This is a genomic window from Streptomyces sp. NPDC059582 (genome assembly GCF_042735715.1).
GTDB lineage: Bacteria > Actinomycetota > Actinomycetes > Streptomycetales > Streptomycetaceae > Streptomyces.
Genome location: NZ_JBHWCC010000041.1, coordinates 1 through 94,425, shown reverse-complemented (window position 1 = coordinate 94,425; position 94,425 = coordinate 1). Strand labels below are relative to the sequence as shown.

The 94,425-nt window shown below is 68.8% G+C and carries 70 protein-coding genes and 2 pseudogenes; 28 read left to right on the top strand and 44 right to left on the bottom strand.

All coding sequences use genetic code 11. The annotated features are described in order from the left end of the window. Positions 1 to 558: 558 nt before the first annotated feature. The 3 genes from ACFV0T_RS29650 to phoU form a co-directional block, all read right to left on the bottom strand. Positions 559 to 1,482, bottom strand: coding sequence for a hypothetical protein (locus ACFV0T_RS29650; RefSeq protein ID WP_385785590.1), 924 nt, complete (start codon positions 1,480 to 1,482; stop codon positions 559 to 561). Between the two features lie 493 nt (positions 1,483 to 1,975). Beyond that, positions 1,976 to 3,010 carry a magnesium and cobalt transport protein CorA gene (locus ACFV0T_RS29645; protein WP_385785587.1) on the bottom strand — a complete coding sequence of 345 codons (1,035 nt, stop codon included), beginning with the start codon at positions 3,008 to 3,010 and terminating at the stop codon, positions 1,976 to 1,978. Between the two features lie 515 nt (positions 3,011 to 3,525). Continuing rightward, on the bottom strand, positions 3,526 to 4,200 hold the full coding sequence (gene phoU / locus ACFV0T_RS29640) for a phosphate signaling complex protein PhoU (RefSeq protein WP_385785584.1): 675 nt from the start codon (positions 4,198 to 4,200) through the stop codon (positions 3,526 to 3,528). Positions 4,201 to 6,056: 1,856 nt separating this feature from the next. On the opposite strand from phoU, the gene ACFV0T_RS29635 reads away from it, so the two are divergent. Then, positions 6,057 to 6,389, top strand: coding sequence for a hypothetical protein (locus ACFV0T_RS29635; RefSeq protein ID WP_385785581.1), 333 nt, complete (start codon positions 6,057 to 6,059; stop codon positions 6,387 to 6,389). Between the two features lie 1,736 nt (positions 6,390 to 8,125). Here the strand turns inward: ACFV0T_RS29635 and ACFV0T_RS29630 are convergent. From ACFV0T_RS29630 to ACFV0T_RS29615, 4 genes are all read right to left on the bottom strand, one after another. Then, a complete protein-coding gene (locus ACFV0T_RS29630; protein WP_385785578.1) occupies positions 8,126 to 9,262 on the bottom strand; it encodes a barstar family protein in 1,137 nt (378 codons plus the stop codon). 255 nt (positions 9,263 to 9,517) lie between these two features. Then, positions 9,518 to 10,366 (bottom strand): SDR family oxidoreductase, encoded by an 849-nt coding sequence (locus tag ACFV0T_RS29625; protein ID WP_385785575.1) that lies wholly within the window; start codon positions 10,364 to 10,366, stop codon positions 9,518 to 9,520. A 386-nt stretch (positions 10,367 to 10,752) separates the two neighbouring features. After that, on the bottom strand, positions 10,753 to 10,911 hold the full coding sequence (locus tag ACFV0T_RS29620; protein WP_385785572.1) for a hypothetical protein: 159 nt from the start codon (positions 10,909 to 10,911) through the stop codon (positions 10,753 to 10,755). A gap of 55 nt (positions 10,912 to 10,966) precedes the next feature. Further along, positions 10,967 to 13,432, bottom strand: coding sequence for a SpoIIE family protein phosphatase (locus ACFV0T_RS29615; protein ID WP_385785569.1), 2,466 nt, complete (start codon positions 13,430 to 13,432; stop codon positions 10,967 to 10,969). Between the two features lie 268 nt (positions 13,433 to 13,700). On the opposite strand from ACFV0T_RS29615, the gene ACFV0T_RS29610 reads away from it, so the two are divergent. Beyond that, positions 13,701 to 14,657: a 2-hydroxyacid dehydrogenase gene (locus ACFV0T_RS29610; protein WP_385785566.1), complete on the top strand. Its 957-nt coding sequence runs from the start codon at positions 13,701 to 13,703 to the stop codon at positions 14,655 to 14,657. Between the two features lie 184 nt (positions 14,658 to 14,841). Here ACFV0T_RS29610 and ACFV0T_RS29605 read toward each other — a convergent pair whose 3' ends face one another. The 4 genes from ACFV0T_RS29605 to ACFV0T_RS29590 form a co-directional block, all read right to left on the bottom strand. Continuing rightward, positions 14,842 to 15,870 (bottom strand): methyltransferase, encoded by a 1,029-nt coding sequence (locus tag ACFV0T_RS29605; RefSeq protein ID WP_385785564.1) that lies wholly within the window; start codon positions 15,868 to 15,870, stop codon positions 14,842 to 14,844. Positions 15,871 to 15,954: 84 nt separating this feature from the next. Then, positions 15,955 to 17,031: an alpha/beta fold hydrolase gene (locus ACFV0T_RS29600; RefSeq protein ID WP_385785562.1), complete on the bottom strand. Its 1,077-nt coding sequence runs from the start codon at positions 17,029 to 17,031 to the stop codon at positions 15,955 to 15,957. Positions 17,032 to 17,154: 123 nt separating this feature from the next. Continuing rightward, the gene (locus tag ACFV0T_RS29595; protein WP_385785559.1) at positions 17,155 to 17,907 is read right to left on the bottom strand and encodes a maleylpyruvate isomerase family mycothiol-dependent enzyme; all 753 of its coding nucleotides are present in this window, start codon (positions 17,905 to 17,907) and stop codon (positions 17,155 to 17,157) included. Positions 17,908 to 18,102: 195 nt separating this feature from the next. Next, entirely contained in the window at positions 18,103 to 19,785 is a 1,683-nt protein-coding gene (locus tag ACFV0T_RS29590; RefSeq protein ID WP_385785556.1) for an alpha-keto acid decarboxylase family protein, read from the bottom strand. A 116-nt stretch (positions 19,786 to 19,901) separates the two neighbouring features. On the opposite strand from ACFV0T_RS29590, the gene ACFV0T_RS29585 reads away from it, so the two are divergent. Further along, complete coding sequence (locus ACFV0T_RS29585; protein WP_385785553.1) at positions 19,902 to 21,098, top strand: PucR family transcriptional regulator; 1,197 nt, start codon at positions 19,902 to 19,904, stop codon at positions 21,096 to 21,098. 167 nt (positions 21,099 to 21,265) lie between these two features. Here the strand turns inward: ACFV0T_RS29585 and ACFV0T_RS29580 are convergent, their stop codons facing one another. After that, complete coding sequence (locus ACFV0T_RS29580) at positions 21,266 to 21,694, bottom strand: hypothetical protein (RefSeq protein ID WP_385785593.1); 429 nt, start codon at positions 21,692 to 21,694, stop codon at positions 21,266 to 21,268. Positions 21,695 to 21,968: 274 nt separating this feature from the next. Here ACFV0T_RS29580 and ACFV0T_RS29575 point away from each other — a divergent pair, with 274 nt between their 5' ends. The 3 genes from ACFV0T_RS29575 to ACFV0T_RS29565 all read left to right on the top strand — a co-directional run bounded on the left by ACFV0T_RS29575 (position 21,969) and on the right by ACFV0T_RS29565 (position 25,103). After that, the gene (locus tag ACFV0T_RS29575) at positions 21,969 to 22,664 is read left to right on the top strand and encodes a type 1 glutamine amidotransferase domain-containing protein (protein ID WP_385785551.1); all 696 of its coding nucleotides are present in this window, start codon (positions 21,969 to 21,971) and stop codon (positions 22,662 to 22,664) included. A 680-nt stretch (positions 22,665 to 23,344) separates the two neighbouring features. Continuing rightward, entirely contained in the window at positions 23,345 to 24,109 is a 765-nt protein-coding gene (locus tag ACFV0T_RS29570) for an SDR family NAD(P)-dependent oxidoreductase (protein ID WP_385785548.1), read from the top strand. Between the two features lie 337 nt (positions 24,110 to 24,446). Further along, positions 24,447 to 25,103, top strand: a complete 657-nt coding sequence (locus ACFV0T_RS29565) for an ABC transporter substrate-binding protein (protein WP_385785546.1) — start codon at positions 24,447 to 24,449, stop codon at positions 25,101 to 25,103. A 77-nt stretch (positions 25,104 to 25,180) separates the two neighbouring features. Here the strand turns inward: ACFV0T_RS29565 and ACFV0T_RS29560 are convergent, their stop codons facing one another. The 4 genes from ACFV0T_RS29560 to ACFV0T_RS29545 form a co-directional block, all read right to left on the bottom strand. Further along, positions 25,181 to 26,626, bottom strand: coding sequence for a DUF488 family protein (locus tag ACFV0T_RS29560; protein ID WP_385785543.1), 1,446 nt, complete (start codon positions 26,624 to 26,626; stop codon positions 25,181 to 25,183). A gap of 573 nt (positions 26,627 to 27,199) precedes the next feature. After that, positions 27,200 to 28,114 (bottom strand): hypothetical protein, encoded by a 915-nt coding sequence (locus ACFV0T_RS29555; protein ID WP_385785541.1) that lies wholly within the window; start codon positions 28,112 to 28,114, stop codon positions 27,200 to 27,202. Beyond that, positions 28,111 to 29,028, bottom strand: coding sequence for an ABC transporter ATP-binding protein (locus tag ACFV0T_RS29550; RefSeq protein WP_385785538.1), 918 nt, complete (start codon positions 29,026 to 29,028; stop codon positions 28,111 to 28,113). Before ACFV0T_RS29550 ends, ACFV0T_RS29555 begins: the two co-directional genes overlap by 4 nt. Beyond that, positions 29,003 to 29,416, bottom strand: a complete 414-nt coding sequence (locus tag ACFV0T_RS29545; protein WP_385785535.1) for a GntR family transcriptional regulator — start codon at positions 29,414 to 29,416, stop codon at positions 29,003 to 29,005. Before ACFV0T_RS29545 ends, ACFV0T_RS29550 begins: the two co-directional genes overlap by 26 nt. Before the next feature lie 842 nt (positions 29,417 to 30,258). Here ACFV0T_RS29545 and ACFV0T_RS29540 point away from each other — a divergent pair. Next, entirely contained in the window at positions 30,259 to 33,093 is a 2,835-nt protein-coding gene (locus ACFV0T_RS29540; RefSeq protein WP_385785532.1) for a tetratricopeptide repeat protein, read from the top strand. Positions 33,094 to 33,214: 121 nt separating this feature from the next. Here ACFV0T_RS29540 and ACFV0T_RS29535 read toward each other — a convergent pair whose 3' ends face one another. Together ACFV0T_RS29535 and ACFV0T_RS29530 are read right to left on the bottom strand one after the other, a co-directional pair. Continuing rightward, on the bottom strand, positions 33,215 to 33,550 hold the full coding sequence (locus ACFV0T_RS29535; protein ID WP_385785529.1) for a hypothetical protein: 336 nt from the start codon (positions 33,548 to 33,550) through the stop codon (positions 33,215 to 33,217). Between the two features lie 187 nt (positions 33,551 to 33,737). Continuing rightward, positions 33,738 to 34,100, bottom strand: coding sequence for an ArsR/SmtB family transcription factor (locus ACFV0T_RS29530; RefSeq protein WP_385785526.1), 363 nt, complete (start codon positions 34,098 to 34,100; stop codon positions 33,738 to 33,740). 176 nt (positions 34,101 to 34,276) lie between these two features. Between ACFV0T_RS29530 and ACFV0T_RS29525 the strand changes: the two genes are divergently transcribed. Beyond that, the gene (locus ACFV0T_RS29525) at positions 34,277 to 34,999 is read left to right on the top strand and encodes a hypothetical protein (RefSeq protein WP_385785523.1); all 723 of its coding nucleotides are present in this window, start codon (positions 34,277 to 34,279) and stop codon (positions 34,997 to 34,999) included. 211 nt (positions 35,000 to 35,210) lie between these two features. Here the strand turns inward: ACFV0T_RS29525 and ACFV0T_RS29520 are convergent, their stop codons facing one another. Then, positions 35,211 to 35,396, bottom strand: coding sequence for a hypothetical protein (locus ACFV0T_RS29520; protein WP_385785520.1), 186 nt, complete (start codon positions 35,394 to 35,396; stop codon positions 35,211 to 35,213). A 383-nt stretch (positions 35,397 to 35,779) separates the two neighbouring features. Here ACFV0T_RS29520 and ACFV0T_RS29515 point away from each other — a divergent pair, with 383 nt between their 5' ends. Beyond that, complete coding sequence (locus ACFV0T_RS29515) at positions 35,780 to 36,505, top strand: hypothetical protein (protein ID WP_385785517.1); 726 nt, start codon at positions 35,780 to 35,782, stop codon at positions 36,503 to 36,505. A gap of 303 nt (positions 36,506 to 36,808) precedes the next feature. Then, positions 36,809 to 37,003, top strand: coding sequence for a barstar family protein (locus ACFV0T_RS29510; RefSeq protein WP_385785514.1), 195 nt, complete (start codon positions 36,809 to 36,811; stop codon positions 37,001 to 37,003). A gap of 60 nt (positions 37,004 to 37,063) precedes the next feature. On the opposite strand, the gene ACFV0T_RS29505 is transcribed toward ACFV0T_RS29510, so the two are convergent. The 7 genes from ACFV0T_RS29505 to ACFV0T_RS29475 all read right to left on the bottom strand — a co-directional run bounded on the left by ACFV0T_RS29505 (position 37,064) and on the right by ACFV0T_RS29475 (position 45,362). Beyond that, the gene (locus ACFV0T_RS29505; RefSeq protein WP_385785511.1) at positions 37,064 to 37,435 is read right to left on the bottom strand and encodes a fic family toxin-antitoxin system, toxin component; all 372 of its coding nucleotides are present in this window, start codon (positions 37,433 to 37,435) and stop codon (positions 37,064 to 37,066) included. Further along, a complete protein-coding gene (locus tag ACFV0T_RS29500; RefSeq protein ID WP_385785509.1) occupies positions 37,432 to 37,689 on the bottom strand; it encodes a hypothetical protein in 258 nt (85 codons plus the stop codon). The genes ACFV0T_RS29505 and ACFV0T_RS29500 overlap by 4 nt, the downstream gene beginning before the upstream one ends. A 119-nt stretch (positions 37,690 to 37,808) precedes the next feature. Then, on the bottom strand, positions 37,809 to 38,255 hold the full coding sequence (locus ACFV0T_RS29495) for a cupin domain-containing protein (protein WP_385785506.1): 447 nt from the start codon (positions 38,253 to 38,255) through the stop codon (positions 37,809 to 37,811). A gap of 430 nt (positions 38,256 to 38,685) precedes the next feature. Then, positions 38,686 to 39,483 (bottom strand): DUF2218 domain-containing protein, encoded by a 798-nt coding sequence (locus ACFV0T_RS29490; protein ID WP_385785503.1) that lies wholly within the window; start codon positions 39,481 to 39,483, stop codon positions 38,686 to 38,688. Positions 39,484 to 39,858: 375 nt separating this feature from the next. Further along, entirely contained in the window at positions 39,859 to 40,134 is a 276-nt protein-coding gene (locus ACFV0T_RS29485) for a PhzF family phenazine biosynthesis protein (RefSeq protein ID WP_385785501.1), read from the bottom strand. A 423-nt stretch (positions 40,135 to 40,557) separates the two neighbouring features. Continuing rightward, complete coding sequence (locus ACFV0T_RS29480) at positions 40,558 to 43,488, bottom strand: ATP-binding protein (protein ID WP_385785498.1); 2,931 nt, start codon at positions 43,486 to 43,488, stop codon at positions 40,558 to 40,560. A gap of 395 nt (positions 43,489 to 43,883) precedes the next feature. Further along, on the bottom strand, positions 43,884 to 45,362 hold the full coding sequence (locus ACFV0T_RS29475) for an FGGY-family carbohydrate kinase (protein ID WP_385785496.1): 1,479 nt from the start codon (positions 45,360 to 45,362) through the stop codon (positions 43,884 to 43,886). Between the two features lie 252 nt (positions 45,363 to 45,614). On the opposite strand from ACFV0T_RS29475, the gene ACFV0T_RS29470 reads away from it, so the two are divergent. Further along, positions 45,615 to 45,749, top strand: coding sequence for a hypothetical protein (locus ACFV0T_RS29470; protein ID WP_385785493.1), 135 nt, complete (start codon positions 45,615 to 45,617; stop codon positions 45,747 to 45,749). A 198-nt stretch (positions 45,750 to 45,947) separates the two neighbouring features. On the opposite strand, the gene ACFV0T_RS29465 is transcribed toward ACFV0T_RS29470, so the two are convergent. Beyond that, on the bottom strand, positions 45,948 to 49,463 hold the full coding sequence (locus ACFV0T_RS29465; RefSeq protein ID WP_385785490.1) for a hypothetical protein: 3,516 nt from the start codon (positions 49,461 to 49,463) through the stop codon (positions 45,948 to 45,950). Positions 49,464 to 50,200: 737 nt separating this feature from the next. Here ACFV0T_RS29465 and ACFV0T_RS29460 point away from each other — a divergent pair. The 6 genes and pseudogenes from ACFV0T_RS29460 (at position 50,201) to ACFV0T_RS29435 (ending at position 56,959) form a co-directional block, all read left to right on the top strand. Then, a complete protein-coding gene (locus ACFV0T_RS29460) occupies positions 50,201 to 50,542 on the top strand; it encodes a CU044_2847 family protein (RefSeq protein ID WP_385785488.1) in 342 nt (113 codons plus the stop codon). After that, on the top strand, positions 50,521 to 53,823 hold the full coding sequence (locus tag ACFV0T_RS29455) for a trypsin-like peptidase domain-containing protein (protein ID WP_385785486.1): 3,303 nt from the start codon (positions 50,521 to 50,523) through the stop codon (positions 53,821 to 53,823). The genes ACFV0T_RS29460 and ACFV0T_RS29455 overlap by 22 nt, the downstream gene beginning before the upstream one ends. Positions 53,824 to 53,832: 9 nt before the next feature. After that, a pseudogene (locus ACFV0T_RS29450) lies at positions 53,833 to 54,806 on the top strand (IS5 family transposase). Between the two features lie 159 nt (positions 54,807 to 54,965). Then, positions 54,966 to 55,240: pseudogene (locus ACFV0T_RS29445) on the top strand (transposase); the annotation flags it as partial. A 161-nt stretch (positions 55,241 to 55,401) separates the two neighbouring features. Next, positions 55,402 to 55,653, top strand: a complete 252-nt coding sequence (locus ACFV0T_RS29440) for a hypothetical protein (protein WP_385785485.1) — start codon at positions 55,402 to 55,404, stop codon at positions 55,651 to 55,653. Positions 55,654 to 55,915: 262 nt separating this feature from the next. Beyond that, positions 55,916 to 56,959, top strand: coding sequence for a questin oxidase family protein (locus ACFV0T_RS29435; protein WP_385785483.1), 1,044 nt, complete (start codon positions 55,916 to 55,918; stop codon positions 56,957 to 56,959). Between the two features lie 300 nt (positions 56,960 to 57,259). Here ACFV0T_RS29435 and ACFV0T_RS29430 read toward each other — a convergent pair whose 3' ends face one another. From ACFV0T_RS29430 to ACFV0T_RS29405, 6 genes are all read right to left on the bottom strand, one after another. Next, complete coding sequence (locus ACFV0T_RS29430; protein WP_385785480.1) at positions 57,260 to 61,162, bottom strand: S8 family serine peptidase; 3,903 nt, start codon at positions 61,160 to 61,162, stop codon at positions 57,260 to 57,262. Between the two features lie 77 nt (positions 61,163 to 61,239). Continuing rightward, on the bottom strand, positions 61,240 to 63,498 hold the full coding sequence (locus tag ACFV0T_RS29425; protein ID WP_385785476.1) for a M4 family metallopeptidase: 2,259 nt from the start codon (positions 63,496 to 63,498) through the stop codon (positions 61,240 to 61,242). A gap of 628 nt (positions 63,499 to 64,126) precedes the next feature. Next, positions 64,127 to 64,351, bottom strand: a complete 225-nt coding sequence (locus ACFV0T_RS29420) for a hypothetical protein (RefSeq protein WP_385785473.1) — start codon at positions 64,349 to 64,351, stop codon at positions 64,127 to 64,129. A gap of 698 nt (positions 64,352 to 65,049) precedes the next feature. Next, positions 65,050 to 66,108 carry a hypothetical protein gene (locus ACFV0T_RS29415; protein ID WP_385785470.1) on the bottom strand — a complete coding sequence of 353 codons (1,059 nt, stop codon included), beginning with the start codon at positions 66,106 to 66,108 and terminating at the stop codon, positions 65,050 to 65,052. Between the two features lie 768 nt (positions 66,109 to 66,876). After that, complete coding sequence (locus ACFV0T_RS29410; protein ID WP_385785468.1) at positions 66,877 to 67,569, bottom strand: TetR/AcrR family transcriptional regulator; 693 nt, start codon at positions 67,567 to 67,569, stop codon at positions 66,877 to 66,879. Between the two features lie 133 nt (positions 67,570 to 67,702). Beyond that, positions 67,703 to 68,356 carry a TetR/AcrR family transcriptional regulator gene (locus tag ACFV0T_RS29405; RefSeq protein ID WP_385785466.1) on the bottom strand — a complete coding sequence of 218 codons (654 nt, stop codon included), beginning with the start codon at positions 68,354 to 68,356 and terminating at the stop codon, positions 67,703 to 67,705. A 107-nt stretch (positions 68,357 to 68,463) separates the two neighbouring features. Between ACFV0T_RS29405 and ACFV0T_RS29400 the strand changes: the two genes are divergently transcribed. Together ACFV0T_RS29400 and ACFV0T_RS29395 are read left to right on the top strand one after the other, a co-directional pair. Continuing rightward, the gene (locus tag ACFV0T_RS29400) at positions 68,464 to 68,796 is read left to right on the top strand and encodes an EthD domain-containing protein (protein WP_385785463.1); all 333 of its coding nucleotides are present in this window, start codon (positions 68,464 to 68,466) and stop codon (positions 68,794 to 68,796) included. A gap of 78 nt (positions 68,797 to 68,874) precedes the next feature. Further along, positions 68,875 to 70,284, top strand: coding sequence for a class I adenylate-forming enzyme family protein (locus ACFV0T_RS29395; protein WP_385785461.1), 1,410 nt, complete (start codon positions 68,875 to 68,877; stop codon positions 70,282 to 70,284). Positions 70,285 to 70,600: 316 nt separating this feature from the next. On the opposite strand, the gene ACFV0T_RS29390 is transcribed toward ACFV0T_RS29395, so the two are convergent. The 6 genes from ACFV0T_RS29390 to ACFV0T_RS29365 are packed head-to-tail and all read right to left on the bottom strand — an operon-like array spanning position 70,601 to position 76,225. Beyond that, on the bottom strand, positions 70,601 to 71,656 hold the full coding sequence (locus ACFV0T_RS29390) for a zinc-binding alcohol dehydrogenase family protein (RefSeq protein WP_385785459.1): 1,056 nt from the start codon (positions 71,654 to 71,656) through the stop codon (positions 70,601 to 70,603). Positions 71,657 to 71,705: 49 nt separating this feature from the next. Further along, the gene (locus ACFV0T_RS29385) at positions 71,706 to 72,455 is read right to left on the bottom strand and encodes an ABC transporter ATP-binding protein (RefSeq protein ID WP_385785457.1); all 750 of its coding nucleotides are present in this window, start codon (positions 72,453 to 72,455) and stop codon (positions 71,706 to 71,708) included. Further along, positions 72,439 to 73,155 carry an ABC transporter ATP-binding protein gene (locus ACFV0T_RS29380; RefSeq protein WP_385785454.1) on the bottom strand — a complete coding sequence of 239 codons (717 nt, stop codon included), beginning with the start codon at positions 73,153 to 73,155 and terminating at the stop codon, positions 72,439 to 72,441. The genes ACFV0T_RS29385 and ACFV0T_RS29380 overlap by 17 nt, the downstream gene beginning before the upstream one ends. Further along, positions 73,152 to 74,141, bottom strand: a complete 990-nt coding sequence (locus tag ACFV0T_RS29375; protein ID WP_385785451.1) for a branched-chain amino acid ABC transporter permease — start codon at positions 74,139 to 74,141, stop codon at positions 73,152 to 73,154. The genes ACFV0T_RS29380 and ACFV0T_RS29375 overlap by 4 nt, the downstream gene beginning before the upstream one ends. Next, complete coding sequence (locus tag ACFV0T_RS29370) at positions 74,138 to 75,013, bottom strand: branched-chain amino acid ABC transporter permease (protein ID WP_385785449.1); 876 nt, start codon at positions 75,011 to 75,013, stop codon at positions 74,138 to 74,140. Before ACFV0T_RS29370 ends, ACFV0T_RS29375 begins: the two co-directional genes overlap by 4 nt. Positions 75,014 to 75,031: 18 nt before the next feature. After that, positions 75,032 to 76,225: an ABC transporter substrate-binding protein gene (locus tag ACFV0T_RS29365; RefSeq protein ID WP_385785446.1), complete on the bottom strand. Its 1,194-nt coding sequence runs from the start codon at positions 76,223 to 76,225 to the stop codon at positions 75,032 to 75,034. Between the two features lie 521 nt (positions 76,226 to 76,746). Here ACFV0T_RS29365 and ACFV0T_RS29360 point away from each other — a divergent pair. Genes ACFV0T_RS29360 through ACFV0T_RS29345 form a run of 4 tightly spaced genes read left to right on the top strand, consistent with a single transcriptional unit; the run spans position 76,747 to position 80,697 of the window. Continuing rightward, complete coding sequence (locus ACFV0T_RS29360; protein ID WP_385785443.1) at positions 76,747 to 77,658, top strand: alpha/beta hydrolase; 912 nt, start codon at positions 76,747 to 76,749, stop codon at positions 77,656 to 77,658. A gap of 50 nt (positions 77,659 to 77,708) precedes the next feature. Further along, complete coding sequence (locus ACFV0T_RS29355) at positions 77,709 to 78,893, top strand: acyl-CoA dehydrogenase family protein (protein ID WP_385785440.1); 1,185 nt, start codon at positions 77,709 to 77,711, stop codon at positions 78,891 to 78,893. A 20-nt stretch (positions 78,894 to 78,913) separates the two neighbouring features. Next, entirely contained in the window at positions 78,914 to 79,966 is a 1,053-nt protein-coding gene (locus ACFV0T_RS29350; protein WP_385785437.1) for a phosphotransferase family protein, read from the top strand. Continuing rightward, complete coding sequence (locus ACFV0T_RS29345; protein WP_385785434.1) at positions 79,963 to 80,697, top strand: SDR family NAD(P)-dependent oxidoreductase; 735 nt, start codon at positions 79,963 to 79,965, stop codon at positions 80,695 to 80,697. Before ACFV0T_RS29350 ends, ACFV0T_RS29345 begins: the two co-directional genes overlap by 4 nt. A gap of 260 nt (positions 80,698 to 80,957) precedes the next feature. On the opposite strand, the gene ACFV0T_RS29340 is transcribed toward ACFV0T_RS29345, so the two are convergent. Both ACFV0T_RS29340 and ACFV0T_RS29335 read right to left on the bottom strand, forming a co-directional pair. Beyond that, positions 80,958 to 81,605, bottom strand: coding sequence for a response regulator (locus ACFV0T_RS29340; RefSeq protein WP_385785432.1), 648 nt, complete (start codon positions 81,603 to 81,605; stop codon positions 80,958 to 80,960). Continuing rightward, positions 81,596 to 83,593 (bottom strand): ATP-binding protein, encoded by a 1,998-nt coding sequence (locus ACFV0T_RS29335; RefSeq protein ID WP_385785429.1) that lies wholly within the window; start codon positions 83,591 to 83,593, stop codon positions 81,596 to 81,598. Before ACFV0T_RS29335 ends, ACFV0T_RS29340 begins: the two co-directional genes overlap by 10 nt. 136 nt (positions 83,594 to 83,729) lie before the next feature. On the opposite strand from ACFV0T_RS29335, the gene ACFV0T_RS29330 reads away from it, so the two are divergent. From ACFV0T_RS29330 to ACFV0T_RS29320, 3 genes are all read left to right on the top strand, one after another. Then, a complete protein-coding gene (locus tag ACFV0T_RS29330; RefSeq protein WP_385785426.1) occupies positions 83,730 to 84,440 on the top strand; it encodes a hypothetical protein in 711 nt (236 codons plus the stop codon). 241 nt (positions 84,441 to 84,681) lie between these two features. Next, a complete protein-coding gene (locus ACFV0T_RS29325; protein ID WP_385785424.1) occupies positions 84,682 to 86,019 on the top strand; it encodes a protein kinase in 1,338 nt (445 codons plus the stop codon). 1,089 nt (positions 86,020 to 87,108) lie between these two features. Further along, entirely contained in the window at positions 87,109 to 87,978 is an 870-nt protein-coding gene (locus tag ACFV0T_RS29320; RefSeq protein WP_385785422.1) for a hypothetical protein, read from the top strand. 201 nt (positions 87,979 to 88,179) lie between these two features. Here ACFV0T_RS29320 and ACFV0T_RS29315 read toward each other — a convergent pair whose 3' ends face one another. Further along, positions 88,180 to 88,593, bottom strand: a complete 414-nt coding sequence (locus tag ACFV0T_RS29315) for a DoxX family protein (protein WP_385785419.1) — start codon at positions 88,591 to 88,593, stop codon at positions 88,180 to 88,182. Positions 88,594 to 89,169: 576 nt separating this feature from the next. Between ACFV0T_RS29315 and ACFV0T_RS29310 the strand changes: the two genes are divergently transcribed. Beyond that, the gene (locus ACFV0T_RS29310; RefSeq protein WP_385785416.1) at positions 89,170 to 89,334 is read left to right on the top strand and encodes a hypothetical protein; all 165 of its coding nucleotides are present in this window, start codon (positions 89,170 to 89,172) and stop codon (positions 89,332 to 89,334) included. A gap of 70 nt (positions 89,335 to 89,404) precedes the next feature. Here ACFV0T_RS29310 and ACFV0T_RS29305 read toward each other — a convergent pair whose 3' ends face one another. Further along, positions 89,405 to 89,920, bottom strand: coding sequence for a hypothetical protein (locus ACFV0T_RS29305; protein ID WP_385785413.1), 516 nt, complete (start codon positions 89,918 to 89,920; stop codon positions 89,405 to 89,407). Positions 89,921 to 90,571: 651 nt separating this feature from the next. Next, positions 90,572 to 90,712 carry a hypothetical protein gene (locus ACFV0T_RS29300; RefSeq protein WP_385785596.1) on the bottom strand — a complete coding sequence of 47 codons (141 nt, stop codon included), beginning with the start codon at positions 90,710 to 90,712 and terminating at the stop codon, positions 90,572 to 90,574. A 286-nt stretch (positions 90,713 to 90,998) separates the two neighbouring features. Between ACFV0T_RS29300 and ACFV0T_RS29295 the strand changes: the two genes are divergently transcribed. Further along, positions 90,999 to 94,403 (top strand): S8 family serine peptidase, encoded by a 3,405-nt coding sequence (locus tag ACFV0T_RS29295; RefSeq protein ID WP_385785409.1) that lies wholly within the window; start codon positions 90,999 to 91,001, stop codon positions 94,401 to 94,403. Positions 94,404 to 94,425 lie beyond the last annotated feature (22 nt).

Genomic DNA, 94,425 nt, shown 5'->3' with positions numbered 1-94,425 from the left:
GCGCCATTGATGCTGATATCGAAATAAACGTTGCTCATAGCCCCCATCCTGCCACCCCCACACCACACCCCGACCACACGGGGTACCGGCACACCCCCACACCACCCGACAGCACCAACACTGGCGGCCACCGACACACACCACCCAGCCGACCACGCACCCGGCACACGACACGGACCGCGCCTGATCCGGCAAGCGGCGTCCATCCCGACCGTCAGCCGCGTAGGCGCGGGCCCGCTCAAGCAGGCATCCCTCGGCGCCGATGCGGGCGACGCCCATCCAAAGCCGTGCCCCGGGCTCCCCCGTTCTGAACGGGGGACGGTCCCACCAGGTGAGGGCCGCCATCGCCCGTACCACCAGCACGAGGCAGGTGAGCAGGCGGAGGACGACGGCTCCACTTTGAGTAGGCGACGCCGGCGTGATGATCGGTGTCGTAACCGGGTGCGGCCCTCGGGTCTGCTTGCACTGGTTGACGCAATGATTTGAGGACTCGGCGGTGACGGCGGCCGCCTCGGATCTCACGAGGAGACGGGCGGCCGCCGCTTTCCGGCGCCGGTGTTAGCGGACGTCGACGAAGTCACCCGCGGGCGCGGCCGGGGTGGCGACCGTGACGCCCTCGTACAGGTAGCGGAAGTCGCCGTCGACCGTGGCCTTGACCGTGGTCTTCAGGTTCCCCGCGGAATCCGACTTGATGGTCTTCAGCGTCGTGTAGACGGTGGAGCCCTTCTTGCGGAACTGGAGCTTGACCGGCTGGTTGGTGAAGCCGCGGTAGGTGTTGGTCTCCCAGTCCGCGCGGGTCAGCCTGCCCGTGACCGTGAGGGTCTTGCCCTTCTTCACCGGCTCCGGCGCGGCGTTCACCGACAGTCCGGTACCGCGCTGGACCAGCGTGGTGCCGAGGGTGCCGTTGTCCGCGAATCCGACCTTGGTGAAGTCGAAGTCCGTGGAGGTGGGGTCCTGGCCGTTGAAGGCGATGGCGTCGGCGCCGACGTGCCAGGTGCCCGCCTCGGGGTTCAGCAGGTCGCCCTCGTTCGGGTAGATGTCGATGGTGCCCTTGCAGGCGGCGGTGGTCGCCGAGGTGACCGTGCAGGTGGCGAAGTCGTAGCCGAACAGGAAGTTGTCGGGCAGGGTGTAGGAGCCCCGGTAGAGGAAAGGCTCCGTGAAGAAGTCGTACGCCGTGATGTCCACGTCGGTGCCGTGGGTCATCGTGTAGGTGACCGACGTGGCGACATGGGCGGTCGGGCCGACCTTGACCGACTTGACGATCTTGAGGTTGGAGAACTTCACGTCCATGGCGTACGGACCGTCGTCGTCCGGGGCGGGGGCCCGGAAGCCGGTCTTGCCCGACGCGGCGTGGGCGGCAGCGAAGATCTTCGCCACCTCCGCGCGCGAGGGCGCCGCGGCATCGGCGTGCGCGGCCGGCACGACGAAAGCGGAGAGAGCCAGGGCGCCGGTAGCGGCGGCCACAGTGGCACGAATGCGCATGCATTTCCCCAGTGAGGAGAAGGGGCCCACACGGCGGTCGTCACGCATCGCTCGTACCGCCGCTGCGGCCCTGATGATGAGGAGTCTGTTGACTCAACGGGTGAGACGATCACCCGGGGGGATGGTTGTACAACGTTTGAAGATTTTGTGAGTGCTTTCCGAAGGCCGCCTCGCCCGTTCGGCAACCCGGTGGCATCACCTGGATGATCCGCAGGTCCGGAGCCCGTGGCGGCCGGACGGTCGGACGGTCGGACGGTCGGACGGTCGGACGGTCGGACGGTCGGACGGTCGGATGTCACGTGCCGACCGATCCGACGGTTCAGGCATCCCGGGAGCAAGTCCAGGAGAGACGCTGCGGCAGACACCTGTCACGCCGGAAGGTCGATGTCGACGAAGGCGTGACATTTGACGACAACTCCTAGCGAGTGACATCTCTGGCCGAGCGTCGCCCGTGACGGTCCCTCCGCCTCCACACTCGTCCGGCACCCCGTCTTCAGAGCCATTTGTTGCGGCGGAAGGCACGGTAGATGACCGTGCACACGGTGATGATGAGTACCCAGACCGCTGGATAGCCGTAGGGCGACTTGAGTTCGGGCATGTACTCGAAGTTCATCCCGTACACTCCGACGATCATGGTGGGGACGGCGATGAGGGCAGCCCACGCGATGATCCGTCGCATGTCGAAATTCTGCTGGACTCCGAGCTGGGTGATGCTGGCTGCGAGCATGCCGCTGACGAGCTCGTCGAAGGACAGGATCTGCTCACTGACCCGCTGGTGGTGGTCGGCCACGTGCCTGAAGTAGGTAGCCACCCTGGTCGGGATACCCGGAACGGTCCCGTCACCGAGGCGCTGCAGGGCGCTGGTGAGCGGCATGACGGCTCGCTTGAACTCCAGGAGTTCCCGCTTCAGCTGGTAGATCCGCCCGGCGTCGACCGTGAGGTCGGGGGAGAAGACCTCGGCTTCCAGAGTGTCGATGTCACCGGCGAAGGAGTCGGCGACGTCCATGTAGCGGTCGACGACCATGTCCGCGACCGCATGCAGGACGACCGCCGGGCCGCCGCCCAGCTGCTGCGGATCTTCCTGGAGCTGCCGGCGCAGACCGTCAAGCGGCGGGGCGCTGCCGTGGCGGACGGTGATCGCGTAGCCGGGGCCGGCAAAGACCATGATCTCACCGGTGTCGACGATGTCGCTGGTCTCGGTGACCTTCTCGTGGTCGACGTACACGATCGTCTTCAGCACCAGGAACAGCATGTCGCCGTAGCGTTCCAGCTTGGGCCGCTGGTGTGCGTTGACGGCGTCCTCGACGGCGAGCGGGTGCAGGACGAAGGCTTCCGCAACCTCGCGCAGCTGTTCCGCGGTGGGCTCGTACAGGCCGATCCACGCGAAGCGACCGGCCTGCGGATCTATCCGCTCCATGATCTTGGCCAGGCTCACCTGCCCTGCGACGCGGTGGCCGTCCTCGTACAGAGCGCAGTCCACCACCGCCGACGGCAGATCCTCCGCCTTCCGACCGCCCAGCTGTGCCATGGTCCCTCATTCGGTTCGTGCACGTATCGGGGTGCAACCTGCCCGGCCACTTGGCGTCTCTCCTTGATCAGCAGATCCGCCGTTGAATGGACACTCCCTCGGGGTGCGGCCCCGCGCCGGGTCCCGCCCGTGAACTCTGCGAGCGGATGCCCCCGGCGCTCAGTGGACGGCGGTCATGCAGCCTCGCGGGTGCACCGCCTGGTCCCCGATGACTGAGTCGAGCTGCTCGGCTGCCGTACGGCCGCTGTGCATCTGCCGCCGGCGACTGCCTGCGATGAGGGGCGAGGCCGGTGCCCAGCCAGGCAACGGCGTGTGGGGTGCATCGGGCGACTCCGGCGGGCACGATCTCCGAGAACAGCGAGGAGTACCCGGGCCCAGCCGGCCTCACGCTTCCACGGACCGCTGATTCCGTCGCCTTCGCTCGATCCAGTGCAGGAGAAATGGCGGCGCCCTGTCAGCTCTGTATCCGGCTGCCGTTGGACGGCGTCAGACTCACCCGGACCGGAATTCGCAGGTCACGCGGTCACACGCTCGTCCGTGACCGTTTGCTTCATCCGCTGCCCCGTCACGAGATAGACCACGCGCCGGGCCACCGACACGGCATGATCGGCGAACCGCTCGTAATAGCGGCCGACCAGCGCGACGTCCACGGCCGCCTCAACACCGTGCTGCCACTGGTCGTCCAACAGATGGTGGAAGACCATGCGGTGCAACTCGTCCATACGGTCGTCGTCCTGCTCCAGCCGGAGCGCCGCATCGACATCCTGCGTAAGGATCACTTCGCAGGCCTGCGCCATCAGACGCTGCGCGAGCTGGCCCATCTCCAAAATCGTGCCATGCAGTTCCCGCGGCACCGCCGGCTCGGGAAAACGCATACGGGCCAGCTTGGCCACATGCTGGGCCAGGTCACCACAGCGCTCCAAGTCTGCGCTCATACGCAGCGACGTGACCACGACCCGCAGATCCGTGGCGACCGGCTGCTGCCGTGCCAGCACCGCGATCGCCCGGTTCTCCAGGTCACGGTGCAGCACATCGACCGAGTCATCACCGGAAATGACGCCCTCGGCAAGCGTGAGATCGGCATCCAGAAGGGCGGTGGTAGCCCGGCCGATGGCAGAACCGACCTGGTTCGCCATCTCCACCAGGCCCTCACTGATCGAGCTCAGTTCCTCGTGATAGGCCTCGCGCATCGCGTTGCCACCGTCCAGTCATGTATGTGCCAGTCTCTGTCGTCCGTCAGGCTCGCACACAGATCCCCTCGTATTCCGTCCGTAGGACCGGGGAGAGCGACTTCTTAACGAATCTCATTGCATGGCAGGGACAGCTCACCAAACGCCCAGATACAGATACAGATCCCCATCCGCGAGGTCCGGGTCGTCAACTGACCGGCACGGCCCGCGCGACCGCCGGACGGCACCCCGGCCACAGGCCCGACCCGACCTGACCCGACCCGACCCGACCCGCCAGCTCCCCCCGGCACGGGGCCGTCGGACCGCAGCAGGTCGCAGCCCGGCGCGGTGGCTGCGCAATTCGGTGTGCGGCCCCGCGCCGCTCACGCCCGTCAGCTCTGCGATCCGGCGCTTCCGGTGCCCAAAGGGCGACGATCAGTAGGCGGCGCAGGCACCGCCGGGACCTCGACGGCCGGGGCGGTCTGTTCAGCGGCGGCCCGCTCCGCGGCCGTACGGGCGCGTGCGTCGCCCGTCGGCGAAGGCTGTTCCGGAGTGGGGCGGGGGCCGGTGCCGAGCGAGCGGCGTGTGGTGTACATCCGGCGAGTCTGCCAGGCACTGATCCACTCGGAGAACAGACAGGCGCAGACAGTTCGGGCCGGCTGACCTTAGGCCCGTGACCAGGGCCGTCTGCGATGAAGTCCTGTGACTGCTCCTACGAGCAAGAGTGATGTCGCAGCCCGCGTCCAGCTCCTTCTGAAACGGTCAGTCATGCCGGAATGCGCTGTTGTTGTGTCGGCTGCGGGAGAATCCCGCAGCGGGGAGCCTGAGAGGTCGCTGGGGCTGTTCCTGGCGACCTGCTGATCTTCTCCTGGTGCGCCGGTCCCGTCCGGCGCCAAGCGCGGAAGCTCCGCCGACGCGCAAAGCAGATACGGCGCCCCGATCCCCGGCGGCGTGCCCACCCCACCCCGACCGTCCCCTTCACCTTCTCTATGTCCTGGTCATGGGGCGCGGGGGGGGCAGAGGGGGACGTCGGGCTCCCGACCACGGCCCGACAGTCGTGGTGACCTGCGGATACGTGGCACGCTGTGCGGAAGGGTGCGAGCAGTTGCGGGAGGGGTTGTCGGCGGGGACGCCGGCCGGGTTGTCGGCCCGGTCGGCAGAAACGTGGTCGCACCCTGGCCGCGGCCGGCTGCTGCTCGGCTGCTGCTCGGCTGCTGCTCCAGTCGTACGCCAGCGCGACAGGAGGACTGCCGGGCCGTACGTGCTGTGGCCGCGGGCCGGGGTAATGCGGCGCGTGGCGGCGTGAACTTCGCGCAGTGATGGGACGGGGGTGGCTGTGCGCCGGTACGGTCGAAATGCCGCGACCGGGGGCTGTGCGGCGCGTAGGCACAGGGGGGATACGACGGGTGAGTGACGGGGAAAGCCGGGGCGCGGCCGGGAACGAAGGCGGAGATCACAGGGATCACGTCGATTTCAGTGACGGTCGCTTTGCCGGTCAGGTCGTGGCTGTCCAGCACAACTACTCGACGGCCCCGCCCTCCGGCCATGGCATCAAGCGGCGGGGACTCGTCGCTGCCCGGATCGCAGCCGGTGTCCTGGTCCTCTCCCTCGCTGTCTATGGCGGCACCCAGCTGCCCAGCGATCAGAACGACCCCAAGGGCACCGCCGGCAGCCGACCGAACCCCTCTTCCACCCCCACGCCTCCAACGGACGGCTCTGCCTCGCCGAGCCGTTCCTCCAGCGCTACCCCTTCAGCCAGCACCTCCGCCACAACAACACCCCCGACGGATCAACTCACACCCCCGCCCACGCTCCCCACTGATCCGCCCCAGCCCAGGCCCGCCGCACCCACCGTGACAGTGCACTGGCAGGGTGGATTGACCCTCTACAGCAACGGAGCGCCGACCGGGTGGCGGTTGGACGAGCGGCCGCCGACCCAGGTTTTGCTCGGTGACCTCAGCCTGGAGTGCGACTGCCACCCCGGCGAAGTCGTCGGCAACGCTATTGCGGCATGGAATGGCTCGGCACTTCCGACGTACCAGCAATGCTCCGCGATGAGCGACCAGTTGGCGCGGCGGGCGCTGGCCGTTCAGGAGGGGACCATGGTCTGTCTCAGAACCCAGGAGGGCCGTCTGGGCTACTTCACGGTGACGAACGTATTGGGCCCTTCCGAATTCAACATGGAAGCGACCATCTGGGATCGTCAATGACCCTGCCCCGGCTGCCGACGGAGCGGGCAGGGCGTGCGACACGACCGGACGGGGATCGATACCGCGGGCACGGTCAACGGCCATGCGCCCGGCCTTCCCGCTCAGCAGACACTGCACCGTCATGGCCGGCACGGCAGCGAGCAGGCCCACACCGTGAATGCCGTACTCCCGCAGGATCATGGCGTGGCGGGAACCGAGATCCTCACAAGCCCCTTCTCTCATGGCCATGGCGCAGCCTGGAGAAGGACGGCTACCGAGTTCTGCTCCGCGTCGACGCCGGGCGGGTGATGCTGCGATCCTGGCGCGGCGTCGAGATGACGCCCGCGTTCCCGGAGACGTGGCTGGCGCCGCGCAACTGCCTGACAAGAGCGCGCCGGACGGTGAACCGGTCGTCTGGGAACACGGCAGCCTCGCGTGCGAACGCCTCCAAGGGAGCCGAGCTCCTGTCTCAACAGTTGCCCTGGCAGGTACCTTTCCTGCTCCGATCGTGGTGGCGAGGGCGATGATGACCTGTCACACTGATCACGTGACTGCCAACCGAAAGGGCCATGCCGCGTAGGCGCCCATCGACGCTCCGCGCGAGGAGCTACGTCTCCACCGCATCGCGGAATCGCTATTCGATGATCGGCCGTATCTCTGGGTCGGCGCAGGCTCAGGTGATCGTCTTGGAGCGCACCCGCTTCGGTCCCGGCGCGGTGGCCGCGTCATTTGCACGGTGGGCAGCTGTCGCCAGAACACCTCGAGGTCAGCAACCCGCTCTGTACTCACCTGGGTGCGGTGAACCGTCGTGCTGTCCTTCCCCGGGAGAAGATCGCGATCTGCTCGAGCGTGTCGTCCGTGCCATGCCGCGCAAGTCGGCGAGGGAACTTCGGGCGATCCTCAGTGCCCTCGACGACGCAATCATCAGCCATCCAGACCTCGTCCACACCTACGTACTTCGTGGACGGTGGTGGGTCGGCGACGTCTGAACTCGCAGCTGGTGAGCCGGGCCCGCGAGCGCCGCACCCACCTTCCGCCGCGTGATCGCCGGCCACACCCGCGCCCTGACTCGTGCCCGCCGCGACCTCGTCGTCCCTGTACACCCCTGGGCCGCCAGTCGCCCTGGACGACGACTCGCACTGGGAGATCCGTCATCAGTGCCTGGCCGACGCCACGCTTCCGCTCGACGACCGCGCCGCCGGCGCCCTGCTCTACCTCTTTGGCCCAAAAGTCACCCGGACTGCCGCACTTGCGACCGACGCCCTGACTGTTCGAGACGACGAAGTCGTCCTCGCCCTCGACCGAGTCCCCATCCGGCGGCCCCAACCCCTGGCTCGGCTCCTGACCCGACTCGCCGAACAATCCCCGCCGCCGGGCTGGGCAGCGAACTACCCCAACCGTTGGCTCTTCCCCTCCGCCGATCCCGGGGGCACTTCACCGGCAGCCCACTGACCCGCCGCCTCGCCGCTCACGGCACCCCCAACCGACCCGCCAGAGCAGCCGCCCTCGTCCAACTCGCCCAGGACATGCCCCCAGCCGTCCTCGTCCCCATGCTCGGCCTCCACGTAGGCACCCTCGTCACATGGCGCCGACATGCCGCCACCGACTGGACCGCCTACCTCCAAGCCCGTACCTCCAGCCGCGTACCGGGAGACGAAAGGGCCAGAACCCCATGGCCGCCTGGCCGATGCCTCGGTCCTTTCCCGCTCCTGGCCAGATGCCGTTTCCAAGCGCTCCGGGACCGGCCGTCGTCTGCTTCACTCGAGTACGACCGTGACGCCGTACTCGCGCAGGAGGTTCACGGTCTCGTCGAAGTAGGACAGGCCGCCGCGGTGGTCCAGGATGTGTTCGGCGAGGGCGCGGCGGGCGGCGTCGGCGTGGTGCCAGACGAGGGTGAACGGGGGGACAACGGAGGGCCCGCCGCCGAGATAGTCCTGGACCGAGTCCAGGCTTCTCCCATAGTTGGCGCCGGGGCCGAGCAGGGCTTCGCCGAGTGCCAGGAGCAGGCTGGTCCGGTCCGTGACGTGCTGTCCGTCGAGGTGGTACGTCCCGCCTGAGAGGCCGTCCGGCCCGTACGGGCCGACGCGGGTGAGGTCCAGCCACTCGGATCTGCCCCTGGCGTCGAACTCTGCCCACTTGTTGGGCAAGGTGGGAACGCCGTCGAACCATATCTCCCGAACTGGGCGGGCGGCCAGGGCGGGACGGTCGTCGCCAGGGTCGGTGAGGGTGACGTCGATCAAGGTTCCGCCGAGGACGGACGGGCGTGCCTCGACGCTACGCAGCTCCAGGCGGTGCGTGACCATCGTCCTGCCATGGCGGTCGAGGCACCACAGCGCGATCGGATCGCCGTCCTGCGGATGGGGACGGCACAGCAGGTCCAGCAGAGGTTCGGCAGGTTCGCATCCGACCAGGTGCACGGGCGGGCTCGGTCGCCGCGGGCGCGGGGTGAACAGGCCGTCGACGGACCGGCAGCTGCCCGACGGTCCGCTCTCCAGGAGAGACGGGAGCCACAGGTCGAACCGCGGTCTCAAGGGCACTTGTCTACTGCCCCAGCAGTCGTCTTCCCTGACGCCGGCGCCCAAGACGACATCCACGCGCCCAGGATCCCCGGGTGTGGGCCAGTGCGCCAGGGCGGCCGCGTCCTCCAGGTCCCAGAACCGCAACGGCCCGTCGTTCGAGGGATCCGTGGACTCGATGGAGATCAACCCATCGCCCAGCAGCCGCACCGGCTCGGCGGTCCCGGCCACGGCTTGGGCCAGCAGGCTCTCGCGCAAGCAGCCGCGCAGTGTCAGGACCGCCCGTGGCAGCGGAGGAGGGTCCATGAACAGGCCCTCGACCTCCGCGCACCGCCCCCACGGCACGTCCGCCTCCTCGTCGTCGATGTCCTCCTTCACCAGGAGGTACCGGACTGGAAAGCCCCGCCCCCACGCCAAATGTTCCTCAGAGCGCACACTTCTCCCTGCTGCCGGGCCACCCTCACGCGCCAACCATATGGGTTCCCTACTGCCGCGAATATCGCGCTCCTGAAATGACGCTCCCCGCCGAACGGGACGCTCGGGCAGCGCCCCCTTGCCATCCGCGTGAGCTGCCCGCTCGTTGTCGGGATTGACGCTGACCTCGGCGGTGGGCGCGGCGGGAGGGACACACGGTCATCTGTCGGTGGATCGCAGACGCTCTGCCGGCCGCGACCTGCGAACCACTTTGATTCTCCGGTCGAACTCGCGATTGAGGAACGGCAAGAGAACACTGCCGAACCGCGCCAAGGCCCGGGTGCCCGCGTCCGGGCAGATGACGAAACGCCGCCGCTCGATGCCGTCCACGATGGCCGCCGCGACCTTCTCCGCTGTGAGCGGCTTGATCGTTCCGGCCACCACGCGGGTCTCCTCAGGCTTCCACTGGTTCTCCTCGGCGAGCTGCGGGGTGTCCACGTCCGGCGGGAAGACGACACCTACGTGCACTCCGTCGGGGGTGAGCTCCACCCGCACGGACTCCATCAGTCCGCGCACGGCGAACTTGGCCGGTCCGTACGCGCTGTAGCCGAATATCCCGATCAGCCCGGCGGCGGACGAGACCGCGACCACGCTGCCGTGCCCGCGCTCCACCATGCCGGGGGCCACGGCCCGGATCGCGTACAGCGTGCCGAAGTAGTCGACCTCCATCATCTGCCGGAAGACCTCTTCCGGCAGCTCCAGGAAGTGCCCGGGGCGAGCGAGCCCTGCCGAGGTGATCAGGACGTCGCAGGGCTGCCCCTGTTCTTCCTCCAGTTCGGCTATGGCGCGAGTGAGGGCTGCCTGGTCTGCCACGTCGGCCGCCCGCGCGGCGGCTGACAGCTCCTTCGCGGCCTCCACGAGACGCTCCCGTCCCCGCGCGATCAGCGACACCTTCGCCCCGCGCCCCGCGAACAGCCGGGCCGTGGCCAGGCCGATGCCGCTCGACCCGCCCGTCACGATCACATGTGCCGAACTGACGTCCACGGGGCGGGTGTTCCGCAGTCTCATGGCTGGGAGCGTATAGGGCCGGTTCATCGTTGGCAGGACGTCCGTCAGCGCGGTGCGTCGGAGAGGTGCGCGTGGCCCGGGCCCACTGAAGATCCACCACCTTGAAGTCGCTGGTGACAACCGCCCCGACCACCACGAGAACACAATCAGCGACCCACCCGCGGAGCTCAAGATCGTCCGCCGTTTCGACCGCACCCGCTGGTACGCCTCCTCGTTGAGGAAACCGCCGGCCCGGCCGCAGTTCACGAACACGGGATGCTCGGGGGTGGCCTTCGGCGGCGCCGGGTCCATCGGCTGCGTCCCGAGTCGGTCCGGCCGCTGCTGGACAAGAATCACGGCACGCGAGCTGGCCCTGGCCACCGAGAGCAAGCAGGTCCGCGTGCGGCTCACAGGGTGGCCAATGCGGAGTTGGCGATCAGCAGTGAACCGTCGGGCCGGCTGATCGCGGTGGGTACATGCGACCGGTCGGGCAGACGCGGGAACCGATCGCGCCACACCGCCATCTGCCGCCGCGGCGTGGCGCTTTCACGGGATGCGTTGATCACGCCGCCCTCGACGTCGAGTGACGGGACGAACTCGCGCCGTACGACGGCGCATGCATCACGGAAGGGGTGTCAGTCGCTGGTCGGCCCAGATGAGTTTGCCGTCGGGAGTGCAGCGGGTTCCCCATCGGTGGGACAACTGCGAGACGAGGAGCAGACCCCGACCGTTCTCCTCGGTGGTGCGGGGGCGACGCAGGCGCGGACGGGAGATGCCGGCGTCGGACACCTCGCAGGTCAGCGCACCGTGCCGGATGAGGCGCAGGCCGATCGTTCCGGTGCCGTGGCGGATGGCGTTGGTGACGAGTTCGCTGACGATCAGTTCCGTGGACTCGGCCAGGTGCCCCAGTCCCCACTGGTCCAGCAGGCTGGTGGCCAGGGCGCGGGCGTGGTTGACGACGGCGGGATCGGCAGGAAGACGCCATGAGGCGACCCGCTCCGGGCCCAGTGACCTGGTGCGTGCGAGGAGCAGGGTCACATCGTCACTCGGTGCCCTGGCCGGCAACGCGTCCACCGCGGCCGAGCACAGGTCCTCCAGCGGGCGGCCGGGGTGGGCCAGGGTGCTGCCCAAGCGGTCCATGCCCGCGTCGATGTCCTGATCGCGGGTCTCGATCAGGCCGTCGGTGTAGAGGGCGAGCACGGAGCCCTCGGGCAGCTCCATTTCCACCGATGTGAAGGGGACCAGTCCGAGGCCGAGCGGGGCTCCGGCGGGCAGGTCGGGGAAGGTGACGGTGCCGTGCGGGTCGATGATCGCGGGCGGCGGGTGGCCGGCGCGGGCCATCGTGCAGGACCGGGTGACCGGGTCGTAGACCGCGTACAGGCACGTGGCGGCCATGGTCGCGCCTGCTGGGTCCAGGGGGTCGGCGTCCCCTTCGGCGAGGTGACGGATGACCAGGTCGTCCAGGTGGGCCAGCAACTCGTCCGGGGACAGGTCCATGTCGGCCAGCGTGCGTACCGCGGTGCGGAGCCGGCCCATACTGGCGGCCGCGTTGATGCCGTGCCCGACCACGTCGCCGACCACCAGGGCGACCCTGGCGCCGGGCAGGGGGATCACGTCGAACCAGTCGCCCCCGACGCCGTGGTGGTCGTCGGCGGGCAGGTAGCGCCAGGCCACGTCGGTGGCGGAGCCGCCCGTGGCGTGGTGCGGCAGCAGGTGACGCTGCAGGGCCAGGGCTGCGGCCCGTTCGCGCGCGTACTGGCGGGCGTTGTCGAGGCACAGCGCGGCCCAGCTGACGATTTCCTCCGCCAGGAGCAGGTCGTCCTGCTCGAACGGCGGGGAATCCCCGGTGCGCACGAACTGCGCCACGCCCAGCACGGCTCCCCGCGCGTGGATCGGGACGACCAGCAGGGAGTGCATCCGGTGGTCGTGGATCTTCCGCATCCGGGCGGGGTGCTCCCGGCGCCCCTGGGTGCCCGGGGAGGTGCCCGGCATCGGCTCCCAGTGCGACTTCCCGGAACGCAGGACAAGGTCGACGGGCGAGTCCGGCGCGACGAGGACCGGCTCTCCCCGCGCGAACAGGGACTCCGGGACCTCGCGGTGCATCGAGGCCAGGCCCGCGCGGCGGAAGGCGGGGATGCCGCCGCCCTGCGAGCCGAGGCGGGCCAGGGGCTCCTCACCGAGCGGGACCGACTCCGCCAGGTCGACGGCGACGAAGTCCGCGAGGAGCGGTACCGCCAGATCGGCGAGTTCCTGCCCGGTCCGCATGACGTCCAAGGTGGTACCGATCCGCGTACTGGCCTGGCCCAGGATCGCCAGGCGCTCCTGCGCCCGCTGGCTGTCGGTGACGTCCACACTGACGACGCACACCCCCAGCGCATGGCCGTGCGCGTCGTCCAGGCGGAAGTAGGAGGCCACCAACGTGCGTTCCGCGGGTGACCGTGCCGGCACGAAGGGCCGGTATTCCACCCTGACCGCCGGGACCCCGCTCTCCAGGACCTCGCGCATCTGCCCCTCGAGCGTCTCGGCCTCCGCGCCGGGCGCCGCCTCACTCAGGGTGCGCCCGAGCCGGCGCTCGACCGGAATGCCGTCCTTGAACCCCTGGGTGTCGTTGACCCAGGTGCAGCGCAGGCGGGTGTCGCGGATGACGACACCGAGCGGCATGTTGTTCGGCAGGTGCAGGGGCACCGGGAGCGGGGCGGCCGAGGAACCGTCCGCCGCGCGGGAGGGATGCGTCGTGTGATCGGTGGCCGTCACGACCCACCTGGCCCGCTGGTCCGGTCCGACCAGCGACTGTACTCCCAGGCGTACGTCGATCTCGTGCCCGTCACGGTGCCGGACCTGCGTGACGCCGGCCCAGCGGCGGGGGGACGGCCCGGCTTCCGGCAATGCCGCGGCGTCGGCTCGGTCATCGGCAGCCGCCAGCAGGAGCGCGGCGGAGCGGCCCACCACTTCCGCGGCCGGGTAGCCGACCAGCTGCTGGGCGGACTGCGTCCACCCGATCACCGTCCCCTCCGCGTCGATCAGGGCTATCGCCTCGTCGATCGATCGAGAAGCCGGCCGGGGGGCGGTGCGTGTCGAACCTGTCATGGAAGATCCCTTCGGTGACGCCGCGCGGTGACGACCGTCCTCGGCTGCGGCGGGTGCGGCTGTCGACTCCGTTCGTCGACACTTCGAGCTTTTCACCACGAAACCGTCCTATCTACGGCGAAAAGTCGGAATTGGGCGGTTCCGGTTCGTGGGATCGACGAACGCAGCTCGTGTGGGGGCCGCTCTCGGACGTGGCCCGGACGGTCCGTCGCCCGGACGCGGGCCGCCGATGGAATCACCTGCCGGGTCTGGCATAGCCTCGTATTCCATGGTCGATACAGCGAACCCTGCCCCCGCAGCCGCGGGCGCCACCGTATGGCTGCCGATTCCACCCGCGGAGATTCCCGGTCTGCCCGCGGGCCCGACCTACGTCCACTGGGACGGCGAGGACGCGTTCCCCGCCGATCCCGCCGGGGTCGACTTCTACGTGCCGCCGTACTGGAAAGGCGCCGAGATCGCCACACGCCCGCTGCGGCACGGCGCACGACCGCGCGTCGTACAGACCCTGACCGCCGGCACCGACCACGTGCGCGGCCACGTGCCGTCCGGCACCGTGCTCTGCAACGCCCACGGGGTGCACAACGCCAGCGTGGCGGAGCTGGCGCTGACCCTCACCCTCGCCTCGCTGCGCGGCATTCCGCACTTCGTCCACGGCCAGGCCGCCGAGGAGTGGCGCGGCGGTATCCATTCGGCGCTCGCCGACCGCACCGCGCTGATCGTCGGCTACGGGGCGATCGGAAGCGCGATCGAGGACCGGCTCACACCGTTCGAGTGCGAGGTGCTGAGAGTCGCGCGTACCGCCCGCAGTACGCCCCGCGGCACCGTTCACGCCCTTGCGGACCTGCACGACCTGCTTCCACGCGCCGACGTGGTCATCCTGGCCACGCCGCTCACCGAGGCAACCGTCCACCTCGTCGACGCCGCGTTCCTGGCGCGTATGCACGACGGGGCCCTGCTGGTGAACATCGCCCGCGGCCGTGTCGTCGACACCAAAGCGCTGCTCGCGGAACTGGAGTCGGGACGGTTGAGCGCGGCGCTCGACGTCACCGACCCGGAGCCGCTGCCCGCGGGCCACCCCCTGTGGCACGCTCCGGGAGTGCTCATCAGCCCCCACGTGGGCAACGCGACCTCCGTCTTCCTGCCGCGGGTCAAGCGCCTGCTGCGCTCCCAGATCGGCCGCTTCCTCGCCGGAGAACCACTGGCGAACGTCGTCACGGACGCCTGAACCGCACCGGTCGCCGCCAGGGGGCCACGGCCGACGAGCCCGCCACCGTGGTGGCGGGCTCGTCGGTCGTGGGGGCCCGTTCAGTTCGTGTGCGGTGGAAGCCCGAGCGGTCGTCCGGGCCGGGCGGAAGTCGCGGACCTGCGCCCGGCCGGCGATGGCATCGCCATCCGCACTGTCCGGTGCGTCAGGCCGCCGGAACCGCCTCGATGACGGCGAAGGCGCCTGCGGTGCTCACCTTGACGCGACGCAGTCCGGCTGCCGTGAACAGCGCGTCGAACTCGCTCATTTCCCGCTCCCGGCCACCGGTCATGTCCAGCATGTTCATATCCATCAGGGGGGCGAGCCCGGGCTCCCCGATCCCGCCGACGAGGTGATCCACCACGACGACGCGGCCGCCGTCCACCAGCGAGGCCCGGCAGTTCTTCAGGATGCGCACACAACTGTCGTCGTCCCAGTCGTGGAGGATGTACTTCAGTACGTACAGGTCCGCCGCCGGAACCTCCTCGAAGAAGTCGCCGCCGATGACGGTGAAACGCTCCGCAAGTCCCTCGGCACGGGCGGCCTCCGCGGCCGCGGGGACCACGTGCGGCAGGTCGAAGACGCCCCCGTGGAGTTCCGGGTCGGCCCGCATCATCGCCCGGACGACGTGCCCGCTCGCGCCACCGAGGTCCAGGGCGAACCTGACACCCCTGGTGTCCAGAACGGCGGCGACATCGACGGCGGCGGCAACCGACAGGTTGGTCATCGACTCGGTGAAGAAGGACGCCTCCTCACGGTGGCCCGCGAAGTAGTCGAAGACGGTCGCCTCTCCGTGCGCGGCCCTCACCTGGTGATCACCGGTGCGGACGGCCTCGGGGAACCGGCCCCACGGCAGCCAGTGACCCGGCGCCGACTGCGAAACCGCGAAGTAGTGAAGCGAGTTCGGGGCATCCTTGTGCAGGGTGTTGAGCAACGACGTGCCGGCGTAGTGCACACCGTCATCCGAGGTCATGAGGCCGAGCGACGCGCAGGCGCGCAGGAGACGACGCGTGGCGTCAGGGTCGGTGGACTCCGCCTCGGCGATCTCCTCGGGGGTGTTCGTCCCCGCCTCCAAGTGACCCGCGAGGTTGTACATCGCCGCGGCGCGGACGATCTGGGTCACCCAGTACCCGGTGACCATGCCCATCATGCGCTCGTAGTCCCGCGCTTCGGCAGGAAGCTCAGGTCTTGTCATGGTGTTTCTCCTTCATGTGGGCTGCCGCCGGTTCGGTCGCCATCGGTGCGACGGGGACGACGCGGCGGCGTGGGTCCGCGTGCCTCACACTCGGTCGCGGTACGGCGCCAGGAATGCGGTCAGCGCCGCCAGCATGTCCTCGGGCGCCTCTTCGGCGACCCAGTGGCCGCAGTCGGGGATGACCAGGGTCTGCACGTCGTGGGCAGCGGCCTTCATGGTGATCCCGGCCCCGTCGGCGATGCTCAGCGCTCCGCCGACCGCCAGGACGGGCATGGTCAGCAGGCCGGCCTTCTGGCGTTCCACGTTCTGGGCGAGCGTCGTGTCGAACGCGCGGTAGAAGCCGAAGCTGCCGCGCAGTGCGTCGCGGCCGGAGGCGAGGGTGCGGACGTAGTGCTTGACGGCGTGATCGGGCAGCTTCTTCGCGGCGTTGATGTCGAACTCGAAGCGGAAGAAGATGTCTTCCCGTCCCCTGACGAGCAGTTCGTTCACCTCGGCGAGGCGGTTGAAGCCGATGTGCCACACCCTGTTGTTGAGCCACTCGGGGCCGAAGAGCGGCGGCGAGGTGCTGATGCCCGGGAGGGGGGCCTCGGCGACGACCAGGCGCTCGACGCGCTCCGGGTGATCCGCGGCCAGGGCGTAGGCGATCGGCATTCCGGTGTCGTGGCCGACCACGGCGAACCGCTGGTGGCCGAGCGCGTCCATCAGGGCGGCCAGGTCGCCCGCGATGGTGCCGGTGTCGTAGCCGTCCTGCGGCTTGTCGGTCAGGCCGATGCCGCGCTGGTCGACGGCGATGACCGTGAAGTTCTCGGCCAGCGCGGGCATCAGCAGGCGCCAGGCGTACCAGGTCTCGGGCCAGCCGTGGATCAGCAGCAGGGCCGGCCCGCTGCCTCCGATCACCACGTGCTGGCGCAGTCCGCCCGCGTGGACGAACCGGCTGCTGAAGGTCTTGGTGAACCCCGGCGGGAGGTGCGGCGCCTGCGAGACGCTGCCGGGACCGTTCGCGCTGCCATCTCCGGGCCGTCCGCCGTGGGGTCCCGTTTCGGCTGCTACGGCCGACTGAGTGGGCAGTAGACCGAGGGATCCGGCGGTCGCCGCGGCCATCGTGGCGGCAGAGGTGGAGAGGAAACTCCGCCGGGAGTGCGGCGGGAGTATTTCGGACACGGTAAAGCCTCCTGAAAAGTTCCTTGCTCGAATGGAGAGGCGGGACGCCTGCGATTCGCCGCGGATGACTCGCGTCCGGTGTGCGACGGACTCCGTCCGCGGCTTCGGTGGGGTGGCGAGCGGTCAGAGTGTCAGGGGGGACGTGAGCAGGGCGTTGGCCGCGGCGGGGTCGCCGCTGATCCACCGCGGGTGGGCGGGCTGCCGCTTCCACAGGGCGAGCAGCAGATCGGCGGCGCTCGCCTCCACCGTGGCCGTCGCGGGCCCGGAGTCCAGCGGCCGGGCCTGCGGGATGTCGCCCGGCTGGATCAGCCAGCCGTGCCCGGTGTCGGTGCTGCGCAGCGCCACGGGTGCGGGCAGCGGCTTGTGCTCGCTGCCGCTCCAGACCCTGGGGACCATCAGGGCGAACACCTCGTCCACGCCGTCAGCCGCGATCAGCGGATCGACGTGCACCTCGGCCCCCGTGGCCAGTTGGACATCGACCAGGTGAACCGCCGAGTCCAAGGCGGCACGACGGAACCACAGCGCCGCCGTGGCGTCCTGGATACCGAACGCCCACGTCGGCGCGGCAGGATCGGCCTCGCCCAGGACGGCCAGCAGCGAGGCGACCCCCTCGGCGTACCAGTCGGCGATCCGCTCCCCGGCCGCCGGCCCGAACTGCTCGCGGCACAGCTCCCCGGTCCGCACCACCGCAGCGGCGAAACGGGACGCCTGGGCCAGATGGACGCCCAGGTCGTGCAGGGTCCAGTCGCCGCAGGTGGGCACCGGCGTGCCCAGGTCGGAGGTGCGCAGCACGGATTCGAACACCGCCGCCTGCTCACGCAGCACGGCCTGATAGGCGCCGGGTGCGAGCGGCAGCGGTACGGGGGACACATTCACAGCGATCTCCAGTGCGACAAGTGACGGGTGGGAGCGCCTGCTTCGGCGCCCGGGCGAGGTGACACCAAATCAGGATGACGAAAAACATCCTGAAGTCGGGGACAGCATGCGGGGCTGACTTGGATTTTGCAAGTCAGGCATCAGGGACGCGACAAGGAGGCGCGAACCCGCCCTGCCGAGCGGGTGTTGTCGCAGTCAGCTCGCCGGGTCGGAATCGCCGGGGACGGCGCGCGACCGCGTCGCGGCCAGCAGCACGTCCGGGACGTCCGATGCGGGCAGCACGGCCTCCAGCAGCACCGGGCCGGCCGGATCGGCGAGGCTTCCCAGCGCGGCGTCCAGCTCGGCCGGTGTGCTCGCGCGCATCGTGGTTGCCGCGCCTCCCATGGCCGCCGGGAGCGACGACCAGTTCCACCGGGGAATGTCGTTGTAGGCCCGTTCCCCGCCGTGCAGCGCGTTCTCGATGGCGTAGCGGCCGTTGTTGACCAGGAGCACGATCGGCGTGCAGCCCTCTCGCAGCAGGGTGCCGAACTCCTGAGCGGTCACCAGCGCGGACCCGTCGCCGATGAGCAGGATCGCGCGCCGCCCTGGCGCCGCGAGCTGCGCGCCGAGGGTCGCTGGGAGGGTGTACCCGATGGAGGCCCACAGCGGCTGACCGACGAACGTCGTCCCATATGGCAGCCGCATGGCCTGCGCGCCGAAGAGCGCGGTGCCCAGCTCCGCGAGCACGATGTCGCCGGGCCGCAGGAACTCCTCGACCGCCGGCCACAGTTGGGCGTGGCGCAGGCCGTCCGCGGGGACGAAGGCCGCGTCGTCCGTCCGGTCACCGGCCGGGACCGGCGGAAGATCCGGGCGTGCCCAAGACCGCGCGGACCCGGCCACCAGCGCGGTCAGCGCGCGGACCGCGTCGCGCATCGGCAGGGGCGCGAACAGCCGGTCGCCGATGCGGGTGGCGAAGGGCTGCACGTCGATGGTCCGGTCCGGGTCGGTACCGTGGCCCGGCCCGATGGTGGAGTCGGCGAACCGCACGCCCACCGACAGCAGCAGATCGGCCTGTTCGACGGCGGCGAGTACCCGCTTCGTGCTGGCGGCGCCGCAGTAGGTGCCGGCGAAGTTCGGGTCGCTCTCGTCGAGGACGCCTTTGCCCATGGACAGCGTCGCGTTCGGGACCTGCCCCGCGGCGACCAGTTCGGCCACCTCGGCCCGGGCCCCGAAGCGGTCGACCAGGAAGTCGGCTAGCAACCCCAGCGTGCGGGCCCCGGACAGTTCGGCGCGCGCGGCGTCGGTGAACTGTGCCAGCACCCGGGCCGAGGCCTCCGGCTCCGGCACGACCAGCGGATGCTCCGGCGGCCCGGCCGGGGTCGCCGCCACATCGGCGGGCAGCAGCAGGTAGCCGGGACGACGTTCGCGCTGACTGGTGACCAGCACCCGGTCGATCTCGGCGAGCGCATTGCCCGCGGTCAGGTACGCCTGGGCCACGGTGACCTCGGCGTGCGCCCGGACGAAATGCCGGTAGTCGCCGTCACCGAGGGTGTGGTGGAGCAGGACGCCGGACTGTCGCGCCGCTGTGGACGGTCCGCCGACGATGTGGATCACCGGCACGTACTCGGCGTAGGCACCGGCGATGCCGTTGATCGCGCTGAGTTCGCCCACGCCGTAAGTGGTCACCAGGGCGCCCGCCCCGCGGACGCGGGCGTATCCGTCGGCGGCGTAGGCGGCGTTGAGCTCGTTGGCGTTGCCGACCCAGCGGATCCGGTCGTGGTGGACGACGTGATCCAGGAACGCCATGGTGTAGTCGCCCGGCACTCCGAACAGGTGCCGGATGCCGAGCTCGGCAAGCCTGGCGAGCAGGTAGTCGCCAACGGTGTAGTCGCCTGACACGTCCAACCTCGATTCCGGCAGGGGCCACTGCCTCCGCGTGCGTCCGATGTTTCGAGCTTTTCACTATGGAATTCACCGAGCTACGGCGAAAAGCCGAAAATGCTAGGCTCGGATTCGTGGAATCGACGAACCCTGATCTACCGGTGCCGCTCTCGGACGGGGCCCGGCAGGCCGTCGCCCGGATCTGCGCACGCATCGCCGGGGACCTGCCGGCGACCACTCAAGAGATCGTCCGGCGGATCCGGGCCGAGATCCCCGACTACGCCCTGGTGCCCGAGGAGGATCACCGCCAGTTCGTGCTGGACCAGGGCCGCATGCTGCTGACCGGCATCGCCGAGCAGAGCCCGCCGCGGGACGAGGACATCGCGCACGCCCGGGAACTCGGCCGGCGGCGCGCCCAGCAGGGCCTGTCCATCGAACTGCTGCTGGGGGCCTACCACATCAACTACCGCGAGGTCTGGAACATGATCCTGCGGCAGGCCACGGCCGACGAACCCGAGCACGTCGGCGAGTTGACCTATCTGGTCGCCCTCATCTGGTCATGGTTCCGGATCCTCATGGGCAACGCGTCCGACGCCTACGGCGAAGAACTCCGGCGCGCCCAGGTCACTCGGGCCACGCTGGCCCACCGGCTGTTCGCCGCGCTCACCGCCGATCCCGTCCAGGTGGACGCGGCGGCCCCGCTGGCCCAGGCCCTCGGCTACGAACCGGAGGGCGGATTCCAGGCGCTGTGCCTGCGGGCCGAGGACTGGCCGGAGGACCGCACGGAGCAACTGCGGCACCGGCTGGCCGCCCTGCCCGGCGAACTCCACTGCGCGACCGTCGGCACCCGGCTCCTGGTCCTGGGGCAGCGGCACGATCAGGACACGGTCACCGCGGCCGTCACGGCGGTCGCTCCGCCGGAGTCCGGCAGCGCGGTCGGTGTCGGACTTGCGCGGTCCGGCCTGGCAGGGGCGGTGGACAGTATCACCGATGCTGTCCAGGCGCTGTCCCAGGCGGGCGGGCAGTGTGAGGTCGTACGCTTCGCCGACACCTGGCTCGCCGCCAGCCTCGGCGAACAGGCCGCCCGCCTAGCCCCGTTGTTCACCCAGGCCATGGCCACCGCACGCACGGACTCGCACCTGGCCGAGGCGGTCGTCGCCTTCGCCGACCACGGTCTGTCGGTGGCCGCGGCGGCCCGCGCGCTGCATCTGCACCCCAACTCGCTGGCCTACCGGCTCAACCGGTGGCATGAACTCACCGAGTTCGATCCGCGCACCGGCGACGGGCTCATGGCCTCGCTGATCGTGCTCCGCCTCTATCGCCCTGCCTAAGGGCTGTCCCGTAATCCCCGGTGGATCAGCGCGCGGCGTCAGATGCGGTGCATCGCAAGGCGGAGGGTCGTCCGCATACTGGGCGTATGCGGGCGATCCGACAACGCGGCGAGGTGCCGTAGCTGTCGTCGTGCGCCCGCCGGGGCTTACGGGACAGCCCTTAGGAGTCATCCCGTAATGGGATGTCCTCCGTCCAGTTCCTGTTCGGGTGTGCCGCCCGTGGGCGGGGTGTTCCTTGCTGGGGTGGCTGTTCCGACGTGGGCCTTGTGCCGCATGCGTGCGGGTGGGGCCTCATTCGGGGTGGGCCGGTACCGGGTGGCGGTGCTTTGCCGAGCAGGGGCCCGCTGTGCGGGGGCTTTCGGGCGGTGGGCTGCCGCGGTACTGGGGTCCTCCAGGTCGGTGAGTCGGACGTGCGCAGCGAGGGTTGCGGAGACCATGTCCCGGTCGGCGACGAGACCGCACACGCCGCAGCGGTGAACTCGTTCGCCGAGTGTCTTCTTGACCGGCTCGCCGCACGGGCAGGTCGGCGACAGCTTCGTGACGAACGTCGACGCGCGCAGCAGACGTCCGCCGGCCTTCTCGCATGCGCGGCTGATCCCGGTGAGGAGGCGGCCGGGGGTGGTGGACCGGAGGGCTTTGCCCCACAGGGCGGTACCAGGTGCGGATGTCGCAGTCTTCGACGGTGAGGAGGGCGCCGTGAGCGCCTACGGGTCGCGGGCCTGCAAGCCTGTTCCGACCTGATCGATCCCCTCCCCCGGTTCTGCGCCGCGCATGGAAATCGGGCGGTGCTGACGGCATGCGCCGGGCCTGATTCACACCTACGCTGGAATGCGCTCAAAACCCACCATAGATGTGCGGAGGTGGATCACTGTGGCGAAAGTGCTTTTCATCGTCAGTGGTGCGACGTACTGGGTGCTGAAGGACGGTACGCGGCACGCGACCGGCTACTGGGCCGAGGAATTCGCGATGCCGTACAAAGCGATCACCGAAGCGGGTCACGAGGTCGTGATCGCCACGCCCGGAGGCGTGGTTCCGACGGTGGACATGATGAGCCTCCGCCCGTCCATGGCTGGAGGTGAGGATGGAGCCCTGGAGCTGGAGGAGATCATCCGCTCCGCCGAGGCGATGCGTCGGCCGCTCAAGCTTTCCGACATCCACCTGGAGGACTACGACGCGGTGTACCTGCCCGGCGGTCATGGTCCGATGGCGGATCTCGCGTACGACGCCGACGTCGGTCGGCTGCTGACGGCGCAGCTCGCCTCGGGCAGGCCCCTGGCCATCGTGTGTCACGCTCCCGCGTCGCTCTTGGCCACCAGGATCCACGGCGAGTCGCCGTTCAAGGGCTACCGGGTCACTGGCTTCACCAACGACGAGGAGGCGGGTGTCGGACTGGCCGCCAAGGCCACGTGGCTTCTGGAGGACGAGCTCAAGGACAAGGTGGGCGTCGACTTCAGCCGCGGCCCGATGTGGGAGCCGTACATGGTCGAGGACCGCAACCTCATCACCGGGCAGAACCCTCACTCCGCTGCCATCCTGGCCGACCGGCTGCTCGAGATCCTCAAGTGAGCACTATGCCCTCTGATGCACCGAGCGCCGGAGAGCTGGTCCTTGTCTGACCGGGCGATCCAAGGCAGAGCGCACAAGGCACGGCGCCCGGTGAGACGCGGAGCGTCGAGTCCTTGCGACGGCAGGAGCGCACGGTTCCGCGTCGAAGGACGCGGTGGCGACGAGCCTGTTCCTCACACCCTTGGAAGGCCGACAGCGCGGACAGCACTCAAAGTTCGCGCGACAGCAGCAGGCGCACACATGCGCCAGTCACCAGGGCCTGCACCGCGGGCAGCGGGGTGCGCCGCCGCACACCGCCCCCAACTGGTGCCGTTCGCGAGTGCCCTGACGCATAATCAGGGGACCTGCCCGGGGCGAAGCGAGACGGTGCAGCCGGTCCTCAAGGAAAGGCCACTGCCTCCGGACCTCCTGCACGACCTCCGCGCCCAGACACCCTGCGCTCGTCGTCGACGGCCAGGCGGCCGCGATGACCCGTGGCGCGGTGGAGTGGCCGCTCACCTCGCAGTCCGCACACGCACTCGGCTCCACCGCAGCCGATCCGCCGCGGGCGACCGGCGACCGGCGACCGGCGACCGGCGACCCCAGGATCCACGGGGCGATCCGCCCAGCACCCTCCGCATCGACGTGAACGACGACGGGCGGCCATTGCGACGGCCCCGCGAGGAAGAAGAGGAGCGACCGTGACTGGGGTGACCGGCAGGGTGGCACTGGTGACAGGCGCCGGCAGCGGAATCGGCGCGGCCACCGCGCGACTTCTTGCGGCACGAGGGATGCGGGTGGTGGTCAACTACCTCCGCAGCAGTACGGCCGCCCAGGACCTGGTGGCCGGCATCGAGGCCACCGGCGGCCGGGCCATGGCCGTGCAGGCCGACGTGCGCGAAGTGGCGGCGATCGAGGACATGGTCCGACAGGTCCAGGCGGCCTGGGGCGGCATCGACGTACTCGTGCACAACGCGCTCATCCCGTACGCGGTCAAGCCGTTCCAGGACATGACGTGGGAGGAACTGGGCGGCAAGCTCGATGCCGAGATGCACGCGGCGTTCGCGGTCACCAAAGCCGTCCTGCCGACCATGACCGGACAGGGCTGGGGACGCATCGTCTACATCAGTACGGGTCTCAGCCGCCAGCCGCGGGAGAACATGATCGCCCTGGGCACGGCCAAGGCCGCGCTGGAGCAGTTCGCCCGGTACCTCGCACAGGAACTGGGCCCGCAGAGCATCACGGTCAACATCGTCGCGCCCGGCCCCGTGGAGGACACACGCATGGCCCGCATGGCGGACGTGTTCGACGACGCGCACAAGCAGCGGCAGGTGGCGGCCACACCCCTGGGCCGCCTGGCACACCCCGGCGACGTCGCCCAAGCGGTCGCCTTCTACGCCGCCGAGGACAACGCCTTCATGACCGGCAGCACGGCCGTGGTCAACGGCGGGATGTCCATGTACTGACGCCCCACGCTCCCCGCAGACAAGCCATCCCGGTCTCGCACACCCCTCGGAACCGGGGACCGCCGCGCCTGCGACACGCACGGGCGCCTGACGCGACACGATCAAGGGAATCGATCATGCACGCCATCGATCTCGCCTACGTCGGGCGGGGCCTGCACGAGGACTGACCGCCTACATCGCCGACCAGGAGGGTTACTACGGCGACGAGGGCGTCCACGTCGCGCTGCACGACGGGTGCCTGTGGGACGAGGAGCGACTGCGCCGCAGCTAAACCATCGGGCTCGGCCGGGCCCTGCTGTCCCGGCTGACCGCCGGCACACCCTGGGTCGCACTCAGTGTGAACACCCACCGCCCGCTGTTCTGGTTCCTCTCCCACTCCGGCCTGAACTCGCCGGCCGACCTGGCCGGCCGACGGCTGGCGGTGCACGCCCCCCGCACCGCGCCAGGATGCTTCACCCGGATCGTGCTGCGCCAGGCCGGCCTGGACCCGGACCGCGACATCAACACCATCGTCCGCGCCCCTGGCGACTACGGCATGGACCTGCGCCGGCTGCGGGACGGCAGCATCGACGCCGCCCTGGTCGGCAGCACCATGGCACCGGAAGCGGTAGCCGCCGAACACGGCTGGAATGTGCTGGCCTGGGTCGGCGACCACTTCCGGATCCCCACCGTAGGCCTGGCCGTCGACCCTACCCACACCAACCCGGACGACCCCGCGGTCCAGGCCGTCCTGCGAGCCCACCGCCGCGCCCTACAGGTGATCCACAACGACCCCGCCACCACGGTGCGGCACATGCGGACATTCCTCGGCGGACAGACCGCGGACGAAGCCCGAGCCCACTACGAGAGGTTCATCGCACCGCATTTCACCACCGACGGCCAAGCCGACCTCACCGTCGGGGCCACCGCGATCGCCGAGGTCGCCGCCGAACTCGGCGTCCCCGCCGACGTCACAGCAGCGGAGTTCTACCGCACCGCAACTGCCGCACTCTGATAGGGCTTCGTCAACGTAAGACTCCTGAACACCCGGATCGTCAAGTGCGCGGTGTCCCCCGCGTCCAAGACCCGGGATTACAGCCGATGCGGTACGGCGGTCGGACCTGCCCCACTCCTTGTCGGGAGGTGAGGCCGGACAGCGGCAACCACCATGGCGGCGAACACCAGCACCCAGACCACGCCGGCGACCCAGATCTCCCAGCGGCCCAGCGTGACCAGCCACGAGGTCTTGGTGACGCGCCCCAGTTCATGCGTGGTGACCGCGTACATTCCGATCGGGAAGACGAGGTTCCACCAGCCGAGCTCGTAATGGAACGGGATCTTGCGCAGGACATGCCGCCATACCCCCAGAGCCAGCAGCAGCGGAATCAGCCAGCTGGAAAAGGACCACAGGACAACGGACACCCCGGCGATCGCCGAACGCGACAGCAGCATGTTTCCCGCCGGCAGTTCGAGCAGCCTCGTCCCCACGAGCACACCGATCGCCGCGGCCCCCATGAAGATCCAGGACGAGGTCATGAGGTTTCCCGGGTCGACGGGCCGGGCCAGCAGCCTGGCCAGGATGATCGCCGCGGTCAGCAGGTACTGCATCAGTCCGATACCCCAACACACCAGGGCCACTACCGGCAGGACGTCACCTGATACCGAGGGCACAAGACCGACTGCCGCGACCGCCACCGACTGGGATCCCACCGCCCAGAGGAACCAGGTGCCGTTCACCTGGTCGATCGATGGATCGCGTCTCGTGTTGGCAATGAGCCCGAGCGGAATCCCGTAGCCCAACAGCAGCCACCCGACCCCTCCGAACGCCAAGAACGCTTCGGCCGCTGTGGTGTAGCCATCCGACTCCAGGCGAGCGGCCAGCACATTGGCCGCGATGATGATGGTGAGGAAGGCGAATGAGCGCGGCCCGACGAGGTCCGCCATGAACCGCTGCCGCGAGCACAGAAACCGCCATCCGTAGGCGGGCAACAGCACCGCGAACCCGACCAGGCCCACCACGAGCAGTACCACGGAGGCGGTGTGTGCTTTGTTGATGTTCAGGGCGGTGGACACGATGCCTGTGCCCATGACGAACGCGAAAGCCCCCGCGTTGAGATCCGCGATCCTGGAGGAAACAGCCGCCCGGTATCCATGGGGGTTCAAAGCGGGCTCGGGGCGGTCCGCACCGGAAATCCATTCGGCGAGCACGGCGGCTTGGCTGTGGTCCACATCCTGGCCAGCGGTCAGCAGGGTGAGCTTGCCATGTCGGGCAAGGTCACGCAGTTGGCTCGCGGCCTGCTTGTGCTGCGCACTTCCGAGTTCGGCGAGATAGCGGCTGCGGAACTCCGCATAGGGAGGAGCTTCATGCTCGTACCAGCTCTGTAGCTCCGTGGATGGCGCCACCTCGGGCAGCAACTTGTCGATATGCGCTTCTTCTCTTTTGAGTCCCTGGGGCCAGACACGTTCGACGAGTACCCGTGTGCCGTCCTCGGAAGATGTCTGTTCATAGATTCCGTGACAGGTCACCTGCTCGCCCATGACGCACCTTCCCGGATTGGTGTCCCAGATCGTCGAGGCTATACCGGCTCCGTTCGGCCCGATGCCGTACGCGCTGACACTGACGGACTGCGGCGTCGCGTGCCCGACTGTGCGGCAGCCCCCTGCGTCTCTATTGCATTCGCTCGGCGGCTTCATTCCACGATGGATCGCTGTCCGGAGCGTCCGGCGTGCAGGGGTTAGTAGGTCGCCTACTGAGATTCACGTGGGACGCGTGGCGGCACGCCCTCCTCATTTCTGTCCCGTTCCAGGAACGGCTGACGGCAGTCGGAGCGCAGTTGAGGCTAATTCGCCGCCCTACGTCCAAAGCACGCGGCGGATTCGGCGATCGGCTCCTCCGGATACCCGTCACGAGTCTCAGCACCTGCTTTTTCGGGAGGGAAAACAGGGTGTCGGGCTCAACATTTCGAATTTCTTCTGCACCATTCCCGAGGCCTCGTCAAGAAATCGACGGAGTCTGAGATGGCCTGGTTACCACGCGGAGGGAGTGGCCGGTGGGGGGCCGGTGAGGGTGCGCTGTACGGGGCCCGGCGCCAGAGCGCTGTGCCGGGCTCGTCAGGGCCGCGCGATCCGGCGGTACAGGACGCGGAAGGCGGCCAGGAGCAGCAGCGCCGCCACCGCCAGCACCACCGCGCCGGAGGCGATCTGGTAGGGCCAGTAGTCGCCGCTGTGGAGAGAGTTCAGGAGATAGGAGTCCTGGGGCAGCAGGTCGTAGAACTGGAGACCGAGCACACCGCCCTGGTGGTAGCCGGAGACCTGCGACGAGAGCGGGAAGTCCACCAGCACCACCGCGCGGGAGCGGACCAGCAGGGCGGCGAGCAGCCAGGTGAGCGCGGGCGCAGCGATCAGTGTCGGCCAGGTGCGCCGCAGCACGGTCGCGGTGACCGCGCCGGCCGCGACGCCGAGCAGGACGTAGGCGACGGTGACCGGGCCGATGGTGAAGTAGGCGTTCTGGCGTTCGGCGCCGTAGGTGAGCAGGTCGAGGCGGTAGGCGTGGTCGGCACTGATCCGGTACAGGGCCACCAGTGCGACGACCGGCACCGAGACGAGCACGGCGAGCGTCGCCCAGCGGACCGTGAACCAGCGTCGGGGCGAAACCGACTGGGCCAGGGCGAGAGTGACGCGTCCGGTCTCCCACTCGCGTGCGGTGAGTACGCCTGTGATCAGCGCCGCGAACAGGGCGGGCTTGAAGGCGAGGAGGGTGCCGTCGGAGAGGAGCCTCGCGGTCATGTTGTGGGCGTCGTCGGCGTAGCGCGCGAAGTGGTAGTCCTGGCTGCCGACGTGGTCGCGCAGTGCGATGGCATCGGCCCAGCCGTCGTAGTGGTGGATGATCTGGGCGCCGGCGCCCAGCGCCAGCAACAGAAGCGTGAGGGCGACGAGGCGGTACTGCCGCAGGGCGAGCTTCAGCAACGGTCCTCGGGGGCCGGGCCGGGAGGTCTTCGGTGCGGATATGGCGGTGCTGGCGCTCATGCGGCGGATTCCTTGAGGTGCGACGGAGCGGAGAGGGTGAGGCCGGGGGACGCCGGCGCGGTGAGGTGGGCGAGGACCAGCTCCTCCAGCGCGGGGGGCCGTACCTCCCAGTCGGTGGGCAGCGGTCCGGCGGGGCGGATCAGGGCGCTGGTGCCCCGGCCCGCCGGGCGGGATTCGACGACGAGGTGGCCGTCGAGCCGGTCGGCGCCACCGGGCAGGGCGACCACGGCGTGGGACGCGGTGAGCTCCTCGATACCGCCGCACAGCCGGATGCCGCCCTCGTGGAGAAGCAGCAGGTGGTCGCAGACGTCGGTCAGCTCGGAGATGATGTGCGAGGACATGACAACCGTGGTGCCGGTGTCGGCGACATGGGCCATGAGCAGGCCCATCAGCTCCTGGCGGGCGAGGACGTCGAGGTCGGCCATCGGTTCGTCGAGCAGGAGCAGGTCGGCGCGTTTGCCGAGGGCGAGGGCCAGAGCGATCCTGGTGCGCTCGCCGCCGGAGAGGTCCCCGACGCGTTCGTCCTTGCGGAAGCGCGAGGGGTCGGCGATCTGCTCCGCCAGTGCCGCGTCCCAGTTGCCGTCGTTGAGACGGGCGCCGAGGCGCAGGGTCTCCGGCACGGTGAATCGGCTGAACAACGGCCGGCCCTGCGAAAGATAGGCGACCCGGGGATGCCCGGCGCGCGGCGGCCCGCCGAGGACCTCGACCGTCCCCGAGGTGGGACGTTGCAGGCCGGCCGCCAGTTGCAGCAGCGTGGACTTGCCCGCACCGTTGGGACCGACCAGGGCGCAGACGACCCCGGCGGGGACGGCGAAGGTGCAATCGTCGAGTACGTCCGGACCCCTTCGGCGGTGTCTCCTGCTCACGCCTTCGGCGACAAAAGCCGCGTCAGGACTGGTGATGGGGTACGGCATGGTCTTCCTTCGGGGAGTAGAGGTCTTCGAGTACGTCGGTGAAGAGCGCGGTGAGGTCGTCCCGCTCCAGGCCCGCCGCGCGGGCCCGTGCCACCACCTCCGCGAGTTCGGCCCGCCAGGGCGAGTCGGCGGACGACGCGCCGAGTGTGCCCGTCACGAACGTTCCGTGCCGTCGCCGGGTCTCGACGAGGCCCTGGGCTTCGAGCTCGCGGTACGCCTTGAGCACGGTGTTGGGGTTCAGCGCGGTCGCTTCCACGACAGCGCGGGCGGTGGGCAGCCGGTCGCCCGGCTCCAGCAGGCTGAGCCGCAGGGCCTGCTGCACCTGCTGGATGATCTGCACATAGGCGGGGACTCCGCTGTGTCGATCGATCCGGAAGACGAATGCCACGCCCGGACCCCCGTTCCATTAATCAACTAGCTGAATGATGCATTGCGTCACTGGGCAGGTCAACCCCCGTCGAGGACGCCCCCTTCACCTCCCCTCACCCCATCCCGCTGCGCATCGGTCACCGGGCGACGTCGAGGCCGCCCGGCCCGTGCCCAGCGCCCGCGAGAAGGTCCGCGTCCCGTGGTAGGCGCGAAAGGGGGAGCGACGACCGTGACAACCATCACGGTGATCCGGCACACGGACCTGACCGAGGGCGGAATCCCTCTGGCCCGCACCGCCCTGGACGACCCGCACAAGCAGTGCGCCGACGCTGTCGTCAGCGTCTCCTGTATCGCCAAGGGCGCCGACCCCACTTCGCAGCTGGACGCGGCCGTGCAGTGGCGCAACGGTCGCGGAGATGGTGGTCGGCTGTGCGCCGGGGCAGGAGCTGCCGAACTCGGTGGGGCGGGAGGCCGAGGTCGTTCCTGGGCGCCGGCGAGGCGCAGCCACACCTTCGCGTCGCTCGCTGCGCGATGGGCGCCAATAAGCCCGTCCAGCGTCTGCTGGAGATGACCGGCGTCGACACCGTCATCCCCTGCCATTCACCACCGAGCAAGCAACCTTCAACGGCCGCGCCGCGTTCGAGGCGGCGGCCTTCAAAGAATTCGCCCTGTTCGGGTCGGCGACCTTCACAGGCGACGCCGCGTTCGTGTCGGCAATCTGCGAAGGCAGCGCCAGGTTCAGGTCGGCAGCGCAGTCGATTGCGCAGATCTGTCAGGTCTGTCCTGAACAGTGGGTACAGGCTGTTGTGGGCCACTACGGTCGGACTCCTGAAGCCAGGGCAAAACGGCGAGGGGGACGGGGTGACGGGTAACAGACAGGGAACCCGGCAGGGTGCCGGCGGTTACGGCGGGAACCACATCGACTTCCACGGAGGTCTCTTCACCGGCCCCGTCATCGGAACAGGCGTCCAGAACAACCACTACGCGGCGCCTCGACCGCGGGCGAGTCTGCCGCATCAGGTCGGGGTGATCCCGCCTCGAGCTGACAGCTTCCAGTACCGAGCCGAAGCCGGCCGGCTGCGTGAGACGCTGACGGGCGGTGAGGCCGCGATCCTGGTCGGCCAGGACACGGTGCGCGGACAGGTCCTGGTCGGAATGGGTGGGGTCGGTAAATCCCAGCTCGCCGCCGACTACGCCCGCACCATCTGGCGGGCGGGCGAAGTGGATGTGCTGGTGTGGATCACCGCCGGCAATCCGGCCGCGGTGGCAGCTGGATACGCGCAGGCAGCCGTCGAACTCCTGGGCGCCGACCCGGCAGACTTCGAAACGGCAGCCCGCGCATTCCTGGCCTGGCTGGAACCCCGGGCCGGGCAGCATCCGGTGCGGTGGCTGGTGGTCCTGGACGACGTCACCCAGCCGGGCGACCTCAACGGACTGTGGCCCGCGCCCAGTCCGCACGGCAGGACCCTGGTCACCACCCGCCGCCGCGACGCCGCCCTGCGCGGGCACGGCCGCCACATGATCGAGATCGGCCTGTTCACCCCCCTCGAATCCGTCACCTACCTCACCACCGCACTCGCCGACCACGGTCGTACCGAGCCCGACAACGACCTCGCCGCACTCGCCGACGACGTCGGCCACCTGCCCCTGGCTCTGTCCCAGGCCGTCGCCTACCTCATCGACGCCGACATCACCTGCGCCGCGTACCGGAGCCTGCTGGCCGACCGCGCCACGAAACTCGCCGACGCCACACCCGAAGAGGACGCCCTCCCCGACGGGCAGACCCACCCCACCGCCGCGGCCTGGGCCATGTCCATCGACCGCGCCAACACCCTCCGCCCCGCAGGCCTCGCCCGACCGCTCCTCCAGCTCGCGGCTTTTCTCGACCCCAACGGCATTCCCGACACCGTGCTCACCAGTCCAGCCGCCCTCGCCTACCTCACCGACCACGCCACAGCCGCCGGCCACGACCAAGGCCCCGTGACACCCGAGCGGGCTCGCATGGCGTTCCGGGCGTTGCACCGGCTCAGCCTCGCCGACCACACCCCCGACGCTCCGCATCAGGCGGTCCGGGTCCACCAGCTCATCCAACGCGCCGTCCGCGACACTCTCACCCCAGACCTGCATCATCAGACCGCCCACACTGCCTCCGACGCCCTGATCGCGGCCTGGCCCGACATCGAAAACGACACCACCGTCGCCCAGGCCCTACGAGCCAACACCGAAGCCCTCACCGCCTGCGCCGAAACCGCACTGCACTCCCCCGACGCACACGCCGTGCTCTACCAGGCAGGCCTCAGTCTCGGAGAAGCCGGACAGGTCACCGCCGCCCGGGACCACTTCCACCACCTCACGCAGACCACCACCAGCCACCTCGGTTCCGACCATCCCGCCACCCTCACCGCCCGCCACAACCTCGCCCGGTGGCAGGGCGCGGCGGGCGACCCCGCCAAGGCCGCCACCGCATTCGCCGCCCTGCTGGACGACTTGCTGCGGGTCCTGGAACCCGACCACCCCGCCACCCTCACCACCCGCCACAACCTCGCTCACTGGCAAGGCGAAGCAGGCAGCCCCACCAGCGCCGCCGGCGCACTGGCCGAACTCCTGGACGACTTGCTGCGGGTGCTGGGACCTGACCATCCCGCCACCCTCACCACCCGCCATGACCTCGCCCACTGGCGGGGCTCAGCAGGCGACCCCACGGGAGCCGCCAGCGCGTTCGCCGACGTGCTGACGGACTTCCTGCGGGTCCTGGGGCCCGACCACCCCGACACCCTCAACACCCGCCACAACCTCGCCCGGTGGCAAGGCGCAGCAGGCGACCCCACGGGAGCCGCCAGCGCGTTCGCCGAACTGCTGGAGGACTTCCTGCGGGTCCTGGGACCCGACCACCCCGACACCCTCAACACCCGTGCAAACCTCGCCCGGTGGCAAGGCTCAGCGGGCGACCCCACGGGAGCCGCCACCGCGTACGCCGATCTGCTGACGGACCGGCTGCGGGTCCTGGGACCCGACCACCCCGACACCCTCACGACCCGAGGCAACCTCGCCCGGTGGCAGGGCGAAGCAGGCGACCCCGCCGGTGCTGCCGACGCGTACACCGAACTGCTGGAGGACTTCCTGCGGGTTCTGGGACCCGGCCACCCCGACACTCTCACCGCCCGAGGCAACCTCGCCCGGTGGCAGGGCGAAGCAGGCGACCCCACCGGTGCTGCCGACGCGTACACCGAACTGCTGGAGGACTTCCTGCGGGTCCTCGGACCCGAGCATCCCAACACCCTCACCGCCCGCCAGAACCTCGCCTACTGGCAAGGCCTGGCAGGCGAGGCCACCGGTGCTGTCACCGCGCACGCCGAACTGCTGGAGGACTTCCTGCGGGTTCTGGGACCCGACCACCCCGACACCCTCACCACCCGCGCAAACCTCGCCTACTGGCAGGGCGAAGCAGGCGACGCCACCAAAGCCGCCACCGCGTACGCCGACCTGCTGGCGGACTTCCTGCGGGTCCTGGGACCCGACCACCCCAGCACCCTCACCACCCGAAACAACCTCGCCTACTGGCAGGGCGCAGCAGGCGACCCCACCGGGGCTGCCAGTGCGTTCGCCGAGCTGCTGACGGACTGTCTGCGGGTCCTGGGGCCCGACCACCCCAACACCCTCACCACCCGAAACAACCTCGCCCGATGGCAGGGCTGAGCCGGCGACCCCACCAAAGCCGCCACCGCCTACGCCGACCTGCCTCAAACCCGACTACGCGGAAGCCCTGGGGGATTGCGTGACCACGGAACGGCAGCCCACCGAGACTCTGCCCACGGGCCTACTCGCCCGGCGGAACTCGAACGAAGCCCTCGGTCCAATCGTTCTCATACAGCTCGCAGACGTCGAAGTAGAAGCACTCTGGTTCATCACGGAACCCCGGTAGCAGTCGAGCCTGACGCACACGCTCTTCAACCCGCTCGAGGGCTGAGTAGATACCGAGCAGCTTCACGTCGTCGCCGTCCGACTCGTCGCGGAACACACCGCTCTCATCGACGTGCACTGTCGAGCCGTCGTCGCCAGCTTCGTTCCGGTGGCCGACATGCCACAGCGGATGCATGATCACGGGCGCGAAGCCATCGGCACTCGAATCGGTGGACGTTTCGGTGCCCCTCACCTCCTGGGACCCCACGATCACAAACCTCGCATCACACGACTTCGCCGAGGCCCTGCTGCCATCTCGATCTTTGCCCCGCCCTCACACTGGCCCGACCCACGAGAACCGTCGCGGATTTTCTCCGCGGCGACTGTCATGATCGGGAAACCCGGACAGTCCCGCTGCCCGGCCAACGATTCGAGAGCCACTAGCTCGTGCCGCCGCCTGGCCAACTGGCAGCGATCTCGCGTCCTTGCTGGACGGCCAGGTCCAGGAGGCCTGGAAAAAGGGTGTCGAGGTCTTCGCGGCGCAGTTGGTTGAGTCGTCGCGTTCCTTCGTCGCGCTGCCGGATGACCCCAGCTTGCCTCAGGACTTTGAAGTGGCCGCTCTGGGTGGACTTGCTGACCGGGAGAGCGAAGGTGGTACACGCCAGCTCACCGTGAGGTTCAACCTGGGCGAGGCGGGCGACGACGGCGAGGCGTATGGGGTCGCTCAGCGCCGCCATCACGGCGGTGAACTGCATGTGCCGTCGGTCCGGGTGCACGAGGTCGGTTGCAGAGCGGCTTGCCACACGAGCAGACTACCGTAGATGTTCGCCGTTTCCGAACATCTGCTATGTTCGGCAATGGCGAACATGATAGGTGTCTTCGCCCTCGAGTCCGTCGACCAACCGTCTGTCGACCGCATCAGTCCCTACAGCCTCGACCCCGCGGGTGTCCCGCGGTCGCCGCACCTCAGGAGACCTCCATGAACGCACTGCTTACCGAGGTAATCGAAGCCCACGGCGGGAACACGCGCTGGCGCGAGCTGACGCGGGCGCGAGCCACTCTGGTCAGCGGGGGACATCTGTTCGAGGCCAAGGGCCTGCCGCAGGATCCTGCGCCGCGCGAGATGACCGTTCTGCTCCACGAGGAGCACGCCTCGGTCACGCCCTTCGGAGCCCCTGACCAGAAGACCGACTTCACGCCCGGCCGGGTGAGCATCGACAAGCTCGACGGACGGACGGTGGCCGAGCGCGAGAACCCGCGAACGTCCTTCGCCGGACACACTCTGGAGAGCCCCTGGGACCCGCTGGACCGGGCCTACTTCAACGGCTATGCGCTGTGGACCTACCTCACCACGCCGTTCCTGCTGGCCATGCCCGGCTTCACGGTCACCGAGATCGAGCCGTGGCAGGAGGGAGACGAGCTCTGGCGGGGTCTGCGCGCCACATTCCCGGCCGAGATCGCCAGCCACAGCACCCACCAGGACTTCTACTTCGGCCCCGATCACCTCCTGCGCCGGCACGACTACCACGTCGACGTGGCGGGCGGATTCGCTGCCGCGCAGTACGTCTACGACTGCGTGGAAGCGGACGGCATCGTGCTGCCCACCAAGCGCCGGGCCTACCGTCGTGACGCCGACGGCTCCCCCATCCTCGAGGGTGAGGTCATGGTCTCGATCGACCTCAGCGACATCCACTTCAGCTGACACAAGGAGAACACCACCGGGCGCCAGGGGCGCAGGCCGCCCGGACCGCCTGGTGCGCCACATACCTGAACGTGCCCACACCCCAGCCGCTGCACGGCACCGCCGCACAGCGGCGACAGCGGCAGGAGATGTCCCGGCTCATCGCCGCACACGGGCGCCGCCGGTGTCCGCACTTCCGTGTGTTCAGACTGCCCATTCCGACGGGGCGGCCTCAAATGGGCAGTTCAGGAACCTCGCCGGGCCTGACCGCGACAATCTCCACACGGGTGCAGCCGGTCTCTTTCAGTGCCTTCCGTCGGCGCTTGGCCGCGGGCTTGTCGAAGCGGCCGGCAGAGACCTGCGATACGCCCTCACGGTCGGTCCACACCAGACCATAGCGCTGCGTCGCGGTCGTCATGGCGGCCATCCTCCCTGCATTCCTCGTCCGTGCGCACGTCGTGCGGGCAGTTCGTCATCCGTTCGATCCAGCAGCTTCACACCTGTCGGTGAAAGCGGCAATGGTGGGACCATGCGCTCACCTCAGTGGGCGCGGCGCGCAGCTGCGCGCCCACCGCGCATGGGTCGCCCCGTACGGGGAGGAACCCGCGGTACATCGACTCGCCGCACCCCTCGGGCTGCCCCCACCGACCGTCAGCGACCACTGACCCGCATGCGGGCCCAGGCACCGAGGTGACACCCCTCGGGGCGCGCAGCCGCCAATGTCCGCGCTGCGGCCGCTGACCGGCTCCACGGTTGACTGCAGACTCGCCCCGAGCCACCTCGCCGAGGTTCAATGCCGGAGTGGAGGACTGGGCACAGATGCGTGACTGCAGGTTCGAGATTGGTCGTGTTCCGGAGCTCTTGGAGCGAGTCGAGCGTGATGACGACGCAGACGCGTGGAAGGAACTGGGTTGGCGGCTTGTCCTTGAGCATGACCTGGTGTCCCCGGCGAGTTTCGCGGCGCTGCCACGCCTGGTGCGCCTCGCGCCACGCAGCGCGCAGGCGCGAGCCCTGGCGGGCGAGATCCTCGGGCGTGCGGCAGGGCGCCACGGCTGCGACGCTCTCCTGGCCGGCTGCGCCGGCGCCATCGCGCAGTTCCGCGAAGTGCTGGACCGGCACCTGCGGTCGCGGCCGGCTGACTACCTCATGTCTTTCCTCGCCCTGCTCTCGGCCGAGGAGGAATACCACTGGGCGGCGGTCCTGGGTGACTTCACAGACGACTTCTATCCGCTGGCCTGTCCCCACTGTGACGCAGAGGTCGTGATCGCCATCGGCGACTACGGACGGTACTCCGCGACTCGGGACTGGAACATGGGTGATGTGGAGCGACGGGACCTGCGCCCGGCGGCCGCCGAGGGACTGACCGGAACCGGCAGATGGATGCATGAAACAGTTGTCCGCGATGGGCAGAAGACACTCGCCGACGGAATTCGCCACCTGTTCGGAGATGCGGAATGCCCGGGCTGCGCCAGCGTCTTCAACGTCGCCGACGAATACACCTACGCCAACCGTCCGGTCATGCGGTAGGAAACCGTGTGAGCCCTGCACGACAATGAGACGGGGGACGAAACACCACGTGCAAGCCCGTCAGTTGCGGTCTACCCGTGGCTGCCTTCGACCCTGACGCCGACCTCTCCGCCGGCCTCTCCGCCGGCCTCTCCGCCGGCCTCTCCGCCGGCCTCTCCGTCGACCTCGCCGTGCGCCTGATGGCGGACTCCTTCGTCACCCTGTACTGGCGCCGGAGTCTGCTGGACCGACCCACCCTGGTTGCGCGACCACGACTGCCAAGTCGTCATCCTCAAAACGGGGCAGCGGACTGCGCAAGCGGACATGCACCGGGACGTCGCCACGGCGATCGACTTCCCGGACTACTACGGACACAACCTCGACGCACTCAACGACTGCCTCCGGGACGTCGAGTCCCTTCAAGTACGGACGCACAAGGGATGCGAATGGCCTGATCATTGTCGTCCCCGACTACGACCACCTCGCCCGCGCCGAACCGCGTGCGGCGCACCGTCCTGAACGTCTCGCCGACCGCGCTCGCAGTGCGGCACTGTTCGGACACCGCATCATGGGCTGCGGTCAGGGCTTCCAGGTGCGCAGGAGGGACGCGATCCGGCTGGCGGTGCAGCGCGGGTTGTTCAGCTCGTGGGCGAGCGCGGTGAGCTGTTCGCGGGTGGGGTTGACGGCGATGTTGCCGGCCTCGAGATACATGACCGCCACGGCACAGGCGACGGTGAGGTTGGAGCGCTCCAACCAGCGGCAGCGGCCCAGGTTGTGCACCAGGGCCGCGGCGCGGGCGTAGGGGCCGTCATAGACAGAGGTGTCGAGGAGTTCGCCGCGGTGGCGGGCGACGGCGGCGATAGGGACGCCGTAGTCGTCAGGGGTCGGATCGTGGCGCCCGGCCCGTTCCGCCACTTCGAGAATCCAGGATTCGTCGACGTGCAAGATCACGCGGCGACGCCCGCCTGGGGATCGGCGTACGGGGCGTCGAGCTGCTGCTCCAGATCGTCGAGGAACGTGCCGTGCTCATCGATGAGCCGCTGTGCAGCCGCCATGCCGGCGGCGCGGGCACCGGTGGTGTCCTCGATGATCAGCCGCTCCACGTACTTGTTGAAGTCCAGCCTGCGAGCGGCTGCGGCGGCCCTGCCGGCCGCGAGCACGTCCTCTTCCAGCCGGACCTGCGTCTGCTTCTTCGCGGAAGTCATACTCGTATGGTAGCAGGGTGGTAGCAGGCGGCCGGGCGGTACGTAGTCGATGGCGCATACACCTGCTGCAGACCACCTCTTCCAGGAGACATCCGCCACCACGACCGCGCGCACAGGCATCAGCCTGCGGAGGGACGCGGGGCGCGCAGGTGCGCTCGTTCCTTCAGCTCTTCCTCGTCGACCAACATGAGCATCGGCTGACCCGGTGCGCACACCATGGTCACGAGGAATTTGTTCGGCGCGTCCGACCGGGCGTTGCCGTCTTGGTAGTGGATCACGTCACCGCCCGGCTCCCAGAACGTCTCACCCGCCTTGATCACGCGCTCCGGCTCGCCCTCGAGCTCGAACCGGACCGCGCCCTCCATCACGTAACCGAACGCCGGCCCCGAGTGGCGATGCGGAGGGAGCCCGGGGTGACCAGGAGGCCACTCGACAAGGATCGTCATCGCCGATCCGCCTTCGGGGAAGAAGGGCGGATTGACTTCCTGCAGCAACTTGACCTCGGGCGGCAGAGAGACCTCTTGCCCGTCGTCAGGGGCTGCGTGCGATGGGTTCTTCTCTGGCATGTATCACACCTCCGTAAGCCTGCCTGGAATGGACGATCAGCCACAGCCCGCATCCGTGACAGGCCGACCCGAAACCACCCTGCCTCACGTCGGAGGTCGTCACAATCCGGGAGCAAACTGCATCGAATACCGCACTTCCTCACGGGACGCCCACCGCCCGGAAGCCACGTTTGCAGGTCAGCGAATTCCGTCGGCTGACCAGCAAGAGGAGCCTGCCCCTCCCCCGTGGTGCGTCGGCGACCGCGCCGGCTGAATCCGCGCCGCTTTCGCACTTCGTTGAGTCGTGAGCCGATGATGTCGGTAAGGCTTCGTCAGCGGGAACGGCACGGCCATCCCGAATGTCACGGACGACCCCAACTGTGCGACCAGCCAGAGAGAACAACAGCAATATTGCACCATCTGTTTTGCGGTCCTTGCCCGCTGTACGGGGTCAGCTGGTATTGCGACCCCTTTTGCGCCTGCCGAGCCGCCCGAGGACGTAGGCCACCCTCAGCAGGATGACGGTAAGGACGGCTCCGATGGCCCAGTGCTTCCACGGACCGGATGCCAGCAAGAGTCCGCCAAGGCCAAGGTGGACGGTCACCACCAGCGCAACAACGGCTATTACGCCGAGCGTTGCGGTGCGCCGTGGGCGAGGCACGACCCTGTCCATCGGAGCAGAGTCATCGGGCGGCTGAGCAGCGGCCCCCGTCTGTTGCCAGATGACATGCGGCAGCGCGTCGCGCCTGCCAATCTTCCGCAGGCTGCCGGTAATCAGGTGCTGGATGCTCTGGAGACTGTCCTGGTCAGTGGCTTCGACACGCAGTGTCAGCGAGTCGGAGCCGAGGTGCAGCGTGCATCGGCCCATGTCGACGTTGATCGTCCCGTGACTGTCGGTACGTTCGACGTGGCGGATCCGGGGCGATGGCGTGCCGCCGTGGAGCAGGCGAAGAATGTGGAGTATCCGGCTGCCCACATGGCCCGGGGGCTCGCACAATCGCTCCAGGTACCAGCTCGGGCGGTCGGTCCGGACGCGGGCTTCGGCGATCAGCATTGCGGGGCCTTCAGCGCGCTCCGGTTCACCCTCCAGCGCGCCGGTCGTCCCGGACGGATCAGTGATCAAGGCAGTCGCCGTCTCAGCGCGGTCGCACGCCGGTGACTGCGGCACCGACACGACGACCGCCTCCGTCCACGGCGGCAGCGAGGTGTTACGAGGGTCGTCAAGCTGCTGCGGGTCTTCGACGTTCATGATGCAGAACCCAGTCCTTCCTGGCTGTGAGGCTCTGACTACCGACAAGGCGGCGCGCTGATCTGTGACAACCGAACACGCCTGTCCGCCTCGTGTTCAGTGCACGCCGGGGCGGGGGGGCGCAGTTGTTCGTCGGAGTCGACAGACGCGCAGCCATCGCTGGAACCGCGGTGGTCACTGGGGTTTCACGCGGCCTCGGTGCCGTGATCGCCCGACGTCCCGCGGCCGACGGACACCCGGTCCCCGTCGCGTACCGGCCCCGGACCGAGGCCGCCGGCCGGGTGGTGGCGGACCGGTGCCGCGCTGGAGGAGTCTCATAGCGCGAACGCGCCTATTCGAGCTGGTGGAGTGTGCTCGGGAGGAAAAGCGAAAGGATCAAGAAGCCCGGTCGCGCATCAGCCGCACGCCCGCGAACACCCGCAGGTGAGGGGGCTGTCCAAGGTGATCCGCAACCGGTAGTCCGCTTCCGGGGTGGTGGGGGGGCAGCACGAATGTGGTCTCGGACAGGATTGTCCAGCGCGCCAGGCGCTGCATCTCCTCTTCGGTCAGGTCCCCGCCGTCCAGGACGACGGCGACCGGGTTGCCGCGGTAGGGAAGCGTGGAGAACGCGTCGACCTGCATGATTGAGCGTGTGCACGGCATGGTCATCATGGGCCTTTCGTAGCGACAGCGGCCGGGGCATGCCTCCATTGCTCGGCGGAGGCAGGCCCATCTGACGGGGCGTCTGCCGCGAGAGAACAGGGCCAGTTGAAACACAGTGGACTGGCCGCGCCGGCACAGGCGGCGGCGTAGATGGCCAGAGTCCCGCAGGTACGCGGCGACCAGCCGTCGGGAGGACAGAGGTGGGCGGCGGCTGCCTGAAAGGCCATCCAGAGCCGGGCGGCGCCCGGCATCACGACGACGGCGAGAAGCCCGATCACCGGGCTGGCCGGCTCCCGTGTGGCAGCCCAGCCCGTGCTCGGCCCGACCCACTGACGCAAACCCAGCCACTGCGGAGGCGGGTGCCACGCGTGCGGCTGGCGTCACGCTCGGGTGTGACGCCTACCGAATGGGCGGCCCGGTCCGGAAGGCGAGTCAGAACGGGCCCGCGGTGCGGCGCAGTTCCTCCGCGTCGGCGGCGGCTCCCGCCTGGTCGAACAGGCGCAGTGCGTGTCGCCACAGGGGCCGCGCGCTGTCTGCTCCTTCGATGATGAAGCGGCAGTCGCCCAGTACGCGCAGGGCTCTGCCCTCTCCTACCAGGTGCCCTGTGGCCCGGTGGATGTCCAGGGCCTGTTCGGCCCAGTTCGCCGCCGACGCCTGGTCGCCCCGGGCCCGGTAAATGGTCGCGATTTCGGTCACCACCTGTCCCTGGAGTACCGCGTACTCGCTTTCGCCGGTCAGGGCTCGGGCTTGGTGAGCGAGGTCCAGAGCGCGCTGGAGATCGCCGCGCGCACGGTGCAGAGCGGCGAGTTCCCTGGCGGAGATGATCTCGCCCCTGCGGAAGCCTCCCTCGCGTGCCAGTTGCAGCGCCGCGCGCAGGTAGTCGCCCGCGAGGTCGTGCGAGCCCGTGTCGGTGTGGATGCCGCCGAGGATGGCCAGCACGTACGACTCGAGCCAGCGATGCCCACTGCCGCCGACGAGTTCGTACCCTTCCGACGCCAGCTCCAGGGCCTGTTCGAACTGTCCGGCGTCACGGTACGTCCGGGCGAGGGCCGCGATCGCGTCGGCCAGGTGGTGCGGACCGGCGCCACTCCGCCGCGCGAGTTCGACCGCGGCCGACAGGTGTTCGGCGGAGGATCTCAGATCGCCGAGAGCCCACAGGACCGAACCCACGTTGTCCAGGTTGACGGCCTCGTAACGGCGCTGCCCGAGCCGACGGTTGATGTCGAGCGACCGCTGGAAGTGGTCGAGCGACTCCTGGAGCCTGCCGAGGTCCCAGAGGATGTTGCCGATGTCGTTCAGACACCGGGCCTCGTCCTCCGAGCTGCCGCTTCCGCTCAGCTGGGCCAGAGCATGCCGATGGTGCTCGAACGCCGCATCCAGCCGTCCGGCGCGGCGGTGAGCGTAGGCCAGTTGGGTGTGCGCGTCGGCTTCGGCCTCGGCCCAACCGGCGGCGAGGGCCGCTGCGAGTCCCTGCTCGCCGTGCTCCACCGCCGTCTCGGTCCGCCCGAACTTGACCTGGGCCGCGCAGAGTCCGGTGTGCAGCGCGGCCAGGGCCCTGGGGTCCTCGCCCCGTCGCGCGGCACGCAGACCGGCCTCTGCCGTGGCCAGCCAGTCGGAGCCGGTGCCGTGTTCCGCGAAGTACCCCCGCGGGGCGTCGGCTAGCCGCCACGCGGATTCGTGCTCGCCCTGGACTTCGGCCTGCAGCACGGCTGCCACGAGATTGCCTCGTTCGTTTTCCAGCCAGGCCTCGGGCGGGTCGGCTCGGCCCTGCCGCACAGGGGTGCTCGCGGGCTGCCGCACCAGGCGTGCGGGGAGGTCGAGCCGCAGCGTCCGGGGCGCGACGGCGCTCGCGGCTTCGTGGGTGCGGTGCACATAGAAGTCGAGCAGGCGGCGCAGTGCCGCGGCCCGTTCCGCCTCGGGTTCCTCCTCCTCGGCGCACTGTTTGGCGTACAGCCGGAGCAGGTCGTGGAAGTCGTAGCGGTTCCGGCGTGGACACTGCATCAGGTGGGCCTCGACCAGAAGGTCCAGCAGACCCCGGGTCTGTGGTACGGAGCCGGAGAACAGATGTGCGGCAGCCTCCGTACTCACATCACTGCCGGTCGGCAGCCCCAGTCGGCGGAAAAGCCGTCGGGCCGTGTCCGGCAGGGCCCGGTACGACAGGCCGAAGGCCATCGACACCGCGGCCTGGCGGTCACCGGAGATCGCGAGGGATGCCAGCCGGTCGCCTTCCCGGAGTTCTTCGACGTAGTCGGCGACGGTCCACTGGGGGTGGTTGCCGAGCCAGGCGGCCGCGATCCGCAGCGCCAGCGGAAGCCGACCGCACAGCTGGGCCAGTTCCCGGGCGGCCTCGGGATCGTCGGAGATACGCGCGTCGCCCACGGCGGCATCGAGGAGTTCCACCGCGTGCTCGAGGCCCAGCACGTCCAGGGCCACCCTGCGCGCCCCGTGAGTGGCGGCGAGGCCGGCCAGGTCGTTGCGGCTGGTGACGAGGACACATGAGCCGGTGTGGCCGGGGATGAGGGGGCGGAGCTGCTCCGCGTCCGCAGGCGCGTTGTCGAGCAGGATCAGTACCTTCCGCCCCGCGAGCAGGCCACGGAACATGTCCGCCTGTTCGTCGGCGTCGGAGGGAATACGGTCCTGCGGGACGCCCAGGATGCGCAGGAACTTGGTGAGCACCTCGGACGACGACAGCGGCGGGGCGTCGTGGGTGTACCCGCGCAGGTTGACGTAGTACTGCCCGTCGGGGAAGTACTCGGACACCCGGTGCGCCCAGTGGACCGCGAGCGCGGTCTTGCCGACGCCGGCGGTCCCCGCGATGGCGGAGATGATGACGGGGCGCCGATCCGCCGCCGCGTCGCTTCCGGGCAGCAGGAGGGAGTCCAGCTGTTCGATCGGCTGTCTCTGGTTGGTGAATCCCGCGACGTCGGGTGGGAGGCGGGAGGGCGCGAGCACGTAGGCCGGTAACGGGCCCTGCGCGAACGCCACATGAACCTCGCGCGCCTGGATCAGATGTCCGCCGACGGAGTTTCCGGATGCCTGCCCGACCATGGCGTCCTCGCGAGCGATCGCCTGGTGGTGGGCGGCCACCCAGCTCGAGCGGAGCCGCCTGCCGAAGTCGGGATCGGTCTCGGCGGCTGCGTCGAGCATGCGGGCCAGCCGATCGAGCGCTGCCGCGTCCCGGGGCGTTTCCTCCGCGTCCTGCAGGGCGGCCTGCCCTTCGGGGTCTCCTCGGAAACGGGCGCGGACCAGGCGTGAGAGACCGCTCCACGCGTCCTGGATCCCCGCCGCCAGCGCCTCGGCCCCCTTGGTCGCCAGCGTGGTCGCGATGGCGAGTGTCACCGGATCCGACACAGTTTCCCCCATGTCTGCGTCACTGCGACTGCGTCCCCGTACACGCGTCGGCGACCTGACAGCTGAACTCCCGGTACAGCATCCCAGAATCAGGCTTCGCATGTCAGGCAGGAGACCGGCTCCGCGGATGTTGTCGAGCCGCGGCGGAGGGCCGTCCCGTCGCTCGCGCGAGTACAGCGCAGGAGCCCGGTACCGGGCCCGCGCCGGGCGAGCGCCCGTGAAGGCCGGCGAGCATCAGGCACAGAGAGCGTCAGCTACGCTCGACAGTTTTCCCGTGACACGCGTGCGCCGTCCGCGGGAACGACGCCAGGTACCTGTCGGTCGCCGGCGGGAACCCGGGAACGCGATCGCCGCCACGACAGACGCCGGGACTTCGGACGGACGTGTGGTGAGGACGGTGCTGCTTTTCACTGCATGTCGGCGAGATCGTGGACGATGTCCATCGTGGCGGGGTAGAGCGCGGTGTACGACGCGTACAGGCGGTCGTACACCTCACGTGTGTGGGTCTGGGGCCGCACGGTCGTCTCGGTCACGGCCCAGTCCGTGTCCGGCGGTACGAGTCCGAGCCCGACCGCGGAGAGCAGGGCGTCGCCGTAGCAGGCTCCGATGGTCTGTTCCGGTACGTGTTGTTCGCGGCCGGTGACATCGCTGACGATCTGGGTCCAGAGTCCGCCCTTCGTGCCGCCCCCGACCGCAACGATGCGCCGGATCGGGTCGTCGGGGTCTTCCAGGAAGTCGAGGATCTGGCGGACGCCGCACGCGATGCCCTCGTAGGCGGCCCGGAACAGGTGGCCGCGCGTGTGCCGCAGTGTGAGGCCCGCCACCACGCCTCTGGCATGGGGGTCGAAGATCGGGGTCCGCTCGCCGGCGAAGTAGGGGAGCATCAGCAGGCCGTCCGAACCGGCGGGCACGGCCTCGGCCTCGGCGACCAACGTGTCGAAGGGCTCGCCTCCGGTGACCTCCTGGAGCCACTGCGTCAGGGATCCCGAGGTGGACATGCCTGCCGCGATGGTGCGCCGGCCGGGTTCGACTCCTGCCGTGGTCCACAGTTTGGGGTGTGCCCGGTAGGTACCCAGGACCTGGACGAAGAACAGGGTGGAGCCGTACATGAGCATGAGGTCGCCGGGATGCCGTACTCCGGCGGAATGGGCCTCGGCCCAGGCGTCGACGGTCCCGGCGGAGACAGGTGTGCCGACTGGGATCTTGGTGGCTTCCGACGCCGTGGCGGTCACCGTTCCCACGACCTCGTGGGGGTGGACGAGTTGCGGCATCTCCAGGTGGCCCGCGATGTCCGGGAGCCAGTCCTGCGCCCAGGACCCGGCATGGATGTCGTACAGCGGGTCGCATTGGCTGGCCGTGTGGTGGTCGAGTACGTACGCGCCGGTGAGCTTGGCGGCCAGATAGGAGTTGGAGTTGTACCACCTCGTTCCGCGCGCCCATTCCCGTGGCTCGTTGCGCCGCATCCACAGCATCTTCGGACCCACGGCCTGGGTGCTGAGAGCCTTGCCGCAGCGTTCGAGGACGGTGTCGGCACCCAGCCGCTCGGTGAGGTCGTGGATCTCCCGCTCGGCCCGGCCGTCGATGCCGTAGAGGATGGCCGGCCGCACGGGCTCCACGTCGCTGTCGCAGACCAGCAGGCAGGGGCCGACGCCGCTGACGCAGAGTCCGGCGAGGGTGTGAGGGCCGGTCCGGTCCATCAGTTCACGGGCCACCGCGCTGAAGTCGTCCCACCAGACGTCGGCGGCGTCCACTTCGGCCCAGGACGGTCTGGGCATCGACATCGAGTGATGGCGTACGGCTGTCGCCACCACGGATCCGTCAAGTGTGGTGAGTACGCCTTTGGTGCTGGCGGTGCCCGTGTCGATGCCCAGCACGAGTTCGCTCATGGCGATGTGTCCGTTCCGTCGTCGAAGCCGTGGGAGGAATCCTTTGAGGACAGGATGCGGGCGTAGACCGGTGGGCGCTCGATCTGCCCCTGCTCGCAACGGCCGACGCCCTCACCGAAAAGGGCAACCGCCGCCGTTGGACACGACGGCAGATCCCCGAGCCGGCCGCCCAGCGCAACCCTCGAAGACAGAAACCCGAGGGCAAGACGGAACGCGAGATCATCTGAGGCCTCTGGCTCTACGTCATCCGCGATGTCTACCACCCGATTCGACCTGCCCCACGGACGATCCCCGCAACGAGTCGACCACTATGAGCGCGTCAACGCGGTGAGCGAGGTCCTCAACGGCACCTTCAAGGCCGCGCTGATCGAGCCCCAAGGGCTCTAGCGCGACGCTGACCAGCTAGAACGGCCTGGCGTTCAGGAGGTCTGGTACAACACCGAGCGTCTCCACTCGGCCCTCAACTGCCCTCGACTACCTCCCACCCGAGAATTCGAAGCCCAGCATTACCGAACGCGGGCCCCTCCAAAGCTGCCGGAGAACATACAAACTGGCCGCTACGAAACCCGGGGCAGCTCAGGTTGCCTACGCCAGACGCCTGGCTCCGGAACGGCTGGGAGCCCAGCGCCGCGTACCCGAGTAGAGCGCCTCCCCGTAAAGCTCACGGCCGTTTTGCACAGCGGACAGGATGTCGCCTGGAACCACCACGGTGAACCCGCCATCGGTGACTTCAGCCCCTAGGGCCGTCTGCTCGTCAGGGGAGTCAGCAAGCCACAGCACGAGGTTGACGCTTCCGTCGTGAAGCGGCATGACGGTCTCGTCGTGCGTCCCGACTACGGACCCCTGGACCAGTTCGCCTTTGCATCCCAAGTCGCCGATGCGCGTGGCGAATCCGGCGCGGATGCTGAGTCCGGCCCCCCACCACGGGTGCGAGGTCCGGCACCGGTGGAGTTCCGGGGGTACCACGAACGAGGTCAAGCCGACCTGGTTGGGAGCGAGACCTTCTTCCGCGGCGAAAGCCTGATCGAACTCTGCGCCATGGACCGGGTCCCCGGCCAGCGACTCGTACAGGACCTCGACCATGCGGGTCTCGTTCGGCTTCAGGTGGAGCCAGGCGTTGCCGACATACGTACGGAAGTATGGGCTCGTCTGTTCCGCAGCGTGCGTGAACGTAGCTGGATGGGCGAGGGTGTTGGTGACGGTGATACCTGTTCGGCACCGCGTGGACGGTGAGCCGGTGGAGACCGCAGTGCTGTTGAAGTTGGACTGCGCCGAGTTGTTGTACACCACGATCTCACTGTGCGACGGGTCGAGCGGGTCGACGTAAGCCGCGATGTCCGCCTTGACGCAAAAGTGCTCGACCTCCATGCCGTCGACCTGTAGCGACGCAGGCACCTGCCACTGGGCGCGGAACTCTACTTGTGCCCCCGCCGGGATGTTCTGCGGCAGAGGGTCGAGGTCCAGGGTGCGCCAATCTCCGGGGCCAGTCGTGAAGGGAAGCCACGAAAGATGTACTCGGACGTTTTCGGCGGCCAGGTTTCCTGCGTTGCGAACCGTGACGGCAATGGTGTGCGTCAGGCCCTTGGCGATCCGGTTGACGCCTCCCGGTCCTTCCACGTTGATGTCAGGACTCTTCCAGTCGCCGCGGCCAGGAGCGTGCCGGATCTGGAGCTCCGGCCGTCGCGCACTGATGTACTCGACGTTCACGTGCGCTGCGTTCGTATCTGCGTCGATGTGGTCGAACACCAGACGGAAGTCGTGCATCCGCTGCGGATCGGTGACGTCACTCTCCTCGTAGTCCTGGCCATTGGTTTTGAGAAACGGGCCGTCCCCGTCGGCATCGGGCGGTAGGAGCAGGATGTCGGGTCGGGCCGGTAGCCCGTTGGGGGTGGGGTCGACATCAGTCCCCAGAATCAATCGGTTCGTTCCGTAGACGGGTAGCAACCCCTGGTCCCCTACTTGCCCGAATTGCTTCCGGCGATACTCGCAGTAGTAGTTGCGGCCATCGCGGATCCGGATCTCGATGCCGGCATGACGTCCCGCGGGAGGGCCCGACCGGGAGAGCGTTTCTGCTGCCTGCAGGATGACGTGCCCTCCGGTGGGGTTGGCGCCGAAGTCGAATTTCTGGATCCACGACGGAGCGATCCAGCCGAGTCTCATTCGGTTCGCCAGCGAGAAGTGGGGCCACTGCAGGCCTTCACTGCCCATGAGATCAAGGTCGTTGATTTCACGGGCACTCACCTCAGGCGGATACTCGCCTTGGTTGTACAGGTCGTTGCAGCCGAGAGTGTGGCCAAGTTCGTGCGACAGCACCTGGGCCAGTTCGAACCGCTTCTCGTCCGGTATATGTGCCGGGAGCTCGTCCGGCATGACGACAATCGGTTTCGAGATGAAACTTGTAGAGAACGGCGTCTTCCACCAGAACGTGGGCATATCGTCGCCCATCCTGGCTTCGGGCCACACGAATTCCGCCCGCATCATCTGGTCGCCGATCGAGACAACATCATCGGATGCCGTCCGGACTACGAATACCACCGCGTCGGTCGCGCGGAGTACCTTCTCTCCTCGACCCTGGTTGTGCAGTTCCGAGCAGAAGGCCGTCACGAGATCCTGCCAGGTGGTTTCTTTGGGGTTCCACCCGCCCCACGGTCGATCCGGCTCGCCGCCCTCAAAGTAGGTACCCCAGCCTCCAGGCAGGTCGACGGGGCCGAAAACCTCGTTCCTGGCGAGTGAGACGGTGGTGCCTCGCGGGTCGCCGCCCGCGGCTGGTGGGGTATTCCAGTACGACACCTCTTCGTAGTAGGTGCGAGCGGACTCGCCACTGCCGATCAGAAGGTCCTGCCATGTCGCTGCCGTATCGGACGGAGCCGGGTAGTGCACGTCATCGGTCGAGATCAGGACGACTGCGACGCGCCATGTATCCGGGGCAGGGTGGACTTTGATGTTCTGCGGACCGGTGGGGCCGCCGCCCCACGCGTGCGCGAAAACCTGTCGCGTGCCGGTGACGGCGACGCCTGGCCCGTGTTTCTCGTCCGGCCAGTGACTGGTGACACGGAAGCGACGCCGGGCCAGCCGCTGTTGAGGCGCACCGGCGCGAGCCACTGTCAGGTGGAACTCGCCGTGTTCCGGTCCGGCACCGATGAGGACGGGTTGCAGTCCACTGGGGTCGGGCATTTCAATCCCAGCGGAAACGAAACCGGCAGCCGGCCCTTCCTCAATCGAGACCACCACGTCGGTCAGATTCAGTCCCTCGGCGCCGAGGTCGGCCAGCGCACGAAAATAGCCGCCGACGAAGACCGGACCAAGTGGCACCGACAGGTACATCGGCCCGGGGTCGAGTCCCCATTCGTACGCGGCGACACTGCTCGGCGTCACCATCAGCACGAGTGAGCCCCAGCGAGCCAGCCCGCAGACCACCTCCCCCGAGCCCTCCCCCACCTCGCTGGGTGCTCCGTCAAACCGGACGAGTCCCACAGTTCCGTCCATCTCGGAGGCGACGAGCACTCCGTCCATGGACGGGGGAGCAGTGGCAAGGGCCGAGGCTTGGTCGCACCAGGCACTCTCGGTCGCCACGGCACCAGTATCGATATCGACCAGGTACAGCCAGCAAACATCACCAGGGGGCTGAGCGAGAATCACGGCTCGGCGACGCGGCTCGTCGATCGCGACCGCGCGCGGACTGTCGAGCCCGGTCGCCAGCGTCTTCACAGTCCCGGTCGACACGTCGATCGTCACAGCGGCAGCTGACGACTCATCATCGACAACCAGAACGTGATCGGTCCCAGGGATGAGCTGCGCGCACTTCACTGGCCGCCCGAGGTCGGTGACCATGACCGCGTGTACCCGGTCAGCCGCCTGCCTGGCCACTACGAGGACCGAACCAGCAGCCTCGACAACGATGAGCCCCAGGCCGTCCGGCAATGGCTGGACCGCAACGATGTCGGCGTATCCGTGTCCGAGGACCGAGGTTGATTGGTCATGCAGAGAGAAGGTCTCGATATCGCCGGTCACGGTGCCGAGCCAGAGGCAGTTGTCCGGCTCTGCGAATCCTACCGCGCCGAGGCGGGTCTCCTGCGCAATCGCAAATTTCTCGAGGCTCATAGCTGTCCTCGGCAGTTGAAGCGGACAATAGTCACCAGTCGGTGCTTTTGACGATGCGCCCCCGTCTCCTACATTAGGCAACTTCGCCTCACAGCGCTTGTTGACAGACTGCGTGATATGCACGCCCGGTGCCTCTAGGGCGCGTATCGGGCCGTGATCAACGGACGGTTCGGGTGAGGTCTTTGATCCAGATCATCGAGGCACACAGGTGGAGGCCGGCGACGTAGCTCTCGGAGGTCCGTATGGCTCCAACCGTCCAGCGAAACGTCCGGGCCCCCATCCAGGTATCGGTGGGGGCACTGGCGGTGATGTCCACGAAGTCCGCTGGGATGGCATCGGCATCGACCCAGCAGACGTGGGCACGCTTGCGCCACCGTCCCGCTCGGCCAGTCTCTCCGGCGCGCAGCTCCGCTCTCAGGAGAGCTGGCCGCACCCGCCTCGACATCGTCCGCAATGTCGAGTACTGCCGGACGTATACCCGGCCCCTCGGCGCCGCCGGCCTGTCATGGGCCGAGCTCGTCGGCTGGTGTCGCCCAATGCGCGGGCGGGCTGCGGCCACCGAAGCGGGGAAGAACCATGAGCGCCGACGTGACCGGGACTCTGGAACCATCGCGGACACGCAAAGAGCACCAACTGAAGCGGCACCCCCTGCCAGTCCTCCATAATGGTGCTCTGCTCGCCACCTCAAGTGAGCATGGCTAAAGGGAGATTGAGTGTCGCTGTCACCAACAGGCACGTTGACACCTGCCGATGAGTCCAGCTCCATCACCCGTGTCGAGCTGGGGGACGCGGTGCTCTTCGTACAGGCCACTCCTCTTGGAGGAACCCCACAGAGAGACGCGCTGGAGGACGAGGAGGTCGCGGGTCTCGTCCCCGACCTCTCCGGTGTCACGAGCGCCCTTTCCACGTTCGCCGGCCAGCTGAACCAGGCTTTGCGCCAGGCCGCTCCGCAGCGGGCAACCATCGAGTTCGGGTGCCAGTTGGCCGTCGAGTCGGGCAAGTTGACGGCGTTGATCGTGAAGGGCAGCGCCGCCGCGAATCTGAAGGTCACACTGGAATGGTCCAGCCCGACACCCTAGGCGCCCGTTCCCTCACGGAGGCCCTGCGTGAGACGACTGTCGCGATCACTTCCCCCGGGTTTCACGGCGGCGGCCCCGGCGTGGTGGGAACCGGCTTCTTCGCCGCCCCGGACCTCGTCGTGACCTGCGCCCATGTCGTACCGCACCACACCCAGGTCAGCGGAATCTGGCAGGACCAACAGCTCACGCTCGACGTGGTGCGCACGCTCCCGCACAAGGACGGCTCAGGCCCCGACCTTGCCTTGCTACGCCCCTGCGATGCCCCCCGAAGTCCGTCATGGGCCTGCCTGGGCGGCGCGTATCGAGAGGACGACTCCCTGTGGGGCTGGGGCTATCCGAAAACTGCCTACCGGGGTGGTGACGCCCTGTCTTTCCGGACCGTGGGCGACTCCGTACACCGGCACGGCGCCGACATGATCAAAGTGGCCGGTGTCCAGGTGTTCGGCGGTCACAGCGGATCGCCCGTGCTCAATCTCCGCACGGGTGGCGTCATCGGTATGCTCCGCGGGAAAGAGCCGCGCGAAGGAGACTCCGACGCACACCATGCGGCACGCCTCATACCGACATCCGCTGTGCTTGCTGCCTTTCCCGAGGTGGCGAAGGCACAGCGAGAGGCCGTGACCACGAACGCCGCTTGGCTGGACAGGCTGACCGACGCTCAGATCCGCGCTGGCGGCTGGCACCATCCAGGACCGCTCCTGCGTGACTACCTCAAAGCCGCCTTGAAGGCGGCTGACGAACACCCCTACTCCACGCTGTGGGAGCGACTCTCGGAGGACGGTGGTGCGATACCCCCGCTCACCAGGGTCTACCTGCACCAGCACGTCGGCCGCGTTCCCCGTGTCCGGCAACGCGGAGAGGACCTCCGTTCCCCGCCAGCTGCCCGCCCGGCCCAGGACACCAACTCCCGCCCCCTGCCGCGGGCGGCCGACGTACTCGTCTCCTCCGTGTTCACGGACGCGGAACAAACCGCATACAGCTCCGACGTCCGGCCCGGTATCGACGGCGTTCAGCTGGGTCCGCTGCCGGCGGAACAGGCTCTCGCCGGAAGTCGCCATGCCCTGGTACTCGGGGGCCCCGGCTCCGGCAAGTCGAGCCTGCTCCGGCGCCTGACCACCCTCGCTGCCGGCGCATGGCTGACCGGCCAGCCGGCTGCTCACGTCCCCGTACTCGTTCCGGCGGACATCCTGGCCGAGGAGTCGACGTTCCCGGCCGCGCTGGCTCACGCGGCCAACAGGGAGCTGCGGATGTGGGACGATGTCAGGCTACCTGCCGAAGTGTTCGAGACCTATGCCATCGCGGACGTCCCCTGGCTCGTGCTGGTCGACGGCGTGGACGAGATCATCGACCAAACCACCCGGCGCCGTGTGCTGCAGGCCCTCATCGAACGGGGCGGCAAGAAGCACTACCGCATTGTGATCGCCAGCAGGTTCCTTCCCTCCCGGGAGCTCGACACCCTGCTGGAGTCGGAGCAATTGGGCGTCGAGGCCTATGAGATCCAGCCATTCGACGTGGACCAGTTGCCGGCCTTCGCCCAGTCCTGGTTCGAGTCCCTCGGATCAATCGAACCAGCCGCGCTGACCAGCCAGTTCATAGACGATCTGCGCGGCAACAAACTGGATCACCTGACCCGCATCCCGCTACTCGCCACCATGCTCTGCGCCGTCTACGCACACGATCCCGAACACATACTGCCGTCGGCCCGTGCCGAGTTGTACGAGGCGTTCATTGGGCTCCTGGGCGCGAAGCAGTATGGCAGGACAGACGTCTACCGGCAGTTGCCACAGCGCCTGCGACGACAGGCGGGCGCCGCAGGCGAGCAGGCCGCGGAGGACCTGCTACGGCAGGAGCGACCCCTTCTCGACGCACTTGCCGCGGGGCGCCGCACCGACGCGAGCGCGGGACTGCTTGACATGGCGGAGGAGTTGACCGAGTCCTTGCGTCCCGCCCACCTCGATGTGTTGCACTGGCGGCAGGCATTGCGAGAGCTGCTGAGACAGAGCGGAGTACTCGTCGAACGGGGCTCACGCGGTTTCTCCTTCATCCACCGAACGATCGAGGAGTACCTCGCCGCGTGCCATCTGGCCATCGAAGTACCGGTCTCATCGCCACGGGGACGGACATTGGCTGCCCTAGGTATCGAACCGGACAGCGAGTCGTTCGTGGTGTTCCTGCTGGCCCGCTGGCAACGCCTCGGCCAGGACCTCGTCCCGACACTCGTAGACGTCCTCGACCGGCACGACCTCGCCGCGGCCGGTCTCCTGATGGCTGCTCTGCGCGACGGGATCAGCCTCACCGCGTTCCTCACGAACCGTGCGACGGCTCTGCTCAAGGGTACCGTCCAGAACCGGACGACCAGGCAGGATGTCCGGCTGTGGGCTGCTGTCCGTCTGGCCCACCACGACCTCGCTGCGGGCGCGCAGGCCTTGGGACAATTGATCGACAGTCGTGTACTGGACGACGAGCATCTGGCACAGGCTCTGCTCGCTCTCGTGGAACTCGATCAGGGCAGGACGATCGGGCTGCTGAAATCTCTCGCCCTCACTCAGACGAACAGCCCAACGCACACCGTGCGGCTGTGGCTCCTCGACCAACTGGCCGCGCTGGGTGACGTGCACGAGCAGGAAGTCCTGCGCAAGCTCACAGCCGACCCCCGCACCGCTCGAATCACCCGCGCCTGGGCTGCGGGCAGGTTGGCCGATCTCGACCCACAGCGCGGACATGATGCGCTGATGGCCCTCCTGACCGACCACAAGACGGCCGGCGGTACCCGTCTGTGGCTGACCGAACACCTAGCGGGACATTCTTGGCCACACGCGCCGGCCGTGCTGGAGATGCTCACCACAGACCCTTCAGTAGAAGGCTTCACCCGGGTACGGGCGGCCCGGCTCCTCGCCGACCACGAACCGTCCCAGGCGTGCAAGGCACTCCAGGCGATGACCACCGACACGGCGCTCCACGCACCGGCGCGACGCCAGGCTGCAGCAGCGCTGGCCGGCTTTGAACCACCCCTGGGTACAGCGGCGTTGCTCGCCCTCGCACAAGACCCCGATATCGTGACAATCGACCGGATCAAAGCCGCGGAGTCACTCTCGCGGCACGACCGACCGTCGGCGACCCAAGTACTCCACTCGCTCACACGCTCTGCGGGTATCAGACCGGCGGACCTGTGGAGGGCCCGCGAGCTCCTGTCCGCGCTCGGCGCCACACCGGTACTAGGGCCTGTGTGGAGTTGTGATCTCGGGGGCCCCGGCTCGGGAGAGTCGGGGCCTTTGGAGTAAAACGGTGGGGTGTCTCGACCTCAACTTTCTGATGCTGAGTGGGAGTTCATCTCACCGTTCCTGCCGGTCGGTGAGTTCGGGCCGTACCCGGAGAACCTGCGAGCGCACTTCGAGGGCGTCGTGTAGCGGTTCAGGAACGGGGCGAAGTGGCGGAAGTTGCCCGAACGGTTCGGGCATTGGTCCACCGTTTACGGCCGGTTTCGGCAGTGGCGGGATGCCGGGGTGTTCACCGCGGTGTTCCAGGGCGCGATCGCCGAGGCGGCGAAGCGGGGCCTGGTGGACTTGTCGCTGGTCAGCGTGGACTCGACCACAGTCCGGGCCCATCATGATGCTGCCGGGATGATCGTGGAACCCGAGACCCTGGACGCACTGGAGAAGGCCGCCGTGGAAAAAGGGGCGCCGGCCAGGAACAAGACGGACAACTGGACCCGGAGCGAGAAGAACGACGACGCGTGAGACGTCGCCGCAAGGTCCGACTCGCCGCTGCCGACCTGGGGCGTTCCCGCGGCGGACTGACCACGAAGACGCACCTGTCCTGTGTGCCGCAATGTCTGCCCCTCTCGCTGAAGATCACTGTGGGACAAGCCGGGGACAGTCCGCAGTTCATCCCCGTCCTGAACAAGATCCGCGTCCCCGGCCCGGTCGGCCGGCCCCGCACCCGGCCAGACGCAGTCGCCGACGATAAAGCGTACTCGTCCCGCCAGAACCGTTCCCACCTGCGCAAAGGTGGGATCAAAGCGGTCGTCCCCGAGAAGAAGGATTAGGCCGCCCACCGCAAGAACCGCGGCTCACGCGGCGGATGGCCCGTCACCTGGGACAAGCAGCTGTACAAGCTCCGCAACAGCGTCGAACGCACCATCAACAAGATCAAGGACTGGCGTGGCCTCGCCGTCCGCTACGACAAAAAGCCTGAAAGCTACCAGGCCGGACTCGAATTATGCGCCGGCCTCCTCTGGATCCGACACCTCGGATCCCAGCCTTGATCACAACTCCACACAGGCCCTAGCAGCCTCGCACCGCAGCCCCTGAAACATGACGCACTCATACTCCAGTGTGGCTTTGTGATCTATGCGGTGGAGGGGGCGGGGATCCGTCGTCGGTAATGGCTCGGGCGGGCTGTGGCCTGGTGGAGCCTGCGCCAGGGCGTCCCGCTCGCGGTGTCGCTGACCGGCGGGAACCGCAACGACGTCACCCACCTCCTGCCCCTGCTCGACAAGAGCCCACCCGTCGCCGGCCGCGCCGGCGTCCCGATGTACTGCTGGCTGACCGCGGCTAGGACCACGACAAGTACCGGCGCCTGCTCTGAGCACGCGCGATCCGACCGGTGATCGCGAAGCACGGCGAGCCTCACGGCACCGGCCTGGGCATCTTCCGCTACGTCGTCGAGCGCACGATCTCCCGGCTGCACGGCTTGCGACCAGGTCGTCAAACTCAACGCGCTGTCCGCGACCCTCACGCTGATGCTCCTCGCCGTCGCCGCGCTCGGTGTGCTCAACGGAGTGCTGCTCGACACCCGCGAGCGCGTCCGGGAACTCGGTCTCCGCAAGGCGCTGGGCATGCCCCCGGCAGACCATCACGATGGTCATCACCTCGGTCGTCGTGACCGGACTGGTCGCGGGCACTCTCGGCGTAGCCCTGCACGCCTGGGTCATCCCCACGATGGGCAACAGCGTGGGGCTCCGCCTCCCCGGTTCCGTCATGGCCGTCTACCACGCGGCCGAACTCCTCCCGCTCGCACTCGGCGGCCTGCTCATCGCCACCCTGGGTGCGCTCCTCCCCGCAGCCTGCGCCGCCAGGGTCCGAACCGCCACGGCTCTGCGCACCGAATAGGCGGTCGGGTTCAGACCACCGAATAGGTTGTCGGCTTCAGAGTTCGCGCCTCCGACCCCCACCGCAACGAGGGTGGGGGTCCGTTGGCTGGTTGCCTCCAACTGGCATGGGACGCGGGAAATCCCATAGACCAGCCCCCTCCGTTCAAGGTCGGCGACTTTGGCCGTACTGGGATGTGGTCTGGTATGAGAAGGATCTGGGTCCCGCGACCTAGGACCCGCGACCGTTACGGACGCCACCGGGGCCGCCCTACCGTGCGGGCATGGACCACACCACAGGCACGCTCGACACGTCCGGCACTCTCGACGAAGCACTGCAGCGACTTCACACCTCGGGACCCGAGCGCCACGGCTGGCTCAGCAACCACGGACCGATGGCCGTCGAGGCCCTGGTCCGGCACGGTCAGGCCGGGAGCGTGCACCGGTGGCTGGACCACTACCGCAACAAGCTCGAGGACATGCCGAGCCTCAATTCCCGTATCACTGCCACCAATTGGCGTGCGGCGCTGGGCGATCCGCAGCGGATCGCCGACTGGACGGCGTACTTCGAGCGGGAGACCGCCGAGCGGCCATGGCGGGAGGTCCTCGCCGAGTGGTGGCCCCGGCTGCTGCCGGGCATCGCGGCGGGCGCCACGCATCCGGTGATCCGGGTCGGTCATGCCGTACGCACCCTGCTGAGCGGTGACGCCGGTGCCCCGCGGGTCACCGAACTGGCACATGGGCTCGGCTACTGGGCGGCCCGTCATCAGCTGCTGCCCGAGATCACCCTGACCGGACGGACACAGAGCGCGGCGGCTTCGCTCGACGCGGTACCGCTGGTCCCCGAGCAGGAGGGCGGTATCCGGGACCGGTTCGCCCAACTGACCGCCTTCCCCGACTGGCCCGCCGCCTCGGCCTCCGACCCCGAGTCTGCCCGCGCCGACCTGTCCGAGCTGGTCACCGCGGCCGTGCACCGTTATGCCACGCACGGCTACGGTGAGCCGGTCATGCTCGTCCACGCGGCGACGGCACCCAACGCGGTCCTGCGCACCTTGCCCGCACTCCCCCGCGAGCTGTGGCCCTCCTCGTTGGCGGCCGCCTGGGCGGCGAGCGCGGCGGTCACAGCCGCGTATGCGCCGACCGCACCGGCGAGCTACGCCCCCACCGGCACCCTGACCGCCGAGGACATCTTCGAGCGCGCCGCGGCGCACGGCGACGACCACACCATCAAGTTCGCGGACACTGCCCTGGACGTCGGCGACCAGGCGGCGCTGATCGCGGGGCTGCGGTCGATCGAACTCAACGAGCCTGTGTTTTCACGGAGGTGAGCTGGTCCATGTCCGCTGTTCCAGCCCCAGCCGCGGAGACCGCGCAGGGGCATCGGACACCGACGCCTGACAGCACCGGCGACAGACTCAGCCATATCTCGCAGACCGATGCGGGTGGCGAGGCGGCAGGCAGGCGCCGACGAATGCGCTCTGCCTGTCGCTGCCGCCGGCCGCGGTGATCCCGTACCGACGGCCGCCGAGGCGATCTCGTCGCGCGTTTTGGGCGTCGCCGCACGACACAGCGGGTGCCAGGGTCCGAAGACCGTGGCACCCGCCGCGCTTGGGCCTGAGCGGTTCACATCACCGGTAGTTGGCGTACCACTTGACGCCGCGGTGCAGGAACGCGCGGACCACGGTCTGCTGGACACTGTTGCCGGCCGCGTCCGTCGCGGTCACCCGCAGTGTCACGTACGCGTCGCCGTGTATGTACGACGGCCGCTTCAGGTCGGCGGTGAAGTGCCCGTCGCTGCCGCGCCGCGCCGTCTGCACCGTTGTCCAGTTCTTCCCGTCCTCGTAGGACGCCTCGACCTTCAGCTTCACTCCGCGCGGGGCGGGCATCCCGTCCTGCATGCGGACGTTGAAGCCGACCGAGTGGGTGCGCGCCCGGTCCACCGCGTTCTTGGCGTCGACCGGTACGTCGTAGTCGAGCTGGAGCAGCGGCAGCATGGTCGCGCGGGCCGCGGTGTCCGAGTGGAACGTCCACGACGTGTGCGTGTCGGTGGCGAAGTGCCAGTCGTCCGATTCGCGTGCCGTGGTCAGGTCCAGCTTGTATGCGGCCTTGCCCGGGGGCACCTCCAGGTTGCCCCAGGCGCCGTTGTTCGACGCGGAGATCTGCTTCCCGTTGCGGTACAGCACCGCTGTGGCGGTGTCGGGCACCGTGTCGAGCCCGCTGCTGTTCGCCCTGGCCGTGCCGGTACCGCCTTCGCCGCCGACGCCGCCGCCGAAGGCCGGCAACTCGGAGAAGGACCAGTGCCCGGTGCCGGAGTCGTTGAACTCGGGCACGTACACCGACATGGTGTCGCCCTTGCGCACCGACTTCAGGGAGAAGCCGCGCGGGATCGAGGGCCGGACCACCGCACCGAACCACCGCTCCGTGGCGCGCTGGCCGGGCCGGTAGGTGTGCGGGGAGTCCTGCGACCCGGCCCCCAGGGCGAAGTCGACGTTCCAGACGACGTTGTGGTGCACCGTGTGCTTCCACAGCGTGTCCGCGTCACTGCTGACGTACTCGAGGCGTTCCTGACCCACCGGCACGTAGCGGCTGTACTGGTTCCACGCGGTGTCCTGGTACGGCCGCCATCCGAACCGCTGCTCGCTCGCCCAGGTCGAGGCGCCGGTGCGGGTGTAGGTGGCGCGGACCTGAGCGGTGTTGCGATCCGAGACGGTGTAGACCATCTGCTCGGGGATGGAGCCCTTCGAGACCGGCATCACGTCGTACAGATACGGGCTTTGCACCGTGCCGGAGAACTCCAGCGTGGTGGTGCCCTTCTTGATGCGATCCAGCAAGGGGCCGCCGTTCGCCCAGTTGGTCCGCATCGAGGGCAGCTCCAGGCGGTCACCGTCCGGCTGCCACCGGGTCCAGGCGGCGCCTCCGGCCGGCTCCCAGGCGAAGAGCACCGCCTTCGCCCCCGCCGCAGCCGCCAGTCGTGAGAACCCGGCGTAGTCGCCCGTGGGCCAGGAGTACCGGGCCACGGCCAACTTGCCGCGCACATTGCGCAGATCGGGCGCCGTCACCGACCCGGCGTCCACGGCGGTCAGCCGCGCGCCCTGGTCCCCGAAGACCGGGGAGAACGGCTCGTAGTACGGCCTGAATCCCTGCGAGCTGCCGGAGATCTTCGCCAGCAGCTGCGGGGCCGTCATCTGCCAGCGCGAGGTGTACTCGAAGGCACCGTCGGTGACCGGAGCGGTGGGGCTGACGTAGAGATGGTTGACGGTGTCGAAGTACAGGGCGCCCTGGAGCAGGCCGTGACCGTCGATCTGACGGTACAGCATGGTGCTGATGACGCCGTGCTGCTCGGCGGGGCGGGGCGTGCGGATCTTCACCTCGGTGACATCGGCGGCGTTCAGCGTCACCGTCGTGTCTTTGGTGACCTTGACCTCGGGGACGACGACGTCGCCCACCTGGTCACCGTCCGAGGTCGTGTCGTAGAAGCCGGAGTTGAGGTAGTACGTGCCTTCTTCGACGACGGCGACCGCCGCGTCCCGGTCGGTGTACTGCGCCCAGCCGGCGGGGCTCCAGATGTTCGGCAGCGCGCCCGGCACGACCTGGCCGTCGCGGTTTCGGACGACCACGGTCAGCCGGTGCTGCGGGGCGTGCACCACGAGGGAGAGCGTCGTGTGCGCCACCACGTCGCCGGCGGCGGACTTCGCGGTGACGTACCCGTAGAAGTTGCCGCGGACGGCGTGCGTCGCGTCGGTGCGCAGCGGCACGTCGGCGGTGGCGCCGGCGGCCAGTTGCACGGTGCTGGAGCCCAGGCTGACCACTCCGGGCGGGAGCGCTCTGCCGGTGTCGGTGGCCAGGTCGGCCGCCAGGGAGAGGGTGAGCGGCTGATCGCCGGTGTTGGTGTAGTGGATGACGGCGGTCTGCTGCTGCCCGGCCGCACCGCCGATGTACAGCGGGTCGAGGGTGACGGAGCCGGTGGCCGTGACGGCGCCGATGGCCGTGGCGAGGTCGATGCGACCGCCACCCTGCTCGGTCACCTTGGTGCCGGGCACCACGTGGGCGGTGCTGGTCAGGGCGTCCTTGAGCTGCTGCGCCTGCCAGTCCGGGTGCTGCTGGGCCAGCAGGGCGGCGGCGCCGGCGACGTGCGGAGTGGCCATGGAGGTCCCGGACAGCGCGACATAGTTGGCGTCGACCGGGTCGCCCAGGGTGGTGCCGGCCGCGCGGGCGGCGACGATGCCGACGCCGGGGGCGGTCACGTCGGGCTTGACCGCCCCGTCGCCGAAGCGCGGGCCCCGGCTGGAGAAGGGGGCGAGGGAGTCGTCACGGTCGACGGCACCCACGGTCAGCGCCGCGTCGGCCGCGCCCGGCGTGCCGACGGTGGACATCCCCGGGCCGTCGTTGCCCGCCGCGACGACGAAAAGCGTGCCGGTGGAGGCGGTCAGGGTGTTGACGGCCTCGCTCAGCGGGTCGGTGCCGTCGGTCTCGATGGACGCACCGAGACTCATGTTGACGACCTTGGCATGCTCGCCGGTCGCCCACTCCATGCCGGCGATGATGCCCGACTCGTCGCCGTAGCCGTTGTCGTCGAGCACCTTGCCGATCAGCAGGTCGGCCTTGGGCGCGACACCGCGGCGGGTCCCGCTGGACGCGGCGCCGCTGCCGCCGACGATCGAGGCGACGTGCGTGCCGTGCCCGAAGTGGTCACCGGTGTTCCCACTGCCGGAGAAGTCCTTGGCCTCCGCGATGCGCCCGGCGAGGTCGGGGTGGCTCGCGTCGGCACCGGTGTCCAACACGGCCACCTTGACGCCCTGGCCCTCGTAGCCCGCCTTCCACGCGGTGGGGGCGTTGATCTGCGCGGTGCTGCGGTCCAGCAGCGCCTTCACCTTGCCGTCGAGCGAGATCCGCGGGGTGACCGCCGCGCGGGCGGCGTCCGACGATCCGCCGGGGTTCAGCGTCTTCCAGAACTTGCCCAGGTCGTGGTCGGCGACACGCATCGCTCGAGCGTGGATGCTCTCCAGGTCGCGGAAGGGCGCAGCGGCCGTCTTGAGCGCCACGAGCCGGTCGGCCGTGGCCGTGGCGGCTTTCGACGCCTGCGCCGTGACTCTGGCTCCGGTCCGTGACGGCACGGGCCGAGAGGAGACGATCAGTGGCAGCGCGGAGGTGTGGGCCTCGTCGTAGCCATCGGCGATCAGGGCCGTCACATCGAACAGGCGTCGGTCCAGGGTTCCTGCGGACACCAGCCCTTGGGCGTCGAACGGCATCACGGTCAGTGCCTTGTCGTCCCCCTCCAGCGTCCGGAAGGGGATGTGCTCGCGTCCGGGGCCGGGCTGCACCGACGCGGTGTGCCGGCCGCCGGGCAGCGTCGTCACGGTCACCCGGTCGCCGGTCACCAGCCGTACGGTCGCGGAGTGGGCCGCCGGCGCGGCAGTGGGAAGGGTGGCGGTCCCGGTACGGTCCGGCTGCGCCGCGGACGCGGCCGGCACGGCACCGGCGACCAGCATCAATCCCGCTGATATCGCCGCCTTCAGGCGGATTCTGAGCATTGGTCAGATACCTCTCGTATGACTGAAATGGTCGGGCCGGGGTCCCCAGCACTGTCCGGCTGGGGACGGGGCACCGCTCAGAAGGTGAGCTTCCAGCTGTTGATGTGGCCGCTGTCCAGGTGGTACGCGTCCTGGACCTTCAGCTTCCAAGTGCCGCTGGCGGTCTCACCGGAGGCATTGACGGTGTAGGTGGCGATGACGTTGGCGGCCGAGTCGAAGCCGTTGGACTTCTTCAGGTGGTAGAGGCTGCCGTCCGGGGCGACCAGGTCGACGACCAGGTCACCGCGGTAGGGGTGCACGATGTTGACGCCGACCGCCAGGGTGCTCGGCGCGTTGCCCGCCCGGCCGGCGACCTTGATGGTGGAGTACACGGCCGCGCCGGCGTCCGGGACCGGCACGTCGGTGGTGTTCGTGAAGACGTTGCCTCCCGCCGTGGAGACCCCCCAGCCGAAGGTCGCGGAGCCGGCGACCTTGGAGGAGTCCGTGACCTTGACCGTCACGGTGCTGAGGCCGACGGCGGTCGGCGTGCCGGAGATCAGGCCCGTGCTCGCGTTGATCGACAGACCCGCGGGCAGGCCGGTGGCGGAGTACGTCAGCGTTCCGGGATTGTTGCTGCCCGCCTGGACCTGCAGGCTTACGGGGGTCTTGACGACCGTGTTCTGGTCCGCCGGCTTGGTCACGGTGACGCGGGCGACGACGCCGATGGCGGCCCAGGTGTCGGCGACCGTCTTGTAGGTGGCACTGCCGGCGCCCCACAGGTCGGCGGCGGCCTGCAGGGTCTGGGTACGCGCGCCCGAGTAGTCGGTGGTGGAGGTGAAGCGCTCGGTCAGGGCCTTGTACCAGAGCTTGGCGGCGTTCTCCCGGCCGATGCCGGGCACCGCCACACCGTCGGCGGTGGGGCTGTTGTAGCTGACGCCGTTGATCACCTTCGCCCCGCTGCCCTCGGACAGCAGGTAGAAGAAGTGGTTCGCCGGACCGGATGAGTAGTGCACGTCCAGATTGCCGACGCCTGCAGACCAGTTGTCGGGCGAAATTCCGTCCCGCGAGGGCTTGTCCTGGTAGCGCAGCGGGGTGCCGTCACCGTACAGGTCGATCTTCTCGCCGATGAGGTAGTCACCGGCATCGTTCGCGTTGTTCGCATAGAACTCGACCGACGTGCCGAAGATGTCCGAGGTCGCCTCGTTGAGGCCCCCGGACTCACCCCCGTACTGCAGACCCGCCGTGGCGGCGGTGACGCCGTGGCTCATCTCATGGCCGGCCACATCGACCGAGGTCAGCGGGTGCTTGTCACCGGCGCCGTCACCGTACGTCATGCAGAAGCAGCCGTCGTCCCAGAAGGCGTTCTCGTAGCCGACGCCGAAGTGGGTGCGGGAGTAGGCAGCGACACCGTCGTTGCGGATGCCGCTGCGGCCCATCACGTTCTTGTAGAAGTCCCAGGTGGCCTGGGCGCCGTAGGCGGCGTCCACACCGGCGGTCTCGGCGTTGGACGGCGAGCCGTCCCCCCAGGTGTCGGTGGAGTTGGCGAACAGGGTGCCGGTACCCGAGTCGCCGTGGCCGAGGTCATACGTCTTGTGTCCGCCACGGGTGTTGTCGGTCATGCTGTACGTCGAGCCCGACAGCGTGGTCCCCAACGTGACCGTGCCGCTGTACTCGCTGTTGCCGACGCCGGTCTCGATCCCCTGGTACTCGAACAGCCTGGCGCCGGTCTTCGCATCCGAGATGACGTGCAGCCGGCTCGGCGTGCCGTCGTCCTGCAGACCGCCGACCACGGACTCCCAGGCCAGGACCGGGGCGCCGGAGGCCGCCCAGACGACCTTGCGGGAGCTGGTCACCGCCGGGTTGGTCGCCCCCACGGCCTTGGCGCGGCCGATCGCGAGGGTTTTCGCCGAGTCGGCGGACCGGGTCGCGGTGGTGCTCGGCACGCTGATATGCGCGTTGGTGGCCTTGTCTGCCCCCTTCGAGGTCCCGTCGGCAGCCGTGTGCACGACCAAGTCGCCGCCGAGGACCGGCAGTCCCGCGAAGGTGCGCTCGTAGCGGGTGTGCACGGAGCCGTCGGCGTCCTTGAGGACCGACTTGGGGACCAGCTGCTCCTGAGCTCCCAGGTGCAGCGACCGGGCGGTGGCCGCTCGGCCCGCCAGAGCCACCCCGAGGAGCTTGGCCTGCTCCGCCGCTGAGAGGTGGACGGGCAGTGCGCCTGCCCGGGGCTGGACCCGGACCGCACTGGCGTGCGCCTGGGGCGTACCGGCCATCGCGGTGCCGGTCGACGCGGTGACTGCGAGCACCGTGGCGCCGGCTATCAGCGCGCCTGCGACCGACTTGCGAGCGGATCGTCTCACTCGGACTCCTTCTGCGGCAGCCACTGGATGGCGGCCGGTGAACAGCCCGGGCAGGTGCGTATGGCGTTGCCCGGTTGGAACTGACGGCGGGGACAGGCCCTGTGTGGCCGCTGTGTCAGGCGATCACTGCGCTGTAAGGCACCGTGCGCACAGCAAGGGATGAAACCTTCCGAAAGGATTCGTTAAAAGGGCCTGAAGCGTCACTAGCCCCGGGTGTCGTAACTGCGACATGTCTCATTGGCGACACGCGTCGCCCGCACGCCGCCGCGACGCTGTCAGCGCGACGTGGACCGTCGGGAATTACGTGTGTCGCGTCCCGAAGGAGCCGCCTGTCGGGCCGGCCTGGACCCGCTCACCGACGCGATCCGCGCTGCCACCCTTTCCTTGCCGGTACCCTCATCCGACCTGGTCTGAGCTGTTGCGCGCTCTCCGCACCGCCGGATGCCTCGCCGGCGCGCCGCTCCTGCCGAGAGGGCGGCGAGCCCGAGATCACGGCACTCATGAGGGCGTCGACGTGGCGCGCCGCTCGACCCGGCACAATCGCGTCGCAGAATTACCCGTTCCCGAATATCGGGCAGAGTCTTGACGGCGTCGGCCGAAATGAATGGCGTCACTGGCACGGTGCGGCTCACAACAACCGGACAACAGTGCGGAGTTGGAGCCGAGGATTGTGCAGGGCTTCGCCAGCGTGGTCAATCTCCGGCCGGAACAGCAGGCCCATCACCGGGCCCGCACGCACAAGCAGGGCAGGCCTGCGCCACGCTCTGTTCGGCTGCCTCAGGAACCGCAGATGGTCGCTTCTGACGGCGACCTCGCCGTCGCGGCCGCGGTGCGCCAGGTCGGTGACGCTCACGCACCCCCGGCCTCCCGCCCGCCGCGCCGAAGGACAAACGCGGGGCTTCGACCGAGGGAGAAGCCTGCGGGAGCGGCTCCAGCACAGCTTCGGTTTCCGTGTGATGGAGGTCGAGACGGCGAACCTGAGGAAGGCGCAGACGCGATTGGGCAGCGTAGGAGGTGTGCCATGCCGACAACCCCAACTGGTGCAACTTGGGACGCTCCCACGGACGCGCAAGCGAGGTGTCCTCAGAGGACATTATGAACCGGTATGCCTGATTCTGGCGTTGACTCGGGGGTGAGGCTCTGTCCAGGCGATCGCGTGGTCCTTCGGCGGCTTCTACAGCGTCCCGGCTGAAGGGGTCGGGCGAGGATCGGTAGATCAGGAGGGTCGGCTCAAGGAACTGATGCCTCAAGCGCTTGGCGGACCTGAAACCCCGCCGTCGCGGCCAGGCATGCAACGCTCGCGGTCGCTCATCCGGGACAGCCCAGCAGGACCAAGCCGCGCGACCGGCCAGAACGGGCCGAACCCACACGCCCAGTCGACCAGTCGACCAGTCGGCCACGAGGCGGTCATACCAGATCAGAACGTCCTCGCTGAATCCATGCCCGGTCCGCCGGCTGCCTACGGCGCCCGTACGCCGCAGGCAGCCCAGTCACGCGCTCCGGCGAGAGAACCCCATGACCTGAACCATGGCCAGGGCCCGGCCGGTGGAGTCATCGCGGCGTGACGGCGGCCGAGTGCGCCGGTGCCACCACGCCCCCAGCGGCGCCTGTGGGGTGCTGGGCCGGGTGAACCGAGGTGCCCGAGCTCGTGACACCGCGGTTGCCGTGGGCCGGCACGCCCGGAGCGGCGACACCGCGACGCTCGGCCGCCGCGGCGGCGGCCGCCAGCACCAGACCGGCGGCCAGCCAGATGACCAGGGACCAGATGCGCTCGCCGAAGCCCGCCGAATCGAAGTAGAGCAGGCTGCGTGCGCCCTCGACGAAACCGGCGCCGTTCCAGAAGGAGTGCAGTGCGCCGAAGAAGCCCCTTTGCAGCGCCGGCTGCAGGATGCCTCCGGAGCTGGTGAAGTTGACCATCACGAACAGCACCATCATGGCCAGCGTCCCCCAGCGCTTCAGGAAGAATTGCAAGGCGAGACCGACGGTGAGAATGCCCGCCGAGTACAGCCAGGCCATGGCCCACACGGCGATCCGGTCGTGGTCGATCACATTGAAGACCGGGCCGGCCAGGACAATCCCGATGACGCTCACCACCAGTGAGGCACCGATTCCCAATGCGACCCGGGTCCACATCCGGAAAGTGGCACTGAACGCACTCAGGGCGACAGCGAAACCGTTCGAGCCGATACTCAGCGCGACCAGCAGGAAGAAGAGTCCCTGGCCGGTGACGTCGCCACTGGAGAGACGGGTCAGGTCAGTGACGCGCAGCGGCGTGTGCTGCTTGTCGGCCACGAGCTTGAACAGGGCTTCCGCGACAGTGGCAGAGCTGTCGGAGTTCGCCTTGGCCACCAGTAGTTCCGGGTTTTTGACCTTGGGCACGTAAGCGCCGACCAGGTCCCGGTCCAGTAGCCTGCGCTCCGCTTCGGCCCGGTTCGGCACGGTGGTGACATCCACCGCGTCACCGCCCCTGTCCTTGATCGTCTGGGCCAGCACCTGCTGGCGCGACGAGGTGCCGACGACGGCGACCTTCAGCCCGTGCACGTGCGGTGCATGGAATGCGCCGATGTAGGCCAGGCCCATACCCAGACACATCAACGCCGGCGTCAGCATGTGAAGCAGGAAATGGTGGGTGTCGTGACGTCCGAAGCTCGTCGGCGGTCGCCTGGCCAGACGGTGGGTACTCAATCCGGGCTCCCATCGAAGTAGACATGGGGGTAAATGATCGCGCTCATGGTCACTCGACATCTGTCGCCCTCGCCGCCTCCGCAGCGCCAGGCGATTGCCGGTGGACAATTGTTTTCTCAATGGACATTAACCCGAGAAGACAACGGTTGGTACGAGCGATACCAGAACGCCGGTGTGACCGCGGTGGTCACACCCAGATCGCGGATGATGCCGATGTCGCTGACCGGCGCACCCACACCCCCGTGCCAACCGCTTCCCACCTGGGTGAACGCCGCACGAAATGTGCGGGGACCTGGAAGAGTTCCGCGCACTAGTGCTTTTCCGTGCGAATTCCGGCCACTTGTCTTCTGGAAGTGGATTCTTCCTCATTTTGATGTCGCATCGAACGAGCCAGCCGATATAGAACAGCCCCCGGCAATCGGGCCACCCATCATCAATTTCGGCATTCCCTATCAGCGCTTCTGAACCAGCTCTCGACGCAGGACCCTCTCACCCGGCATACCGGACCTCAAGAGCCGGTGTCACGCAAGGAACGAACGCCAACCAGTCGAACAAGACGGTGAGCGCCTACTCCGACGCGCGATGCACCGCGTCATCGCGGACGTGGTCCCCAGCCGGTCGCGGCCCATAACGGTGGCCCCCGCTCGGCGCGGTTCATCGGCTCAACGGGCGACACGAGCCGCACGGCCAGGGCTACGGGTCGAGGCGCCTCAGGCCGAGACTCTTGACCCAGACGCTGGTCATCTCCTCGGAGACCCGATCCCCGTTGTAGCTCTCACCGAGCCCCAGCCACGTGTACGTGAAGTTGTCGACCATCGCCACCAGCAGAGCGGCCACGATGTGCGGGTCGAAGTCCGGATCGCAGTGGCCGGCGCGCTGCCACTGCTCGATGCTGCGCTCGGCGCGCACGACGAAGCGGTCACGCACCGACCGGCGAAGCGCTGCGAACTCGTCGTTGAAGGTCGCCACCTGTTCGAGCACCCGCATGGCGCCTGCGTGCTTGCGGTAGGCGACAAGGTAGCGCTGGTTGTCGTGGTCGATCAACGCGATGGGGTCCGCGTCGACCGGGCGGCCCTCGCGCAGCATGTCGAGGAAGTCCGCGATCACGTCGTCGAAAACCGCGCGCAGGATGTCTTCCTTCGAGTCGAAGTAGACGTAGAACGTGCCGCTCGCGGCGTCTGCGGCCTTCGTGATGTCAGTGATCCGGGTCTGCAAAAAGCCGAGTTCAGCGAAGACCTTGCCGGCCGCCGTCACCAGTCGCGCGCGGGTCGCCGCCCCCTTGCGGGTCAGCTTCACCGGCGATCTGGGGTCGGTCTGCGGCTTCATGCCGTCATCTGTACCACGACACGCAATACGTTCCAACTTCGGGCGCACGTCGACCAGCACGGCCTCAGGACCGGCCCGCGGGTACTCGCTGTGGGGTTCCTGGTGCCGGTCGACGCCGATCCGGGCGGAATGCGTGCCGGCCCGGAGGCGCTGACGAAGACGGGCTGCGACCCACGACCCCGGTCAGGCCCGGTCATAACTGCGCTGGATGTGTGCGGGCCTCCTTGGGGATGCGCAGTGCCCGGATCCAGATCTCGTTCATCGCGTGCACCACTTCGTCCTCGGGGTGCGGCTGACCGAGGGACAGCCAGTTGTACGCGAAGTTGTCGACCATCGCGACGAGAAGCGCGGCCACGATGCGCGGCGTGAGGTCCGCGCTGCACAGGCCCTCTGCCTGCCATGTCCGGATGCTCCGAGCGGCACGTTCGACGAACCGTTCTCTGATCGATCGGCGCAGCACCGCCATCTCATTGTTGAACGTCGCCGCTTGCTCGATGACGCGCATGATGTCGGCGTGTGCCCGGTAGGCCACGACGTACTGGTGGTTGTCGTGCGAGATGACCTCTGCCGGGTCTCCGCTCGTCGAACGCCCTTCCCGGAGAGTTCCCAGGAACCGCCCGACCACTTCGTCGGCGATGGCCATCAGCACCTGCTCCTTCGAGTCGAAGTAGGTGTAGAAGGTGCCGTTGGCCGTACCCGCTGCCGCCGTGATGTCAGTGATCTTGGACTGAAGGAAGCCCCGCTCGCTGAACACGCATTGGGCGGCCTGGATGAGTCGGGCGCGGGTGGCCGCGCCCTTCCTGGTCAGAGCGCTTGATGGGCGCGGTGCCGTGTCACCTGTGGCCACGAGTGGACCTCCCCGCTTCGTTCCGGCACCAAGTGCGGTGCCTTGACATCAAGTTGAGGGTAGCTCCAAAATCAAATCTGACGCCAACTTCATTTCTTGGAGTACTCATGCTGAAGATCATCGCCATGTTCAACTTCCGCCCGGACATGAGCCGTGAGGAGGCTCAGGCCTACTGGAACGAGACGCACAACGACGTCGTCCGCCGCTGCCTGCCCGAATGCCGCAAGTACGTCCAGAACATGACGATCCCGGTCCGCACCCAGACGTCCCAGTTCGACGGCATCTCCGAACTCTGGTTCGATGACATGGACTCGATCAGGCGCTCCTTCTCCGGCCCGCTGAACGACGAGCTGGTCGCTGACGAGGAGAAGTTCGCCGTCAACAAGCAGTGGGCCATCGTGACCGAGAGCCAGGTCTTCGAGTCCCAGGCAGTTCTGTAACACCGGCGCGCGACCCCATACCGGCTCACCTTGGCCCGGCACACTCACGAGCCGACTCATTGCGAGAGAAGGACCAGAGTGGAAAGTTCTTTCATTGCTGATCTGTTCGGGCCAAGGTTCGAGCAGCTGACGCTCGGCGAGTGGCACGACCACGTGCAACACGAGATCGTCACCGGCAGCGTCCTGCGCCGCCGCGCACTCGACAAGGCCGAAGAGCTGCGTGACCGGGGTCTGCGTCCCCACCAGGTTGCGGTCATCCGCGAGGCCACACCCATCTCGTTCGTGACGAATTATCTGGCTGCCGGGCTCGTCGGCGCCGTCGTGATGCCCATGGAACGAGGGCTGCCCGCGCACGACGAGGACCGCCGGCTCGGCATCGCCCGGCCGGCGTTCCTCCTCGAGGGCGATCACATCACCGACACCGGTACGGCGGACGCCCGCCAGGATCTGCCCTCCGAGGTGGCACAGATCTTGTTCACGGGCGGGACGACCGGCGCCCCCAAGGCGGTGCTGCACACCCGCGCGGGGCTGGTCTCGAACATCTCCGCCATCATCAAGTACGCCCAGTACGGACCCGGCGATCGCGTTCTCGGCACCCTGCCGCTGTTCCACTGCTACGGAGTCAACTGGACCGCTCTCGCCCCGACATTGACCGGAGCCTCGGTCGACGCGTTCGGGCGGCTCTCCACGTCCGCGATCGCGCACGTACCGCTCGCGCCGACTGCGTGGCCGACGGTGCCGGCTGCCGTGGAGAGGCTGCTGCGCTCCCCGGTGATGGGCGACATCGACTGGTCGAAGCTGCGGTTCTGTCTCGTCGGTGGCGCTCCGACCGCAAGCGACCTGTCGTCACGGTTCATGGAACACACCGGTCGGCCGGTCCTGAACGCGTACGGCGTGACCGAGGCGACGTCCTTCGTCTGCGGTCCCGATCTTCGTACCTCGAACCAGGGGCCCGGCGACGTCGGAGCGCCGGTAGCCGAAGTCGAAGTCCGCGAAGGAGCCGTCCACGGGCAGTACGCGGAGCTCGAACTGGGTGGTCCTTCGGTGATGGCCGGCTACCTGGACGATCCGGAGGCCACGAGCCATGCCCTGACCGAAGACGGCTGGCTCCGGACGGGGGATCTGTTCGAGCTCACCCCCCAAGGAACCGTCGCGCTCCGCGGACGCCTGAAGAACTTCATCAACCGCGGCGGCGAGAAGATAGACCCTGCGACCGTTGCTGCGGCCGTGAACCAGCACCCCTCGGTGGTCGAGGCGTATGTTTTCGGTTACCCCGACGACCGGCTCGGTGAGATCGTGGCGTGCCTCGTCGAACCGGACGGCAGCGCTTCGCAGGACCTGGAGCAGGAGATCCGGGTCCTGGCGTCGGAACTCCTGGCCGCCTACGCGGTCCCGACCCTGATTCGGATCGTTCCCCGGCTGCCCCGCAACGCTGTCGGCAAGGTCGTACCGACGACGGCTCAGCAACTGCTCCTCGTAGCACCGTAGGACGACCCCTTCAACACGCAGCCGGGCCCTGTTCAAGGTCATCGACCTGAACCGGGCCCTGCTGCGTTTTCGGGAGTGCCCAGGCAGCCAGGACCGGACAGTGCTCGGCCTGCGCGCTGTCGAGCAGCGCACCCGCGGCGGTGACCGCGTCCTCCGGTCGTCCGGCACACCGCGAACCAGAAGCGCCCGGACCGAGGACGGGTCCGTCGTCGGAGCGATTCCGAAGCGGCACGATGGCGCTCAGCGCCGCCGTACTCGGGATGCGAGGAACCCCGGGCGAGCGCCCGGGGTTCCTCGCGTCCTTGGAGCGAACCGGTCAGCCGGAGGTCGCGGTGAGGTCGACCAGTACCTTCCCGCGCGCGGAACGATCGGCGATGCGCCGGAATGCGGCACGGTACTCGCCCAGCGGAACGACAGTGTCGATCGCCGGAGTCAGCTGCCCGCCGGCGACGAGGTCGAGCAGTTCCTGCTGCTCGCCGACCGTCCAGCCGGTCGCGCCCAGGATCTGCAGTTGGAGACTCCACACGTACCGCAGGTCGAGTTCCACGAGGTGCCCGGCGAGAGCACCGCACGTCAGGATGCGGCCGCCGGCTCGAACGCACCGCAACGCACTGTGCCATGCGGGTCCGCCGACGAAGTTCACGAGCACGTCGACACCGGGCGGGTTCGCGGCCGTATGGCCAGGCAGGTGGGTGACCGGGTCGATGGCGCGCGGCCGTCCGAACAGCGCTGTGCACCGCTCGCGCAGGTCTTCGCACGACAGGTCGATGACGTGATCGGCTCCGAGTGAGCGGACATAGTCGGCCTTCGCCGTGGTGTTGACCGCCGCCACGACAACCGCGCCGCGTGTTTTGGCCAGTTGGACCACGGCGCTTCCCACACCGCCGGCCGCGCCGAGGACCATCACGACCTCTCCCGCAGACACCCGTCCGACGGTGAACAGCATGTGGGCTGCGGCGCCGTAGGCGGTCGGCAGGGCCGCGGCGTCGCGCAGCGACACGGTGTCGGGGACCCGGGTGAGCTGGCTGACGTGGCAGGCCATCAGCTCTGACAGCCCGCCGAGCGCCGACTCGCCGTTGATCCCGTGCCGCGGGTGGGTGGGATAGACCAGGACCCGGTCGCCGCGACGCCATCCTTGCTCCTTCGCGCCCTCACCGACGTGGGTCAGGACACCTGAGACGTCGCCGCCGGGCACCATCGGAAAGGGGTGGTGGACGTTCGGCAGGCCGGCGAGGACAAGGAGGTCCAGGGCGTTCAGCGAGACATGGGACACCCGGACCAGTACCTCGTCCGCCGCTGCCGTCGGTTCGGGCAGATCCGTGAGCTCGAGCTGGTCGAGCTCACCTGACGTGTGGTAGGTGACAGCCCGCATGGCTTGCTCCTTCTGGTGGAAACATGGACGTGATGGGCGACGCGGGAGTTCACGCGGACAGCGGTGGCTGATGTTCGCGGGCGCCGACCGGTGGGCCCGCCTCGCCGAGGTAGGCGCGCTGGATCGTCGCCGCGTCGAGCGTTGCCCGGGGGCCGTTCCACTCGGTGCTGCCGTTCGACATCACCAGGACGTCGTCGGCGAACGCGAGCACTAGGTCGGTGAACTGCTCGACCAGGAGCACCGCGAGTCCGTCGTCACGGCATCGGCGCAGCACCGACGCGACGACCGTCTCGCGCATCGTGGGTGAAAGGCCCAGGGACGGTTCGTCGAGAACCAGGGTCGAGGGCCGGCGTACGAGCGCTCGCGCGATCGCTGTCAACTGCCGCTCACCGCCGCTGAGATGCCCGACCTTGCGGTGGCGCAGCGGGACGAGCTTCGGAAAGTCCTCGAAGCTTCGCGCGAGGTGGACGAAAGCCTGTCGGCGGCTCGACCCCGCGGTGGCCACGAGGATGTTCTCCTCGACGGTGAGCTCACCGATCAGGTCACGGTCCTGGGGGACGAATCCGACACCCTGCCGCAGCCGGCGCCAGGTGGGCAGCCCGTCCAGTGAACCGGCCGGGCCGGTGATGTGCCCCCGATACGGTACGCGGCCGACGATCGCGTCGACCAGCGAGCTCTTCCCGGCGCCGTTGGCGCCCAGGACTCCGAGGATGCGTCCGTCCTCGACGGTTGCGGTGATGCCGCGCAGTGCGACGACCCGCCCGTACGTCACCTCCACACGGTCAAGACTCAGCGCCACTGGGAGCACCCCCTAGGTATGCCGCGGCAACGTGCGCGTCGTTGGCGAGTTCGGCCGGCCGGCCGCTTCCGACGACACGACCGGCGTCGAGGACCGTGGCGTAGTCGCACACCCCGTGCACCAGGCGCATGTCGTGTTCGATCAGGACCGTGGCGATCCCCAGGTCACGGATCTCGTCCAGCACGCCGGCGAGTGTGCGCCGGCCTTCTTCGTCCAGGCCGCCGGCAGGTTCGTCGAGCAGCAGAACCCGTGGGCCGCCGGCGAGTGCTCGCGCCAGCTCGGCCGTGCGTCTCCCCCACGCGTCCAGTTCACACGCGGGTCGATCGGGCAGGCCTCGTACGAGATCGTGTGCGAAGTCGACTGTCCGCTCCGATCCGTCCCGGCCCACGCGGCCGGCGACGGCCACATGCTCCAGCGGGGTCAGTGAATCGAAGGCCTGGGAGTGCTGGAACGTCCGGCTCAGTCCTTGGCGGGCGCTGCTGTCCAGGCTGTGCCCTCGAAGTTGCGCGTCGTCGATGTACACGTGTCCGGCGACGGCACGAATCACACCGGTCGCCGCGTTGAGCAGGGTGGTCTTCCCGGCACCGTTAGGTCCGATGACGGCATGCACCTGCCCGGCCTCGACCGAAAGATCGACATCGTCGACGACGGTGACGCCCTGGAATGCCACGGTCATTCCCGCGATGCGGAATCGGCTCATCGAAGCACCCGCCGGGATGAGGCACCGGGAAGCATCGCCAGGACTCCGTTGGGCGCCAGCATCAAGACGACGAACAGCACCGCGACGGTGAAGAAGTCCGAGTAGCCCTGCAGGCCGGTGAACACCGCGGGTACCACGCTGACCAGGAGCGCGCCGATGACGGGGCTGAAGAAGCGGTCCAGGCCTCCCACCCATGCCACCAGCAGGGTGGAGACGATCGCCGGCAGGCCGAACGTCGACGGGACGATGGCGACGGTCACCACACCCAGCAGGGCGCCTGCGACCCCGAGAAGGACATTGCACATGAAGACGGCCTGAGCGCGGATCCGGAAGACGGAGAGACCGGCGGACTTCGCGCCCTCGGTCGAATCCCGCACGGCCCGCAGCCTCACGATGAACGCCGATCCGGCGAGCCAGGCGATGAAGCCGGCGGCGAGCGCCAGGTAGACCGCGGTAAGGGCAAGCGTGCCGTCGATCGCCGTGAGACTGCCGATCACCGGTGGGGGCACGATCTTTCCGTACGGTCCTCCGGTGACGGAGACCGCCTGGTTGAGGACGTTCTGGACCAGGAGGACCGCCACGAACGTCGCGACCGTGAAATAGAAGGACCGCAGTCGCAGCGTCGGCAGGAGCAGCAGCGTGACCAGAACACCCGAGGCCGCTCCCCCGATCAGAACGGCCGCCGCAACGGGCACTTCGTGCTCCATCGACAGGACGGCCGCATAGGCTCCGACACCCATCGCCGCCGGCCCGTGCAGTGCCGCGAGCCCACCGCTTCCGATGACGAGGTTCATGCCCAGGCCCGCGATCAGCCAGACCATGTAGAGAGCGGCAAGATACGTCCAGTAATCGCTGCCGATTCCCCACAGCACGGTCGTCGCCACCAGCGGCAGCAGCGGCGTGGCCCACCTGAGGCTCTTGGAGTGTCCGGCGGACCGCCAGGACCGGTGTTCCCTTTCGCGCGGGGCCGCGACGTCGAGTGTCATACCCGCACCGCCTCTCGCGTCCCGAACAACCCGTCCGGGCGGACCAGAAGCATCACGAAGATCACGACAAGCGGCAGGATCGACGTCGCCCATCCTCCGATGTGCACGACTGCGACGGCTTCGAGGACACCGATCAGTACGGAGCAGACGATCGCACCGGGGAGGTTGCTGAGACCTCCGAGCGCGACGCCGGCGATGGCCTTGACCATGGGGAGTTGAGCCATGGACGGGGCGACGCTGACCGAGTTGGACAGGAGCCAGCCGGCGTACGCGGCCAGCATTCCGGAGAGGCACCAGGCGGCGATGCGGAACCCGTTCGCGCGTACCCCCGCGACCTGGGCCGCTCGTGCGTCGGCCGCGACGGCGCGCGCCATGATGCCGACCCTGGTGCGCTGCAGCAGGAACAGGCTGGCCAGTGAGGCTGCCACCAGCGAACCGAGCGTGAGGATGGTGACATGCGAGATCGGCACGCCTGCGACAGTCGTCACTCCGTCGACGGCCAGCTTCGCGGGGATGGAACGCGGCTGCGCGGAGTAGATCAGCCGGACGGTGCCTTCTCCCAGGACCATCAACAGCAGAAGCAGCACGACAACGACATGGGCGCCGGAGGCCGGCAGCCGCCGCTGCATCGGTCTGGCGACGCCGAGTTCGATCAGTATGGACAGCACGCCGACCGCCACGCATCCCAGGATCACCGCACCTGCTCCGGGGATCGGGAGGTTGCTGATCTCGAGCGTCACATAGACGCCGACGGTGGCGAAGGTGCCGGTCGCGAAGTTGAACACCCCGGTGGTCTTGAAGACGATCACGAGGGCACCGGCGAGGATCGCGTACTGCGCACCGGCCTGCAGGCCGGCCAATAGGACATCCACGAAATACTCCTGACCTGTTCAGCTGCCGGACGGGGCACTGAAGATCTTGACGCTGCCGTACAGACCGTCGTCGTCCGGTGCCCTGTTGGACTCGAACTGGACCAGGGACATCTGCTCGGGCCCGGAGTGGTCCGTCTTGGAGAAGCTCATCGGATAGCCGAGACCGAAGTCCACGCTGTTCAGGGACTCCATCGCGCTGACGAACTTGTCCGCGTCGACGGCTCCGGCCTTCTCCAGCGCCTTCTGCACCAGCTTGATCCCCTGGTAGCCCTCGAGTGCGACGGAGTCCGGGTACTTCCCGTAGCGCCGCTGGTAGGCCTGTGCAAAGTGACTCATCTCTGTGCTCTCGCTCCTGGTGCCGAGCTCGGTCGGTGCGTACCAGGAGCTGGCGAAGCCCCTCAGCAGGCCCTGCTGCGCCAGGGGCGTGACGGTCGCTTCGAGAATGCCTCCGCTGAACGAGACCACGGGGGCTGTCACACTTGCCTGCCGCAGCGCCTTGATCAGCGGCGGGGTCGAGTACACGACGGTGAGGATCACGTCCGGCCTGGACCGGGCGAGGATCAGGGACTGGGCCCGGTAGTCCGTGGCATCGAGCGGGATCTCCACGCCCTGGTACGCCGACCCCAGGCCCTTCGCCTCCAGTGTGGCTTTCACCCCGTCCGCGGCGGCTTTCCCGTAGTCGTTTCCGACGTAGGCGACCGCGATCTTGTGTGGGTGGTAGCGCGGAAGCACGAGGTTCGTCAGCGATCGCGCTTCGTCCGCGGCTGACACGTTGGAGTCGAACACATAGTGCGCGGCAGGCCGGGTGATCTCCGTTGCCGTTGCCGTCGTGACGAGCATCGGGAGGCGCTGCGCCTCGGCGAGCGGCTTCACCGCGAGCGCGACGGGGCTGCAGGAGAACCCGAAGAGCATGAAGGCGCGGTCACTCATGTACTTGCGGGCTGCGGCCACGCCCTTGGTGGTGTCACATCCTTCGTCGGCGGAGTTCAGTTCGAGCTTGCGCCCCAGTACGCCGCCGCGGCTGTTGATCTCGTCGACGGCCAGCTGGGCGCCCTGCTGCGCCGGCTTGCCGAGCGTGGATGCCGTGGCGGACAGGTCGAACACGCCTCCGAGAACGATGGGTCCGGACCCGGACTGCGCGTTCGGGGGCGAGCATCCCGCCATGACGCCCAGAGCCGTAACGGCCAGCAACGCCGCCAATCGTCGCGCCATAGCACTCCTCCTCCTGCCCAGACACCATTTCTGAATCTGGCGCCATGTTTAGTACAGGGAGTGTGACTTGAGCCATCGCAGCCGTCAAGGAGCAGCACGGAGTCCACTCCTGACGCCTGTTCCGCACCCCGGGACGCCCGATCGGGAACGTTCCCCAAACCCCAGGCGCGGCTTGCGGACGGCGAGCAGCCGGCGTCCAACTCGGCGACCACGTGCGCCTGGCAGCCACTCCCGCCGCGAAACACGGACCGGCACGGACGCTGTGCGCCGGCACCCGCCGCACAGACGCCCCGGCCACAGGGCGTCGACTTGACGATGCCTCATTTCCGCGCCGCACCGGCTGAACTCATGGCGGGCCACCCCGCCCCGACCGGCCACCGAGGCCGACGGCGCCGACGGACGCTTCTCCGACCCGGCCACCTCCCGGGTGCACCGCACGGAGATCTCTTGACAGGGCCCTCGGGGTAACCCTAAGTTCCAAAACTGACGCCATATTCAACTCTGAGGAGTAGGAGCCAACAGTGCGTGAGGATGTCGAGTTCCAGGTAGAAGACGGGACAACGCTTCGCGGGTACTTCCACAGCAGCGGCGACGGTCCCAAGCCCTGCATCGTGCTCGCGCACGGGTTCTCGGGCGTGAAGGAACAGATCGACCGCTACGCCGCCGCGTTCGCCGCCGCCGGGTTCTCCTCCCTCGTCTACGACCACCGCGGCTTCGGCACCTCCGACGGCACCCCGCGCCTCGAGGTCGACCCGTACCGGCAGATCGAGGACTGGCGCGACGCCCTCTCGTTCGCCGAGACGCTGCCCGGGGTGGACGCCGACGCCGGCTTCGGCGTGTGGGGATCGAGCTACGCCGGTGGTCTCGCGGCCGTGATCGGCGCCAACGACTCACGTGTGCGTTGTGTCGTCTCCCAGATCCCCAACGCCAGCGGCCACCGCAACAGCCGTGAGATGTTCACCCGCCCCCAGCTCGAACTCATCCAGAACCGGCTCCGCGAGGACCGTCAGGCCCGCCGCCTCGGGAAGGAGCCGGCCATGATCCCCGTGTTCTCGACCGAGCCCGAGGAGCTGTGCGCGCTGCCGCCGGTGGTGCACAGCCGGTTCATCGAGCTCAGCGAGCAAGGAGCCCCCGAGTGGAAGAACCAGGTCACGCTCCGCTCGGTCGGCCACATGATCGAATTCGAGCCCGCCGGATGGTTCCCGTACCTCTCGCCGAAGCCATGGCTGATGATCGTCGGCCGTAGCGACACGACGACATTTCCCGAGATCCAGCTGGAGGCGTTCGCCACGGCCCGGGAACCGAAGCACGTCGTGATACACGCCGGTGGGCACTTCCAGACGTACGTGGCCCACTTCGAGGAGACCAGCAAGGCGGCGACCGAGTGGTTCCTTCAGCACCTCGTGGCCGATCCGGGCCGTAGCACCCGATAGCGCAGGCCGAAGACCGTCCGACACCCATCGATCCGGGGGGAGGTGCGCCCGTGCTTGCCGTAGGCAAACTCGTGGACGCGACCCGAGAGTTCATCCGAGCCGAGGTTCTGCCCATCGACGACGAGTACGACGGAGACGCGCACGCCGCGGGAGGCGACGCCCTGCGTGTGCGCCTCCAGCGCGCGGCCCACGGCGCCGGGCTCCTCTCCCCGCACGGCCCGGTCGACTGCGGTGGCCTTGGTCTGAGCATGTCCGAACGAGCGCCCGTCTTCGAGGAAGCGGGCTACTCCCTGTTCGGACCGATGGCGCTGAACATCAACGCCCCTGACGAAGGCAACGTCCACCTCCTGGCGCACGTCGCCTCCGACGCGCAGCGGGACGAGTACCTGCGGCCCCTGGTGACGGGCCAGACCCGTTCAGCGTTCGCGATGACCGAACCGTCACCCGGGGCGGGGTCGGACCCGGCCGCGCTCTCCACTCGCGCGACCAAGACCGACGACGGGTGGCTGATCAACGGCCGCAAGCACCTCATCACCGGTGCGGATGGCGCGGGCTTCTTCATCATCATGGCCCGCACCAGCGGCGAACCCGGAGATTCCGGCGGCGCCACCATGTTCCTCGCGCCCGCGGGGACCGAGGGCATCGAGGTGGTCCGTCACCTCCCGACGATGGACCGGTCCATGATCGGTGGGCACTGTGAGCTGTCGTTCGTCGACGTCCTCGTCCCCGACGACGCCGTCCTCGGCGAGGTGGACGAGGGATTCCGATACGCCCAAGTGCGACTCGGTCCGGCCCGCATGACCCACGTGATGCGGTGGACCGGCGCCGCGCGCCGCGCGCACGAGGTCGCCGTCCGGTACGCAACGCAGCGCCATGCGTTCGGCTCCCGGCTCGCGGACCTCGGTATGGCACAGCAACTGATCGCCGACAACGAGATCGACCTCGCCGCCACCCGCGCTCTGCTCATGCAGGCCTGCGCCGAACTCGACGCCGGCGAGCGCGCGTCTAAGCAGACGTCGATCGCCAAGACCTTCGCCGCGGAAGCGCTGAACCGCGTCGTCGACCGGGCGACACAACTGTGCGGCGGCCTCGGGGTATCCGGCGACCTGCCCATCGCCAAGATCGCTCGCGAACTGCGCCCGTTCCGCATATACGACGGTCCGTCGGAGGTACACCGTTGGTCGATAGCCACCAGAGCGGTACGGCAACTCACCGCCGACGGGCACGGCCGATGACCGGGGCGAAGAGCACAGCCGTGGGGGTCACACACAGCACCGACATCCCACTGACCGGGACGGAACTCGACTCCGTCGCGGCAGTGATGCGTGCGGCCGGCGTCGAAGTGACTCAGCCGCTTGCCGCGGAACTCATCACCGGTGGCAGATCCAACGTCACCTTCCGGCTGACCGACGGGGTGTCCCGCTGGGTCCTGCGGATGCCGCCACGGGCAGGCCGCACCCCGTCAGCGCACGACGTCGCGCGGGAGCACCGCGTCACCGCGGCACTCGCCGCCACCGGCATCCCCGTCGCCCGGCCCGTCGCGCTGTGCAAAGACGAATCCTTGCTCGGTGGGGCATTCTCGGTCGCCGAGTTCGTTCCCGGCCGCACGGTTCGAACCCGCGATCAACTCGCCGCGCTCGATGACGCGTCACTCGACACGACCGTCGACCAGCTGCTCAACTCCCTAGCGGCCCTGCACCGAGTCGATCACGTCCGCATCGGCTTGGAGGGCTTCGGCCGGCCGGGCGGCTACGCCGAACGGCAGCTGCGGCGCTGGTGGGGCCAATGGCAGCTGATCGGTTCAGCCGAACTGGACGGTCTCGCACGCGATTTGAACGACCGTCTCGCAGGCTCGATACCGAAACGACAGACGACGGGCATCGTGCACGGCGACTACCGGATCGACAACGTGATCCTGTCGCCCGACTCGTCATCGGCTCCACAGGTCGCGGCCATTGTGGACTGGGAGCTGTCCACCATCGGCGACGCCGTCGCAGACGTGGCGATGATGTGCGCCTACCGCGATCCCGCCTTCGACCTCATCGTAGGCTCGCCCAGCGCGTGGGCCAGTCCGCGGCTGCCCGAGCCGGCCGCACTTGCCGCCGCCTACGAACGCGCGGGCGACATCCCGCTCACCGACTGGGACTTCCATCTCGCCCTGGCGTACTTCAAGATCGCGGTGATCGCGGCCGGTATCGACCACCGGGCGCGTGCCGGCGCCGCACGCGGCCCCGGCTTCGACACGGCCGCCGAATCCGTTGCCACCTTCCTCGAACTCGGCCGCACGACCCTCGGAGCGCACCGATGAGGACGGCACTCATCACAGGAGCCTCCCGCGGCATCGGTCGGGGCATCGCCCTTGAACTCGCCCGCCAGGGGTACGGGCTCACGGTCACCTCGCGATCGGCGGAGGACCTCGATGCGCTGTCCGCCACGCTGAGCGACGCGGGCGCCGAGAAGGTCATCCACCACGCCGCGGACATGGCAGACCGAGACGGCGCCGCCGCCGTAGCCGATCTCCACCGCGACACCTTCGGCACGATGGACGCGCTGATACTCAACGCCGGCGTCGGCACCGCGGCGCCGCTGGAGACCACACCCGCGTACAGGGTGGACAAGAGCCTGCACGTCAACTTCACCTCGCCATTCCTGATGGTGCAGCACGCGCTGCCGATGCTGCGCACCGCTGCCGCCGCCAACCCGAGGCGAGGCACGCGAGTCATCGCGCTCGCATCGATCACCGGGGTGTATCCCGAAGCCGGCCTCGCCGTCTACGGCGCATCGAAGGCCGCGTTGATCTCACTCGTGGAAGCGCTCAACGCCGAAGAATCCGGAAGGGGTGTCATGGCTACAGCCATCGCCCCGGCCTTCGTCGACACCGACATGGCGGCCTGGGCCACCGGCACCGTCCCAGCCGATACCATGATCACCGTCGCCGACACGGTCGCCGTCGTTCGCATGCTGCTCGGCCTTGGACCCACCACATCCATCACGAAGATAGTGATGTCCCGCAGCGGAACAGCAGGCTTCGCCGCGTGACGTCCACTGCGCATCACGGGGCGGGAGCCGTCCGAGAAAACCATGAGCGCGGCCCGCTCCGGTGCCGCCGGATGTACGACGTTCCGCTGTTCCGGCGGCAGAGCAACGGCGTTGCGGGCGAGCTCGGGAACCCACGATCCAGCCCTGGGGTCGACAGGAGCGAGATCACCGGGATACGTCGGCTCCATTGCGGAGCCACGAAATGGGTGACGGAGGGCAGCGGCCGGTCAGCGCCTGCCCCCCAGGCCGGGGAAAGGAAATCACCGACAACGCAGGAACTGGAGCACCGCCTGCACCCGCCGGTGCTCGCGCTCGCCCTGCTCCAGGCCGAGCTTGGTGAAGACACTGCGTACGTAGCCCTCGATCGTCTTGGGGCTGAGGACCAACTCCTCGCACAACGCGGCATTGGACAGTCCCTGGGCCATCAGCGCCAGCACCTCCCGCTCGCGGTCGGTGAGTTCGGCGAGCGGGTCGCGTTCCCGTCGTCGGCTGACCAGCATGGAGACGAGTTCGGCGTCGATCACGACATCTCCCCCGGCAACGCGTCGCACGTCGACCGCGAAGGCACCGAGATCGGACACCCGGTCCTTGAGCAGGTAGCCGACCGCACCGTCGAACTCTTCCATCAGCCGTAGCGCGTGATGCACCTCGACGTACTGCGACAACAGCATCAGTCCGACCCTCGGCGCGAAGCAGCGGATCTCGGCCGCGGCCTCGATGCCCTCGTCCGCGAAGCCCGGCGGCATCCGCAGGTCGGTGATGACCACGTCCGGCGGGTCGCGACGGACGAGCCCGACCAGCTCAGCACTGTTCCGGGCCTGGGCCACCACCTCGAAGCCCTCCTCGGCGAGGATGCGAGCCATTCCCTCGCGGAAGAGCAGCGCGTCGTCGGCGACAATCACGCGCACGGCAGCACCGCCCTGACCCGGGTCCCGCCGCCGGAAGGGCTGTCGACCTGGAGGTCACCGCCGAGTGCTGCGAGGCGATCCGCCAGTCCCTGCAGCCCCGTTCCCGGACCTGGGCGTGCTCCGCCGCGGCCGTCGTCGGTGACCTCCACGCAGAGCCCGCCTTCGGCCGGGGCCACGTCGACGACGAGCACGCTCGCGCCCGAGTGGCGGACGGCGTTGGTGAGCGCCTCGCTCACCACGTAGTACGCCGTCGCCTCGACGTTGCCCGGCAGGCGACCCATGTGGGCCACGTGCAGGCGCACCGGGATCGCCGACCGGTCCGCCAGCGCGGCGAGCGCGGGCTCGAGACCCGACTGGGCCAGCACCATCGGGTGCAGGCCACGGGCCAGCTCACGCAGTTCGGCAGTGGCCTCGAGTAGTTGTGACCGCGCATGTCTGACCCGATCCGCCATGGCCGCCCCGCTTGCCTCCGCTTGCTTGGCCAGAGCACCTAGTTCCAGCCCCAGGGTGACGAGTCGCTGCTGTGCACCGTCGTGGAGGTCGCGCTCGATGCGCCGGCGGGCGGCGTCCTCGGCGGTGACGATCCGGCGGGCCGCCGCCTGGACCTCCTGCGCCTGTTGCTGCTGCCCGATGATCAGGCCGGTCTGCGCGGCCAGGTCCGAGAGCAGACGGACCTCCGTGGCGCTGAGCGACTCCCCCGTCGGCTTGCGGACCGTGATCGCGCCGCGCACGGTACCGCGGTGGACGACGGGCCGGACCAGTCGGCGTGACCCGCCCAGTCCGGCGAGCGCTGCCGGGCCCGCGTCGACCGTCGCAGCCGGCCACCGGCCCTGGGGCTCGAGACAATGTTCGTCGCCCACCCACACGACAACCTCGGTGGCGCCGACCCCTCCCGCGACCGTGGCCGCGACGGCATCGAGCAACTCCTGCGGCGGGTCCTCGAGGTGGGCCGACAACCGGGACAACGCTTCGTACGGCGTCGCGCGATGCCCGTACACGAGACGATCCGCCAGGCGCTGGGCCCGTCGCCGTAACGGTTCGAACGCGACTGCGACGACGGCCGTCGTGACCAGTGCCAGAGCTCGTTCGTCCGCCGGAACCACGGCTCCCGCACCGACCACGATCGCCACGTACGCTGCCGTGATCAGCAGCAGCATGACCCCGACGACGAGGGACTTGTTGATGACCGGGTCGATGTCATAGAGCCGGAACTTGAGAATCGCGAATCCTGCGGCGACCGGGATCAGCGGGAGCGCGAGCAGGCCCAGAACCGGACTGCCGAACGCCAGCAAGCCGGCCACCAGCAACAGGATCGCCGCGACCACCGCGCACACGAGCCAGCGCATCTGGCGCGCCTCGTCGCCACGCGCGCGACGGAGACGCACCACGATCGCGACGGTCCACAACACCTGGAAGAGCAGATAGCTGTAGTGCGCGTACTCCCAGACGCGGTCCGCCGCGTCGCCGCCCGGCACATCCAGCGGGTGCGGAGCAGCCAGTCCCACCCGGTCGTACTCCACCGGCCACAACGCCGACAGCAGCGCGAGTACGGCAGCGACCGCCATCATCGCCACCACGGCGAACCGCCACCACCGTGACAGGAGCCGCCCGTCGGGAAACGCCATGAGCGTCCACCCGGCCAGCGCGATCGCCGGCGGCAACGGCCACACCCCGACCCAGCCGAGCCAGGACGCGCCGACCAGAGTGCCGCTGTGCAGGCCGTACTGGCGGCCGAAGAACATCACCGCGTGCAGCACGCCGGTCGCGACGAACAGCCAGCCCTCCGGGTGCCGCGGCCGCATCCGGACGACGTACAGTCCCACCGCAGTGAAGGAGGCGCCGATCAGCCCGTTGTGCACGTTCTCCAGGTGAAAGCCGAGGTACCAGCCGTAGCCGACGAGCGTCGCAACCACCAGCGCCACCAGTGCCGCCCCGGCTTCGCGGAGCGTCGGTGGGACCTGGTCGTGCGCCTCCATGGCCGCTGACATACAGCCATGCTGGCACAGCGGCAACGCTCGCGGATGAGGGTTACCCCTGGTCGAAGTGCAGGGTGCGCACCGTGTCCCAGACCGCCGGGGAGCGACATGGTGGAACCACCGATTCGTCCCGACCGGAGGAACCACCATGAGCACGTCGACTCAGGCCCACACCCAACTGCCCCGCACCGGACGCCCCGAACGGGTCGCCGGGCCCCTCCTCGCGCTGGGCGGGGTCTGCTTCTTCGCAGGCGGCGCCATCCACCCCGGTGACAGCGGCGGGGGATCGAAAGTCTCCCAGCTTCACGAAATGCTGGTCGACTCGATGTGGTATCCCTCGCACACACTGCTGCTGGCCGCGATGACGTGCTTCGCGACCGCGATCCTCGCGTTCCGGCGCCGCGACGGTCTCGGCTCCCACATGGCCACAGTGACCGGCGTCTTCTCCGTCATCGCCGCCGTCAGCACGATCGGAATGACGCTGCACCTGTTCGCCGCCCTCGGTGCGGACGGGATCGCCGGTGGCGAGAAGACGTTCATCTACCACGTGCAGACGTGGAACGAGACGATCACCGATCCGTTGTGGGGCCTGGGCATCGCAGCCCTCGCCGTCGCCGGCGGTCTCACCCGCACCGTCGGCAACCCGACCACACTCGCGCTCGGCCTCGTCGGCGGCCTGGCCTACTCGCTGGCGTCCGCCACGATCGCGTTCACCGACCGCTTCGACGCGCTGTTTCCGCTGGCCTCACTCATCGGGATCTGGGCCGTCGTGGTAGGCCTCATGATGTCGCTGCGGAAGGCCCGTTCGAGGGGCGCCGTGTCTGCCCCGGAACTCGACCGGACCGAGACCTCCAGCTGAGAGGTTCGCGCGGGGCAGGACACGATTTCGGCAGCGGGTACCGCGGAGCAGGTGCCGAAGGTACATCGCATCCGGCTCCGTTGAAGCGGAAGAGGCAGCCGTCCTGGGCGCGCGACCAGGGCTGCAGGCGCGCGGAGACGCGGTGCGGCCGTCCCGTCACACGCTCCTTGGACCAAACCGCTTCCACCAGGACGCTGTGCACGCTGCCGGACCTGAAACCGGCCATGACGAGGGGGACCCGATGTCGGAACGGCAGCTGGACGGCCGCTATCGCCTGATCGACCGGATCGGGTCCGGCGGCATGGGCGAGGTGTGGCGCGCTTATGACGCGAACCTGCACCGCGAGGTGGCCGTAAAACTGATCACCGAACTCGCCTACGCCCAGAATCTGACGGCCACGGCCCGGTTCGTGCGTGAGGCCAGGGCCGTCGCGAGGCTGTCAAGTCCGCACATCGTGACGGTCCATGAACTCGGTACGGCACGGATGGGCGGTGGCCCTGAAGTGCCGTACCTGGTGATGGAACTGCTGGATGGGCGCCCGCTGGACCGTCTGCTCAAGAGCGCCGGCTGGCTTCCTCCGCTGGACGAAGTGGCACGCTGGACCGATCAGCTGTGCCGCGCGCTCGGGACGGCCCACGCCGCGGGGGTCGTGCACCGGGACATGAAGCCGGCGAACGTCCTGCTCACCGGGGGCGACACGGCCTTCGACGACGCCAAGGTCGTCAAGGTGCTCGATTTCGGCATTGCCCGGTTCCTCGACGGAACCACACGAGCGTCGACCACGCTGACCGCCACAGGATCGGTCATGGGTACACCCGCGTACATGTCGCCGGAGCAGGCCCGCGGAGAGGCAGACGTCGACGGGCGGGGCGATCTGTACTGCTTGGGAGTCGTTCTCTACGAACTGGTCACCGGGCGGCTGCCGTTCGAGGGGAGCGCCTGGCATGTGGTGCTCCACCAACACATCACCGAGCCTCCCGCTCCACCACGCCTGCTGCGCGCGGGACTGCCGCAGGACTGGGACGAGTTGATCCTCGCCCTGCTGGCCAAGAATCCGGCCGACCGTCCGCAGACCGCCGCAGAAGTCCGGTACCGGCTGGGCGCGATGGCCATGGCACCCACCGCGTTCCCTCGCGCCCGGCCGACGCTGCCCGATCCCGGCCCGTCACGACACGACCCACCGCTCCTGCCGCCTCCCGCTCCGACCGAGCCACCACGTGTCCCGGCCCAGGCAGGCCCCAGCGGGGTGACGACGGCGAGCCAGGCAAAGAGGACGACGCAAAGGGCTACCCAGGCGGAGCCGGCGCGGGCGCGCCGGTCCCGTACCGATCCGACGATGCCCGCCACTCGGACCCGGCGGGTCACCAGGTGGCTGCTGCGGGCTTGTACCGCCGTGGGCCTGGTGTGCGCGCTTGCCACGACAATGGCGGCCTCGGACATCTCCGTCGGCGTGAAAGTCCTTGCCGTCGTGGTGACCGTGTTCCTCCTCTTGTATCGGCGGTGGCACTCGGCCGGCCAGGCGGACGGAGCCCGCGCCCGCAGGTCCGCAGCCCAGGAAGGTCGGACGCGTGCGCACTGATTCGTGGGGGCGCTCGTACACGGCAGCGGCACCCTTCGGGGTGAACGCCGTCTGACTCCCCACCGCGTCCCTGCTCGTCGCCCGGCTTCCGGGCGAACATCGCGCCGGCCTCGACAGGGTCCGACGTCTTGTATTTCTTGTCCTTTTGACCACCATGTTGTCGGTCCGCAGCTCGACCTGTCACGGCCTCCCCTGTCCCAGCGTCCCGCGCAGGCCACGCCGAATCCCGCGACGAGGCTGAGACGGTCGTTGGAAATCGGCCTGACGCCTGACGCCTGACGCCTGACGACCCTCGGCCTCGACGACACGGTTGCGATCCTGGCTCAGCACCGCGACGAGCAGTGCGCACCGGCATCATCGACGCAGTAGACCGGTCGTGGCACTTCACGCAGTACTTCGACGCCACCGGGACAGAGCTCTTGGCATGCAGCGGCGTCAGACGCGAGCCACCTTCGCAGGAGGACGGTCAGCAGCTCCAGCTGTAGAGGCCCCCACCCGTGTTCACCGCAGACGCCGCGAGCCGGGCAACTCCCTGCAGGACCGCCAGTAGATCATCGTCGGTCATGTCGTCCCCCTCCTCAGACCGGAGCCGCGCGGTCCAACGATCGGCGAGCTCTTCGAGTTCGGCGGAGCTCGCGTCGGCCAACGCCCGGGTCAACCGCTGCGGCAGAGCGAACACCTCCGTAGCCCACACCCCGGTACTCCGGCCGTACGCCGAAGTACTTGGGGCATGAACCGTGCGCGGCCGACGGCATCGCTCATGCCCTCCATGGGACCAATGGCGTCGGCCACCGCGCCGTCGTCGAGGACTACGAGGACCCGGCCCAGCGTCCCGGGCCCGCATCTGGTCGTAGAGGAAAACGCGAATCGTCCGCAGCCATCAACTCTGCGAAGACGGCGCACCGCTCGGGCTCGGGAAGCTGTTCGTACTCCATGCCCGGACGAGTGCAGACTGAGACCTGGCGGTAGGGCAGGTGACCTGTGCTGAGCGACCTCGGGCCGCCCGCTGGCCCAGAGACGTGCGGCGGACGAAACCGACAGGGACCCGTGCCTCGTGCGGCAGCGTCGTACGGCATTAGGATCGCGCGCATGCCGAGAGACGAGGCGAGCGGGGAAGAGGGGGACGGGACCGCCGCGGCGTGGAGCGCGAAGGTGGTGAACCACCGGCGCACGGTGGGGGAATCGCCCTTCGAGCCGGCCTGGTGCCCGAAGGACCCGTTGGCGCGCCGGGACGGTCTGAGCATCGTCGGTGCCGTCGGGTCGGTCAGGTGCGTCGACTCCACCGGGCGGACCCTTTGGACGCACCGCTGCAGCGGCAGACCCAACGCCGCCCATCTGTCCGGTGACCGCGTGCTCGTCACCACGTACTCGCTGGAGTACACGCCCTGGGGCCACCTCGGCCCCGCGCTGCTCCTCGACCTCGCGGACGGGAGACTCGTCGCCGAGTTGCGCGGGCAGAGTGCCGCGGCGCGGGGAGGCGGCCGTTTCGTGCTCGGACTGGAGGGCTACGACGTCTTCGACACCTGGGAGTACGACCGCGACGGCACCCAGACCGACGCCTGGCGTTCCTACGGCCACTACGTGGTCGGTACCGGTCTGCGCGTGGTCGAGGCCGACCGTCAACTGCCGAGCCAGGGCCGGGTCGTCCGGCTGCTGCCCGGCGGTGTCGTGGAACGCGGCCCGCGCCTGACCGATCCACTGCCGCCCGAGCCGCTGGTTCTACGCGACGGTACGATCCTGGTCCTCGACGGCAGAGCGGTCCGCGCGGTGGGCCGCGGGCTCGACAGCACGGTCCTCGCCGAACTCACCGAGGCACCCGCGGACTTGCGCGGGCCGACAAGGCGGAAACTGCGGTGGGACGGTGACCGGGTCGCCGCGATCGTCTCCGTACCGCACGCGAACGAGCCCAGCGTCTACACGGTGTACACCTGGACACTCGCCCTCCGCCGCCTCACCTGAACCAGCGACACCCGCGGGAGGCGATCGAGCTGCGACCGATCACCGCGGTCGGCCAGCATGACTTATATCTCCCCGCGTGGCACACCACACTGGGCCTCGCGACGCCATCCGTCGCCGCACAGCCCGACGGCGCCGACCCGCGGTCGGCACCGTGCGACTTCATGAGTGACGGAGGCCGGGCCCTGGGCGGGCCCGGACTGTTCAAGCGGACGTCACGCCTTTGCCGACGAGACTGAGCGTGAGCCCTCGGCGGTTCCACATGACGACCGCTGCCAGGATGAGCAGCACCGCTGCTGCTACCGGACTTTGGTCGATCACAAACAAGCAGCTCAGGAATGCGCCTGCCATGACGCCGGCGAGTACCAGGCCACCCAGGGCACTCAGTCGGGGAACGAGCAGCAGTACGGCCCCGGCCAGCTCCAGCGAGCCGGTGACGTACCGAAGCCATTGCCCGGCACCGACGTCCTGGAAGACTTTGACCATGTCCTGCGCGCCGGCGATCTTCGAAGCCCCCGCCATGACGAACACGACGGCCAGGATCACCTGGAGGACCCACAGGATGATGTTCCGGGCCTTCCCCTCCACCTTGGGCACACTCTGCACAGAACGAGACATATCTTCTCCTTTGGCACGCCAAGCCGCTGGCGCTCGGGTGCGAGGCCAGCCTTTCACTTGAAGTTTCATGTCACACCCTAGAGCAGCGACAGATGAAGGTTCAAGTGTGAGTCGAGTGGTCAAGCCGGCTGGACGGGCCGAAATCGACTGGGGGCACTCGGACACGTGGAGACGGCCCGCCAACTGGAGATCAGGTTGAAGCGCTGCCACCCTACGAACCGCTTCGGTGGCCGAGGACCTTGCCGCGGCCCGCGCCGGCGAGGGCCCGACGGTCTTCACCGGCTGGTCGAGGTCTTCGAACGTCAAGTGCCTGGCGCTCTGGTGCTTCGCGGATCGGCATCACGGGTGTCGGGGTGTGGCTGAGCCGGTAGGCAGCTCCGGGGGAGGCTGCGACTCGCTGCGGCAGCACCGCCGCTCCAGAAGGGCGCTGCCACCCGACCGGGACGCCCGTCCGGTCGCTTTGGCCTGCGGCGATGGCAGTCTCGGCAACGCGGCGCGGGGCGCGCTGTTACGCCGCGGCGTTGCCTGGGCGCACGCTCGATAACGCGGCGCGGGGCGCGCTGTTACGCCGCGGCGTTGCCTGGGCGCACGCTCGATGTGCTCGGGGTGCAGCCGGTCGGGGTCGGCCAGGGCACGGCGGGCGATGTCGCCGGGCGGCGCGACCCGGATCCCGAGCGCACGGGTGTCCGCGACCTCCTGCGCCACAGCCAGGAAGTACCCCTCGAAGACGAGCCGCTGTAGCTGGTGCGGAAGCCCCTCGGCGGTTGAGCACCGGGCCCTTTGCGTCTGCTCGCGCTGAAGCGCCGGCGGCTCAGCGCTCCGGCCAGGCCGGCATCGATCGCTGGGCGGCGGACAGCCGGGACTTGGCGATGTTGCGGATGCGACGGGTGCGGCCACTCTCGGCCAGAACTTCCAGAACAGCCATCGCCGAGGACTTTTCGGCGGTGTGGACCTGTAGCCAGTTGGAGGCGGCGAGCAGGTTCTCAGCGTCCCACGGCTCGCTCAAGGTCATCGCCCGCAGCAAAGTCCACTCATTGAGGCGCCGTGTGGAGAAGTCGTCCACTCCAACAGGGCCAGCCATCTCCAGGCGCCACGAAGGATAGCCGGGATCCGTGAGCAGTTCAGCGGCTCGTCTGTCGAGGTACTCGCAGACGGCACTGTTCGCCATCCCCTTATCCGGATCGGCGAGTACTCGGGTGATGAGGGCACCTGCATCCGCCGGGGCCACCTCGTCGAACGCCCTCCGGTAGCGAGCAAACCGCACGTGCTCGTCCGGGTCCCAGTCCGGATCGTCCGCTGACACCGCGCCGCTCGACACCAGCGTCACCCCTCTCGTCCGGTTCGGGATGGAAGCCTCCCACAACCCTGGCACCCCGATGCCTGGCGAAGTCCCTTGGAGACCGCCCGGGTTCTGGTCGTTGTGCGTCGCAGGCCAGATCGATCAGCCGGCGCATGACCGCTGTGGGGAGCGCCGGGTTGCCGGCCGCGGCCTCCGCACTGTCTGCGCCGCGGAGCAGGCGGACGAAGACGGTCTTTGAGGTCATCATGTTCGCCGAGTCGTGCGGCTAAGGCCTTCGGACGGCAAGCTGTGGGCGGTCCCGGATCAACGGTGCTGACCGCCCCTCTTGAAGGATCGGGGCCGGTCGCGATCGTGCGCGGGGTGCCGCCTGCGGCCGCGAAAGTCACTCATGAGATGCGTGGCGAGGGCGACCGGGACAAGGAAACCGGCGATCCACGACGAGCGCAGTGCGACGTCGGCCCAGGACGTTGCCGTCTTCCAGCCGTGAGGCAAGCCAATGAGAACGACCGAGGTCAGGAGTGAGAGGACGGCCGACGCCAGCACGGCGACAGCCACCCGGCCGGCGAGCCCTACCCACCACACCCTCGTGGCATCGCGATCCACGCTGCCTCCCCCGCCTCGGTGAGCGCATTGTCGCTCACGACCGACGCCCGGCAACAGAACATTTGCGAAAGATGATCAGGCAGCAGGCAGGCCCACCCGGCGGGCGATGACTTCGGCCGACTCACCCAGCATCAGCCCCCGCAGGTAGCAGTCACCCTCGGCGCGCTGTTCCTTGCGCGGCACCGAAGCGAACACAGCACCCGCGAACGACGTCAACTTCGCCCGAGCACCGTTCAGTTCAAGTGCACCCACACCCCTACACACGCCCCCAAACAGGACCGACAGACGGACGTAGCGAAGTCCTACTAGGCAACAGCGATCCAGTGTGGTTTTCTCATCCCTCGTGACCAAGGACTCGGTCGGGAGTTCGATCTGACCGGGACGCCGTACACCCCGACTCAGCGCTGCCCAGGCCGTGTCCCGGGTGTCCGGCGACCGCCGGACACCCCACCGTCCGCCGCCCGTGCCACAGGTCTCCCGGACGGCAAAAAGGTACTCATACATGCGCATACGAGCCGGGTGGGTCCTGCTGCCCGCTCTGGCCTGCCTCGTCGCGGGAGCCGTACCCGGCGCCGCAGAGGCATCCCAGGGGTCCACCACCGCCATACCCGTCCTGAGCACCGCGTCACCCGCGGCCAGGACCGTCCGCACCATGACGCTGGTCACCGGTGACAAGGTCACCATCACGCAAAGCGCCGGGGGCGTTGCGGGCATAGGCGTTCAACGCGGCCCTGGCCGCACCCACATCGGCTTCCAGGTGGCGCACGAGTGGCACGGCACCGACCAGCACATCTCGGTGGTTCCGTCGGACGCTCAGGCCCTGCTGACCGCCGGGAAGCTCGACCCCCGTCTGTTCGACGTCACCGAGCAGCTCGACGCCGGCTATGACGACGCATCGAGCGACTCGCTCCGGCTGATCTACTCCAGCCGCGGCGGCAAGTCCGCCGTCGCCCGCGGCGCGATCCAGCAGCACGGCGCCAAGATCTCCCGTACTCTCAACGTTCTGGGCGGCGGCAGTTTCGCCCCCGCCAAGCGTGACGCCGCCCCGTTCTGGAAGTTCGTCACCGGAACGCAGGGGCTGCGTGGCCCGCTGAACAAGCTGTGGCTCAACGGCCGCAGCCGCGTCGCCCTAGCCGAGAGCACGGGCATCATCGGTGCTCCCAAGGTCTGGGACAGCGTCGACTCCACCGGAGCGCACATCACCGGCAAGGGCGTCACCGTCGCCGACCTCGACACCGGCTACGACCCGACACACCCCGACCTCGTGGACAAGGCCGAGACAGGCCGGACCAGGGACTTCACCGACTCCGGGTCGGTGGTGGACGGGAACGGCCACGGCACCCACACCGCATCCACCATCGCGGGCACCGGCGCGGCCTCCGGCGGCAAGTACAAGGGCGTCGCCCCCGACGCCAAGCTGCTGATCGGCAAGGTCTGCACCGACGACGGTTTCTGCCCCGACGACGCCGTCATCAACGGCATGACGTGGGCGGCCGAGGCCGGCGCCAAGGCCGTCAACCTCAGCCTGGGCTCGCCCCCGTACGCCCAGTCCGACCCGCTCACTGAGGCAGTCGACGCACTGACCGCCGCGCACGGCACCCTGTTCGTCATCGCGGCAGGCAACGAGGGCGCCCCCGCGGCCGACTACTTCGGCGGCACCGTGGGCTCTCCCGGCATCGCCGACTCCGCGCTCACCGTGGGCAGCACCACCAAGCAGGACACCCTCAGCGACTTCTCCAGCCGCGGTCCGCGGATCGGCGACTTCGCCGTCAAGCCCGACATCGTCGCCCCCGGCCAGGACATCACCGCGGCCCGCGCCGCGGGCACCACCCTGGGCGACCCGGTCGGTGCCTCGTACGTCACCGCGTCCGGCACCTCGATGGCGACCCCGCACGTCACCGGGGCCGTGGCGCTGCTCGCCCAGCAGCACCCCGACTGGAAGGCCGCGGACTTCAAGGCCGCCCTCACCAGCGCCGCCAAGGGCCTGCCCGGGCTGACCGCCTACGACCAGGGCAGCGGCCGCCTGGACGTCGCCCGCGCCAGCGCGCAGAAGGTGCGCGCCACTTCCGGCAGCATCAGCCTCGGCAAGGCCGACTGGCCACACCAGGACGTCACCCGGACCGGCACCGTCACCTACACCAACGACGGCGCGGCCGACGTCACGCTCCACTTGTCCGTCGACGCATACGGGCCCAGGGGCCAGGCCGCACCGAAGGGAGCCTTCGCCCTGTCGGCCGACACCGTGACCGTCCGGGCCGGCGGCACCGCTTCCGCGTCCCTCACCGCCACCATCGACGACACGATGGCAGGCGCCTACGGCGGTTCGATCGTCGCCGCCACCGACGACGGCACCACCGCGGTCCGCGACGCCTTCGGTGTCTACGCCGAGCCACTCACCCACGGCCTGTCGTTCACGGTCCTCGGGCTCGACGGCAAGCCCGTCGGCGAGGGCACCAACGTCTCCGCCTTCGACGTCCGGACCGGCCTGCAGTACAGCGTCACCACCGACGCCGCCGGCAAGGCGTCGATGCAGCTGCCGGAGAGCGAGTACGACATCTCGGCGAGCAAGTTCGACCCCGTGGCTCAGACGTCGGTCCTCTTCTCCAAGCCGGGCGTCAACCTCACCTCCGACACCCCGGTCGTCCTCGACGGCAGCACCGCCGAACCGGTCAACCTCACCGTGGACAAGGGCCAGGCCAAGAACGACGGCATCTTCGCCAGCACGACGTCCATCAGCGCGGACGGGCGCTACGGCACCCAGAAGTTCGTGATGGGCTTCCCGGGCAGCCGCGTCTACGCCACCCCTACCACGACGGTCACCAGCCACCCGTTCTGGTTCCTCGCCACCCAGCGGTGGAGCGGCACGGTCCCCAAGAGCAGGACCAAGGCGGCCTGGAGCTACGCCTACAACCTCGCCGTCAACACCAAGGGCGGCATCCCTGCCGTCCTCACCCGCAGAATCCACGACAGCGCGCTCGGCCGGGTCGAGGAGACCTACGCCGACCAGGGCGGCAAGCCCCTCGGGGTCCGGATCGACACCCCGGTCCCGACCTACGGCGCGATCACCTTCGTGGACGGCAACCAGGTTCCGGTCCCCGGCAGGCAGACCCGCTACTACACCGACGACGCGGCGATCGTCTGGGACCGCACACTCGGCATGCGCGCCCAGGGCACCGCGGGCTACGACGAGATCCAGTTCGCGGGCACCACGCGCTTCAAGCCGGGCAGGGCCTACACCCGGTGGTGGAACCATGCCCCGCTGCGCGCCCGGTCGCTGGACGCACTGCGCCTTGAGGACCGGCTCTTCCTCACCCCCGGCCTGTTCTCCACGGCCGGCGAGAACACGGCGACCTACGCGGGCGAGGCCCGGGGCGCCACGGGCTCGTCGACCCTGTACCGCAACGGGGTCAAGGTCGCGTCGCTGGACTCCCTCGGCCGGCTGCAGACCGCCGTCCCCTACGAAAAGGCCACCTACACCCTGACGTCGACCGGCACCCGCGAGGTCGGCTGGTCCACCCTGGGCAGCAAGGCCTCGGCCACCTGGACCTTCACGTCCGGACGGCCGAGCAGCCCGTCGCCTACCGAGCTGCCGCTTCTCAACGTCCGCCTCGACGGCCCGGTGAACAGCTCCAGCAGCATCGCCGGCGGCCGTACGTACGACTTCACCGTGGCGGCCGAGCGCGGCGGACCGGCAGCCACCACCTCGCTGGGCCTTCGGATCTCCTTCGACGACGGCAAGACCTGGAAGGCCGTCAAGGTCTGGCGCGGCGGCGACCTCGGCATCGCGAAGCTGGCACTGCCGTCGGCCGGCGGCTACGCCTCGATCCGCCTCACCGCCAGGGACACGGCGGGCAACGAGGTCGACCAGACCGTCATCCGCTCCTTCCGGGTGACCCCCCGGCGGTAGTCGCGCCCTCGCAGTACGGCGG

Bases quoted from the DNA above. Each gene is read 5' to 3' on its own strand.
- ACFV0T_RS29650 (WP_385785590.1), bottom strand. From the start codon at position 1,482: ATGCGCATTCGTGCCACTGTGGCCGCCGCTACCGGCGCCCTGGCTCTC.
- ACFV0T_RS29645 (WP_385785587.1), bottom strand. From the start codon at position 3,010: ATGGCACAGCTGGGCGGTCGGAAGGCGGAGGATCTGCCGTCGGCGGTG.
- phoU (WP_385785584.1), bottom strand. From the start codon at position 4,200: ATGCGCGAGGCCTATCACGAGGAACTGAGCTCGATCAGTGAGGGCCTG.
- ACFV0T_RS29625 (WP_385785575.1), bottom strand. From the start codon at position 10,366: ATGAGACTGCGGAACACCCGCCCCGTGGACGTCAGTTCGGCACATGTG.
- ACFV0T_RS29615 (WP_385785569.1), bottom strand. From the start codon at position 13,432: ATGACAGGTTCGACACGCACCGCCCCCCGGCCGGCTTCTCGATCGATC.
- ACFV0T_RS29610 (WP_385785566.1), top strand. From the start codon at position 13,701: ATGGTCGATACAGCGAACCCTGCCCCCGCAGCCGCGGGCGCCACCGTA.
- ACFV0T_RS29605 (WP_385785564.1), bottom strand. From the start codon at position 15,870: ATGACAAGACCTGAGCTTCCTGCCGAAGCGCGGGACTACGAGCGCATG.
- ACFV0T_RS29560 (WP_385785543.1), bottom strand. From the start codon at position 26,626: ATGGGCGAGCAGGTGACCTGTCACGGAATCTATGAACAGACATCTTCC.
- ACFV0T_RS29555 (WP_385785541.1), bottom strand. From the start codon at position 28,114: ATGAGCGCCAGCACCGCCATATCCGCACCGAAGACCTCCCGGCCCGGC.
- ACFV0T_RS29550 (WP_385785538.1), bottom strand. From the start codon at position 29,028: ATGCCGTACCCCATCACCAGTCCTGACGCGGCTTTTGTCGCCGAAGGC.
- ACFV0T_RS29525 (WP_385785523.1), top strand. From the start codon at position 34,277: ATGAACGCACTGCTTACCGAGGTAATCGAAGCCCACGGCGGGAACACG.
- ACFV0T_RS29520 (WP_385785520.1), bottom strand. From the start codon at position 35,396: ATGACGACCGCGACGCAGCGCTATGGTCTGGTGTGGACCGACCGTGAG.
- ACFV0T_RS29510 (WP_385785514.1), top strand. From the start codon at position 36,809: ATGCACCGGGACGTCGCCACGGCGATCGACTTCCCGGACTACTACGGA.
- ACFV0T_RS29500 (WP_385785509.1), bottom strand. From the start codon at position 37,689: ATGACTTCCGCGAAGAAGCAGACGCAGGTCCGGCTGGAAGAGGACGTG.
- ACFV0T_RS29495 (WP_385785506.1), bottom strand. From the start codon at position 38,255: ATGCCAGAGAAGAACCCATCGCACGCAGCCCCTGACGACGGGCAAGAG.
- ACFV0T_RS29490 (WP_385785503.1), bottom strand. From the start codon at position 39,483: ATGAACGTCGAAGACCCGCAGCAGCTTGACGACCCTCGTAACACCTCG.
- ACFV0T_RS29485 (WP_385785501.1), bottom strand. From the start codon at position 40,134: ATGATGACCATGCCGTGCACACGCTCAATCATGCAGGTCGACGCGTTC.
- ACFV0T_RS29480 (WP_385785498.1), bottom strand. From the start codon at position 43,488: ATGGGGGAAACTGTGTCGGATCCGGTGACACTCGCCATCGCGACCACG.
- ACFV0T_RS29475 (WP_385785496.1), bottom strand. From the start codon at position 45,362: ATGAGCGAACTCGTGCTGGGCATCGACACGGGCACCGCCAGCACCAAA.
- ACFV0T_RS29470 (WP_385785493.1), top strand. From the start codon at position 45,615: ATGTCTACCACCCGATTCGACCTGCCCCACGGACGATCCCCGCAACGA.
- ACFV0T_RS29465 (WP_385785490.1), bottom strand. From the start codon at position 49,463: ATGAGCCTCGAGAAATTTGCGATTGCGCAGGAGACCCGCCTCGGCGCG.
- ACFV0T_RS29455 (WP_385785486.1), top strand. From the start codon at position 50,521: ATGGTCCAGCCCGACACCCTAGGCGCCCGTTCCCTCACGGAGGCCCTG.
- ACFV0T_RS29440 (WP_385785485.1), top strand. From the start codon at position 55,402: ATGGTCATCACCTCGGTCGTCGTGACCGGACTGGTCGCGGGCACTCTC.
- ACFV0T_RS29435 (WP_385785483.1), top strand. From the start codon at position 55,916: ATGGACCACACCACAGGCACGCTCGACACGTCCGGCACTCTCGACGAA.
- ACFV0T_RS29430 (WP_385785480.1), bottom strand. From the start codon at position 61,162: ATGCTCAGAATCCGCCTGAAGGCGGCGATATCAGCGGGATTGATGCTG.
- ACFV0T_RS29415 (WP_385785470.1), bottom strand. From the start codon at position 66,108: ATGCTGACGCCGGCGTTGATGTGTCTGGGTATGGGCCTGGCCTACATC.
- ACFV0T_RS29400 (WP_385785463.1), top strand. From the start codon at position 68,464: ATGCTGAAGATCATCGCCATGTTCAACTTCCGCCCGGACATGAGCCGT.
- ACFV0T_RS29390 (WP_385785459.1), bottom strand. From the start codon at position 71,656: ATGCGGGCTGTCACCTACCACACGTCAGGTGAGCTCGACCAGCTCGAG.
- ACFV0T_RS29380 (WP_385785454.1), bottom strand. From the start codon at position 73,155: ATGAGCCGATTCCGCATCGCGGGAATGACCGTGGCATTCCAGGGCGTC.
- ACFV0T_RS29375 (WP_385785451.1), bottom strand. From the start codon at position 74,141: ATGACACTCGACGTCGCGGCCCCGCGCGAAAGGGAACACCGGTCCTGG.
- ACFV0T_RS29365 (WP_385785446.1), bottom strand. From the start codon at position 76,225: ATGGCGCGACGATTGGCGGCGTTGCTGGCCGTTACGGCTCTGGGCGTC.
- ACFV0T_RS29345 (WP_385785434.1), top strand. From the start codon at position 79,963: ATGAGGACGGCACTCATCACAGGAGCCTCCCGCGGCATCGGTCGGGGC.
- ACFV0T_RS29335 (WP_385785429.1), bottom strand. From the start codon at position 83,593: ATGTCAGCGGCCATGGAGGCGCACGACCAGGTCCCACCGACGCTCCGC.
- ACFV0T_RS29330 (WP_385785426.1), top strand. From the start codon at position 83,730: ATGAGCACGTCGACTCAGGCCCACACCCAACTGCCCCGCACCGGACGC.
- ACFV0T_RS29325 (WP_385785424.1), top strand. From the start codon at position 84,682: ATGTCGGAACGGCAGCTGGACGGCCGCTATCGCCTGATCGACCGGATC.
- ACFV0T_RS29320 (WP_385785422.1), top strand. From the start codon at position 87,109: ATGCCGAGAGACGAGGCGAGCGGGGAAGAGGGGGACGGGACCGCCGCG.
- ACFV0T_RS29315 (WP_385785419.1), bottom strand. From the start codon at position 88,593: ATGTCTCGTTCTGTGCAGAGTGTGCCCAAGGTGGAGGGGAAGGCCCGG.
- ACFV0T_RS29295 (WP_385785409.1), top strand. From the start codon at position 90,999: ATGCGCATACGAGCCGGGTGGGTCCTGCTGCCCGCTCTGGCCTGCCTC.